The organism is Chitinophaga oryziterrae, assembly GCF_009758125.1.
Taxonomy (GTDB): domain Bacteria; phylum Bacteroidota; class Bacteroidia; order Chitinophagales; family Chitinophagaceae; genus Chitinophaga; species Chitinophaga oryziterrae.
Genome location: NZ_WRXO01000006.1, coordinates 230685 through 346027, shown reverse-complemented (window position 1 = coordinate 346027; position 115343 = coordinate 230685). Strand labels below are relative to the sequence as shown.

General features: G+C 43.7%; 80 protein-coding genes (2 of these 80 cut by a window edge). 19 read left to right on the top strand and 61 right to left on the bottom strand.

Annotation, left to right across the window (positions count from 1 at the left end):
* From GO495_RS21130 to GO495_RS21095, 8 genes are all read right to left on the bottom strand, one after another.
* Positions 1-1076, bottom strand: the 5' portion of a protein-coding gene (locus tag GO495_RS21130; protein WP_157301716.1) for a RagB/SusD family nutrient uptake outer membrane protein. 454 nt of this gene lie to the left of the window's left edge; the window shows 1076 of its 1530 coding nt (coding positions 1-1076); it begins with the start codon at positions 1074-1076; its stop codon lies beyond the left edge, outside the window.
* Positions 1077-1098: 22 nt separating this feature from the next.
* Positions 1099-4668: a SusC/RagA family TonB-linked outer membrane protein gene (locus GO495_RS21125; protein WP_157301715.1), complete on the bottom strand. Its 3570-nt coding sequence runs from the start codon at positions 4666-4668 to the stop codon at positions 1099-1101.
* On the bottom strand, positions 4659-5597 hold the full coding sequence (locus GO495_RS21120; RefSeq protein WP_157301714.1) for a FecR family protein: 939 nt from the start codon (positions 5595-5597) through the stop codon (positions 4659-4661). Before GO495_RS21120 ends, GO495_RS21125 begins: the two co-directional genes overlap by 10 nt.
* Positions 5598-5612: 15 nt before the next feature.
* Positions 5613-6224, bottom strand: a complete 612-nt coding sequence (locus GO495_RS21115) for an RNA polymerase sigma factor (protein ID WP_157301713.1) — start codon at positions 6222-6224, stop codon at positions 5613-5615.
* A 93-nt stretch (positions 6225-6317) separates the two neighbouring features.
* On the bottom strand, positions 6318-7517 hold the full coding sequence (locus GO495_RS21110; protein ID WP_157301712.1) for a GTP-binding protein: 1200 nt from the start codon (positions 7515-7517) through the stop codon (positions 6318-6320).
* A gap of 139 nt (positions 7518-7656) precedes the next feature.
* Positions 7657-8364, bottom strand: coding sequence for a LytR/AlgR family response regulator transcription factor (locus GO495_RS21105; RefSeq protein WP_157301711.1), 708 nt, complete (start codon positions 8362-8364; stop codon positions 7657-7659).
* On the bottom strand, positions 8361-9386 hold the full coding sequence (locus GO495_RS21100) for a sensor histidine kinase (RefSeq protein WP_157301710.1): 1026 nt from the start codon (positions 9384-9386) through the stop codon (positions 8361-8363). Before GO495_RS21100 ends, GO495_RS21105 begins: the two co-directional genes overlap by 4 nt.
* 19 nt (positions 9387-9405) lie before the next feature.
* Positions 9406-10584, bottom strand: coding sequence for an acyltransferase family protein (locus tag GO495_RS21095; RefSeq protein WP_157301709.1), 1179 nt, complete (start codon positions 10582-10584; stop codon positions 9406-9408).
* A gap of 288 nt (positions 10585-10872) precedes the next feature.
* Between GO495_RS21095 and GO495_RS21090 the strand changes: the two genes are divergently transcribed.
* From GO495_RS21090 to GO495_RS21075, 4 genes are all read left to right on the top strand, one after another.
* Entirely contained in the window at positions 10873-12213 is a 1341-nt protein-coding gene (locus GO495_RS21090) for a sigma-54-dependent transcriptional regulator (protein WP_157301708.1), read from the top strand.
* 164 nt (positions 12214-12377) lie between these two features.
* Entirely contained in the window at positions 12378-12737 is a 360-nt protein-coding gene (locus tag GO495_RS21085) for a DUF7674 family protein (protein WP_157301707.1), read from the top strand.
* A gap of 147 nt (positions 12738-12884) precedes the next feature.
* Positions 12885-13472 carry a GNAT family N-acetyltransferase gene (locus tag GO495_RS21080; protein WP_157301706.1) on the top strand — a complete coding sequence of 196 codons (588 nt, stop codon included), beginning with the start codon at positions 12885-12887 and terminating at the stop codon, positions 13470-13472.
* 188 nt (positions 13473-13660) lie between these two features.
* Positions 13661-15352, top strand: a complete 1692-nt coding sequence (locus GO495_RS21075; RefSeq protein WP_157301705.1) for a HAMP domain-containing sensor histidine kinase — start codon at positions 13661-13663, stop codon at positions 15350-15352.
* 86 nt (positions 15353-15438) lie between these two features.
* On the opposite strand, the gene GO495_RS21070 is transcribed toward GO495_RS21075, so the two are convergent.
* Positions 15439-16188 (bottom strand): hypothetical protein, encoded by a 750-nt coding sequence (locus tag GO495_RS21070; protein WP_157301704.1) that lies wholly within the window; start codon positions 16186-16188, stop codon positions 15439-15441.
* A gap of 236 nt (positions 16189-16424) precedes the next feature.
* On the opposite strand from GO495_RS21070, the gene GO495_RS21065 reads away from it, so the two are divergent.
* The gene (locus tag GO495_RS21065; RefSeq protein ID WP_157301703.1) at positions 16425-17099 is read left to right on the top strand and encodes an NAD-dependent epimerase/dehydratase family protein; all 675 of its coding nucleotides are present in this window, start codon (positions 16425-16427) and stop codon (positions 17097-17099) included.
* 43 nt (positions 17100-17142) lie between these two features.
* On the opposite strand, the gene GO495_RS32225 is transcribed toward GO495_RS21065, so the two are convergent.
* The 5 genes from GO495_RS32225 to GO495_RS21045 form a co-directional block, all read right to left on the bottom strand.
* Positions 17143-17844, bottom strand: coding sequence for a hypothetical protein (locus GO495_RS32225; RefSeq protein WP_240915284.1), 702 nt, complete (start codon positions 17842-17844; stop codon positions 17143-17145).
* A gap of 100 nt (positions 17845-17944) precedes the next feature.
* On the bottom strand, positions 17945-18775 hold the full coding sequence (locus GO495_RS32220; RefSeq protein WP_240915283.1) for a hypothetical protein: 831 nt from the start codon (positions 18773-18775) through the stop codon (positions 17945-17947).
* A gap of 21 nt (positions 18776-18796) precedes the next feature.
* Positions 18797-18994, bottom strand: coding sequence for a hypothetical protein (locus GO495_RS21055; RefSeq protein WP_157301702.1), 198 nt, complete (start codon positions 18992-18994; stop codon positions 18797-18799).
* 441 nt (positions 18995-19435) lie between these two features.
* On the bottom strand, positions 19436-20071 hold the full coding sequence (gene trhA / locus GO495_RS21050) for a PAQR family membrane homeostasis protein TrhA (RefSeq protein ID WP_205691297.1): 636 nt from the start codon (positions 20069-20071) through the stop codon (positions 19436-19438).
* 71 nt (positions 20072-20142) lie between these two features.
* Positions 20143-20361, bottom strand: a complete 219-nt coding sequence (locus GO495_RS21045; protein ID WP_157301701.1) for a hypothetical protein — start codon at positions 20359-20361, stop codon at positions 20143-20145.
* Between the two features lie 78 nt (positions 20362-20439).
* On the opposite strand from GO495_RS21045, the gene GO495_RS21040 reads away from it, so the two are divergent.
* Positions 20440-20982: a DUF1415 domain-containing protein gene (locus GO495_RS21040; RefSeq protein ID WP_157301700.1), complete on the top strand. Its 543-nt coding sequence runs from the start codon at positions 20440-20442 to the stop codon at positions 20980-20982.
* A gap of 83 nt (positions 20983-21065) precedes the next feature.
* Here the strand turns inward: GO495_RS21040 and GO495_RS21035 are convergent, their stop codons facing one another.
* The 9 genes from GO495_RS21035 to GO495_RS20995 form a co-directional block, all read right to left on the bottom strand.
* Positions 21066-22424: a porin gene (locus GO495_RS21035; RefSeq protein WP_157301699.1), complete on the bottom strand. Its 1359-nt coding sequence runs from the start codon at positions 22422-22424 to the stop codon at positions 21066-21068.
* Between the two features lie 333 nt (positions 22425-22757).
* Complete coding sequence (locus GO495_RS21030) at positions 22758-24359, bottom strand: hypothetical protein (RefSeq protein WP_157301698.1); 1602 nt, start codon at positions 24357-24359, stop codon at positions 22758-22760.
* A gap of 141 nt (positions 24360-24500) precedes the next feature.
* Entirely contained in the window at positions 24501-25361 is an 861-nt protein-coding gene (locus GO495_RS21025) for an ROK family protein (protein WP_157301697.1), read from the bottom strand.
* Complete coding sequence (locus GO495_RS21020) at positions 25340-26602, bottom strand: MFS transporter (protein ID WP_157301696.1); 1263 nt, start codon at positions 26600-26602, stop codon at positions 25340-25342. Before GO495_RS21020 ends, GO495_RS21025 begins: the two co-directional genes overlap by 22 nt.
* Positions 26603-26610: 8 nt before the next feature.
* Positions 26611-28395: a class I mannose-6-phosphate isomerase gene (locus GO495_RS21015; protein ID WP_157301695.1), complete on the bottom strand. Its 1785-nt coding sequence runs from the start codon at positions 28393-28395 to the stop codon at positions 26611-26613.
* Positions 28385-31264, bottom strand: coding sequence for a glycoside hydrolase family 38 N-terminal domain-containing protein (locus GO495_RS21010; protein ID WP_240915282.1), 2880 nt, complete (start codon positions 31262-31264; stop codon positions 28385-28387). The genes GO495_RS21015 and GO495_RS21010 overlap by 11 nt, the downstream gene beginning before the upstream one ends.
* A gap of 102 nt (positions 31265-31366) precedes the next feature.
* Positions 31367-32869, bottom strand: coding sequence for a RagB/SusD family nutrient uptake outer membrane protein (locus GO495_RS21005; RefSeq protein ID WP_157301693.1), 1503 nt, complete (start codon positions 32867-32869; stop codon positions 31367-31369).
* A gap of 20 nt (positions 32870-32889) precedes the next feature.
* Positions 32890-35958, bottom strand: coding sequence for a SusC/RagA family TonB-linked outer membrane protein (locus GO495_RS21000; protein ID WP_157301692.1), 3069 nt, complete (start codon positions 35956-35958; stop codon positions 32890-32892).
* Positions 35959-35999: 41 nt separating this feature from the next.
* Positions 36000-37298 (bottom strand): glucosidase family protein, encoded by a 1299-nt coding sequence (locus GO495_RS20995; RefSeq protein WP_157301691.1) that lies wholly within the window; start codon positions 37296-37298, stop codon positions 36000-36002.
* 252 nt (positions 37299-37550) lie between these two features.
* Here GO495_RS20995 and GO495_RS20990 point away from each other — a divergent pair, with 252 nt between their 5' ends.
* Positions 37551-38252 (top strand): GntR family transcriptional regulator, encoded by a 702-nt coding sequence (locus GO495_RS20990; protein WP_240915281.1) that lies wholly within the window; start codon positions 37551-37553, stop codon positions 38250-38252.
* Between the two features lie 45 nt (positions 38253-38297).
* Here the strand turns inward: GO495_RS20990 and GO495_RS20985 are convergent, their stop codons facing one another.
* On the bottom strand, positions 38298-38918 hold the full coding sequence (locus GO495_RS20985) for a pyridoxamine 5'-phosphate oxidase family protein (protein WP_157301689.1): 621 nt from the start codon (positions 38916-38918) through the stop codon (positions 38298-38300).
* Between the two features lie 81 nt (positions 38919-38999).
* Here GO495_RS20985 and pdxR point away from each other — a divergent pair, with 81 nt between their 5' ends.
* A complete protein-coding gene (pdxR, locus tag GO495_RS20980; protein ID WP_157301688.1) occupies positions 39000-40466 on the top strand; it encodes a MocR-like pyridoxine biosynthesis transcription factor PdxR in 1467 nt (488 codons plus the stop codon).
* Here pdxR and GO495_RS20975 read toward each other — a convergent pair.
* The 9 genes from GO495_RS20975 to GO495_RS20935 all read right to left on the bottom strand — a co-directional run bounded on the left by GO495_RS20975 (position 40446) and on the right by GO495_RS20935 (position 50435).
* On the bottom strand, positions 40446-40826 hold the full coding sequence (locus tag GO495_RS20975) for a VOC family protein (protein WP_157301687.1): 381 nt from the start codon (positions 40824-40826) through the stop codon (positions 40446-40448). The genes pdxR and GO495_RS20975 overlap by 21 nt on opposite strands.
* A 213-nt stretch (positions 40827-41039) precedes the next feature.
* Positions 41040-41738: a DUF3823 domain-containing protein gene (locus GO495_RS20970; protein ID WP_157301686.1), complete on the bottom strand. Its 699-nt coding sequence runs from the start codon at positions 41736-41738 to the stop codon at positions 41040-41042.
* 10 nt (positions 41739-41748) lie between these two features.
* Positions 41749-43551 (bottom strand): RagB/SusD family nutrient uptake outer membrane protein, encoded by a 1803-nt coding sequence (locus GO495_RS20965; protein WP_240915280.1) that lies wholly within the window; start codon positions 43549-43551, stop codon positions 41749-41751.
* Positions 43552-43564: 13 nt separating this feature from the next.
* Complete coding sequence (locus GO495_RS20960; RefSeq protein ID WP_240915279.1) at positions 43565-46963, bottom strand: TonB-dependent receptor; 3399 nt, start codon at positions 46961-46963, stop codon at positions 43565-43567.
* 102 nt (positions 46964-47065) lie between these two features.
* Entirely contained in the window at positions 47066-48169 is a 1104-nt protein-coding gene (locus tag GO495_RS20955) for a FecR family protein (RefSeq protein ID WP_157301684.1), read from the bottom strand.
* A gap of 71 nt (positions 48170-48240) precedes the next feature.
* Positions 48241-48846 carry an RNA polymerase sigma factor gene (locus tag GO495_RS20950; RefSeq protein WP_157301683.1) on the bottom strand — a complete coding sequence of 202 codons (606 nt, stop codon included), beginning with the start codon at positions 48844-48846 and terminating at the stop codon, positions 48241-48243.
* A gap of 45 nt (positions 48847-48891) precedes the next feature.
* Positions 48892-49191, bottom strand: a complete 300-nt coding sequence (locus GO495_RS20945; protein ID WP_157301682.1) for a HigA family addiction module antitoxin — start codon at positions 49189-49191, stop codon at positions 48892-48894.
* A gap of 10 nt (positions 49192-49201) precedes the next feature.
* The gene (locus GO495_RS20940) at positions 49202-49483 is read right to left on the bottom strand and encodes a type II toxin-antitoxin system RelE/ParE family toxin (protein ID WP_157301681.1); all 282 of its coding nucleotides are present in this window, start codon (positions 49481-49483) and stop codon (positions 49202-49204) included.
* A gap of 310 nt (positions 49484-49793) precedes the next feature.
* Positions 49794-50435: an START domain-containing protein gene (locus tag GO495_RS20935; RefSeq protein ID WP_157301680.1), complete on the bottom strand. Its 642-nt coding sequence runs from the start codon at positions 50433-50435 to the stop codon at positions 49794-49796.
* A 172-nt stretch (positions 50436-50607) separates the two neighbouring features.
* Between GO495_RS20935 and GO495_RS20930 the strand changes: the two genes are divergently transcribed.
* Positions 50608-51399: a sterol desaturase family protein gene (locus tag GO495_RS20930; RefSeq protein WP_157301679.1), complete on the top strand. Its 792-nt coding sequence runs from the start codon at positions 50608-50610 to the stop codon at positions 51397-51399.
* Between the two features lie 77 nt (positions 51400-51476).
* On the opposite strand, the gene GO495_RS20925 is transcribed toward GO495_RS20930, so the two are convergent.
* From GO495_RS20925 to GO495_RS20865, 13 genes are all read right to left on the bottom strand, one after another.
* On the bottom strand, positions 51477-54008 hold the full coding sequence (locus GO495_RS20925; RefSeq protein ID WP_157301678.1) for a zinc-dependent metalloprotease: 2532 nt from the start codon (positions 54006-54008) through the stop codon (positions 51477-51479).
* A 34-nt stretch (positions 54009-54042) separates the two neighbouring features.
* On the bottom strand, positions 54043-55404 hold the full coding sequence (locus GO495_RS20920; RefSeq protein WP_157301677.1) for a RagB/SusD family nutrient uptake outer membrane protein: 1362 nt from the start codon (positions 55402-55404) through the stop codon (positions 54043-54045).
* A gap of 11 nt (positions 55405-55415) precedes the next feature.
* Entirely contained in the window at positions 55416-58964 is a 3549-nt protein-coding gene (locus tag GO495_RS20915; protein ID WP_170302699.1) for a SusC/RagA family TonB-linked outer membrane protein, read from the bottom strand.
* 233 nt (positions 58965-59197) lie between these two features.
* A complete protein-coding gene (locus GO495_RS20910) occupies positions 59198-60328 on the bottom strand; it encodes a FecR family protein (RefSeq protein ID WP_157301675.1) in 1131 nt (376 codons plus the stop codon).
* Between the two features lie 51 nt (positions 60329-60379).
* Positions 60380-60970: an RNA polymerase sigma factor gene (locus GO495_RS20905; RefSeq protein ID WP_157301674.1), complete on the bottom strand. Its 591-nt coding sequence runs from the start codon at positions 60968-60970 to the stop codon at positions 60380-60382.
* Between the two features lie 136 nt (positions 60971-61106).
* Entirely contained in the window at positions 61107-61982 is an 876-nt protein-coding gene (locus GO495_RS20900) for a glycosyl hydrolase (protein WP_157301673.1), read from the bottom strand.
* Positions 61983-62065: 83 nt separating this feature from the next.
* A complete protein-coding gene (locus tag GO495_RS20895) occupies positions 62066-62458 on the bottom strand; it encodes a hypothetical protein (RefSeq protein WP_157301672.1) in 393 nt (130 codons plus the stop codon).
* Between the two features lie 15 nt (positions 62459-62473).
* Positions 62474-67567 (bottom strand): fibronectin type III domain-containing protein, encoded by a 5094-nt coding sequence (locus tag GO495_RS20890; protein ID WP_157301671.1) that lies wholly within the window; start codon positions 67565-67567, stop codon positions 62474-62476.
* 71 nt (positions 67568-67638) lie between these two features.
* Entirely contained in the window at positions 67639-72996 is a 5358-nt protein-coding gene (locus tag GO495_RS20885) for a T9SS type A sorting domain-containing protein (protein ID WP_157301670.1), read from the bottom strand.
* A gap of 5 nt (positions 72997-73001) precedes the next feature.
* Positions 73002-74735, bottom strand: a complete 1734-nt coding sequence (locus tag GO495_RS20880) for a hypothetical protein (RefSeq protein WP_157301669.1) — start codon at positions 74733-74735, stop codon at positions 73002-73004.
* A 9-nt stretch (positions 74736-74744) separates the two neighbouring features.
* A complete protein-coding gene (locus tag GO495_RS20875) occupies positions 74745-80348 on the bottom strand; it encodes a T9SS type A sorting domain-containing protein (RefSeq protein ID WP_157301668.1) in 5604 nt (1867 codons plus the stop codon).
* A gap of 20 nt (positions 80349-80368) precedes the next feature.
* The gene (locus GO495_RS20870) at positions 80369-82435 is read right to left on the bottom strand and encodes a fibronectin type III domain-containing protein (protein WP_157301667.1); all 2067 of its coding nucleotides are present in this window, start codon (positions 82433-82435) and stop codon (positions 80369-80371) included.
* A gap of 4 nt (positions 82436-82439) precedes the next feature.
* A complete protein-coding gene (locus GO495_RS20865) occupies positions 82440-86822 on the bottom strand; it encodes a hypothetical protein (protein ID WP_157301666.1) in 4383 nt (1460 codons plus the stop codon).
* Between the two features lie 151 nt (positions 86823-86973).
* Here GO495_RS20865 and GO495_RS20860 point away from each other — a divergent pair, with 151 nt between their 5' ends.
* Both GO495_RS20860 and GO495_RS20855 read left to right on the top strand, forming a co-directional pair.
* On the top strand, positions 86974-87471 hold the full coding sequence (locus tag GO495_RS20860) for a hypothetical protein (protein WP_157301665.1): 498 nt from the start codon (positions 86974-86976) through the stop codon (positions 87469-87471).
* A gap of 6 nt (positions 87472-87477) precedes the next feature.
* Positions 87478-88281: an SOS response-associated peptidase gene (locus GO495_RS20855; protein WP_157301664.1), complete on the top strand. Its 804-nt coding sequence runs from the start codon at positions 87478-87480 to the stop codon at positions 88279-88281.
* Here GO495_RS20855 and GO495_RS20850 read toward each other — a convergent pair.
* Both GO495_RS20850 and GO495_RS20845 read right to left on the bottom strand, forming a co-directional pair.
* Positions 88278-88634, bottom strand: coding sequence for a DUF779 domain-containing protein (locus GO495_RS20850; protein ID WP_157301663.1), 357 nt, complete (start codon positions 88632-88634; stop codon positions 88278-88280). The genes GO495_RS20855 and GO495_RS20850 overlap by 4 nt on opposite strands.
* A 10-nt stretch (positions 88635-88644) precedes the next feature.
* Complete coding sequence (locus tag GO495_RS20845) at positions 88645-90177, bottom strand: aldehyde dehydrogenase family protein (protein ID WP_157301662.1); 1533 nt, start codon at positions 90175-90177, stop codon at positions 88645-88647.
* 303 nt (positions 90178-90480) lie between these two features.
* Here GO495_RS20845 and GO495_RS20840 point away from each other — a divergent pair, with 303 nt between their 5' ends.
* From GO495_RS20840 to GO495_RS20825, 4 genes are all read left to right on the top strand, one after another.
* Entirely contained in the window at positions 90481-90789 is a 309-nt protein-coding gene (locus tag GO495_RS20840; protein WP_170302698.1) for a hypothetical protein, read from the top strand.
* 328 nt (positions 90790-91117) lie between these two features.
* Positions 91118-91324 (top strand): hypothetical protein, encoded by a 207-nt coding sequence (locus GO495_RS20835; protein ID WP_157301660.1) that lies wholly within the window; start codon positions 91118-91120, stop codon positions 91322-91324.
* Positions 91324-91500 carry a hypothetical protein gene (locus GO495_RS20830; protein WP_157301659.1) on the top strand — a complete coding sequence of 59 codons (177 nt, stop codon included), beginning with the start codon at positions 91324-91326 and terminating at the stop codon, positions 91498-91500. Before GO495_RS20835 ends, GO495_RS20830 begins: the two co-directional genes overlap by 1 nt.
* A 642-nt stretch (positions 91501-92142) precedes the next feature.
* Entirely contained in the window at positions 92143-93057 is a 915-nt protein-coding gene (locus GO495_RS20825; RefSeq protein WP_338075451.1) for an AraC family transcriptional regulator, read from the top strand.
* Between the two features lie 72 nt (positions 93058-93129).
* Here the strand turns inward: GO495_RS20825 and GO495_RS20820 are convergent, their stop codons facing one another.
* Entirely contained in the window at positions 93130-93933 is an 804-nt protein-coding gene (locus GO495_RS20820) for an SDR family oxidoreductase (RefSeq protein WP_157301658.1), read from the bottom strand.
* A gap of 231 nt (positions 93934-94164) precedes the next feature.
* Between GO495_RS20820 and GO495_RS20815 the strand changes: the two genes are divergently transcribed.
* A complete protein-coding gene (locus GO495_RS20815) occupies positions 94165-95820 on the top strand; it encodes a lectin (protein WP_157301657.1) in 1656 nt (551 codons plus the stop codon).
* Positions 95821-96261: 441 nt separating this feature from the next.
* Here GO495_RS20815 and GO495_RS20810 read toward each other — a convergent pair whose 3' ends face one another.
* The 8 genes from GO495_RS20810 to GO495_RS20775 form a co-directional block, all read right to left on the bottom strand.
* Positions 96262-97971 carry a GMC oxidoreductase gene (locus tag GO495_RS20810; RefSeq protein ID WP_157301656.1) on the bottom strand — a complete coding sequence of 570 codons (1710 nt, stop codon included), beginning with the start codon at positions 97969-97971 and terminating at the stop codon, positions 96262-96264.
* Between the two features lie 12 nt (positions 97972-97983).
* Positions 97984-98532: a gluconate 2-dehydrogenase subunit 3 family protein gene (locus GO495_RS20805; RefSeq protein ID WP_157301655.1), complete on the bottom strand. Its 549-nt coding sequence runs from the start codon at positions 98530-98532 to the stop codon at positions 97984-97986.
* Positions 98533-98753: 221 nt separating this feature from the next.
* Positions 98754-99857, bottom strand: coding sequence for a glycoside hydrolase family 76 protein (locus tag GO495_RS20800; RefSeq protein ID WP_157301654.1), 1104 nt, complete (start codon positions 99855-99857; stop codon positions 98754-98756).
* A 20-nt stretch (positions 99858-99877) separates the two neighbouring features.
* Positions 99878-101674 (bottom strand): RagB/SusD family nutrient uptake outer membrane protein, encoded by a 1797-nt coding sequence (locus GO495_RS20795; protein WP_157301653.1) that lies wholly within the window; start codon positions 101672-101674, stop codon positions 99878-99880.
* An 18-nt stretch (positions 101675-101692) separates the two neighbouring features.
* Complete coding sequence (locus tag GO495_RS20790; RefSeq protein ID WP_240915277.1) at positions 101693-105061, bottom strand: SusC/RagA family TonB-linked outer membrane protein; 3369 nt, start codon at positions 105059-105061, stop codon at positions 101693-101695.
* A gap of 62 nt (positions 105062-105123) precedes the next feature.
* A complete protein-coding gene (locus GO495_RS20785; protein ID WP_157301651.1) occupies positions 105124-106020 on the bottom strand; it encodes a FecR family protein in 897 nt (298 codons plus the stop codon).
* Between the two features lie 54 nt (positions 106021-106074).
* On the bottom strand, positions 106075-106653 hold the full coding sequence (locus GO495_RS20780; RefSeq protein ID WP_157301650.1) for an RNA polymerase sigma factor: 579 nt from the start codon (positions 106651-106653) through the stop codon (positions 106075-106077).
* A gap of 38 nt (positions 106654-106691) precedes the next feature.
* Entirely contained in the window at positions 106692-108362 is a 1671-nt protein-coding gene (locus GO495_RS20775) for a hypothetical protein (RefSeq protein ID WP_157301649.1), read from the bottom strand.
* Positions 108363-108795: 433 nt separating this feature from the next.
* Here GO495_RS20775 and GO495_RS20770 point away from each other — a divergent pair, with 433 nt between their 5' ends.
* Positions 108796-108972, top strand: coding sequence for a hypothetical protein (locus tag GO495_RS20770; protein ID WP_157301648.1), 177 nt, complete (start codon positions 108796-108798; stop codon positions 108970-108972).
* Positions 108973-109093: 121 nt separating this feature from the next.
* Here the strand turns inward: GO495_RS20770 and GO495_RS20765 are convergent, their stop codons facing one another.
* Positions 109094-109846, bottom strand: a complete 753-nt coding sequence (locus tag GO495_RS20765) for a helix-turn-helix transcriptional regulator (RefSeq protein ID WP_157301647.1) — start codon at positions 109844-109846, stop codon at positions 109094-109096.
* 57 nt (positions 109847-109903) lie between these two features.
* Here GO495_RS20765 and GO495_RS20760 point away from each other — a divergent pair, with 57 nt between their 5' ends.
* Positions 109904-112291 carry a glycosyl hydrolase family 95 catalytic domain-containing protein gene (locus GO495_RS20760; RefSeq protein ID WP_157301646.1) on the top strand — a complete coding sequence of 796 codons (2388 nt, stop codon included), beginning with the start codon at positions 109904-109906 and terminating at the stop codon, positions 112289-112291.
* On the opposite strand, the gene GO495_RS20755 is transcribed toward GO495_RS20760, so the two are convergent.
* Positions 112269-113492: an NRAMP family divalent metal transporter gene (locus GO495_RS20755; RefSeq protein ID WP_157301645.1), complete on the bottom strand. Its 1224-nt coding sequence runs from the start codon at positions 113490-113492 to the stop codon at positions 112269-112271. The genes GO495_RS20760 and GO495_RS20755 overlap by 23 nt on opposite strands.
* A 4-nt stretch (positions 113493-113496) precedes the next feature.
* Positions 113497-113976, bottom strand: coding sequence for a DUF421 domain-containing protein (locus GO495_RS20750; RefSeq protein WP_157301644.1), 480 nt, complete (start codon positions 113974-113976; stop codon positions 113497-113499).
* A 94-nt stretch (positions 113977-114070) separates the two neighbouring features.
* On the opposite strand from GO495_RS20750, the gene GO495_RS20745 reads away from it, so the two are divergent.
* A complete protein-coding gene (locus tag GO495_RS20745; RefSeq protein ID WP_157301643.1) occupies positions 114071-114379 on the top strand; it encodes a DUF6496 domain-containing protein in 309 nt (102 codons plus the stop codon).
* 30 nt (positions 114380-114409) lie between these two features.
* Here GO495_RS20745 and GO495_RS20740 read toward each other — a convergent pair whose 3' ends face one another.
* On the bottom strand, positions 114410-115343 hold the 3' portion of the coding sequence (locus GO495_RS20740; RefSeq protein WP_157301642.1) for a L,D-transpeptidase family protein. 497 nt of this gene lie beyond the right edge of the window; only the last 934 of its 1431 coding nucleotides appear in the window; its start codon lies off the right edge, out of view; it ends in the stop codon at positions 114410-114412.

The window sequence follows — 115343 nt, the reverse complement described above, 5'->3', positions numbered from 1 at the left end:
TCACGGAATTTGGTAATGAACCAGTCTTTTACGTTAGTAGCATTGGCATACTTAATAGAAAATGCTTTACGGAGATCTGTTGATTCGTATTCATTTACCAGATCATGTCTTACACTTCCACCAAGACCTGTCGCTACTTTCAGAGAGTTGATCGTTTCTCCCGCGGCCTGATTGTTGGCTGCGATAGAAGAGGAATTATTGATGTCTCCCTGTTTGTATACCAGTGAGAAGATAGTTTCCGGATTGCTTGTTTTTTTCGACACGTCAAAAACATCTGCATAAGGAATATCTGTCAGCGCATTGAACGAACGCATGTTATAGCAGGCTTCCAGATAAGTCTTCGCACTCGCCAGGTCCTCATTTTTATTACTGCTGCTGATGGTAACTGCCCTGGTCAGGTATACCTGTCCGAGCAACGCATTTGCTGCTGCTTTAGATACACGGCCCAGGTTAGCGCCCGTTTGAAAGTCAGGCAAAGGACTAGCCAGTACATCTTTCAGGTCTGCCACAATTTGTGCATACACGGCCGTATCTTTTGCACGGAAAGTATACAGAGGAACTTCTGTAGAAGTTAATTGTTTTGTCACCAAAGGAACATCACCCCATTTACGTACCAGGTGAAAATATATCAGGGCACGGAGAAACTTTGCTTCAGCAATATAACCTGATTTTGTATCCGCACTGGCAAAAGTCACATTGTCTATATTTGACAGTACGATATTGGCACGGCTAACAGACTGGTATAATGCAGTCCAATGTGATTTCAGGTAAGAATTGCTTGGCAGGATAGAAAAATCACTGAACTGAAAAGGTTCACCTGAATTGGATTGTACGTCAATACCACCGGTATTGCCGGCACGGTCTTCTGTAAATAATCCACTGTTCTCACCGATACAGTTACTACTTCTTAACGACTGATATATACCGTTCACAGCCAGTAACACATCAGACTCTGACTGAAAATAATCAGATATGGTGGATGAGTTGGGGTTTGTCTGATCCAGCAGGTCCTTATTACAGGAAGAGAATACCACCGCAGCTGCAAACATCGATATTATGAATAATTTATTTTTCATCTCTGATACTTATTAGAATGAATTAAAAAGCAATTTTAGCACCTACGTTATAAGCACGTACCAATGGATACATACCATAATCTACGCCCGGAGCTAAATTTGAATTGGTAGTACTGTTTACGTTGTAATCAACTTCAGGATTATACCCTTTATATTTTGTAATAGTAAAGGCGTTATCTACACTGGCAAACAAAGTGGCTTTGCTGATACCCAGTTTTTCCTGCAGGAAGCGGAATTTGAAATTATATCCCAGTGTAGCATTCGTACATCTGAAGAAAGAAGCATCCTGTAAGTAGAAGGTTGATAAACGGGTACTGTTACTTTGTGTACCAGCTCTTGAAGGGCGATATACTTTTCCGTTACCAGGTTCTGAAACAGAACGGAAATGTTGTGCAACATCCGCATACTGGTTACCGGAACCTTCCATATTATACAGGTAATAATCTTGTCCGTCCAGCACCTGGTTACCATAAGAGCCATTAAACGAAGAGCTGAAATAAAACTCTTTATAAGTAGCAGACAGGTTAAAACCGTAAGTGAATTTAGGGTAAGGATTACCGATGATGTCTTTATCCGCATCGTTTACTACACCATCTCCTGTTTTATCGTAGAAATAAAGATCACCGGGATGCATTGGGTTGGATGAAGAGGCCGACGGCGCAACTTTCTTATAATTATCCGCAGTAGCGATACCCAGTACTTTAAAACCGTAGAACATACCCACTGGATGTCCTTCCTGTGTAACGTGTGTTTTGTAAGAACGTTCTGCACCAGCGGTGTAAATAGTACTGGCACCACCCATGTTCAGTACTTTATTCCTGTTTACAGAAATGTTACCAGAGAAATTAAGATGAAAATCTTTATTATCTATCACCCTTGTATCAATCTGTACATCTACACCTCTGTTACGTATTTTTGAATTACGCAGGTTAGTCAGCATGTAGTTAGAACCAGAGATAGCAGAAATAGGCTGATTAAATAACAGGTTGTAAGAATAACTCAGGTAATAGTTAGCGATCACTGTTACACGGCCATTGAATAATCCGATATCCAGACCAGTATTATACTGAGAAGTTGATTCCCATCCCAGTTTCTCATCCTTGATATCACCGGCATAGGCAGTGTTGTATACGTTATTACCGAATACAACGGCTGAAGTCCCCGTAGCCATTACCTGTAAGGCATTGTAATCACCGATATTGTTATTACCGCTTAAACCCCAGCTTGCACGTAATTTAAGGGTAGAATGCTGACCCAGCCAATCATGGTAGAAAGATTCATTAGAGATATTCCATCCTGCGGCAACAGAAGGGAAAGCACCCCATTTGTTCTTAGGGCCAAAACGGGAAGAACCGTCTGTACGGAAAGATCCTGTGAGGAAATATCTGCTGTCATAGGCATAATTCACACGTGCCAGGTAAGACAATAAAGTGGTAGTAGTTCTTATTGCATCTGTTAAGCTAAAATAAGCTGCATCTGCCCCTTTCCCACTGATGTCCTGGATACGGTCATTATCAAATCCGGTAGCTTTTACGCCTACTACGTCGTTCGTTGTCTTTTGGGCGGTATAACCAGCCAGTACATCTATTTTATGTTTATTAAACTGTTTATTGTAGTTAAGGGTATATTCTCCCAGTTTATCCAGGTAAACAGTATTCTTTACTTTTGCATTGGCAGCATTCTTTGCATCTACAGAATATGGTGCACTTACACCAGCGCTCAGACTGGTAGGATAATAATAATTATACTTCTCAGCGTAGTTGGAGATACCGAGGTTAGCTTTGAATGATAATGCCGGCAAAAGCTGGTAAACAGCATAAGCATTATAAGTACCTCTGTTACCTCTCCTGGTGATATTAATTTCCTTAGCCAGTGCCAATGGATTTTCAAAGCTGTTGAAACCATATGTGGAAGAGTATTTGGCTACTTCGTTCTTGGCGATGTTGCCTTTCTCATCATATGCACGGAACGATGGTAACATCAATAAGGCTGCCATGATAGGATTGTGGTCCCAACGGCCTTCTTCTGTTTCCTTATTCTGATTATTGGTGTAAGAAATGTTCAATCCTACTTTCAGCTTTTCGTTTACTTTTCCATCGATGTTTGCACGCAGGTTTATTTTCTTTACACCTGTGTTCAGTACGATACCATCCTGATTCTGATAACCACCACTGATGTAATAACGAACATCATCTTTACCACCGGAGAACGACAGGTTATGTCTTGCGAATACGGCATTTCTGTATAATTCGTCCTGCCAGTCTGTATTATATTTAGAATGGATGATCTTCTGAGAAGCGAAATCGTAAAAATCCGGGTCTACCTGTACAGCGTTGGCGTTACCTACATTTTTCACACGGGTAGCATTATCATCAGAGTACATATTATCATTCCAGGGAAGAGCAGGATTGTTGGCATTCACAACAAAGTCGTGGTAAGTATTGTTACGGGCGTCTACCATCAACTGGGAGAACTGATCGGCATTCAGCAACTTCACTTTCTTCGCTAACTGGTTGATACCTGTCTGAATATCATATTCAAACTTACCTTTGGTGTTATTTTTACCACGTTTGGTAGTAATCAGTACTACACCACCGGAAGCTCTTGAACCATAGATAGCAGCAGAAGCAGCATCTTTCAGGATGTCGATCGTTTCGATATCTTCCGGGTTAATGTAAATATCATTATTAGTATTATCCACGGGATAGCCATCTATTACATATAACGGATTAGAGGAAGCGTTTATAGATCCGGTTCCACGTACACGGATCCTGGTACTTGCATAAGGAGCGCCACTTACCTGGGCGACTACCACACCGGCTACTTTACCAACGAGCGCCTGTCCAACAGTAGGTGCAGACAAGTTCATCTCACTTGCTTTTACACTGGAAATAGCACCTGTTAAATCACTCTTTCTTACAGACTGATAACCGATGGCTACTACTTCTCTTAACTGGCTGTTCTGTACTTTCAGTTTTACGTTGATAGTAGGTTCTCCTGTTACTGTAACTTCTTCCGGAGCATAACCAATAAAGTTGAATACCAGTACATCACCGGTGTTCACAGCAATACTGTATTTACCGGAAATATCAGTAGTAGTATTTTTTTTGGTCGTTTTCTCGTACACACTTACACCAGGTACAGGCTGATTCGTTTCATCCGTCACAACACCGGTTACTACTACCTGTACAGTTGCGGTAACGGTCGTTACAACAGTTACTTTCTTTTTAACCACTTTCAGGAAGATATGGTTATCATCTACCTGTTTAACAGAGCCTTCATAGTCTTCCAGCAGTTGTTCAAGAACAGCGGACAGGGAAGCCTTTTCAGCTTTATAATTCACCAGTTGGCGGGCATTTACAGCGGTTGCATTATAACCAATTGAAATACCTGTTTTTTGTTCAATAAGCAGAAATACTTCTTTAAGCGGTAATTTTTTAACATCTAAACTAATACGTGTGTCCTTCACGTTGATGATGATGTTCTGACCATTCATACTGTTGGCAAAACAAATCGCATGACAAAAGAAAAATACGGGGAGCAGGCGCAACTGCCGTGATATAGAGGTGAGCGCTTTACTTTTTATTCGCATGTTGCAGTATTAATTTTAATTTCATGATTATTAATGTGGTATGTGATACCTGATAACTGGGCGAGTAAAGACATTGCATGTTCAATAGACTCATTCTTTAGCTGCAATGTGTAACGGCAGGTCCTTTTGGTGCTACCTGTTAATTTAATACTGATGTTGTATTGTCTTTCCAGTATGTCCGCTATTTCAGGGATAGTGGCCTGATCGAAATAGTAGTTATTAGCCTGCCAGTCGGCTATCTTAGCAGCATTTGCTATTTTGATATGATGTTCCTTTGAAGTATAGGTAAGCACCTGGTTATGTTCGATACCCGCAGCCACGACCTCCTGTTCCTTTTCTACACGCACTTTACCTGTTAATACAGCTACCTGTATAGCATCTTCACCCGGATAGGCTTTGATATCAAAGGAAGTACCCAGCACAATGGTTTTTAATTCCCCGGTGTGTACGATAAAAGGTTTCGTTTCATCACTCTTTACATCAAAAACCCCCTCTCCTTTTAAGAACAGTTCCCTGTTGTTTTTTCCAAAGTTGGATGGTATACTTAATTCAGAGAGTGCGTTGAGTGTAACAACGGTACCATCGGGCAGGGTGAGTTTTTTTCGTTTCCCTTTCTCTACATTGATCTGTGCATATGTTACCGGCACAGGCTTTTGTGGTCTGAAAAAGAAGAGCAATCCTGTAACGATCACTAGCAATATAGCCGCAACCCGCAGGAGAGGCATATACCTTATCCTTTTACGGGGGAATAACGTAGCCATTACATTGGCGGCCGCTTCATTGGCAGCGGCTGCAAATTCCGGATCGTCTTCTGTTTCAAAAGAATAGAACCAGTCGTGTATACGTGCTATTTCTTCCGGCGTGCATTGGCCGGACCTATACTTTTTTAAAAGCGCTAATATGGCAGCTTTGTCTGATGATGTCTGCATTCATCAGTAAAGTCTTTAAAGCAGGCAGGTGGTACCATTAAGGAATTGTGAACACAATGTTAAGGAAATGTAAACAAGTATCCAGTTGTCTGTATTGAGGCGCAGACGTATTCTTTTAAGAGCAAGAGAGATATAATTCTTGACGGTTTGTTCTGAAAGGCCGTGTTCTTCGGCTACTTCACGAATGGATTTTGCTTCCCAGCGACTTGATATAAATACCTTACGCATGGTATCATTCATCTTCGCTACTTCGGTGTCTACTGCCTCTCTCAGCTCTAATGAGATCAGTTGATTTTCTACGGGGAAGGTGGTTGGCTCGTCTTTTTCAAGTAAGATGGATTGACGCGCCAGCACCTTCTTGTGCTGGATCTGCCAGTCTATGACTGCATAATATGCGGCACGTGTTAAATAAGAGAGGATACGGTCTGCCGTTACAATATTCCGGCGGTTCTTCCAGAAAGAGATAAAGACCTCCTGGAGGAGGTCTTTGGTATCATGTTCATCCCTGATACGGGCGTATATAAATTTATACAGGGTAATATTATACCTGTACACTAAAGTCTCAAATGCCTTTTCATCGTCCTTTTTTACCAGCGATAATAGCTCTGCATCATTCAGATTCTTCATTATAACACAAAAAAGTTGGCGAATTGTATTGCGGTGTGAAAATATGCAGCCAAAATTTAGCGTTGTGTTATGTTTGCGTTAAGTGCAATTTCATCAGCAGGGAAATACGTCGCGGAAGGTATCTCCTCTTTCCATCGCAGCAATTTCGTTTTCATCACAGAGGCAGGTATCCAGTTCTCTTATAATAGTTTCTTTGTCTAATCCTTTACCGATGATGACGAGTTCATTTTGCCGGTCGCCAAATTGTTTGTCCCATTTTGCTTCAATTTCCTCTTTATTATCTAAGAAGGAAGCATAACGGAGTCTTTCTTTATAGGACATACTGCACCACCATACGCCTGCGCGTTCCGCTCTTAAGCTGCCTCCTGCCTGGCTCCAGTTGAGCGCATCGTCCTTACGGGAAGCTAACCAGAACAACCCTTTACTACGGATAATATTGGAATGCCAGTTATCATTGAGGTAGTTCCAGAAACGTTCCGGGTGAAAAGGGCGGCGACTGCGGTACACGAAGCTGCCGATACCATATTCTTCTGTCTCAGGCGTGTGATGTATTTTGCTGAGTTCTTCTATCCATCCGGCACTCTGACTGGTTTCTTCAAAGTCAAAGAGGTTGGTATTGAGGATATTTTTGAGTTCTACTTTACCAAAGGAAGATGTTACGATGTGGGCGCCGGCATTTAGTTTTTTTATTACAGCCGTTAGTATCCCTACTTCTTCAGAAGTCATTAAATCGGTTTTATTGAGGATGATGACATTGGCAAATTCTATCTGGTCTGTGAGCAGATTGACGATGGTCCTGTAATCCCCTTCCATATCAGTAGCCTGCCTGTCCTGCAATGTTTCAATGCTACTATAATCTTTTAAGAAATTAAATCCGTCTACTACGGTAACGAGCGTATCCAGGCGGGAAAGTTTACTAAGATCTGTTCCATTGGCCTCATCCTGGTAAGTAAATGTTTGTGCCACTGGTAAAGGTTCACTGATGCCGGAGCTTTCTATCAGCAGGTAGTCAAATTTCCTTTCTTTGGCCAGTTTCTCTACTTCTATCAGTAAGTCTTCACGCAGGGTGCAGCAGATGCAGCCATTGCTCATTTCAACAAGGCGTTCCTCTGTTCTGTTGAGGGTATTTTCATTTTTGATAAGTTGTGCATCGATGTTCACTTCACTCATGTCATTCACGATGACAGCCACTCTCATGCCTTCTTTGTTATGCAGGACATGATTGAGCAAAGTAGTCTTACCGGCACCGAGGAATCCACTCAATACCGTTACTGGTAAACGATTAGTTTGCATAATATGTAAGATTAACGGATCAGGCCTTTTCCGGATTTGTGAGGAACAAATATACTACATTATTGCAACAAAGTTGCAATAATGTAGTATATTTTAAACTGCTATCTAATTAATGCAGGCGTTTCGGTAAGGAGTTGGGTTATCTTTTAAGCATCCGGTTGTTCAATACTTTCATCAGCACATCCTCTTTCTGATATTTTGATACAGGGACCTCGAATTCTGCAATGTGCAGTACATTACCTTCTATAGCATCTATCTTATTCATAGCTACGAGATAGGATTTATGCGGCTGGACAAAATCCGCCACCGGCAATCTTTCCTGTATCATCTTTAATGTCAAATGTGTAATGACCTTTCTGTCTTTTATATAAATAGCAATATAGTTTTCCATTGCTTCTATGAAAAGAATATCCGCAGTACTGATCTTTTCCAGTTTGTTATCTGCTTTTACAAAGAAGTAATCTTCGGCGGCAGCCCCCTGCTGCTGCTGTTTGAAGTAATCATAAATCTTATTCGCAGATTTTAAGAACCTTTCAAAGGAAACAGGTTTTAGAAGATAATCCAGCACTTCCAGTTCATATCCCTCCATCGCATATTTCTCATACGCAGTGGTAAAGATTACTTTAGGTGGGTTCGTTAAGTTTTTCAACAGCTCTATACCGGACATATAAGGCATTTCTATATCCAGGAATAATACATCAACCTCTTGTTGTTTTAGCATGGAATTGAGTTCTATCGCATTTTCACAAATGCCTGTCAGTTCCAGGAAATCCACTTTCTCTATATATCCCTGTAATCCTTTTCTTGCAAAAGGCTCATCATCCGTTACTATACATTTTATCTTCATGCTGCTTTGATTATTAACGCTACTGTAAAATCCTTTTCAGTTTTATCTATACTGAAAGTATGTTTATCCGGGTATAAAAGTTCCAGTCTTCTTCTCAGGTTCTCCAATCCTATTCCTCCTACCCTCTCCAAAGGTATACTATCCGGGATATCATTTTCTATCCGGAATATAATATGATCATCCTGCAACAGTGTTTTGATACAGATCTTATAACCTCCTCCTACATATTTAAATGCATTTTCTACCAGGGGAAAGAATAATAAAGGATATACCTGCTGATCATTTAATAAAGGATCGAATTCTACTCTTAAAGATAATTTATCTGAGGCCCTTACCTTTTGAAGGCTGATGAAACTTTCCAGGTATTGAATTTCTCTTCTTACAGGCACCGTCTGTTCCTGATCGTATAACTGATAACGGAGCAGTTCGGAGAATCTTTCCACACTTCTTTTAGCCGCAGATACGTCTTCATCCATCTGGAAATAGATAGTGTTTAAGGCATTAAAGATGAAATGAGGATGCAGTTGTGATTTTAAGAACTTTAGTTCTGCCTGTAGCTGATCCGATACTACTTTTTCCAGTTTCAGCCTGTTGTTTACATAGGCTTCCAGGAAAGTGTTACTTCTGCTGATGCCGTAATAAATGATGCTATAGAGCGTTGGTATTATGTTGATATCTACCACATCATACCATTGTGCCCCATCATCGGTAAAAATGGCCACTGGCATTATGAAAATATTCTGAAAAATAAATGAGACAAGACAAATATATCCGAATTCTTTTAAAACTCTTTTATAGCTTAATTCCTTTTGCCATTTTGTATCGAAATATTTGTAAAGGCGATGTTGTACCCATATAAATGTATATCCCATTAAAACAGAGATAAACATTTCGAAAGAATTTGTCTGCCAGGGCCTTTGCCAGAACTTCATGCCGGTTACCGTATCCAGCAGCAGACGGATGGTAAAGTATATCAACAGGCCATATATGGCAGGGAAATAATATTTCCAGAATTTCTTCATGATAGAAAAATTACGATTTTTATATGACTGATTGTTCTTCCATCTGTATAACCGGCTGCTTATAGGTTAGTTTTTGTTTTGATTTCATACCAAATAAAAAACGTGCAATAGCATATGGCCTTATAAAGATATTGAAGATCCCCATGCTTAGTAAAAAGGTGACAATTACAGTAAAGATATATTTCATTCCAATCGTTTCAGTTGTCTGTACAACATAATAGGTGAGGATCACGATAATGGTCTGGTGTAATATATAAAATGGATAGACTGCCTGGTTGAGATAGTTTAATACCGGGTGTCTTTTATTAAGGTATCTCTTTCCATATCCTATAGCAGTGAATACCCAGCCCCATGCACAAACAACTCTTAATGCCAGGAAAATATAAGTACGTGGGTCTGTTTTCCAGTTTGTGATTGTATCCCATGGCTGAATATCATTCCAGCGAATATAATTGATGACGATGATGCTGGTGAATGCGATCATTAAAGAAAAACGGCGGTTCCTTTCCAGGCTGTCCATCAAACTGCTATTGGCAATACAGATAAACCCCGCCAGCAGGAAACATAACCAATAGAGGAAGTAACAGTAATCCTGCACTAAGTTATTGGTTTCGGGGAATTGTATAGTCATACTGCTATAGATAATGATAGCGGGAATAGCCAGCAGGTAGATCCGTTTCCCTTTCGCCATCCATTGCAGGGGTTTGTTTTTTGTTTTGATGATCCAGACGAATAAAGGGGCAAAAATAATGTCATAGATCAGCAGGTATAGGATGAACCAGAGGTGATGCCAGCTCATGTTCCCTTTGGGATAGGCTCCTGTAGTGAAGATGCTGGGATAGAAGTGCCAGAAGTTCCCTTTGAAGCCCTCGGTTAACCGTTCCATGTATACCTGTGGCGGAACGATAACCAGCATACCAAATACAAGCGGGATAAAGAGGCGGGTGAAACGCAGTCCTATAAATCCCTTACCGGTCCGGTTCTGAAGCATATAATAGCTGACCGTACCGGAGATGAAAAACAACAATGGCATCCGGAACAGGTGCAGCCATGCATTCATTTCCAATAACAGGTTGCTTGTTTCTTTATTCCTGATGTGCCAGTCCATTTCTGCGGCGTAAGGCATAGCGGAATGAAAGAATAAGACCCCAACGATAGCGAGAATACGGAGCCAGTCCAGGTATGATTGACGTTGCATCTTGTAAATTTTAACGTGAAATTATCCCTGAAGGAATATCCGTTAAAATAACTTTGACGTATGGACAGTTGCATAGGATGAAAGTACAATAACGCCATACAGGGGATGGCTATTAAACGGAACAGGTAGCGCCAGGAAGCCGTATGCATATAAAAGAATTTAGCACGAAACTATCATAGGATAATTTCGTGCTAAAATATGTTTGACGTATAGACAATTATCTTAGGCGAAAAAGTATAATAGCGGCATTTCTCTAACAAAACCTTAATTTTGGCGATAAATTATTTTATGCCCGGAAGTGTTCTGATTATAGATGATGAGGAGAAGCTGCGGAGCCTGATGAAAAGGATTATTACGTTAGAAGGATACCAGGTACTGGAAGCGGGAACCATCAAGGCAACACAAAAGCTATTGGAAAAAGAAGAGGTAGATGTTATTATATGTGATGTAAAACTACCTGATGGCAGCGGTGTGGATTTTTCCAGAACGCTGAAAGAAAAGCATCCTTCACTGGAAATTATCCTGCTCACGGCCTACGGAAATATCCCCGATGGCGTACAGGCGATTAAAAATGGCGCATTCGACTATCTCACCAAAGGAGACGATAACAACCGTATTATCCCCCTGCTGAACCGTGCCTTTGAAAAGGTACAGCTACAGAAAAGGATTGAGAAGCTGGAGCAACAGGTGGGCAGGAAATATAGCTTCGACAGCATTCTGGGTAGTTCCCGTGTGATCAAAGAAGCCATAGAGCAGGCCAGGAAGGTAGCTCCTGCGGATACTACCGTACTGTTACTGGGAGAAACGGGTACAGGGAAAGAAGTCTTTGCGCAGGCTATTCATAATAACAGCAAAAGAGCCGGTAAACCCTTTGTTGCCCTCAATTGCAGCGCCTTTAGCCGGGAACTGCTGGAAAGTGAACTGTTTGGTTATAAAGCAGGAGCCTTTACCAACGCCATACGGGATAAGAAAGGATTGATAGAAGAGGCCAATAACGGGACTATCTTTTTAGATGAAATAGGAGAATTGCCTCTTGATCTGCAAAGCAAGCTATTGCGGGTGCTGGAGACCAGTGAATTCATTAAAGTGGGTGATACCAAACCTACTAAAGTGAATGTGCGTATCATTACGGCTACGAACCGCGACCTCAAAGAGGAGGCGGGAAAAGGACAATTCCGGGAAGACCTCTATTACAGGCTGAATGTATTTGCCATCACCCTGCCTCCGCTGCGGGAAAGGAAAAAGGATATCCCGGTACTGACAGAATATTTCGTAGGGGTCTTCTCTGCCAAAACCAATCAGAAAAAACTGGCTGTCAGCGATGCTTTTATTGAAAAGCTACAACTGCATGAGTGGAAAGGGAATATCCGCGAGTTGAAGAACGTGCTGGAAAGAGCCGTGATCATGGCTGGCGGTGAGGAGCTGACTGTCGCGCATCTTCCTTTTGAGTTACAGACTAACGAGAAGCCAGTACATACTTTATCCGCGTTTGACCTGGCCAGTGTAGAGAAACTCCATATTATAAGAGTATTGCATCATACCAGGAATAATAAGACCGAAGCTGCTAAACTGCTGAATATCGGTTTAGCTACCTTATACCGGAAGATAGAAGAGTATCAGATATCATAATGATAAAGCCCTCTCAAAATGAGAGGGTTTTTTATTCCCCTTTACATCTGCCCCACCCTATACCATTTACTTAACCATTACTGGCATTGCATTACAGCCAGGCATACTGATTTATACAAAGAACGGGCATGCCATTGGCCTGCATATACTCAAATGATTTTACCATGAACCAGTATGAAGTATCAGCAGAAATAGCCGACGAAATCCCGGAAATACAAAAAGAGATTGTACGCGAACCTGTCTTCGGTAGCGTATATATGTCGCTCAAAGTATTGACGACCTACACCGGAAAGATGCTGCAGGACCATCAGTTGCGACAGGTTGAACGTTGCATGAAATTAGCCGACAAAATCTATAATAAAGGCAACAAGCTGGTAAAGACTGCTGTAGAGAATGTATTTATCTTTTCATTCTCTAATCTGCAGGGTGCCTGCACCAGAAGAGAATGGCAGGAAGTACAAACAAAAATGCCCGTAACACTTTTCTCTCTGTATATACAGCAAATCATGAAACCCGGAATCTGATACAAGTTGTTTTATTAAGTGCACTTGTGGAAACCAGACCTAAGAAAAACCGAAACCGATTAATTGTTGCTGTAAATGTCAGGTTATAGAGGTGTAACCAATGGCGGCTTAATAATTAAGTCGCCATTACCTTAAATATTAAATAAAATGGAAGATATAATAGTCAGAGTGGCTACAGAAGAGGACGAACAATTTGCAAAGATCATCACTGATGAAATGGAAGCGTCTGCCAAAGTACGTGGTACCGGCATAGCCAAACGTTCTCCTGCGGCCATCATAGAGAAAATAAGAGAAGGGAAAGCGGTGATTGCAGTAACGACTGGCAATACATGGGTGGGATTTTCCTATATAGAGATCTGGTCAAATGGAGAGTTTGTATCCAATTCAGGGCTGATTGTGAACCCCGCGTTCAGGGAACGTGGTGTCGCCTCTGCCATCAAACAACGTATTTTTAAGTTATCCAGGAAGAAATATCCTGCAGCTAAGATCTTCAGTATTACCACGGGACTGGCAATTATGAGAATGAATTCCCGCTTAGGTTTTGAACCCGTTACCTATAATGAGATCACCTATGAAGAGCGTTTCTGGAGCGCCTGTAAAAGTTGTCCCAACTATCATATCCTCGAAAGTAAATCCTTTAAAAACTGTATGTGTACGGCCATGCTGTATATGCCAAAGGGATCAACTGATAAATATAACTTCTTTGAAAAGCATGATACCGCCGTCGTACGCTAAAATTTAAACTGGCCATTGACCTGATTAATGTGAAAAGCGCAAATATTGCTAAAAGTATTATACATTCGGCGGAAGAAAAACATTACGACGATATGTATCGGTAAGTCTGATCTCAATCTGACGGGGGCTTTTACAATTGCCCGGTAAGTTGTCTGAATCGGATATCGATATTGTAATTTTATCATAACATGCGCCTGAAAACGAAGCTAAGTATAGGCATTGGTTTTTTATTTATTGCCATCCTGATCTCAGGCATCCTTGGCATTTTGTCTATCCATGTAATGAAGAATGATGCCCGCCTGATACTGGAAGATAACTACGAAACACTTGTTTACAGCAATAATATGCTGAAACTGCTGGATAAATTACTGGAAGATCCTACCGGAGTACAACTGTTTGAAAAGAACCTGAAACAACAGGAAGCCAATATCACAGAACCGGGAGAAGCCGCAGCTACAGCAGCTGTCCGCGAGATGTTCGAACAACTGAAACGTTCTCCGGGTAATGACTCTATACGTTCCGTTATACGACAAAAAATATACCTGATCAATACAGCAAACCAACAGGCGATTTTAAGGAAGAATAATGTAGCGGAGATGAACGCGAAGACTTTCAGCAACTGGCTGATGGTCATATTTGGATTGCTGACACTGGTCGCATTTACACTGGCTGTTAATTTTCCTGGTATTATCAGCGAGCCGGTGAAAGCGCTTTCCGATGGGATCAAGGCGATCGTCAATAAAGACTATTCCAAAAGGATCCAACTTTCCCAGCACGATGAATTCGGAGACCTTGCCCAGGCGTTTAATATTATGGCCGGGAAACTGGATGAATATGAACATAGTAATCTTGCTAAAATTAAATTTGAGAAGAGCAGGATAGATACTATTATCAACCAGATGAACGACGGGATTATTGGTTTGGATGAAAACAGGAGATTACTCTTCATGAATAAGGTTGCAGAGAAATTACTGGGATTAAAGGAAACGGAGATCATGGGACAGTATGCCCCTGATATAGCATTACATAATGACCTCATGCGCAACTTACTGCAGGACCATGATAAAGAGAAAGAACTGAAGATTTATGCTGATCAGAAAGAAAGTTATTTTCATCTTGACATCTTTAATGTAAACAATAATGAGAAGGTGATCGGGCAGGTAATTGTGCTGCGTAACATTACACCTTTCCATGAACTGAATGAAGCAAAAACCAACTTTATTGCTACTATTTCCCATGAGCTAAAAACACCTATTGCATCTATTAAGATGAGCGCTCAATTACTATCTGACAGTCGTGTTGGCGGTATGAACAAAGAGCAGGAAGAGTTAACAAAAAGCATCAATGATGATGCTGACAGACTGTTAAAGATCACCAGTGAATTGCTGAATATGAGCCAGGTGGAGACCGGGCATATACAACTGAAGATACAGCCTGTTCTTCCCGGGGTTATTATCAATAATGCTATCGATACAGTAAGTGTACCTGCGCAGCAAAAGAAGATTTCCCTGCTGGTGAAAGACAATTCTTCTCATGAAAAGATATTAACTGACCCGGAAAAAACGACCTGGGTGTTAACGAATTTCTTAACCAATGCAATTAAGTATTCTCCTGAAGACGGAGAGATCTTATTAAGTACCGCTGTTTTTGAAAATATGGTCCGGTTTACTGTGCAGGATCATGGCAGAGGAATAGATGAAAAATATCTTCCCAGGATATTCGACCGTTATTTTAAAGTACCCGGGTCTACGGATAAACAAGGGACCGGATTAGGGCTTTCTATTTCAAGAGAATTTATTGAGGCCCAGGGCGGACAGATCTGGGTGGATAGTAAACCGGGAGAAGGCAGTACTTTTGGTTTCAGTTTACCGAAACAATAGGGCGAATTCACGGCGCCGGATAACCTGCACCCCTTGAAGATAATGATAAAAAAAAACGGCCGGATGACGGCCGTTTTTTTTATCAGTTAATCCTTTTTATGTTCAACCGACATACTATTTTCAAATGCAGTCTTTATACGGTTGTCACTATCCTTATCCAGGTTAATGGTTAATTTCAGCTTACCCTCGTTGAAAGTGCCTTCAAAGTCGCCGATCTGCAGCTTGGTCAATACAACGTTGAGGTCTATCTTCAGATCCCCATTCAGGCTGATACCGGTCTGGCTTACTACTACGTCAGTTCCTTTAGCCCATAGTTCAATTTTCCCGATCATTACAATTTCAAGAGGGATGTCGGTTCCCTGCCAGGTGATGTGTCCCTTCATCAATACAGCAGGAACGATTGAGTCTCCTTCTGCACGGACGTAGACCTTCACTTTTTCAAAGGTCCCAAGTGGCAGCATCACAGTTCCGAGGGAAACGCTGTCCAGGATGTCGATAACCCGGTCTGTCTTAATACCGAAACTTATTTGGTCCGGCCCACTCTGTGCCATGAACTTCAGTTCCCGGAACCTGACCAGAATCGAGTCCCAGGTGAGATCAAACCTTAATGAAGGAATTGATGCGATGGATGGGTCGTTCATGATTGTACTCAGACGGCCCGCACCCGCGGCATCCGTAGTGACAGTCCCTGAAGGATTGACAGCGGTCATGCTGTAGGCTACTGTGGCCGCATCCTGGGGAGCCGCGGTAGATTTGGACTCCTGCTTGGAGCAACCTGAAAACATAAAAGACGCAACAGTCAGCATCCCAAAAAAGGGGAGGAAAAGCTTTTTCATGTGGAAATGGTTTAAATTTTTTAATAATTAGAAATGATCAGGAATTAATTGGCACTCGACAATCTAAAGACGCTGGTTTTTCAATATTCTTTTTGCATCAATTTTCATACCAGCCACGTTTTATACGGATAAACACCCATATACCCGGCCCTATGAATATTAATTGGCGTAATGTGGGGAATTTGTTGAGGATCAGGATGGACATATCCGGGTAGATATAAGTAAATTACAGCTCTATGAGCAAGATACACGTAATTATTACAGGAGCCACCGGCATGGTAGGCGAAGGTGTTATGCAGGAATGCCTGTTAAATACCGATGTAGAAGCTGTGCTGTCTATCAGCAGAAGACCTTCCGGTGTTGTACATTCTAAGCTAAAGGAGATCATACATCCCGACTTTCTCAACCTCTCCCCTGTCGAAAATCAATTAAGTGGTTATAATGCCTGTTACTTCTGCCTGGGCGTGTCTTCTATAGGTATGAAGGAACCGGAGTATACCAAAATGACATATACCTTAACGATGCATGTGGCGGAAACGCTGAGCAGGTTGAATAAAGACATGGTGTTCTGTTATGTATCCGGTGCGGGCACTGATAGTACAGAAAAAGGCAGGTCTATGTGGGCAAGGGTAAAAGGTAAAACAGAGAATGATCTGATGAAATTACCTTTTAAGGCAGTGTATAATTTCCGGCCTGGTTTTATGCATCCAGCCAAAGGCGCGAAGAACCTTCTGCCTGCCTACAAATATCTAAGCTGGATGTACCCGATACTTCACATTTTGTTCCCCGGGGCTACCTCTACGTTGAAAGAACTGGGACTTGCGATGCTGAGTGTAACGTTATATGGAAGTGATAAACATATCCTGAGCGTGAAGGAGTTTGTCGCACTGTCGAAAAAGATCAATCAGTAAATAAGAACTCCTGTTCGCAGAAACAAACAGGAGTTCTTATTTATCATGTTCTAAGCGTATCAGGTTTTAATCCAGAGAGTGCATTTGTCAGTTCTTCCTGTTGATGATCATTCATCGTACCTTTCATAATAGCATCCAATGCTTTTTGTCTGGATAATGTATCTATCATTTCGTTCTTTACCACAGCCAACAGTATATCAAATCTTTTTTCTACTCCCGGGCGCAGGTAACCATCCAGACTTAAGCGTACCAGTTCCCTGTCATTATCATATAACAAAACATCTTCCAGCGCAGTTACTACCTGCGGGTAAAGTTCTGCTACGTTAGCCAGAATACCTGCACAGGTTATTCTGAACGGAGAACCCGGCTCTGTTAATTCAGTACAGAATACATCCACCAGCTCCGGATGACGGGATACGGATAATGCTTTTACCTGGTTAAAGAGAATTTCCCTGAGAGATTCATCCCTTTCCTTTTCAAAGAGAGAGAGTACAGGCGCAAGAATGGTATCAATCTTTACTTTATTGATAAGCAGGCTCAATACCTTTTTACGTTGTCCCGTATTGGGTAACCCCGTGACACTATTCATCAACTGGCGGTTGATATATTCGTCCCTGCCTGCATAAGGGGCCAGCAGATCTGTTAATGTATTGAATTCTGCATCGTCAAACACACCGGGGTTAGCAGAGAACGCACCCGCTACCGCTTCCCTTATTTCAGGGATACGCATAACAGGTTTCAGCATGTTCAGCAAAGTAAGTCTTACTCCTGCCGAACGTTCTGTAGATAATAAACCTGCCAGCCTCTGTCAACTGTTCATTGCTGAGTTCAGGCAATTCATGTTGCTATTTCAGGGCGTTCTGACGCACGACTTCATCTCCATCCTGAGCAGCGGACCAGAACAACTGCGTGATGATGTCTGCATTCCATGGTTTTATCTTCCCTAAAGCTGTTAAAGCTTTATCGCGTGCATATGCATCATTATCAGTACGTAATATACCAATGAGCACAGGTGCGTACTCGATATTCAGCAGTTTTGCTTCTGATAAACGGGAAAGAATACGGAAACGGATACCCCGGTCGTTTTTAACATCCAGGTAAGGTTTCAGTCCTTCTACAATCTTTTCAGTCCATACAATACATTGTTCTGCCAGTTCCACGGCCTGTAACTGCAGTACGGCAGGCGAGTTAACGTTTTTCAGTAAAGCTGCCAGAGCAACTTCTTCTGAAACAGCGGGTAATGTGCTGATAGCATCCTGCACGACTATCCGTTCCTGTTCACTCAGGGACCCATCTGCGCTCAGAGAGATGAAGAAAGCCGCCAGCCGCTGGTCCTGGTGTAATCCATCCCGAAGACGGGTTAATAAGGATGTCCTGATATTCCGGTCCTTCTCTGTCTTAAACAGTTCCAGTAATGCATCGGACAAGGCATTGAGGTCGGTAAAGCGGGAAGTATTCAGTCCGGACATGAAGAACACTAATCTATCTTTCGTTTCCTTATCTTTTGTAAGCGGCAATACCTCCACCAATGCGGTCAATACTTCGGGAACATGCAGGTTTTGTGAAGCCAGTTGTATGATCTGTGCTTTTATCCCCTGTTCTGAATGAGGGCTTCCCAATACTTTACGAATCAATGCCGGCAGGGAATTCTCTGCCTTTTGTGTAGTGTTTTCCATTAAAGTCTTGCAAGGGGTATTTTAAATAGTTGTTATCGCCTCAATCTTTTCGATGGCAATGAAGCAACGTTTATTGTCGGTAGTTCTTATTTCTACAATTCCGGGATGGATATTGCTGACTATTCCACTCAGTACTGCGTTAGTAATGAATATATTAACTGGTTGCTGTTCTTGTTTATTAATCTCCAGCAAATCAGAAAAGAGGTTTACAGATGGCATAATTAATTGGATTTTTCACACGATATGATGTCCCTGAATGTCAAATATAACTAAAAAGAAAAAGCCTTCCATTTCTGGAAGGCTAAAGGGGGTGCAATCAAAGGTACATTGGTTTTCATGGACAAGTAAAATACAGTCAGCATACCTTGATATGCAGTCAGTTAAATAATAATGTCTTAGGTCTTTTATGGTGGAATCATTCGTTGTATGAAGATGACACAAATATAAGTTGAACCTCATATTAATAAAATACAACTAAGCGGCTATTTTTGTTAACATTGGACAATCCCCGCTACTGGCCTACGTTTAAGGCCGCGTCCGCTATTAGGTATTGATAATGATTAGGATAGTTTCTTTTTTTTCCTTATCTGCAGACGAATGAATTTAAATGACATAAGCAACAATCCCATTCTATATAACCTATTACGGGTAAAAACAATTCTACATCGCCAGTAATACAGCCACATAATGGCAAATGGCTGCGGCAAATACAAGTGAATGCCATACTGCATGTGTGTATTTGTATTTATCCCACACATAAAAGAATACACCAATAGAATACAGCCCACCGCCTACAGCCAGCAGAATGATTACAGGTAATGGCAGGTCAAGGAAGAACCTCTTTCCACCTACTACCATTATCCATCCCATCAATAAGTAAATAGCTGTGGAAACCATATTGAATTTACCTGTGAACCAGGTTTTGAACAAGACCCCGACAATGGTTAACCCCCATAATACAGATAAGAGGCTAATCCCGAAAGCATCATTCATATATATCAGCAGGAAAGGCGTATACGTACCTGCTATCAGGAAATAAATACTGATGTGATCAAAGATCTCGAAGATGTTCTTTAAAGCAGTTTCCTGGGAAAGATGATACACTGTAGAACAGGTAAACAACAACAGGAAACAAAAACTATAAATACCGGCCCCCACAACTCCCGGAACATTACCATGCGATGCGGCAAGTCCTGTTAAAACAGGTAAACCGCCTACCCCGAATATAATACCTGATCCATGAATCAGTCCATTGACAATCTCCTGTTTACGGCTGTATATTTTTGCTTCTTTCACGATTTAATTTTTTACAGCAGTAATATAGGATTTAATTCTATATCTAATTTATGACACGTAACTGATTGTCGTCATTTCTTCAGCAGATATGTATCAATTGCTACACCTATTGCACTGGTTTCCTCAGTCGCATTGTCCGTGCCAGCCTTGAACCAGTGATTAGCACCTTCATTATCCTGTTTCAATACCAGCTTTACGTCCCCTCCCACCAGATGAACGGTGAAATTGGCGGGGTCCTCCTGTTCTACCCAAACGGTGTCATTATTATAATCAATTTTAAAAGTATTCATATAGATTGTTTTCTATGTATACACAATCATTGGGCCGGAATGACATAAAGTTGGTTACACAATGTTACATTTGTAATTATGGGTGATGATCTTCAGATTATTGAACAAACTAAAACCTGGATCAAAGTAGTGGTAGTTGGTTGCAACTTCTGCCCATTTGCTGCCAGAGTTGTAAAACAACAGTCGGTCCATTACCAGGTCGAGCACGCTACAACTGTAAGTGCAGGTAAAGATGCCCTGCTGGAAGAATGCAAACGGATGGACCAGGAAGCCTCTATTGCCACCACGCTGCTCATATTCCCTCACGCATTTCCTTCGCTTGACGAGTATCTCGATTTTGTATTTAAATCAGAAAAGCTGATGAAACAACGGGGATACGATGGCATTTACCAGTTGGCCAGTTTCCATCCGTTGTACCAGTTTGCGGACACGAAAACCGATGATCCGGAAAACTATACGAACAGGTCCATATATCCCATGTTACATCTGTTGCGTGAGGATGATATTACCAAAGCGTTGGAACATTATCCTGATTCATCAAAAATACCGGAAAGCAATATCAATTTTGCAAGAGATAAGGGAGCGACTTACATGAAAATGCTGAGAGATAGTTGTATATAAAATAACAAAGCCTTATAAATCAGAAATTATAAGGCTTTTGTTATTGTCCTGTACGCAGGAATTCATAGGATAGGCAAGATCATTTATAATCTAAAAAGCAGTGCAAGAATAATTCTATCTTCAGATTTTACCAGGTCAGGTCTCCAATCTGCCGGCAACGGAGTAGTCGTATAACCATTAGGTGAAGTCACACCTCCCGCACCTGCAAAATAAGGCACACTTGAGTGTCTGTGTACATACTCTAAACGAAGGAGAAAACTTTGATTAGGCATCCAGTCCAGATTACTGGAACAGTCCCAGCCTTTGAACTGATCTCCCGGATTCGCGCTGAATGGATATTTCCCTTCGGTTTGAGTAGGATTATTAGGATCAGGTAATGGGCTTGCCTGACCGGTAGGGTACAACACCAGATAGCGTCCCGGATTCGTCATCACACCACCTCCGATTGTCCACGCAAATTTGTTTTTTGCAAACCAGATACGGTTATATATCATGGAGCTTAAAAAATATTGAGCTGGCCCTTTAGAGGAATCATTTTTAAAACCATTTACTCCCCCACCTTTTTCGAAGCCGAGATCACCGGTCAATGAAAAGGCCATTTTACTGATCCCTTTTGATTGAGGTTTATTATAATACCTTACAAGCAAGCTATTATCGGAATGAAATCTTTTCCTCTCCGGAAGTCCGGCAGCATCGGTACCGTAATAATCATTGGTCAGGAGTTTAAGATTGCTGTTCGGATTCCATGTGATATTGGCTCCCAGGCCCGGCATTTTATTGAACTTACCATAACTTTGCCAGCCATTAATGATCCATGGTTCGATCTTAAGCGTCTTTGAAGGGAAGATCTGAATACGCACTCCATTAAAAAACCAGGGGGTATTGTCGGATGTAAAAGATGCCTGGTATTCCCAGTTTTCCACCTGGTAGTATGAATTAAGCCCTATATATGACATAAAAAGCCCGGCGTCTACATTAATTCCATACCATTTATTGAAATGATACCCCACATATGCTTCACTTAAGTAGCGGTAAACATTCGCCAGCTGATATTGTCCTCTATATGGACTGAGATCATTTCTTGGTACTACATTCGATCTTGTTCCAAACTGCAGCATTACCTTTGCTCTTGCATTCTCATAATAAAAATCGCCACCAAGACTTAACTGAGACAACTGCACTTCATTATTGCGGGCCAGCGCAGTTGATCCTACTACCGTATTGTCATTAGGGTTATTAAATGAATGTGTATAGTTTATATCCATCATAACGGAGGGTACAAAATATTTCCCATGGAATACGGAAGAATCCCTCCGGTCACTTCCATTCTGCCAGTTTGTTTCAATTCCATCGAATGGTATTTTCGGACCTGTTGAATCTTGTGCCTTTACATAATCTGTGATGCCAATCAGAAAGATGCTTGCTAGTACTAGTTTTTTCATTATATCAGTTTTATTTAAGTATTACCCAGGTGACCATTGTAAAAGTTTTTCGCTTTACAATAAGAAGTGGACGGACACATGAAACCAAATGAAATGCCAGCAAGAAAATTTATAATTGTAATCATAGGGAATCAGCGCTATCAGGCTATTCCAGGAAGAGCTATTAATTTTGTACAAGATTATATGGGGTAAGGCCCTGTGTCAAAATGAAAGGGTTTTCTCAAAATGATAGGAATTATAGAGGATGGGGCTTCCTGTTTAAATAATTGCACGGGCAATTCCTTCCGGACAATGCCGGTTAAAGAAAGTTACAGCAGGAAAACCTGTAAGTGATCAGGGCCTGATCCATATCACCCTGGCACTCTTATGTTTTCCATTCCTTTCCACTTTCATCGTTACGAAGATATTATTATCCTTATCATAATCTGATACGGTAAATATGGCCATGTTATGGATATCCTGTGCCGGTTTGCCAAATATAAAACTCCTGACTGGCAGGTCGCTGTTTCCTTCCAGTAAATAATAGAAACCATCACATTCGCTCAGCGAGCGAACCGTTGTAAGACGTCCTTTTTTTATATTTGCTTCATTCTCTTCCACATCATTCAAGATCACATACTTTTTATCTTTCCCATCCAGGTACAGGAAAGATTTATACTGGTCGCCTTTCACCAGTTTCTGCGGCAGTGACACCCTGTCTGTCAGGTAAAAAGAAGATACTTCAAAGTAACGCATCGTCTGTGATTTAGGAATGAGGCTGCTGCTTAATTCCTTGCCGGTTACATCGAAGGTGGCCGTAGCTGCATTATCGAGGTAACAGTAAATATAAGTACCCCCATTTAAAGGCGTTACCACAGAACGGGTCAGTTCTTCGTATACAACTGAAAAGCCACCATCATTCTCAATGAGTAACTGTTGTGGCATACCGGTGAATACCTCTTTTTGCCCAAAAAGCTCCTTTTTACGGGCATTTGCTTTTTCAGGATATATGTTCACTTCCTTCTCCGCTTTTTGGGTATATGGGTCCAGGATGGCCAGGAAACCGGCATATTGGTCCTTTTTGTTGCCCTGGAAATGAGAAGCGCCCAATAAGAGCAGTTTTTTAGTAACAGGGTTGAATTTTACAGTGGCGCTGTCTATGATTTGCCCGTCTCTTACCGGTACGTCGTTCGCGATCATGTGATCCACACCTTTGTCGAGGTTGGACATTACCAGTTGTCCGTCTTTATAATCATCGGCGATCTGGTCATACGCATATCCAAAGATGCTTATTTTCTCTTCGCCCATTACTGCCATATCCAGGTAGTCGAAGAATCTGTAGCGAGGGAAAGGTGGTACGTAATATCCTTTGTTCACCACTTTATGCATCCTGTCGTACAACACAACTTCAATAGCCCTTCTATCGGCAGAATTATCATTGTTATGCAGGATGACAAGTCCGTAATAATCACTGTCGGGATCTTTGCGCAGGAAAAAGGAAGAATCCGGTCTGTATTCAGGGATGATGGACCTGAACCTTGAGGAGTACCTGTTTGCTTCTGCGATCCTGTCTGCGTCTTTCAGCTCTCCGGTACTGCCATCGATCTGTATGCGGTATAATACAGGTTGTTTATCATTGATTTCACTGATGAATAGTACGGCTTCTCCGGCAATTTCGAAGATACTGTTGATACGGAAACCTTTTGATCTGCCTCCCAATGATGGCTCCAGGTGTTTCTGTACTTTCCGGAAATGCTCTGCATCATAGATGGTTACATCAATCGTTTCATCCTGGGAGATATAGAGGCAAAGAGTATTGCCGTTTTTCATCTGAAGGATTTTGGCATAGCCAGATTCTGGTTCATCGAATACCGGGCCTTCAGCTACAACTTTAAATTGCGCGAAGGCAAATACCTGTAGTAAGGTAAAAAAGGATAATAGGGACAGCGTTCTCATTAGGCGATATGATATTCAGACAACCAAATATACTCTTTTTTAAGAATATTAGAAAGATATATCAAAAGCAGGATACACACATCAGCGCCTCTTTAGATATCAGGCGGCAATCGCATCAAGTGAGAAAGTAATTCTTCGGGGTTAAATAGTAACAGCGCCCAGGAGAGCAGCATTCTCATCAAGTGTTGACAATACAAAAGAGATATTCAATCCTTTTTCGTTCAGTCCTTCCTGCAATCCCGGATTAAACAACTGATATGTTTGTGCGATATTACCACCCAGGAGCACTCGTTCAGGTACTTTATCCAATGTGCTTAAAAACAAAGCGAGGTTAATACCAAATTCGTGAAATACAGTGGTGGTATATATGTCTGATGATAAAGTTATTTCTTTTACATTCGCTACCTGCCTGCCGCTTAATTCATGATAACGTTTTACCAGCCAGCGGGAACAGAAATAATCCTCTGCTCTTGCTTCCAAAAAGGGAAGATCAAAATAAGAACCGTCCCTTACGATGCCGTTTTCTGCAATGGCAGAACCAAAGCCGGTACCGAGCGTTAAACCTGTTACATTTAATTCCCCTTTCACAGCGCCGCCGAAAAGTTCTCCCCGTAGGAAACAACTGGCGTCATTGGCCATCTTTATATGCTGTGGCTGTATTTGTAAGGCAACCGCCAGCAGGTCCTTTACATTCAGTCCGTATAGCGATTCATATTTATGTAAGCCGGTAATGAATGAAATACCTTTCTCATAATCGAAAGGGCCCGGCATGGCGATGCCAATCTTATAAGTACCGGTGGCGGCAGCCATACTTTTCCTTATCACTTCCGCCCAGTTGCGGATGATATCCTCTGCACTGCCATTGGCATCTATATGAGTACGATAGTATGAACCTGCAATCAGTGCTCTGTTTTCCAGATCAATGAGCGCAGTGGTAATATGTGAGCCTCCTATATCCGCGCCTACTGCAACGGAATGGTTTAATGTATTAAGTTTTTCCAATGGCTTTGAATTTGTTCCAGGGATTTCCCCTTGGTTTCCGGAAGTAATTTATACACTGCAATAAATGCCAGTAAACAAAACAGCGCAAAGAACCAGAATGTTTCTGCAATACCCAGTGAATGTAATAACATCGGCGTTAACTGCCCTACTATCGTATCTGCTATCCACATGACCATGATGCTGAGAGATAATGCTTTTGCACGGATCCCATCTGGGAAGATCTCTGCTGCGATCACAAATTTTAACGGGCCGATAGAAAAGGCAAAGAATGCCAGGAAAGACAGTACACAAAGCAGTAACAGGATACCACTGGTCGCTCCCGTATAAAAACAGATGCCGGTCAGTATAAGGCTGATAGTGGCGCCTGCTGTCCCCCACAGGTAAAGGGGCCTTCTACCCAGACTGTCTACTTTCCAGATAGCGATGAGCGTGAACAATACATTGGCTGCGCCGAAAAAGAGCTGACTCAATAATGAATTGCTTAAAGTGATGCCTGCTTTTAACAAAATGGTTGGCCCGTAGTAAATGATAGCATTGATACCACTGAACTGTGAGAACAGGGGTAGCAATATCCCTATCAGTAACGCCCTGCGCAAGGCAGGTTCGAATAGTTGTTTGTAACCTGTATCTTCTGTTGCGGCCGGCCTTTCTTTCAGCCAGCGGGGACTTTCCGGGATGAGTGTCAATCCCAGCAGGAATAAAACGGCCGGCAGCATGCCTACCCCAAACATCAAACGCCATGTGCTGATATTTTCAACGCTTAGCTTTTGCAATAAACTGTTGCTGAGATAGGCGCTAAAGATCCCTATGGTGATGGCCAGCTGGTAAAAAGTAACCAGCCGCCCTCTTTTATTATCAGGTGCAATTTCCGAAAGATACAACGGTACTACACTGGAAGTAATACCTACTGCCATTCCGCCAAGTATACGCGCAATGACGATCAGGGAAAAGTCTGGCAGGAAAGTACATCCCAGTGCTGCCAGCAGGAAAAACAAGGCAGACAGGAACAATGTCTTTTTCCTTCCAAAACGGTCGCTGAGCGTACCGGAGAAAAGCACCCCGATGATACAACCGACCAGTGCAGAGGATACGAACCAGCCTTCCTGGAAAGAGGTAAGGCCGAACTGTTTTTGTACCAGTGGTAATACGCCTGAAACAACGGCCATATCAAAGCCAAACAGGAAACCGCCTAAGCAGGCTACCATTGTCGTTAGTACCAGTTTATCAGATTGTTGTTGCATGGAATCTTTTAACGTATACTCTTGAAAATATAATGTTCCTCTTTTAAAAATGCCTTAATCACTTTAGCCCTTCCTTTTCCTTTATTGCTGATCACACATTTTCCTGCTGCAGCGGGTATCACAAATGTTTCCGCATACTGGAAAACGGCTTGCCCGTTAATTGCTACAGCAGTACCTTCAACAAGCATCATTACAAGACAACAGCCATTGGTCTCTACCACTATCTCCGTATCAAATTCGAGACGGTGTACATCGTAGAAATGATCTGCGTGTGTAGGTACATGTATGATCTGCCAGTCTTTCCCTCTTTCTGTCACCTTTGGTACTGAGCGTAATTGTTTGGTTACTTCAGCACCCTGGCGACTAAAATCCAGGTTATTAAATGCATGTGCAATATTGATGGCCCTTGGGTTACCGTCCAGTCCCAGGCGGAGCCAGTCGTACATCTTAAAGGTAAAGATATACGGCGTAGCACTGATCTCCAGCACCATGTTATTAGCACCGGCACTATGTACGGTCCTATTGGGAATTAAGAAAAGATCATGTTTACCTGCTTTATGCTTTTGTACATATTGTTCAATTTCCAGGGGCTTGTTGTTATCCCTGCTGTCCTCCAGTTCTTTCCTGAATATACCGGCATCAATACCTTCCCGGAACCCAAGATAGACATAAGCGTCTTCTTTACAATCAAGGATATAATATGTTTCATCCTGTGTGATGGTTTCCCCAAAATGCTCTCTGATATAAGCCAGGGAAGGATGACATTGAATAGATAAATTCCCGCCATCAAATGTATCGAGGAAATCGAAACGGATAGGGAATTCATATCCGAAGATGCCGGCATGTTTACCAAGAATATTTTCGTGCTGTAAATACATCATCCATTCAAATGGTATTTCCAGTACGTTCCGGCTGCTCTCAAATAACACACCGTTTTCAGGTACTATCATTTCAAACGACCAGGCATAATTGACTTCTTCCTTGTTAAGTCCTGCTATATGTTCTTTCATCCACTGCCCTCCCCAGGCACCGGGTTCAAACCAGGGTCTTACTCTGAACACGGAACGGGTGAGATGATCAATACCCTTTTTCAGATCGGAAATCGTGATCCAGGTTAAAGTATCGTACCACTGCGTATCTGCCATGATCATGATCCTGTTCAGCAACGTACATTTGTATTCGTTCAGCACTACCCAGTCTACGAAATAAAAACGTTTGTACATTTCTGCATGTGCTGTAGTGGAATTGCTACCCAGATTTGTAACAAAACCGGCACGCATACGATATTGCAACTCATTTTTAGCAATCTCAAGGTATACAACGGGGCCTTGCTGATTCGTGAGTGCGGCGCCTGTACCCATTACAATTGTCAGGTCATAACCGGGACTCGCATGAATAGTTGTGGGGATGAAAAAATCACTTAATGTCAAGGTTGTTTTCGTTCCCCACACTTCACCTGGTTTCCCTATAAAGGGTGTTACCAGTCCGTCAATTACTGCGGCATCTTTATACAGGCTTTCTGTAAAGTGCCAATGAACATTCACATGCAATCTTTTAAATTCTTCGTCCAGCGCATCATAGATGACAGGCCACAATACACCGGCATAACCATCTATCAATACTATATACTGTGTGCTCATCCATTTGGCCAGACCCGTATATCCTTCATGGATCTTACCTTCTTCCAATGCATGAACAGGGTAAATATCATATCCTTTTTGCTGCTGGTCCTCCGCTATATGAACAGGTAGTAAAGGTTGCGCGGAGTTACGCCATTCTGTATTAGTTTTCATTGCTCTTGTTAGTTGCCACACGAATCATTATCACACCTCTGCCAGGTATATCGAATGTGTTGTTGAGAGTATTTTTATCTTCTTCCAGCAAATTGCTTTCCCATACATTCAGTTTGTTCTTACCTGTTAAGGTAACGCTGGCTGGTTCATCCTGTACATTTACCAGTTGCAGTAATACCCCCCTGCCATCCCTGGCCGGGTTTATATTCTCTACATAAACATTCTTTGCGTTGATATTGAAAAACAGGGATTCTTCTGCCGGACCGGCAGCAGGCGTCACTACCAGTGGCTGATGATTCTCCAGTCCGCAACGGTTAGCCTGCTCTGCACTATAGGCATTATGCGCCTGCATATAATAATGGAAAGTAGTGATACCCTCCTGGTCTCTTCGGAAATTGGTATGCCAGAGGTTGTTCATCACCCAGGAAGAGATAACCGGTTGCTGCTCCGTGAACTGAAGCCAGTATTTAGGATCATCCAGACTACCCAGTAATCCGCCTGTAGTATACTGGCCGATTTCAAATAAAGGAGCATCCGGACTAGACCAGGTAATGCCAAAGTCTTTGTTGGAAACATCCACCCATCTCTGCATCGTATACCAGTTCCTGTTAGCATGTTTCAACTGGTCTGCTTCAGCGTTGATACTTCCCCACGGAATGCTATACCTCACCTGTGCGGCCGGTACGCGGAAAGGGAATGCAAAGTGAACGCTTTCTTTATCACCAATGGCTTTTTTATCAATAGTATTGATCAGTTCTATATTATCAATACCTGCTGCTAATCTTATTTCACGGGTAAGACTGTTCGCTCCGGGAGCTGAAGAAGATACCAGCAGGCTGGCAACCAGCGGGCCTTTTTCTTTGATACTGATAGTAGCATCGCCGGCATACTGAATCTTATCCAGGGCATCGTCCGGTAAGTAAGTATATTGATTGAGACCTGTAGAATCGGCAAGGTTAGGGGTATAACCCTTCTTTTGTAATTGAACGATATTACCGGTTTTAGTATCCAGCGTTATAGTGTAGATACCATTCTGTAAACTGTTCTCTTTTACTGTTGCATGAGTAGTTGAATAAGCAGCTCCTTTCTGAATAGTAAAGCGTTGTTTTGAGTAAGCAGGAAAGTGTTCCACTACGAAAGCCAGCTCTCCTGTAGATAAACGCTGGGAAGGGATCTTTTTACCTTTATTATCTTTTACCAGGTCTCCCGCGGTACTTTGTGCAGCAGGAATAAGGACAAGTCCTGCGCGTTCTGCAGACAGTGTATTGTATACGTCTATAGAATTGGGAATGTCCCCGCCTTTTACAGCATCCGCCAGCAACGCTTCTGTCTGTGCTTTACCATTCAATGCAAACGCCTGTTTGTACATCCATTGGGAAACGACTTTCGGGTCTTTCGGATGAGACACACTGTTATAGGCGCCCCAGGTATGTTCGTTAAACATCACAATGTTCGTCCACGCTTTATCAAAGGCATCAGCAGGATACGCCTGTTTACCACGTATTGCCCAGATAGCACCTGCCTGTTGTAAACGATCAGAAGCATTCCTGTTAATGCCCGTTTCCCTTGCTCCGGAAGCAATACCATCGGTCCAGTATTCGGTGTAATCTCCGGAAACTTCCGGGATCTGATCTTTATAAGTAGATTCAAAGTCCTGGAAGAACTGTTTCACGGAAGTAATGATCAGTCGCGGTGAGGCATAACGTTCATTCCATGCCTTTACGGCATCCGGTAATTCAGGATCTATAGGTGCATTATCACTCATTGCCCAGGTGAGCAATGTCATATTGTAAGGAAAGTTCTTCTGGTCCAGTTTTGCCAGGTAGTTAAAGAGATAAGGGTTGAGGAAATTATCCGAAGGCTTACCCGTATAAAAAGGTTTGGGGTCTTCTTTTGTAAAGAAATTAGGGATCTTGCTACCCTTCAGCGCATAACCAACAGAATAGGGAGAAGATTGCCAGAAAAGCAGCTTTTGTTTACCTGAAGGGGAAGTCCAGTAAAATGGCTTATCCCGCCATGAATCTGCGGTGCCGATACGATCGGACGCATTAGGTGCACTGAGGAAATATTTGATACCTGTAATATCGGCCTGACTTGACAATCCCCAGGAAGAACCGGGAACATCCCCCTGGAACATTGACTGTATCTGTATACCATGCTCTTTTGCAAGACGGGTACCCGTGGCGAACATATGCATCAACTGAGCAGGACTGGTAGCACTGGTATTGATATTACCATAAGCAGCATCCAGGTTGATCCATCCTTTCTTAACAGCATCCCAGAAAATCCGTTTCTTTTCCTCATCAGCACGAGCCAGGTAATTGTCTACTACCCATATGGCTTCTGTATTCCATTTAAAACGGGCTTCAGCAGGATAGTTCTCGGAATGTTGTCCGATCCTGATAGCCTCGTCTATGTTATTCATGTGAATGGCCAGCACTTTCTCCTGTACATTGGTATAACCTACGTCTACATGAGAATGCGGCATGATGTACACATTCCATTTACGGGTGGGTGATACCATACAGCGGGCCGTGTAAATCCGTCCGTTTGCCTCATAGCGGATACTTAATTGCGTATCTTCTTTTACCGGTGCACCAGGAATGGCCAGTTCGTAGTATGTTAGCCCGGTATCGCTGGCAGCTATATCCAGACTGTCCCGTAAGCCATTAAAAGAAAGCCGGACCTTACCAGGAGAATAGCTGTTACCACCATGAAACAGCAGCCGGACCATCCGGCTTTCTGCTCCTTTATATTTAAGGTAGGCAACAGTAGGTTGCAGTTCTATGGAGGTGAATGATTCTTTTACCTGTTGTCCGTAAGCCCCCAGGCAAAATAAACAGCTGTACAATAACATCTTTATTCTCATAAAAATCCTTCTATGTACAAACATATATACATAACCTCAGGAATGCAAATAAAATTCTCCCGGAAAGGTCCGGCCTTTATCTAACTAATTATATATCAATTCCTAAAAACCAGTATTATTAGGCAACACGTTAGGATTGACATCGCTTTCCTGTTTGGGGACCGGGAATAACAACTGTTTTTCGGCGAATGTTCCGCCGAAAACGGTAGTATGTCCTACAAAGTTATCCCAGGCACCTGTCACGTCATTATGTACTTTCCGGGTACGGATCATATCAAACCACATTTTGTTCTCATAACACAGTTCAAAGTAGCGTTCCAGCCATACTTCCTGTTCAAAGGCATCCTGAGACAGGGTTCCTATTGGCGCCAGGGTTGCACGGGCACGGATGGCGTTTACATAACCGATAGCCGCGGCATTGGGAGCTCCTTCTGCACGGTTGGAAGCCTCAGCATACATCAGGTATACATCTGCCAGACGGTATAATGTGAAGTTGAGATCGGACTTTGCCGTATTGGTCACAGCATTCACATCAAACCATTTATAGATGTACGGGCCACTGAATGTTTTGATCCCGGAACCATTGATCTTGTTATAGCTTGTATAAAAGAACTGTTTCTCTGCCACCCTTTTATCTCCGGCAGGGAATGAAGCTATGAACTGTGGTGTCGGGTACACAGAGCCATATTCATCCGAATACTTGGAAATACCTGCATAGTTTGGAATAGTCAGGGAAGTAAGCGGGTTTGTAGATGGAACAGAAGCCGCATACTGTACCTGGAAAATAAACTCACCTGTATTTTTATTAGCAGGGTTGATCATATCTGTATAATTCGGGAACAGTGAATAACCACCATTCTGAATAACTGCCAGGGAACGCTTGGCTGATTCTGCATAAAATTCCTGTCCGCCATTGATAGCAGCACCTGCATAAGTAAGATATACATCTGCGAGGATAGATTTTACTGCGCTCATGGATACACCACCGGTAGTATTGGACCATGACAGGGTAGATTTTTCTGCTTCCAGCAGATCAGGTATGATGATACTGTCATAGATCGCTTTGGCAGGAGTACGGTGCAGATTCAGGTCCAGTGTCGTAGGCACGGTTGTTACCTTGGGCACCGCTCCATACATCCTTACCAGATAGAAATAATACAATGCCCGTAATGTATGCGCTTCTGCCAGCATATTGGTTTTAGCGGTGTCTGTTACAGAACTGATGGGAGGAATACTTTGCAATGCAAGATTACAGGCACCTACTCCCAGGTATAAATGTTGCCACCAGGTGTCTACATAAAAGGAAGTGGCATTATAGCTCAGGTTCTGAAAATTGACAAAGCCGGTTTGTCCAAGGTCACTATTCGCCTTACCGGTCATAAATTCCATCAGGTTGTAAGTATTACCACCATAAGAACCGCTCTGACCATTTAAAAAGCCCTGCAGATCGGTATAACAACCATTCGCAAAAGCGCGTGCTACCTTAGCGCTGGAAAGGTTTGCGTCCGGAGGTATAAAACTGGTAGGATGTTCTTCCAGGAACTTTTTACAGGAGAAGTTCAGCAGAATCAACGCTGCTATAATTATATATTTTGACGTCTTCATTTTGTTAGTTTTTTGATTGATTAAAGGCCAAGTGATACACCCAGGTTCCATACACGCGGACGTGGATAAGAGAAGAAATCCAGGTTTTGTGAGAACGCGTTATTAGCGCCATAACCAGAATTGAATGTATCTACTTCCGGATCATAACCTGTGTACTTGGTAATCAGGAATAAATTCTGAACGTTCGCATATATACGCAGGCGATTAATCTTCATCCTCTTATTGAAAGCATCAGGCAGTGTATATCCCAGTGTAAAGTTCTGCCCACGTATATATGAGCCGTCTTCAACCCACCAGGTATCAAAGTGAGAATCCTGGGTGAATTTATAACTACGTACCTGTGCCACCATTGTGTTCTGATGTTCCGGAGTCCAGGCGTCCAGTACAGTCTTCAGACTGTTTGCCAGTGTCTGCCTGTCTTCGGTAGAGTGTTTGAAAGTAGCAGCAGTGTTTACACCCTGTACAATACGTATATCGAATGAGAAGTCCCAGCCTTTATAAGCAAGGGTACTGCTGATAGTACCGGTCCATTTAGGATAGGCACGGCCTATAATGCTGTAGTAGTTGCTTCCGTCTGCATTGTACCTGTATTTTCTGTCGCCTGGTTTTAAACTGTGTTCTGCAGCCAATGCAGCTTCATCGGTGCTGTAAGTACCGAGTCGGGTCATCCCATAGAAAGAACCGATAGACTCTCCAACGCGCAATACATTCGTTTGTCCGAGGAAGTTAGGGCCAGGGAAGATATCTGCATTACCATTATTCAGCTTCAGTATTTTATTCTTGTTGGTAGTGAAAATGAAATTGGTAGACCAGGTTAAGTCTTTAGTCTGTACGTTGATGGTATTCAGATTCACTTCTATACCGGTATTTCTTACAGAACCTACGTTTTCGTATACATTGGCATTACGCATACCCGCAGACCATGGAATAGGCGCCTGTAATAATAAGTCTTTCGTAGTACGTCTGTAGTAATCAATATTCATATTGATACGGTCTTTAAAAAGACTGAATTCCAGACCTGCATCTGCCTGTAGTGAACGTTCCCATTTAAGATTAGGGTTACCGATATAACTTGGTAACAGGGTTGACTGACTCGCACCACCTAACACGGTCGTACTTGGCTGGATCTGAGCGATAGACTGGTACTGACCAATTTCCTGGTTACCGGAAACACCATAGCTGGCACGGAGTTTCAGGTTACTGATCCATTTGGTGTCTTTCATGAAATCTTCCTGCGAAATACGCCATGCAGCACCTGCGGACGGGAAGAATGCATATTTGTTATTCGCACCGAATTTAGAGGACCCATCATATCTGCCTGTGGCAGTAAACAGGTATTTTTCGTTGATGTTATAGGTAGCACGCGCAAAATAAGAGTTCATCGCCCATCTGTAACCAATGGACCCGGTATTGGAACGAACAGAACCTGCATTCAGGTATTCCCACTGGAAGAAGTCGTCCAGGAAATTCTGTGTTTCAGCCAGTACGACTTCCTGTCTGTATTCCTGGAAGGACACCCCCAGTAAAGCAGTCAGACGCTGATGCGGCGTTACCTGTTTGTTCCAGGTAAGATAGTTTTCAGACTGCCAGTAAGTATTGGTAGCGCTGGATACACGTCCAATACCGCCCTGATCCTGTGACAGGTGGGGCAGATCACTGGCGGAATAGAAATTGTTCTTTGAGGAACTCAGATTATAACCAAGGTCCGTTTTAAAGTCGAGGTCTTTTGCGATGTGGAACAACAGGTATACATCTCCCATTGTCTGCTGGGTATTAGTGATAGTATCCCTGCTTTTAGCGATATGCACTGGGTTTGGTCCTCCTTCCAATCCTGCGATATCGTTATTACCAGCCCAACTACCGTCCGGATATTTAACCGGCACGATAGGTACTTCTTCAGACACCATGCGGGGAACGTTCAGAGAACCGTTCCCATCAGACACCACATTCTGTTTGCTTTGAATGAGTGAGAAGTTACCGCCCACTGTTAGCCATTTTTTCACATCATTATCCACGGTAATCCTGGCTGAATATCTTTTAAACCCTGATTCTATCATCAGACCGTTCTGGTCCAGGTAACCCAGGGAAAGGCTGTACAATGATTTATCCGATCCGCCCTGGAAGTTCAGGTAATGACTGGTAGAAACAGCAGGTTTATATACTTCTTTTTCCCAGTTGGTATTATAAAGCGGTTTGTCATTTACATCAAACAGCTTTGGCAGACTGGCATGGTTTAATTGGACAGGAGGAGCCCAGGTACCACCGTTCGGGTCGAACTTGGTCGCATTTGCAAAAGCCAGGTTATAGACTTTTACAAACTCATCTGAATTTAATGTTTTCAGGTGCCGGGCCAGCGTACTCACGTTCACATTACCTTCGTAAGTGATACGGGACTCGCCACGAACACCGCGTTTGGTGGTGATCATGATCACACCGTTTGCACCTCTTGCACCGTAGATAGCCGTAGAAGAGGCATCTTTCAGTACTTCGATGGAGGCAATGTCATTTGGGTTGATGGCATTACCATCAGCGCCGATCACCCCATCTATTACATACAGCGGATCGATGTTAGAGTTGATGGAACCGATACCACGTACACGCACTTTAGCCACCTGGCCGGGAGTGCTGCTGTTAACGTTTACGTCCACACCGGCAACTTTACCCTGCAATGCCTGTGAGATATTCGGTACAGGTTTATCCATCAGCTGTTCCCCTTTCAAAGTAGTAACAGAACCGGTGAGGTCAGATTTTTTCACGGTACCATAACCGATTACGACCATCTCTGTTAAGTTCCCTACTTTTTGCGCTAAAGAGATTCTGAAATTTGTCTGAGAGCCTACAGTTATTTCCTGAGGAGAATAACCCGTATACGAGAATACCAGTACAGATTTTGCATCAGGCACCTGTAATGTAAAACTTCCGTCTACATTTGTGACAGTACCACTGGTGGTACCTTTGATGACAATATTAACACTGGGTAATGGTGATGCATCTTTTGCATCGGTGACCCGGCCGGTTATCTTCAGCTGGGCCATTGCATTCATGGAGAATAGAATGCATGCAAGGACATAAATAACGTTCCTTTTCATAACGAATCTTTTAGATGATGGGAATTGTATTTCTAAAAAGCTTATTTATTCTGGGCTGCCCACTGCCTTAGTAGCGTGATGGCATCAAACAGCACTCCTGCTTCTCCTCTAAAGTCTCCGGAGCCTTTCGGTTCTCCTGTTTGTACATCATACCATTCATAGAACCCTTTGTGTTCTATTGCACGGTCAATGATCGGGTTCAATTCATTCCACGCTTCCTTGGTAAATCCTTTTAGCACCAACGCCTGAATCATTCTTCCTCCGAACCATGTCCAGTCACCTGCGTTCTGGTAAACATAAGGTTTCATGTTTGGAAACTCTGTGGCGGGATAAGGCGGGTACACCGTTATCCCAATGGTAGCATGTTTTTCTTTCGAAGCCGCCAGTACCATTTGCCGGTTAATAGCGGCAATTTCTGCGGGTGTATGGAAACCCGCCAGTATTGCACAGGCAGTACCTCCTGTATATAAAATTCCTCTTTCGTTGAATGTTTTAGAAAAAGGGCTACCGTTCAGATAAATATGTGGAATGTATTTTTGAGACGCCGTCATCCATAGATGCTTACGTACATTTTTCTTTACACCTTCTGCTACCTGTTGCCAGTCTTTGGTCGCTTTGTAATTACGGGGTTTGATCTGTAAGAAATCATTTATCGCAATCACAAACATCGCATTATCGTAGATATCAACTGACCATTTTGTTTTATCATTGATCGCTACCCCCCAGCCTGTTTCAGGCTGTACATCGCCCCAGTCGATAGTCGTAGCGCCAATCACTAATCCATACCGGGCCGACCATCTCTCCCTGAGTATATAAGTTAATGCATCTTCCATTCTCTGCAATACGATCTTATCCCCTATTTTTTCTCTGAGTATAGACGTATCACCGGTAACATCAATGTATTTTTTTACTGCCTGTATTAACGATGACTCCTGGTCCGTTTCCACCGTGTTTTTATGTGCGGCCCATCCTGGCGCCAGTTCTGCATAACGGTACTTATACCCCACCGTTGCTTTTTTGCTGTCGATCACGCCATCAACGATATCTCCTGTATTGCCCTGCATTTTGAAGAACAACAGCAACATCTCTCTTACTCTTTCCTTTGATTGTACCTGTAAAGAACCTTTTATAAATGTGTTAAAATCCCTGATCCACACCTCTCCATATGAAGTTCCGGCAGCAAAGCCTGTCAGCAGGCGAAGCGCGCGGGACTGGATAGTATCCAGGCGATTATCAGTAAGAATAGTATCTGCAAGCTTCGATTGTGAATATGCTTTCTCAAAAAAAATACCGGGTAACCAACAGCTTACAATAACGGGAACTATAGCAATGTTTCTCATGGGTTTCTCAAATAACTATGTACAAACATATAAACAACATGTTACTAAAGCAAGAATTATTTTAAAATTTTAACATTTTGGACAACTTTAATCATTTATATTTAAATATCAATTGCTTATAAATATATAAATAATAATCAACTGTGATTTAGTAACGCCGATTGATCATACATACTTACAAATAAATTGTATTTTTAGGTATTTTTTCACTTTTTTACACTTATGAATTTTAGTATTGATCACAAAAATCCCTTGCCACTGCATCTACAGGCCGAAAATCTGTTGCGCACGATTATCAAGGATCCCCAGTATGCTGAGGGCAAATTCTTACCAAACGAAGTGCAGTTAGCAAAGCAGTTGGCCATCTCCAGGTCTACTTTACGCCAGGCATTAAACAAACTGGTGTATGAAGGTCTGTTGATCAGAAAGAAAGGGATCGGTACTAAAGTGGCAGAACCTGCTATCAGCTCAAAATCCAAGAACTGGCTGAGTTTTACGCAGGAAATGACAGCCAGGGGTATCAGTATCAAGAATTTTGAACTGCACGTTACCTGGACTATCCCCGATGAGACTGTTGCCAATTTCTTTGATATCAGTATGACGAAAAAAGTACTGAAACTGGAAAGACTAAGGGGCAAAGCGGAAGGACCATTCGTTTATTTTATCTCCTATTTTCATCCAAGAGTAGGTTTAACCGGTGATGAGGATTTCAAACGCCCGCTGTATGATATTTTAGAGACAGATCATATGGTAACGGCCACTCTTTCCAAAGAGGAAATCAGTGCAAAGGCTGCAGATAAATTCATAGCGGCTAAACTGGAAGTAGAACCGGGCACACCATTGCTGGTAAGAAAACGTTTTGTATATGACCAGGGCGAACGCCCGATCGAATATAACATAGGGTATTATAGGTCTGACAGCTTTGTATATACCGTAGAAAGCAGAAGAGAATAGTTCCCCGAAATCTTATTTGGGAAACAAACAATGAATAAAAACTTACTACCCCTGTAAGTGTGGCGGAAGGAGAATATGCTGACTTAATTCATCAGCTACCGGAGGCATTTTTTTAGTTTCCAGATTAATAATACCAGACCATATCGGCAGTGTTTTATCTTCCTCATCATCAATAGGCATCCCTGTACGGACTTTTGCAGATGCTTCGTCCAGTTTGAATGCTAACACTGTTGTCTTTTTCACCTCATTTTCTTTAACAGGCCGCACATAATCCCAGCTACCAGGTACAACTTTCTCCGTGAGCCATTGGAACATCGCTTTCTTTAACTCCGGGTCTTCAATCTTCTCTCCTTCAGCAAATATTACCACAGAACGGTAATTCATTGAATAATGGAAAGCCGACTTAGCCACTACCAGGGCATCGGCCAGGGTAACAGCAATACATACCGGTATCCCCTTTTCCAGTTCACGCATGAAATGACTACCTACTGATCCATGGATGTAGATCTTGTCCTCGTAGCGTACAAAGGCGGTAGGGATGGTAAACGGCTTATTATCAGCAACGTAGCTTACTGTGCAAAAGAAGGCCTCATCCAGGATGGGATAAATAGTGTCTGCATCAAAATGGGCGCGTTTGGCTAAACGGCTGGGAATTAGGTTTGCCATGTGTTTGTTTTTTACAAAGTTGTATCTTTATTGGATGGACATAATCGTCCAATTTAAACAAAACGAGTAGTCCAGTTTACTATGCAGGCACTTACAACCCTTCTTTCAATAGATAAGACAGTCCGTCAACCGGTATATCTGCAGATTTCCAATCAGTTAATGGAACTGGTTAAAAAAGGGACTTTACAGGCGGGGCATAAACTGCTGAGTACCAGAGAGCTGGCGGAGCAGCTGAACATCCACCGGAAAACGGTGGTGCAGGCTTATGATGAACTGCTGGCACAGGGCTGGCTGGAAAGTCACGCCGGTAGCGGAACATTTGTGGCTAAACACCTGCCGGAGATTAAACCTCAGCAGTTACTCAAAGAGAGTATAAACCCCGCTAAAATGGCTGGTTTTACGTTTAAAGAGGCCCCACATCTGAACAGGGAAGTTATTAAATCAAAGTACACCTATCACCTGGATGATGGTTTTCCCGATGCCAGGCTGGCGCCATTAGAAGACCTGTCAAGGGCCTATCGCAGCCAATTGCTGACAGGCAATGCTTATGCACGACTTGGTTATGGCGATACACAGGGATCTGCCTGGCTGAGACAGGAACTGTCCGTTTATCTGAATGAGACCCGGGGATTGAAGATTACTCCTGAGAACATACTGATCATAAGAGGCTCCGTAATGGGTGCATATCTGATCAGTACCAGCTTCCTGGAACGGGGAGATAATGTGGTAGTGACGGAACTCAGCTGGACAGGCGGCGGTAATATGAACTTCCTTCAGGCGGGCGCGAATATTATCAGGATAAAAGCGGATGAATATGGAATGGATGTGGATCACCTGGAACAGGTATGTCAGCAACAAACGATACGAATGGTATATGTGACATCCCATCACCACTACCCTACTACCGTAGCACTGCGCGCAGACAGGCGGATACAGCTATTGCGCCTTTCAGAGAAATATGGCTTTATCATTTTTGAGGATGATTATGACTATGATTTCCATTACCTGAGCAAACCATTACTGCCACTGGCTAGTGCTGACCAGTCGGGCATGGTGCTATACTGCGGGTCTTTTACAAAAACGATCTCTCCGGCTTTTCGTGTAGGCTACCTGGTAGGTTCAGAGAATGTCATTCAGCACCTTGCCAAACTACGCAGGATCATAGACCGGCAGGGAGATAACATGCTGGAAAATGCCATGGCAGAACTACTGCAGAGTGGTGTTATTCAAAAACACCTGCGCAAGTCTTTACGTGTGTACAGAGAAAGACGCGATGTGTTTTGCAAGCTGCTGAAAGAACAGTTAGCTGATTATGTACAATTCCAGGTACCGGATGGAGGCATGGCCGTATGGACTACATTCGATCCTGCAATTGACCTTGTTACACTGGCACAAAAATCACTGCAGAAAGACCTCTATTTCTCCGATAACCTATGGCATAAAAATGCAACACTGCAGGTAAACGCTACCCGTCTGGGCTTTGCATCCAGTACACCGGAAGAACTGGCGCAAAGCATTGATATACTATCAGGATTGCTGAAGCACTGATAAGATGTTGCCTGCCGGATCTGCAAACCAGGCAATTAATGGCCCGCCACCACGGAAAATACCTTTCTCATCTGTTTTCAACTCCCCGTCATAATGCAGGAATTTCACACCTTTAGCGGTCAGTTCGTCAACAGCCTTATCAATATTTTCTACAGGAAAATTCAGGATAGTAAAAGTTGCCGGGGTATGATTAGGTTTTGGATAGATGATAATGTCCGTACCACCTGCTATATGTAATGTTAGTATCATCATTTCCGGCTTCTCAGAAACGTTTAACCCCAATACGTCATGATAGAATGTTTTAGCCTTCTGTATATCATTCACTGAAAATCCGCTGAATGCTTTGGTGTTAGTAAACATGGCATTAATATTTTGGTGTCTGTAAATCTACCCTTATTAAATAAGTTATACAGGGGGCATATACGGCAATATACGGGTGTAATTGCGACAACAGCTACAGATAGAGAAAGAATCCGGCGGGCATTACCCCAATGTAAAATGTATTTTGGTAAAGGTTAAGGTAGCTGTTACTTAATAGTCACTTTATCATTATACCGGACTCTGTCAATATTATCAGGGTACTTCTACCTTTATTATTTCTGAATAATTGAACTGTTTGTAACTATCATTTACACGCACGCCTACTCTTGCATAAAATGTTCTGCCCTGTTTCAGATCGGGAACTTTTACTTCATAAATTGTTTGCGCAATGAGATCAGACCAGTTACTGTTAATGTCTATTTTATTAGGATCAGTATACTGGCTGATAGTAGCGCCACTGCCCACATAACTATCAACATTCACAAAAGGTTTTACATCAATAATTGCAGGTAAACCTTCTTTAACAGGAGCATCGAGGTTAAAGCGCATGATGAGCGTATCTCCCGATAAACGATGCTCAAAATTGATGATACGCAGATATGGTGTAAGCTGAAAATCATGCGTGGTAAGTCCTTTGATATCCAGTTCAATACCCGCAACCGGCCAGAAGGCCCCATTAACAGGCGTAACACGGTAATGACCACTGAAGAGTTTAGTATCCTCAAATGTGCCATCGGATTTAGAAGGGATATACTGAGGAGTAGGTGTAGCGCTCCAGCTCAGTTCTTCCAGCTTAATCTGTGTGCCACCGGTTTCTGTAAGGAAATTGTTTTTGCTATCAGTACTGTCTATCAGTCTGCCTTTAAAACCGGCATCAGGACCAGGAAGATTATCGGTTTTAGTACAGGCTATTGCGGAGAATAAAAATAACGCGGTTATTATATTTTTCATGATGGCAATTTTAGAAGTTCGGGTTATTAGGATATAAATTCGGGTTCTTTCCTAATTCGCCTCCGGGTATGGGTTCATAGTAAAACTTCTTTTCGAAAGTATAGGAGCGCTGGAAAGGTTCCGGTTCGCGAAGGAAAATGTATTTATCTTCATCCGCTACATAGTAAGGAAGCAGGGCATGGAATTTTGTATTATCCAGTACCTTGTCGGCAATCCTCCATCTCCTCAGGTCCCACCAGAATTGTTTTTCAAAGGCCAGCTCTTTGCAACGTTCATTCCTCACGGTATCTATTGTAATCACACCACTAACAGCAGGTGCACCGGCACGGTCCCTGATCTGGTTGAGGATAGTGATAGCATCACTGGTATTGTTTAATTCCATCGCAGCTTCTGCACGGTTCAACAACACTTCCGCATAACGGATATCAATCCAGCTCTGGGTACTCATGTAAAGACCACATTGCGACTGATCCCGTTTATAGTCTACATATTTGCGTACATAAAAACCGGTGCGGGTCATATCATCACCATTGGTGCTAACACCGGTGAAACCGATAATACGTTTGCCATTATAGAGCGCATCCGTACTTCCGGACAAATGACGGGAAGACAGGTTAGGTGGATTGTTACCCAGTTCCGCTGCCGCTGTTCCCGTGAAATGGTCATATATCCCCCGCTGGGTGTCAAACTGCCTCCCTCTGAGCGTAGCGCCGGGGAAGTATACAGTGGCCAGTAAACGGGGCTCCGTCCCCTGCATAAGTTCCGCTGTATTGTTGAAGCGACGGGGCGTACCATCAGCGTTAACAACAGGTAAACTACCTGCAAAACGTTCCACGAATTCCAGGGTTGGATAAGCACGGGAAAGGCCATCTGCCGTCATGTAGCGGCAGGTCATGGTAGCGTCCCAGCTATGAGCAGTATTGCTGGTGAGAGAATAATCCCTTACAAGTATATTTTCCGGACTATCCCCATCTAAAAAAAGGTCCGCATAGTTCTGTTCCTTATTATCGGGTTTCTTCTTATACAGGTCGTAATGACCTTCCACTAAATGCGCTGCGTCCCATGCCTGTTGAAAGAAAGCATTCGCCTCAGCGGCAGGAATACCGGCATATCCCTGGTCCCTTGCATCACCGGCTACAAAGTTGAGGGAACCATATTTTGCAATACTCCCAGCGTATAACATGGCCCTTGATTTCAGGGCAGCAGCCACATAACGGTTCGCTCTTCCCCTGGCGCTGGTTTCAGGCATCAGGTTATATGCACTATCCAGATCGGCAGCAACGAATTTCCAGACATCCACTTCCTTATCCCTGTGTACCTGCAATTCTTCCAGGCTCTGTTCCGGGTAGTTCTGTACTGTTTTGATAATGGGAATCCCCCCATATCTTTTCACCAGGGCAAAGTAAAAATAGGCCCGGCAGAAATAAGCCTCGCCCAGCCATTGATCCACCTTCTCTTTCGAAAAGTTAATGGCATTCTTTGGCAGGTTTTCTATCAGGTAATTCACCGTACGGATATCTGCATAAGGCCAGTAGCCAAAGCCTCCTGCCCCATCGCCGGTACCGCCATAAGGCCCTGCCAGTTCCCCGCATAAAGCCCCGGGATGATAAAACAGTTCCCATCCGCGGTCAAAACCACTGCCTTCCTGGCGATAGTAAAAGTCCTCTATCGGCAGGGCCTTATAAATAGTGGCCATGTACGCCGTAACACCATTTTCATTGTTGAATACGTCCTTGTCCTGGATGATATTCAATGGTGGTACGTCTAATTTATTACAGGATATAAAAAGTAAAATTATAAGTAGCTTTTTCATGTGGTTGTACATTTTAAAAAGTGATACTGGCACCTAAGCTGTATGTTCTGTTCATCGGATATTTGTACCCTCCCTGAGAGTAATTCCAATCTGTGCCATCTGCTACTACACCGGGATGTTCGGGATCACTGTTTTTAAGACCTGTAAAAGTGGCCAGATTGTAACTGTTGATGTATACTCTTACACTGTGTATACCTGCTTTATGCAACAGGACTACCGGCAGTGTATATCCTATTTCAAGAGATTTAATGCGCAGGTAAGCAGCGCTCTGCACTGCACGGGAACCTTCTGCAACAGGAGAACCCATCGCAGGATAATAACCCGGCACCCATACTGTATTAGGATCAAAAACATCTGCATCAGGATCAGCCGTATGCCATCTGTCCAGGAACTGGGTGAGGGAACTTCTTCCGTACATCAAAGGGGAGGCCATCTGTTCCGCGTATTGTACGTAGAACTTAGTAGCTCCCTGTAATAACATGTTCAGGTCAAATCCTTTCCAGCCGGCACCGACAGATACACCATAGTTGATCATTGGCAGGTCTCTTACAGCAATAGGTGATTCATCCTTCGCATCTATTACGCCATCATTATTCCAATCGGTATAATAGTAATCTCCTGGTACTACATTCTGATTACCACCACCCGCATTTACATTATGATTATAAATCTGATCATAAGAGGTGTATTGCCCTCCGTATTGTTTACCCCACCAGATATTGGTGTAGCGGTCCTGCTGGGAGTTCTTCCAGTTCTCATAAGAATTACCTGCCTGTGTTTGTTCCACATGACGTGTCATTGTTCTGGTGGAAGAAATATTAGCGCTGATATTATAGGTGAACTCACCGATATGATTACGATGGGTCAGCAGGAATTCTATTCCTTTTGTCCGATCGCTGTTGAGGTTTTCCTGCGGAAGATTAGTGCCCACAGTACCGGGTAATGTAGTGGTCCTTGTAGCAGGTAATCCGTCCCTGTTCCTGATGAAGTAATCAACAGAACCACCTATTAACCCTCTCCATAAATCCAGGTCTAATCCTATGTTTAAAGTTTTGGCCGTTAACCAGGTAAGGTTAGGGTTCACGACTCCTCTTGAGGCCAGGCCGTTTATATAATTGCCACCAAAAATATATCCGTTTACCGGGTAGTTATAACCGGAGAATGACTGGAAAGCAGTAAATGCATCATCCCCTGTTTTGCCATAGGAAGCACGGACCTTCAGGTTACTCAGGATACGGGAAGGAATGATGTGCTGTATAAAAGGTTCTTCACTCAAACGCCATCCTGCAGAAGCTGCAGGAAAGAATCCCCATTGTCTGGCAGCATTGAATTTACTGGAACCATCATAACGGAAACTAAAATCGAGGATGTATTTCGACTTGAAATCATATCCAAACTTCCCTACCAGTCCGCGGGTCACGATTTCTCCCAAACCACCGCCATCCATAGATCCTACCTGGTTGTTCACATCCCCTGCAAACAGGTAAGGGATGCCCAGGGAGAATTCCCTTTGTGCATAGAAGTTATCTGTTTTTGTATCACTTTCCTCATATAATAACAACCCTGTAACGTTATGTACCTGGTTGAACCGTTTACTATAATTCAGCGATAACTGGAATAAACCGGAAGTAGTATTCCCGTAATTACGGTTCACAGTAGAAGGTGTGTTAACCAATGTTGCCAGGTATTGCTGGCTCTGCGGATCGTATTGATACAGACTGTAGGCTTTCTTTATCTGTGTATTATCATTGATATTAAAACCATAGTTATACATGGCTTTTGCTGTTAGTCCTTTAAGACCGGGAACGTCATATTCGAGTCCTAACTGCCCCTGAAAGTTTTTGTTCTTATACATCTGAGAGCCAGCATAATCTGAATTAGTGATCACTACCGGATTAGCGTTATCCGGCTCCAGGTGAGGATATAACGGATTATTGTTGGCATAGATCTGATCAGTAGGCAACTGGTTCCAGGTATATTTAAACATTTCCCATACGCCTCTTCCGCCCGGTTGATTTTTTGTATCGAGATAGCCGGAAGTAAGGATCTGCGCTCTTAAACGGTTCGTGATTCTGGCATTGATATTAGAACGGAAATTCCAGCGGTTATAATTCATATCTCCGCTCTTAAACATACCATCCTGTTTAAGATAACCCAGGTTAAAGAAGTAGTTTACTTTCTCACTGCCTCCGTTTACACTTAAAGTATGTTGTATTTCAGGAGCAAATTTCCGCATAGTAGCATCTACCCAGTTGGAAGATTGTAAAGTACCGTTCTTATACAGGTCTATATCCGCCTGTGAAAAAGCAGGCGGCATCTGTATGAAATAGTTATTGCCAAAATCCCTTTTCTGCTGTTCATTTTTGAGTGTCATATAATCGATGGCATTCACACTTTCCGGAACGTTCAGGAATTGCTGCCAGCTTTGATTAACGGAGTAAGTGATATCGAATTTACCATTCTCACTCTTTGTGCCTTTCTTTGTGGTGACCAGTATCACCCCATTTGCAGCACGTACCCCATAGATGGCGGCAGTGGCATCTTTTAACACGGAGATGCTTTCTATTTCATTAGGGTCCATACGCGACAGGTCGCCGCTTCCTCTTGGTACACCATCTATTACCACCAAAGGATTACCGAGTCCACGAATATCAAAAACATTATCATAGGCGCCCGGTTCACTGCTTTTTTGCAGGATGCGCATACCAGGCACTTTACCGGTGAGCATATTAACAACGTTCTCATTTTTAGTAGTCGTGATCTCTTCTCCTTTTAATGTGGAGATAGCGCCTGTTACACGGACTTTCGCCTGTGTTTGTCCATATCCTACCACTACCACATCATTCAGACTGCTTACAAACGGAATAAGGCGTATGTTAAAAGTGGTATTATCACCTACCACAATTTCCTTTGTAGCATAACCAATGTAAGAGAATTGCAGCACGGATTCTTTATCCGGTACATTCAATGAGAAGTTGCCGTTTTCATCTGTGGTGATGCCTGTCTGGGTACCCTTTACCTGCACATTTACTCTTACAAGGGGAGCGCCGGCACTATCTGTAACCCTTCCGGTGATCCCTATCAGCTTTACCGGCTGTTGCGGCTGACTATCTGCAGGTTTCATTTTTATCACCACTGTTTTACTGATGATATCATAAGAAAGCGGCTGGTCTTTCATGCATAATTTCAATGCATCGTCCAGCACAGCATCTTTTATGTGAATACTTACGGGCTTTGCAAGCGCAAGCAGGCGATCATTATACAGGAAGTTATACCCGCTTTGTTTGTGAATATCTCTAAAGACTTTTTCAAGCGGAACATTATTCTCTGACAATGAGATTTTCTGTTGAGAAAACCCTGTCGCACTCACCTGCAGGAATACTACTATGGTCAGGAAGATTGTCATTTTCATACAGGGGAAGATTTTAGACAGGTCAATAGCGGGCATACGCCTGCTATTGCAAGCTGGATAGAGTTGCATAGTTTCGTGGAGTTTATGTTTGCGGTTTAAGTATTATTGTTTCATAACGGTTGCTTTTCTATTCTCTATTTTGAATGTAACATCTCCTGCCAGTTCCAGCATTTTAAATACTTCAGATACAGATACATTTTTGGTGATATTACCACTCAGGTAGATGTTCAGTGAATCTTTATAATTGATGTCTACATCGTACCATCTTGATAACTGTCGCATTATTTCATAGATACTGGTATGATGGAAGGAGAATTCCCCGTTTTTCCAGGCAATGGCTTCGTCTGCATCAGCCTCCCGGATGTCCATTCCTACTGCCTGCTGACCAGGTTTTAGCAGGTGATCATTCTTTCCATCGGATATATTTACCGCACCTTCTATCAGTGTTGTTTTTATTGCTGCTTCATCGGTATAGGCCATTATATTGAAACGGGTCCCCACATCTTTTATATTCATTCCTGCTGCGTGGACACTGAAAGGCATATTTTCATTATGTACTACTTCGAAATAGGCTTCTCCTGTTAAGGTAACTTCTCTTTGTTTTCCGGTAAATGCCACAGGGTATTTCAAAGAAGATGCGGCATTCAACCATACTTCCGTACCATCCGGCAGGGTGATCCGGAATTGTCCGCCACGTGGAGTGGACAGCGTATTGTAGCTGACGCTCCCATCTGAATTCCGCGCATTGTATTGCAGTTTTCCACCTTGTTGCTGAATAGCGGTTCTCCCTTGTTGTATCAGCCTGTTACCGGCGCTGTCCAGTGTTATAGTGCTACCATCGGCCAGTGTCAGGATTGCCTTATTACTACCGGGCATGATATCCTGCCGGACAGGATCGCTTTTATGCGTATGCCGGTAGAAACCGCCTGCGATGACCAATAGCAGCATTGCGGCAGCTGCGGCAGCGTATCTGCGGATGTTTACCTGTTTTGCGGGTTTCTTTTTCACAATACGGTTAAACATATGGTCCCAGTCTACCTCCTCTGCAACAGGACCAGCCCGGGTTTGCCTGAATTCTTCATCCAGCAGGTCAGCCACGGTTTCATGTTCAAGTGAAGCATATAGTTCTGTCAATTCTTCTTTAGAACAGCGGCCGTCCATATATTGTCGCAATAAATACCGCAACCTTTCTGCTTGAGTGGACATGTTGAGTATATTTATAAGTATGACGATTCTGACTACGGCATATAACCGTTTTGAGAGAAAGTTTTTTTATGCTACAGCAGTTGGTCCCAGCTGCTGATCCAGAAACCAATGGCAATCAGGGCAGAATGCTGCTCCAGGAAGGATTTAATGTATTTAAGTACTTCTACCAGTATATTATTGATCCTGCTTTTAGACAGGCCCAGTCGCCGGGATATTTCAATATGGCTTAACCCTTCCCTGCGGCTCATATTAAAAACGAGTTGTTTCTGCCGGGGAAGGCGGAGTAATGCCTGATCTATCAACTGATAATATTCCTGTGACTGTAATTCATTTTCCAGGCTGTTATCTTCCTCACCCGAAAAACTAAGCCATAACCGATCAAGTAAACGTTGGTCTCTGGCTATTTTACGCATATTATCCAGGGCTTTATTCCTGGCAATCACATAACAGTAATGTCCCGGTTTATCAATAAAAGGCAGGCTTTCACGGCTGGTCCATATTTTCATAAAGGTATCCTGCACAATCTCTTCTGCATCGGCCTTAGACCTGGTTAAACGCTCTACAAAGGTAAAAATGAGTGGGGTATAATGGTCAAAGAAACAACGGAACGCGGTTTCATTGCCCTGTGCTATCTGTTGCAGCAGTTCTTTTTCATTATGTAAGCCGTCTACATACAAGTTTTCGTGGAATTTGCTATAAATTTAGGCAAATTGCTCAATAATCTACATCGCCTTTCCGGGAACATAGCGGGCGATATGAGCAACCTTGCCGCTTTCCTGCACTTTCCATAAATCATACTGGGATTGTAAATCCAGCCAAAGCTGTGCCTCTATACCGAAGGCCAACTCTAAACGCCAGGCCATTTCGGGAGAAACACCCGCCTTTTCATTGGCAACCTCAGAAAGCTGCTTGCGGCTTACCTGCAATATTTCTGCCGCTTTTGTGACAGTTAAATTCATTTCTTTTAAGACATCCTCCCTGAGAATTGCACCAGGGTGGGATGGTTTCATCTTGCGCTTCATTTGTGTCTTTTTAGTGATAATCTAAATAATAAACATCGTAGACATTTTCTTCCTCAAAACGGAATATGATCCTGTAGTTACCTGTGACTGAAACAGCACAGAAGCCTTCATAATTACCGCTGAGATAGTGAAATTTATACCCGGGTATTTTCTTCAATGGTTCTACGGTTTTAATTACATTTAAGACCGTAAGAATACGTGTGATTTTATCCACTTGCATGGGCGGAAGTTTTGCGGGATCGTTTTTTTCCCACAACAACCGTAGCCCTTTGTGTGCTATGGTTTCGATCATAATCAAAGATACATTGTAACCAGATAGGTTACAAATTTTTTTTAGAAGTGAGAAAATATTTACTCCCTTATAGCAGAATAAGGCGAGTCTTTTGTATAGGTTAACTAATACATCACATGTACAATCCTGAACAAACAATCGGTTAACAACTCTATAATAAAGCTAATTTATACAAATTTTATTCTCACAACAAAATTTTGATCAATAGGTAGTAGCTCAGTTTGATTTATTTTGATTAAGGGTTTTGCAGGGCGTTGCCCTGCATCTAAAAATCATACTGAGTTACTACCGATCAGAGGAGTGTTATTATTTACTCTTTAATGTATGCAAGCGTTACATTTTTATACTCTGCTTTACTCAGTTGTACTTTCAGGTTTTTGAAAGTTTCGTGAGGACCTTTCGCTACAAAAAGATTTACGAGCCATGCAGGTAATGAACCACCCGGATCAGTTTCCAGGGTGTATTCTATCTTTACGTTATTCTTCTGAGGAGTGAGCACCCATTTACCATACGAGCTTCTGACACGGACAATGTCTTTCTTTTCAGGTAAGTAATTGCTGACTACCGGTCCGTCTATCGTGACCACTTTTGTGTGCGGGTCCTGCGTGACTTTTAAATGGGCTATAAAATCGCGGTTACTAATAGGCCAGGGTAAACTTACTTCTGAATAGTAATACAGTTCGCCCGCATTTACCTTCTTTAATAAAGTGCTTGATTTTGTACTGTATACCCATTCTGCTGCTGTATTTACATCCATAATAACAGTAACCAGCTGTGATAAAGTAACGGGTAAGGCACATTTTACCTTGATACCTTTGAGATGAGAATTCTCAAGGGGTTTGGTGTAAATCTCGATTCCTTCTTTGCTTTGCTTCAGTTTCCAGTCTTCCTGTCCTTTACAAAAAAGGGAAAACAACATTACCGTGCTAAAGATCATTAATTGTTTGTTCATTGCTATCAGTCTATTATCCGGCAACAAATTTACGAATAATCAAACTCATAATGGGGGTACTATCCCGTATGAAAGTGCCACTTCACCCCTTTATTTGTCCGTTTCACTGGTTTTTACCCAAAAAACAGCTTATAATGGGCAGACCTTTGCTATTGTATTAAAATCAACGATCATGCATATTCCGGGACATCACAGGTTAATAATACTGGCTTTTCTTTCCGTGTTAATACTGGCGGAAATATGCTGGAGCTGGCGGAATGATAAAAAAGTTTATCAGGTGAAGGAAACAGCGACCAACCTCCTCATACTGGCAGGGTTCCAGGTATCCAAAGTACTGTTTGCCGGTTATCAGCTGGCTATTATAGGGTTAGCCACCCGCATTGCACCTGTTCATTTACCGCATACCTGGTGGTTTTTTGGGATCACCTTTATAGTGGCCGACTTCCTTTATTACTGGTTTCACAGGATATCACATATATGGCAGCCATTATGGGCCTTTCATCTCATTCATCACTCTTCCCCTCTGATGAATTTAACAACAGCTTACCGGCTGAACTGGTTCAGCGCGCTGGTAAGCCCGGTATTCTTTGTACCGGCAGCACTGATAGGGCTGCCAACTGGTTTTATAGCGGCTTCTTACGGTTTAAACCTGCTTTACCAGTTCTTCCTTCATACAGAAGTAATTGACAAATTAGGGCCTGTAGAGGGCATTATGGATACCCCTTCTGCACATAGGGTACATCATGGCTCTAATCCCCTTTATCTCGATAAGAATTTTGGTGGTGTATTTATGATCTGGGACAGGCTTTTTCACACCTACCAGCCTGAAACAGAGAAAGTAAAATACGGCCTTACTACCGGGTTTAGCAGTAACAGACCATTAGTGCTGATATTTCACGGCTTCAGACAGTGGTTCGTGAAAACAAAATCCCCTGCCACGGACATAGCAGGGGATAAAATCTAAATCTAACCGGTCCCTGAACAGGGCCCGGATGTTTATGTGCTTATATGCGATGACCCGCTATAGAAATAGACCGGGATTTATGCATCTTTGTCATTTGGTGCTTTTAACTTCTTTGTGATCTTGTCATCCAATTCTTTCAGATGCAGTTTCGTTTGTTTGTTAAGCGCCGGGTTCTGCATTCCTTTCTTACAAAGCGCCTGCAACTGGTGAAGATTATCTTTTATGATCTCAGGTAAATCTGAGATATACATATGAAAGCTGTAGTTTCCCAGCATAGTATAGGCATCCGGAGCAATAGTAGCTTCTTCCAGCAAACGGCTTACATAGATCTTCTGCAGATCACGCCTGTAGATATCAATGTTCTTACCTGCATAAATTTCTGTGAAGACACCTTTGTTCAGGTCGGTCATGTATTCCTGTATAGTATACACTTTGTCCTTCGCATTTACCTCCTGGTTTACTATCCTGCTAAGACGGTCCCTGTTGATGAGGCCATTGATAAGTTCAATCTGTAAAGAGGAAAGCTCAATGGTAAAATTCATCGGCAGCCTCTCTACGATACTCCTTTCATTCAGCCACATAGGCGTTGCCAGTACTTCTTTACAGATAAACGCTACAGCTTCTTTCTGACGGGCATAATCTTCTACCTCATAAACCGGACCTGCTTCAGTAGATAACTTTACATTATGATAGATGCCCCCGATGTTCTTCATCACATGACCTAAATAACGTGCATACTGAGAGAAAAGGACCTCATAGGTATGTTGCATTTCTAATGACGACTCTCCGGGTACGACAGTCCATTCCGCTATATGCGGCATAATTCGCTGCAGGTTTTTAATCCCATACATGCCGGCTTTCATTGCATCGTCACCAAGATCTTCACTCTGACTTCTTGCGTCATATTGTTCCATTTCGCTACCAAACCACAGACGGTGATTCTTAGCCAGACTATCTGTTACTACTTTAGTAAGCGCCAGTTTCTCTTCTTCTGCGGTCTTATATTCAGGATGCCATCTGTAACCCCATTCAATGGCCCATTTATCATAGTCACCGATACGTGGATATAATCCGGCAGCACTGATGTTATCTTCCGGCTGCGCTACATAGTTAAAACGTGCATAGTCCATGATGGATGGTGTGTGACCATGTACTTCTACCCATGCCTTATTACGCAGGTTCTCTACCGGTACGGTGGAACTGGAACCAAAGTTATGCAGCAGACCTAATGTATGACCTACTTCATGAGAAGATACAAAACGCACCAGGTCTCCCATCAGGGTGGTGTCGAACACCGGTTTCCTTGCACGTGGATCAACCGCCGCACACTGGATCAAATACCATTTCTGCAGTAACTGCATCACGTTATGGTACCAGAAAATATGACTTTCCAGGATCTCTCCGCTTCTTGGGTCAGCTACGTTGGGCCCCATTGCATTTGCTATTTCAGAAGGACGGTATACAATAGCCGCATGTCTTGCATCGTCTATGCTCCAGGTGCTGTCTTCTTCTTTCGTAGGCGCTTCTCTGGCATAAATCGCATTCTTGAAACCTGCCTGTTCAAATGCTTTCTGCCAGTCGTTCACTCCTTTTATCAGGTAAGGCACCCATTGCTTTGGAGTTACAGGATCTATATAAAATACAATTGGTTTGATGGGCTCTACCAGTTCACCTCTTTTATATTTCTCAACATCTTCCGGCCTGGGTTCCAGTCTCCAGCGACGGGCAATCACTTCGTACTGTACATTCTGCGGATTCGTTTCATAGTCTCTGTGCGCTACACCAAAGTACCCTACACGATCATCCATGTACCTTGGCTGCATAGGTTTAACAGGCAACAGTACCAGGGACGCATTCAGCTCCACAGTATAACAGGCCGCTGTAGGATTAAGTCCGGCGGTGTATGTCTTCACCGCAGTAATCTCTACGTTGGTAGGGAAAGTATGAATGGTCTTTATATAACTCCGTTCATTCACCTGCGATCCCATGCCGGCCCTTGCTTTAAACGCCGCCCGCTGGAAATAAATGTTATCATTATCACGGTTCAGGAAATCCGTGGCATCTACCACTACACCGGCAGAATCCGCACTGTACGCTAATACAGGGAACGCCTCTACAATAGCCATGATATTGTTTTTCTGCAAACCCGCATAAATAGAGATGCTGCTGTCTTTTGCGTATTCTGCAAAGGAAATACGTCTCATGAAGATCTTGTTCTGCGGTCCTTTTTCAAAGCGGTATACCGTTTCTCCGATCTGATCACCAGCATAACCACTGGCCCCGTTACGCATTTCCGTAGAGGCTTTAGATACTCTGCTCACAATCATGATATCGCGGTTAAAGAGACTGTCCGGCAATTCGAAATAGTACTTGTCATCTTTAGACGTATGTACCGTAAAGAATCCCCTGCTGGTAGTCATATCCTTTGTAATGACATCTTTGTAAGGCTTTATTTTAGGTGGTTCTTTTTTCCTGGTAGAATCTGATGCCGGTGCGGCTGCAGCCACCACCTTTTTCTTTTTTCGCCATTGTGCGCTGGCAAGTGTACTCATACCCAACAGGGCAAACAATACCATACAAGCGAAAAATTGTATTTTCCGTTTAGACATAAAAAGTGATTGAATTTTAATGTTGTTGTTTACGCTATCTTGGGTTTTGTGTTATTTCCGGGTTTAACAATATATTTTTAGCCGGTATAGGGAATACATACCGGTTGCTGTTAGGCTCCAGTGTATAAGTTCCTCCTTTGTATACTCTTGTTACCGTAGCCGCAAATGCAGCTTCTTTGTTCAGGCGTTTCTGATCAAACCAGCGTAGGCCCCTGCATAACAGTTCCCTTCTCCTTTCATTGATCACCAGCTGTAATGCTTCAGCAGCATTTGCTGCGGAGAGCGCTATATAGTCTGCCGGGCGGAAACGTTTCTGACGGATCGTGTTCAGGATGTCAACAGCCGCTGTGTAAGATCCCACCCTTGCTTCAGCTTCTGCTTTGATCAGCATCATCTCTGCTGTTGTAGGGCCTGTAAGGGGGTTGTCCGAATTAAGACGAGGTCTGTAATAACCACGGCCAGCAAAAGAGTTAAAGGTAAAAGTGCTACCATCTGTTGTAAATAATTCATAACGCAGATCATGTGCATCGAACAGACTTAATAATGATGCGCTCAGCGGTAATGTAACAGAACTCACAGACAGACTTTTGGTAAAGATCATTTCGGGATCTTTATATTTTGTTGGATAAGATACCGGACTGGCAATATAGTCATTCAGATTCACCAGGGCACTCTGTCGTGTCAGTGCACTGTCTGCATACTTTTCCGCATCCGCATACTCACCTTTTTGCAGGGAAGCCCTCGCCAGGATGGCATACGCAGCCGTCTTAGACGGGTTGTAAGCCAGCGCTGATATATCAGGTAAGTTAGGAATGGCCTGTGTAAGGTCGCTGTTTATCTGGTCATAGATAGTTTTTACAGAAACACGTACAAGACTTGAAGTGAAGTCGGGGTTCAATATTAAAGGAACGCCCGCATCAGTAGCAGCGGTAGCCGCATCATATTGTTTTGCATAAATATTTACGAGGGAGAAGTAGGTAAATGCACGGTGTACCTGTCCTTCCGCCAGGATAGTCCGCTTATCAGCATCACTGCCACCATCACTATTCATTACGCCGGTAGTTACCTGGTTAAACACATACATCTGTTTATACATTCTATCCCAGTCAGGGTCTGCATTATCTCCGAAAAAATCGGCTGCCCATATAAAGGTATTCGCCTCTGCACTGCCTAATCTGTTCAGAAAACCGTCATCAGCGGGGCCATAATCATCACTGGCCACTACGGGATAATAGTATGATGGTTCGATATCAGATGTATTGTTCAGCAGGTACTGGTAATCCGTTGTATAATGCAGGGTACGTTTTCCCTGCTGTTCAATCTCCACATATTTGCGGCATCCTGTACTTCCCAGCAACAGCAGGCAGGCTATGTAAGTATATATGATCCTGGTCATTATCTGAAATGTTAAAATGAAGCATTAATGTTAAAAGTGTAATTCTTTGAAGGTGGCAGTGAATTATACTGACCAGCAAATATGTAATCCGGGTCTATTCCTTCTTTGTTCTTTCTCCAGATGATCCCCAGATTGCTGGCTGTAGCGCCCATTGTCAATGACCTCAGGAATGTGAGCCTTTTTATTACGGATCCAGGCAGCGTATAACTCAGTGTTACCTGTTGCAGGCGTGCATGATCTCCATCTATCACATTAAAATCAGCCAGTGAATACCGGGTAATGCTATTAAAGCTACTTCCTACTATACCTGGTACGTTCGTAAAGGCTTCATCACCTGGTTTTCGCCAGCGTTGTGCCAGCTCTTTGCTTGTAGACAGGAATCCCTGGTAGGAACCACCGGTAGGATACAATGTGCTATTGATACCCAGCTTCTGTACTTTATATCGGAGGTAGTAAGACATGCGTGCCGACAGGCTGATATTCTTATAACGGATTGTTTGCGATAATCCACCGAAAACAGGTGGCGTTCTACGCCCCATATATCTTTTGTCTTCCGGTTTCAGGTTGTCGGAAGAATACATGTCAGATGTAATGATCTTTCCGGCAGCAGTATATACCTGCGACTGGCCCTTATTATCCAGTCCTGCCCATCTGTATGCGAACACATTATCCACCGGATAGCCAGAAATGATCTGGGATAAACTGGACGGGTCCTGCACCTTATCAGGGAAACGAACGTCCGTTACTTTATTGGTGTTATAGGAAATATTAAAATTGGCGCTCCATGTCCAGTATGTCTGCCGGATCATAGTACCATTTAAATTCAGTTCCACACCATGGTTGGTCATATCTGACGTATTGAAAGAAAGAGAACTCCATCCGTAAGTAGAATTCACGGGTTGTGCAGTAACAATACCATAGGTATGTTTTTTATAGATATCAAATGAAACAGAGAGCCTGCTGTTCAGCAGGTCTGCATCAAAGCCAGCGTTGGTTGTTCTGGTAGTTGCCCATCCCAGCATGGTGTTACCGGGCAGACCAACGGTACCATATACCTGTTGAGTGAGTGCATCTGTACCATACAGATTAATAGTGGTAAATGCAGATCCGTCTGCACTTACAGAGCCTCCGATACCTTCTGTAACACGTATGGAAAGATTATCCAGCCATTTGATATCATGCATGAATTTTTCCTTTGTCATATCCCATTTCACGCCACCGGACCATAAGGGTACTGCACGTTTTCTGCGTTCTACACCTATCATACTATAATCGTCAAAACGAACACTACCAGACAGATGATATTTGTCTAACAGTGAATAATTGGCAGTACTATAATAAGACAGATATCTTTTCCTGTTTGCATAAATAGTACCATCTACAGAGGGCAGGGTTTTCCCATAACGGTATATAGTAGTATAGGGTACTGTAGGATTTACAGTAACAGAAGTACCCAGATCTGTATTAAACCCATATCTTGTCTGGTTGAATCCACCCGATTTTGTCTGCCGGAATTCATTACCCGCAATCACGATGAGGTGATGGATTTTTCTCCAGGACTTATCTGCATTCAGTTGTATCCTCAATGTATAGTCTTCAGATGTAGAGTTACTAAGTTTGTATACGCCCCCCAGTGGTACACCATATACAGGTTTACCATTTACGATAGTGGTACCGGTGTTCACCAGGTCTACCGTAGCGTAACTATTCAATTCTGCCAGGTTCTTCATGTCCGTTGATGCACGCTGGTACATACCCGAAACATCAAAACGGATCCAGTCAGTGATTTTAGCGCTGAGCTGAGAAGTAAGTCTTGATGAACTACTCTTGTAAATGGTATTGTTGCGGTCCAGTTCATCAATAGAATTTAATGTCCATGGAAGATACCCCAGACGTGTAAGGCTGTCCGTTACACGTGGCGTAAAAGCGATATAGCGGTTAATGGATTTCCCCTGTTCATCTACCAGCATTTCGTAAGGACGTAAGCCGTTAGCACCCGGGCTCATCGCTTCAAGTGCCGCGTTGTTCACCGTACTGTTGGAGTATGTCTGGTTAATACCTGTCGTCATTGTTATTCTTTTCTGTAGCAGGTCGTTGGTCAGATTGGCCGTTACAGAATACTTTTCCGCGCTGTTACCTTTGAAAACGGGACGGTCTTTGGAGTAATTACCTGAAACGTAGTAGGTGTTGTTATCACCACCACCGGACATAGAAAGGTTGTATTGCCGGGAAACAGCGCTCTGTAACAGGTATTTCTTTATCTGGTCCAGGTTACTTTTTTTACCCAGTGCTTCCAGTCTCTTATCTCTTTCTTCTGCAGTAATAGCACCCCGTTGTACCTGGAACATATCTTCCAGCGCTTCGTCCTGTGCCGGATAGCGCCAGTATGAGGCCGGATCAGCAAAATAGTTCAGGTCAAAGAGTTCCTTTTCAAAGTCGATGTACTGTTTGCTGTTCATCACATTGAGATTGGACATATCTGCCGGTGCTGATGTACTAACATTGGCAGTGGCATTGAATGTAGACATCCCCTTACGGCCTCTTTTTGTTTCTATCACAATTACGCCGTTGGCAGCCTGCGCACCCCATATGGCAGCAGCCGCCGCATCTTTCAGGAAAGTGATGCTCTGGATATCAGCAGGGTTAAAAGAAGCTATAATTGCATTGTTGGTAGCGAATGTAGTAGCTGCAATGGTACCCCCCGGATTTTTAACAAGGCTCTGATCCATAGCCGGGAAACCATCAATGACAACCAGTGGTGGGGTGTTCCCGCCATATGAATTCGTACCCCTGATGGCAATGGTATTATTACGGAGATCGAAGCGTACACCGGGAATAGTACCTTCCAGCCTTTCCATCAGGTTAAGGGCCGGACTGGCTTCAATATCCCTGGCGGTGATTACATTATAAGAACCGGTAGCTGTTGCCTGGTCTATCTGCTGATAACCCGTACTTACAGTGATCCCACTTAGTTTCGTCAGAGAGATATGCATGATAATCTTAACAGTGAACGACCCTGATGCCGGACCATCAGGAACAGTAATATGCTGGTCCTGTTTCTCATAACTTAAATGCGAGATCCTTAATGTATAGTCGCCCGGTTTTATATCCGGAAAGTTAAAACGCCCGGTTGGACCGGTAACCATCAGCTTTCTCGAAGGCAGCAACATCACAGAAGCCTGTTCTATAGGATTCCCTCTTTCATCCACCACAAATCCGTAGATCATCTGTGGCACCTTGATATCGGCCAGCATCTGATTTACCATCGACCTTTTAGTGATGATAATCGTTTTGTCTTCGAAAGAATAACTGAGTGGCTGATCTTTGAGCGCCTGCCGGATAAGCGTTTCGAGCGGCTGGTCCTTAATGTCGAGCGTTACTTTCTTACTTACGTCCAGCTCGTTCTGATCATAGAATACCAGGTAGCCGGTCTGCTGCTTTATCACTTTAAAAACATTCTCCAGGGACTCATTCCTGCAGGAATAGGTGATACTTTGCGAATAGGTTTTAGCGCTTACCTGTATACAGCAGGCAAGGATGATGATGGTTGATAATCGCATAACACGTAGTGTTTGGATACTTAACCGGTAGTTGTTCAATAAGCGTTTGCTTCGCTTAAAAAACATAACAATAGCATCCCGGTTACAAAAAGCTTCAAAATGCATACTTTTGTAAAGGTTATTGGTTGATAAATAGATAAAGTCTGAGCAGACCTTTTTTATAATGAGATCATAACCATCGCCGTTCTACCTCGTCCGTAGAACGGCTTCTTTTTACGATCTTTGCTCCTGTTTTACTGCTGTACCACTATCAGCTTCCGTCCATCCATTCTGAATTTTATATCCATTTTTTCGAGTATGCGCAGTACCTGCTGTAACTGCAGATTGCGTTGAATAGCGCCTCCAAAGCGGCGTTGAGGTATCTTCCCTTCAAATACCACATCTACATCGTACCAACGTGAAAGCTGGCGCAATACGGACGAGAGATCGGTACCATCAAAATTAAATGCACCGTTCTTCCAGGCTATTACCTGGTCTATATCCGTATTGTCCAGTACTTTCACATCGGTACCGGTAGTTCTTGCCTGCTGGCCCGGCCGCAGGACCACCTGCTGATTATTTCCTGTCATTACTCCTATGCTGCCTTCGAGCAGTGTGGTGTTGGTAAAAGGTTCATCGGTATAGGCATTGATATTGAAATTCGTTCCCAGAACATTTATTACAGTTGTTTCACTGATCTTTACCCGGAAAGGCTTATTAGCCATTTTTGCTATTTCAAAATAGGCCTCCCCTGTTACTTTCACGGTACGGTCGGCCCCTGTAAAGGCGGTCGGATAAGTGACAGAAGACGCTGCATTCAGCCATACGGCGGAGCCGTCTGGCAGTGTGAGGTGGAACTGGCCGCCACGTGGTGTGCGCAGAGTATTATAACTGATCGTATTGCTATTGCCGTTGGTAGTATACTCCAACTGGCCACCGGATTGCATAATGGTGGTATTCCCCTGTCTGATCACCTGCTTCCCTGTGCTGTCCAGCGTTACGGAAGAACCGTCTGCCAATGTAAGCACTGCTTTGTTGGAACCCGGCATGATTACCTGTGCCTGTTGGGACTTTTTTGCAGGCTGTTGCCATAAGAAAGCGGTCACTCCGCCAAGGAATATAACTGCCGCTGCTGCCACCCAGCGTAAACGTGGCAGGAAACGGACTTTATCTTCCCTGCCCAGTACCCTGTTCAGCACCGGCAACCCTTCGGCAGCCGTAAAGCGCGGATCGGCAGCGACAAGCCCTTCCCACTGCTGTTCCAGCATGGCAGACAGACGGGCGTCCTGAGACGGGTCTTTCAGCAGCTCCATCAGCTCGCGGACTTCTTCATCTGTAGCCGTTTGTTCATAATACCGGTGAAAAAGGTAATTTATTCGTTCCATAGCGATTACTATATACAGGACAATATGAAATATCAAAAAGTAGATATGCCTTTAAAAAAAAACTGCTGCCAGTAAAACCGGGGGTAGATAGATGTGGTATCTTTCTTTTATATACTCACTTATAAACTCAGTAGCCAGCTGAATGTATTTCTTGACAGTTGATACGGTAATACCCATCTGAGTGGCTATTTCGGCCTGTTTCAGGCGTTCACGGCGACTCAACAGGAATACCTTCCGCTGCTGTGGTGGTAATTTGCCGATGGCTTCGTCTATAAGGGAGTGGTAAATAAGCTGGGGATCGGGGGTATCTGCTTCGGACCGGAACTCGCTACGTAGCCAGGTGGCCTGGTTATCACGCTCCCTGGCCATCTTTTTCAGGGCATTCAGGGCGCGGTTTTTTGCCATCACCCATAGGTAAGGTTTGAATTGTTCTACAATAAGTAAGGTTTCCCGGCTCATCCAGATCTTAAAAAAGACGTCCTGGATAATTTCTTCTGTTTCGGGTAAAGAGCGTGTAATGCGGAAGACGTGTGTAGATAATAAAGGGTAATAAGTATTGAACAAAACAGTAAACGCCGTTTCATCACCTGCCGAGACTCTTCTGAGCAACTCCCGCTCATCGTGTAAGTTGTCCTGTTCCAATAAACCCCTTTATGTTATATCCCCTTTGAATGCCGGATAAAAGTAATAAAAAACCAATACAGCAGGGAACTAATTTGGGTATATTCATAAAAAGCCGCAGAAGTATGAACTTCTGCGGCCTGTGATAATCAGGTAATTAACGGGCTGTTACCGTTGTATTAGGCTTGAACTCTGAATAATACTTACCCAGTGGAGTGAGCGTACTATCTGCTTTCACTAAAGCAGAAGGCCATAACCGGGTACTGGTGGGTGAACCGGAGAACCAGGAATAACGCTGTATAAAAGGTATGGAATCCAGCTGAGGCAACAGTCTTTGCATAAATGCCTGTACCTGTTCTGCTGTGTACCTGTTTGCTTCCATGGTTTTAGCATCCTGATCTGCGGTAGCGAATTCTGTAATCCAGATAGGTTTATGGTATTTTTCATACAAAGCCCGCAGTACTTTCACAAAGTCAACATCATCAAGCCCAACGTACATGTGTACGCAGATGAAGTCTACCCGGCGATTCTGTGCGATCGCCTTGTCCATGAAACTGTAGATCCAGTCGCGGGTTGGCCAGGATGCTGCCGGGCTGCCCAGAGGCAGACCAATGCTTTCCAGTTTAGGCCATAAAGCCAGCGCTTCGTCTACTGTCATGTTGGATTGATCGGCCAGATCAGGTTCATTGAACCCCAGTACATATTTTATCCTGCCGGAGTCTTTCCATTTTTTAACATAAGCGATGTTCTCGTCAGTTACGTTGCCTTTACCCCAGAACATGGTGACGAATTCTGCGTTATTGGGCTGCTTTTCGAAAGGTAAAGTGGTACCCCAGGTATAAAACCAGTAACTCTTCAGATTCACTACATTACCGTACCAGCTTCCGTTGGTACTTGCTGTATTGAAATCTACCCCTTTCTTATTAACAAATCCCATCGGAGGATCTGTGATGATCGTGTTTTCGTCTTTGTCTTTGCTACAGGCCATTAAAAACAACAGGCTGAGGGACAGTACAATTTTGCAGTTGGACATAGAATAATGGTTATATAGATATGATTATATTATACAATAATATTAAACTATTTCCATATTCCTTAGAAATCCGTATTCGCATTTTAACCTTCTACCTCAGAAAAATCGCCCTTAAGAATCTTATCACCGTATTCTTCTAAAAGAAATGCCGCTCCTGCAATAATTCTTTTTACTCCCTTATCATCAGCTTCGTGATTCATCAACCCCAACGCCTCCGCTTTTTTAAATTCTTCCCGGCTGTTCTTTCCCATTTTACTCATCATATTTAACAGATGGTCCCCTTTGTTATTTTTAAGGTCCGTAACAAATATTCCCATTCCATCTTCCCTTGAAAATATAAACATCCTGATCTTCACATGCTCATTTGCAAGGACAGCTTCATACTCATTGGGCGGAGCAATGAATTCAAGATGATATTTCTCTATCAGGTGACCAAACTTTTCTTTCAGAAAAGGCATATAATAATCAAAGTCCATATAATTTCTTTTAATCTAGTCTACAATCTTCCAATCCGATAGCTTGGTCAGGGTTGGTAACCCTGCCGCCTTGGCATTAGAAGGAGGCAGCATCATTTTACTCTCAGGATCAAACCTGAATCCATGCTTCCATTCTAACCGGTGAATTTCCTTCCCGAATCCCGTTAATTCCAACATATCATTTTTTCCTACCTTATATAGATAACTTGCGTCCGAAACTACAATTATATCAACTTTTTGTGCAACTGCCGCATCTATCCATTTAGCATTCACACTGTTAAAGAATCCTCCTTTTTTAGAGAAATAATCTACCACCTCCTTTGAAACGTTTAACAAGTTAAACTTCTGCCCTGCCGGCACCAGGTATTGTGGATTCGCTTTCGCCTCTAAAGTAGCATAATCTGTAACAACCGGGTAATTCAATTCTTCAAGAATATTTTTCAGATCAGAATTAAAAGCCCCCACCAGGAAGGTACCACTTTTGGTATCATAAAGGATCTTTGCCCCGGAAGTAGGTGAATGTAAAAATAAGATACCATCGTTTTCCAGTATTCTTATTGCCACTTCACGTGTACAGTTTACTTCCTGCATCACCTTCTGCAACTTCAGTTCATAAGCCGCAATCAGGTCATCCAGCTTACCAATACCTACCTTGCCAAATGCTTCCAGTTTCGCTGCCAGTTCCGGGTTCTTTGCTCTAAGCTCCTCAAAATCCTTAAACTTCCATTCATTGAATGCTGCCTTCAATTCTTTTACGGCCAGGTTAAATTTCACATAGTTCTTCCCGATACCATACAGGGCACTGGCTCCCTGTGCAACTGCCACCCAGGTATTAACTGTTTCCCATTTCTCAATAAACTTTTTACCACTCTCAGTTTTGCTTAACTCATCCTGGTTCTCTGCTATATATAGATTTCCGTTAGACACTACCAGGTCTACCGTAGCCCAGAGATATACCCATGGGGAGGCTCCAGGAGTGGATAGTTGTTTGGCCGCCAGTACTGCAATCAGCTTATTGACTGCCACCATGATGTCATAATTCATATAATTATTGGCCACATAGACAAGGCTGATTGCCGGCATATAAGCCTCTGTGACCGATCCATCTTTCTCTACCGTAAATATCCTTACCAGTGTAAATGGCTTCCCCTGATATGAATTAGAGGAGATCAACTGATCGATACTTTTAGGGATAAGATCCGATTTGCAATAATCATCATAGAAGTTAATGGCTACCTTTCCATCATTTGAGAAAAAAGGCGCAATTGATGATTGCTGATAATGCACATGGTTGACGCCATCGCTGGTAAACCTCTTTGTAACATACACCTCTTCTTCCGCCAGCTTATAGAAGTAATCGCAGTCGTCCGGAGAATGTGTCTTCGAGAACGCTTCTATTTTCTTGTCAAATTCCTGGTATATAGCTTCCCACTCCAACGGTGATTTACTTCTGAAGAAAAGCTGCGACATCGCGCTGAAATAATCACCCAGTTGTTCTCCGTCTATATCCTTGAACATCAATGCCAGTAATCCGTCCTTGTCAGATTGCAGACTATCCAGCAAAGGAATTACCTGGTCATCAGGCGCACTTCTGATCAGTTTGATGATAGACATTTCGTCATCATTTCCAACCACAAAGCCATCAGCAATATTCTTTATCAGGTTAAAGCGATCTTTGATGCAAACAAAGTTCTTCAGGTTCGCTTCGCTTACTCCAACCATCTTATCATCAATCGACGAGCTATTAGGATTTGTATATAATTCTTTCAGAACAGCCTGTATATCCTGTGGTTTATTTTCCAAAGGCAACTCACAATCGATACATGTCTTACCTGCTATTTCCTTCACGCCTATCAGTTTCCGCTCGTCATTTTTAAATTTGATCTCGCTGAAATCTGAGTATTTCATCTGTTTGGACGTATACAAACCTGCGTAGAATGCCAGCTTGCATTTTGAGAACTCCACTCCTGCTACTACCAGTTTTTCTCCTCCTTCATCTGTAAATACATACTTCTCTTTATTCTTGTCAGCATCCTGATAAAACCCTGAGAAATTACCATTGCTGAAATTAGCAACCCAGTATTTGCTATCCTTATAGAACCCGGTAATTACCCCAATAGCGTCTTTAGACATGCCTGATGCATTACTTGTACCGGTTACCACCAGATATCCGCCAAAAGTCACTTTTACATCTTTGCTTAACCTGATGATACTTCCGTCAGGTACCACGTAGTTAATACTATTATTCACTATATAATCCGCGGCTTTTGCATCATTGATGAGGTAATCGGATACCAGCAAATAATTCCCGCTATACAGACCACTTCCATCGTCGTCTTCAAAGATACCCCATACATGTCCCGGACTATGGATTACGTCCCACTGGTATTTCAGTAGTTCGTTACCATTTTTGTAATCCATCAGATTTGCTGTAGTCATAGCCGTTAATCCTATGCCTGAAGCAAATGTATGCTCAAGTGTCCACGCGCCATGGGCGACTTCATGTGCGATGGTATGCCCGATATCAGTGTTTGACGCTCCTTTCGTAAATATAAATCCGAACTGACTCTGACGCGGCATTTTACCAAGCAGATCACCATCACCGGTGGCGGCTTCGTTCACTATAAAGAGGTAAACAGCATTATCATCTATTGTATGTGTTTTGCTGTAAGCTTTTTTCAGTGCCTTTTCCTCTCCGGTAAATCCATTACTCAGGAAAGCACTCTTAGTGTCCTGTAACTGGCCATCACCACTCTGGTCCCAGGTTATATTCCGGCGGAAGGTAGTATCAATTTCCAGTGTATATGTTGCTCCTACCTTAGAATATACCTGTTCCAGGCTACTTTGAATACTTTCCTGCGGAATAAGTGTTTGCATGCCCACCTGCACCAGCACTATTTTCTTTTGTACAGGCGCATAACTGGCTACCAGCAATTTACCCATACTGATATACTGTCCATCACTCTTCGGATATACAGCAAACACTTCCTGCGCATCACCGGCAGGACCACCTGTTATGGTGATTGTCCAGGTATTACCATTCTTTTTGGAAGGATATACAATACCTTTCCCGCTTACAAACTTGATTTTGTCCGTATTGATACTACCTGCATTACTGAGGGTAGCCAATACATCTTCCTGTTCTCCCGGCACCAGCGCTTTGGCACTTACCCTGTATTTGCCATTAGCCAGTTTTTCATAACTGCTATCCAGCACAGGCTTGCCTTCATAACTGGTTTTCCAGCTATCAAATGCATAACGGTTGGTGGTGGCAGCGGTAAAGTTCACTACGCCACTATCCAGTTGCAGGGTATTGAGTGCCGCCAGTGCGGACGTATTACCTGCCAGACTCTTATCACGTGTGCCCGCGGCTGTTACCTTTCCGTTCTTATCTATGTTATACAGGTTACCATCAGCATCTTCCAATACCAGTGGCAATGTTTTGCCTTTATCCTTGTAGTTGATGACTTCCTCATTGCCGGTATTGCTGTCCTTTAAAGTAATGGTGCCTGCGTCTGTATTAACTGTAATATTATCCTTACTGAAGATGTGCAGGTTGGTTGTTACATCCGGTACAATATCCCCGGTTTTCACCTTTCCTACATCTGCTCCGCCACGCTGTTCCTTCACGGCATCACTGACAAATTTATCTATGCCTGATGTTACTGCCTGCATTTCTCCACGGATCACCACTAGATCCGTATTGATGGTGATTCCCTTAAATTCCATTAAGAGCCCCATACCAAAGCCCGGAGTGATGATCCTTCCCTTTCCTGAGAATACCCCATTACTGCCACTTACATCTGTCAGCAACACGTCGAAATGACCTATTTTCACCGGCATGCCAACTACTGCCACCGGTAGCGGCTGGCTGTTCTGCGGAAGCTGCACTTGTGGGGATTCCCCACAGGAGAAAGTACGCAATGCTTCTGTTGTTATAGTGACCAGGTCACTATAAGGGCCATATATGCCGGATACACGCCATTGCAAACGGGCTTCGTATGCACGACCGGGTTCCAGGTTATATAATGCGAGCGTAGAATCGGCTTCCTTCTCTTCGGTGAACCAATCGAATTCTTCCCCATCTTTTGCGGCGGCACGGTACTGTACACGGTAAGCTTCTACATTGTACATCCCTCCTCCGGTAGCCAGTGGCCACCAGAGTTTAGCGGTACGTTCCCCGGTAGCTTCCCCGTTCAATTTTGGTTTGCCGATGTTATTAACCGCAAAAGGATTATTGGACAGATAACTGAACTTACAGCTTTTGCTGTAACCCTGATTGCTGTACATATCCCTGCCGCTTTTATCACGGGCCTGCACGATCCATACATAGTCCATGCTATCTATCAACTGGGGCTCACCGGGGCCGTAAATAAGCGTATTAGTTGCTGTTGTAGTGGTATACAGTGGTTGTGTACTGCGAACGATATAATCGGGGTTACTGTTCTTAGGTTTGATCTCATAGAGCGAAAACACATATTCCGTACCACTGCCTTCCAGGGGATTGGGCGTGTTACGGCTGCTCCAGTTGAATGTCAGGAACTGTGGGTCTATCTTCACTACACGGCTATCACAGACAGGCTGATTTAATACAGGTGGTTCACTTTTCTGAAAGAAGAATATATTGGCACCGGTATTACTTACCTGAACATCAGAACGGCGGTAGTCGTATGCAGTGAAACTGATACGATAGGCGCCTTCGGGTAATGCCTTGGTACGGTCGTAAGTCTCGCGACTGAACCCTCCGCTGAAATCTATATTATTACTGTTGAGATAATCATACAGATCTGCACCACTGATGATAGTAGGTATACCAGGATTCAGTACCAGGGGCTTAGGGGTAAACGCGGGCGAGGTACGCATGATCACAGCTCCATTCATTTCCACTGTCATGCGCAACCTTACCTCGTAGGAGGGCTGTGTGAGGTCATTCTGGACCAGGATTACCCGTAGTTTATCACTGCCGGGAACTGCATAGTCGGGCAGGTATACGCTATAAGGCGGTATGATCTGCGTACTGGCGGTAACGGGGTATTGCTGCGCTATGGCAGACTGTTGTATCAATATGCTCAACAGGTAAAAAAGGGTAATCCTGATAAATGCTTTCATCACATTCTTTTTCAAGGTATAGGTATAATTAAGTGCTCATACTCCTCAATAATCTCTCCTCACAAAATGAATTAACGGCTGATAATAAAACGTACATCCCGGCTCTCACTTTCTGTAATCACTCTGAGTATATAGGTGGTACTGATCTCATTCGCCAGATTGAACTGATCGCTGATTTCCAGCGAAGGGGCGTATTGCCTTTTACCTGCTATCCGGCCACTTACATCATATATCCAAACAATGGCCTCCTGCTTCCTGTTCATCTTTATTTTGAACTGGAAATTACCGTCATTGGGATTGGGAGACAGCATCACCGTATCGATCACATGTACCGGCAACACGTAAGAAGGACCTGCCAGCGGATCATAATCAGCAATCGTCACATCCTTTTCAAGAGAATAGGTACATTGTCCAAAACTGCCGGTCATCTTTATCTTATAAGTACCGGCCTGATTGAATTTAAGAAGCGGCATACCATCATCATATCCCAGGAAGGTGGCACGCGGATCATAGTCCCAGGTCACTTCATCGGGCGCCGGTACACTCACCTCTTTTACGATCAGCGTGTCTAACGCATTTTTCCGCGAAGCCACCAGGAAGTTTACTTCCGGTTTGGTATTGACAGTAGCAATGTTAAGGTCCTGGGTAACCTTGCAGTTATTAGCATCCTGCACGGTGAGTGTATGACTGCCTTTATTAAGGTTGCTAAAGGTATTTCCCGACTGCCATCCGCTGTTATCAGCAGCATAGGTGTAAGGAAGTGTACCACCTGTTGCTGTGGCTGTAATGACGCCTTCTGTTAATCCATCGCAGATAGCAGGTGCGTTATATTGTAATTGTAACTGGTCTGGCTGGCTAACAGTATAGATAAATGAACTGGTACAATTTTTACCGTCTGTTATTTTCAGTGTGTAATCACCGGCAGCAACTTTTAATGGGTCCGGTGTATTCCATTCGTATTGATAATTACCATCACCTCCTGTTACTGTTATACGGATAGCCCCATCAGCCACTCCGTAACAGCTTACCGGCGTTATATCATCCACTACTGTAATAGCAGGATATTGTGTACTCACTGTGGCTGTTGTCTGTACTGCACATCCGTTCACATCTTTTGCCAGCAATGTATAACCACCTGCAGTTAACGCATCAAATACCGGCTGGGATTGCCAGCTATCCCCATCTACGCTGTAAGTATAAGGAAGGGTGCCACCGGCAGCAGATAAGGTAATCTTACCGGTAGGGTTTGCACCACAAGTAAGGTTTTCAATACCCGTAACCGTTAGCGCAAGCAAACCCGGTTGCTGTAAAATGACGCTTTGATTCAGCACACATCCTCTTGCATCCTTTACCTTTACGGAGTAAGTACCTGCCGGGAGATCACTAAAACTATTATTAGTTGTATAGCCTGTATTATTTACATTGTATTGATATCCGCTATAGTTATCCCCGTTACCTCCACTTGTGGAGAAAGAGAAACTACCATCTGTCTGTCCGTAACAGGAAACCTGCAAGCCGTTGTAATCGGATGTTGTAATCACGTTGTTTAATGGAGCTGCAGGGGCCGTAATACTGACAGGATCACTTACTGATGAATAACAGCCTGCATCATCCTTAATGCGTATCCTGTAAACACCTGCACCCAGTTGTGTGGTGCTGTTAAATGCAGTGTAATCCGTACCATTCAGTGAATACTCATCTGATAAGGTCCCGGAGCCTCCATGCGATTGTACCACAAGTGAACCTTTTGCTCCATAACAGATAATATCGTTACGGGTAATGTTGTCCACCAGGATAGGCGGATTAAGAGAGCTTATAGTTACTGCCAATGATTTGTTACAGGCGTTCACATCTTTTACAGATACCGTATAATCACCGGCGGTCAGGTTGTTGAATACAGGGGAAGACTGCCAGTTATTGCCGTCGATGCTGTACAGCAGATTCCCTACGCCCCCATTACCGGCAACAGTCAGCTTTCCATCCGGGTCAACAGCGCAGCGTACATCCTGTTTGCTTACCAGGCTGATATCCAGTACTGCGGAGGACTGGATAAAGGTGTAAGTCCCCTGAACGATACAGCCCCTTGCATCCTGTACCTTCAGTATATGATCGCCTGCATTGATCTGCTGTACCGTTTGTGCATTTGTGAACAGACCGTTATCCAATGCGAACGTGTAACCACTATAAGTACTTCCGTTACCGCCCGCAGGGGTGATCACTGCATAAGCATTATTCCCGCCATAGCAGGATATATTGTACCCGTTGTAATCGGATAATACCGCTGTGAAAGTTACCGGGGCAACAGGAGCTGTTATATGTGTTGTATTGCTATAATCTGCTGTGCATCCATGCCCGTCCGTTACACGAAACTTATAATCACCGGCAACAAGACCGGCACCACTGGTATATGCAGACTGTGTAGCCCAGTTATTATCCGTCATCGAATAAGTATAAATCCCGTCGCCGCCAGTTGCATTCAGTGTAACGCTACCGGTAGTACCATAACACTGAATATCGCTCAGTACAAGACCTGCCGGGTTTAACTGAGGCCTGGTATATACAATACTGATACCCGAATCCTTTGTACAGCCATTCGCATCACTGATATGCAGGATGTAATCTCCCTGTGAAAGTCCGGAGATAAGCTGATTTACCGGAACAGATCTGCCATTTACAGTAAGGCTGTAAGGCGCCGCTCCACCATTGATACTGGTAATAATTGTACCGGTAGAACTACCATAACAATCAATATCAGTTTTTACAGCAGAGATCATGATAGCAGGTTCATGCAGGATAACGGTATGAGATATTTCGCAACCTCTTCCATCTTTTACACTTACGGTATATGTGCCTGCCGAGAGGTGATCGAAAACATTGCCGGTTTGATAAACGCCGTTATTCAATTTGTATTGATACCCGGTATAGGTACCTCCGTTTCCACCTGACGCAGTAATATTGATACGACCATCATTTTGTCCGGAGCAGGAAATATTAAACCCGTTATACCCGGAGAGCTGGGTAGTAAAGTCCAGCGCTACTGCAGGTAATGTAACCTTATATGTCGTGGAGGCAGTAGCTGTACAATTGTTGCCATCGGTCACTTTTAATGTATAATCACCGTTCGTATACAATGCTGTACCCGCAGTAAAACCGGTAAAGTTACTGCCACCATCTGTTGAATATGCATAGGAGAAATTACCATCTCCGCCGGCGGCAGTAATATTGATGGAGGCCCCATCCGCAAGGCAGACAGCATCGTGTACGGTCACACCTGAAATGGTTACAGGCGAAGGGTCCGTGAACGTAGTCTGATCTGAAGTAACGGTACACCCTACCGACTTATTATCACTGATGATCACGCGGTAAGTACCGGGACCAAGTCCTTCAATAGTATTGTCGGTACTGAACCAGAAGCTGTTTCCCACCCAGGCACCTGCCTGATATTGCTGCCAGGTATATTTATAATCTGCAGAGCCACCGGTAACAACTGCTTTTAATATAGCATTATTCGCCCCGTTGCAGGTAATAGCTGTTTTTTGTAATGATACCTGTAATGGTGCTCTCTGAAATACAGTAAATGCCTGCACCACTTCATCATTACAACCTGTTCCCTGGTTTTTAAGTAAAACGGTATAATCACCGGCTGATAATCCGGTAAACTCACCGGTTGTATTGGTTACAGCACCTATCGTGTACTGATAACTACCAGATCCACCATTACCGGAAAACGCTAACCTTCCGTCATTACCACCGTTACAACTTACAGAATCTCTTGCCGTCAGTTGTAAGGAAAGGATGGATGCAGCAGTGAGCGTTGCGGAGGTAGTCCAGCCAGCACAACTTGCATAGTCTGCATTGATGATTTCAACAGTATAATTACCATCTGCCAGGTCATTAAATGAATAGTTATTTGCGGTAGTCCGTCCGGATGTTTTTGCCAACACAGCCCCTTCATATAAGTTGAAAGTGTAGTTTACAGCAGTACCGTTGGCTGTCACTCCTATACTTCCATTACCCGGATTGGCACAGGTGGGATTGACCGTTGTTACAGACCCTGTGATCTGTGCAGGCTGCGTTAATGTAACATTCAATGTTTTAATAACTGAGCAGGTGCCATCTCTTACCTGAACAACATAATCTCCTGCGGGCAGGTTCTGCCATAACATATTTGTGGCAGCAGTATGCTGTTCTGCACTCACTGTTGTTCCTGCCAATGTATTTAAAGTAAAATAATAACCGGTACTGCCACCATCCCCACCGGCGGCTGTTACACCAATGCTTCCATTAGATCCGCCATAACAGGAAACATTTGTAGTTTGCGCAGTATTATTACTGATAGATAATTCCGTTAGTTGAGGTACTGTAACGGTGAAGGCCCTGATACAATTACCAATGGTCCCACCCGGACTTACCAGCCATAAAGAATAGGTACCGGGAGCAATATTCGTTGCATTCACGCCATCTGATACCGGTTTAACACCATCACTCCAGTCCACAATATCACCGCAATTGGAAGACCCGACACTCAGACTGGGATCGCAGGGGCTTGAGGTAGAACCCGGGCGCAGAATCCAGCGCATATTTGCATATCCGGCCCTGATATCACTGCCCTGTATGGTTATTTTCCCGTTTGACTGACCATAACAGGCAGGTGTGACAATAATTTTGCTCTGATCTGTATTCGGTGGCGGAGGGAAGATCGTATAGTAGGCTGTTGGTGTGCTATAGGGTGAGTAATAGGTTGCATCCGCATATACCGCCTTCTGCCTGCACCTGAAACGTATGTTTTGCTGAGTGGATTGTATCTCAGGAATAACATTTTCCGGATAAAATCCGGTATAATATGAATACCCGATAGAATCTATTGATTTCCATGCAGAAGAGCCACTGACATTATATTCTATGACGATATGCTGGGTAACATACAGATCATTCATTATCGGAAAGTTATTATTGCTGTTAAGTATTATCACCTGATTCGAGCAAAACTGACCGGAAGAAGCGGGAGAAGTAACTGTCATTGTATTAGGGGCCGGCATTTCATAGACAAACCTTACATATTTATCATTGCTCCAGCCTTTAATGTCCCCATAAAAAGGTATAGTGGGGCCGGTGAGTCCACTCCCAACAGGATAAATATCTGTACTATTAAACTGATCACTCGCACTTGCATCATTGTTATTAAGTATCAAATAGAACGTCGGGGTAGATGAAATAGTTCCAACATATACAACCCCTGTACCTGTTGATGGCCTGTAACTGGTGCCTCCCATATATTCGCCACTGCTAAGCTTTACAGAGCCAGAAGAACTCCAGCCGTAATCCACACACACATAAAGGTTTGTAGGAGCAGAAAATTGACCATATACTTCAACATTATACAATATTGAGAACATCCCCGTAATGACAATAATAACAACGTTTTTCATAGGCGTCAGAATGAATAAGTATAATTCAGTGTGCTTGTAAGTTCGTTATATCCTCTCTGTGCACCTGTGGCCCCACGTAACAGCCACATTACAGAAGCGCCGATATTATGAGCCTGATGGCTTTGTTCTTTCTTTTTAGGAGAATAGTTGATGTTAAAGGCAGTGTTGAATAACGAGCTGTTCGTTACATTGCTGACACCCTGTACTTCTGCGGTTGCCTTTGTTATGTTGTAGTTGGCAGACAAACCGGTGCGCAGTGTTTTCTCAAAGTATTGTTTCGTCACGTTTACACCTGGCCCCATAAAGGTAGTATTAACAGCCGCGGCATTGCTCTTGTAGTAATTCACAGAACCACTTACCGATATAGAGCGGGGCTGTACATTGTATGAATAACTGACGTTGGTAGTCAGGAATTTGCTGAGGTTAGCTACTGCATCCTGTGCGCTGCTCTTATCACTGGCATACTGGTATGAAGCATTCAGTGTGATGGCATGCTGGATTTCTTTATTACCCATGCGGTACATCAGCATACCGTTGCAGGTGTTGTTAACCTGGTAGAAGTCGAGCGTATCCAGCGGGGCGCTGAAATAAGGATCTACCAGCGGACGAACGCGGGTATAACTGCTGAAGTTCGAATAACCGCCATTGATCACCCAATGTTCATTGGGAATGATCCCCGCATTCACATTGGCCACTATACGTTTGGCGTCACTGGTCTTGCTGTGGTCCAGGTTGTTCTGCTGCACACCAGCATTGGCGGTAAGGTTCACTTTACCTCCGAATAGCTGTACAGTAGGTGAAATGGTGATGTTACGCATATCGTTCACCACATTATATGCCCCTAATGTGACATAATCAGGCGCTACACGCTCATAACGCAACTGAATGGTATAGTTGGTCCCCGTGTACCCTAAACCTGCCTGTACAGCGTCGAAATAGCGGGTAGTATTTGTTGGTTTTAACAAGTGACTTAATAAATTGGATGTTCCCCTGCTGCTGTCAAAGGCATTTTTCTCTGAACGCACATCCCGGTTTAATGCTGAAACGGAATACTCTACATCCACAAATACATGTTGCATGATACTCTGACGCACATTAAAAGCAACGGCCACATTTTGTCTGGGAGTAATAGTTGCATCAGCAGGAATATAAGGAATGGATTTCGGATCATCCTTTGCAGAGAATACTGCCATACTATAAAGATTACCCTGATTCTCGTAACCCACTTTCAAACCATAGCCCTTTCTTTCAAATGCTGCCCGGTTATAACTATCCGGCACCAGTACGTCAAAAGGCACTGCCTTCAGCAATGTTCCGTACATAGCAGAGATGCGCCACTTATCCGGACTTAATTCTACCCCTACCCCGTTGAACTGATGACCGGCCAGTGTGTAGTTGCTAAAATTCATACTGGTAGTTCCAATATAAGCCCTGGCCCATTTATAGGAAGGTGCAAAACGGAATTGATTAAAGGGCTGGGAATAGTGTTTTCCCTGATTACTATAGCTGAAAGAAAAAGGCATCGCATACCCGAACAGGTTGATGTTGATATTCCCATTCAGGTACCAGGCCAGCGGATCGCGCCTGCTATCTATACCACTGGCTTTATAAGCAGTAGTGCTGGAGCTGATGGAACCACTCATAGTGACGCCTTTTTTCACACCCAGCTGATCCAGCGCCTGTGCATTTAATGCTACAGGCGCTGTTATCAGCAAAGAAAATATAATGATCCTCTTCATAGTTATAGGTTAATGGCTGATGATAAAACGTACATCCCTGCTTTCACTTTCCGTGATCACTCTCAGTATATAAGTACTGCTGATCTCATTAGGCAGATTAAACTGATCGCTGATCTGTAAGGAAGGCGGATATTGTCGTTTGTCTACTATCCTGCCATTGACATCGTACACCCATACAATGGCCTGTTGTTTCCTGTTCATTTTTACCTTGAACTGGAAGTTACCGTCGTTAGGATTTGGCGAAAGCATCACCGTATCAATTACATGCACCGGCGTAACGTATGAAGGTCCGGCCAGCGGATCGTAATCTGCAATAGTGATATCCTTTTCCAGGGAATACGTGCATTGTCCGAAGCGGGCAGTCATGGTGACCGGGTAAATACCGGCCTTACTGAATTTAATCAGCGGCATGCCATTGTCATATCCCAGGAAGGTAGCACTGGCATCATAGTTCCAGCTTACTTCATCCGGTGCAGGTACACTGATTTCTTTTACGATCAGCGTATCCAGTGCATTCTTACGGGAAGCCACCAGGAAGTTCACTTCAGGTTTGATATTGACCGTAGCTATGTTCAGATCGTGTGCAACGATACAGCCATTGTCATCTTTCACCGTAATAGTATGACTGCCTTTATTAAGACCGGTAAAGCTATTTTCAGATTGCCAGCCACTGTTATCAGAAGCATAACTGTAAGGGACCGTGCCACCGGTAGCAGTGCCTGTAATAACCCCTTCTGCTAATCCGTCGCAGATGGCAGGCGCACTGTATTCCAGTTGTAACGCATCTGGTTGTGTAACGGTGTAATTGAATGCACGTGTACAGTTCTTACCGTCTGTTACGGTAAGCGTGTAATTACCGGCTGGTACTTTTAACGGATCAGGGGTCGTCCACTGGTATTGATAAGCACCGTCGCCACCGCTCACTGTTACACGGATGGCCCCATTCGATTCACCGAAGCAGCGTACTGCCGTGATATCCTCTACAGCGCTGATAGCAGGATATAGTGTATTAACGGTCGCACTCACCTGAGCAGCACATCCGTTCACATCTTTTGCCATCAGGGTATAACCACCGGACGTTAACACAGTGAATACAGGTTGTGCCTGCCAGTTGTCGGCATCCAGGCTGTACGTATATGGATTGGTACCACCGGTAGCTGATACAGTGATCTTACCGGTAGGATCAGCGCCACATACCAGGTGCTGTATGCCGGTTACTTTGATAGCAAGCGGATCCGGTTGTTGTAAAGTGACACTTTCATTGATGATACAACCTCTTGCATCTTTGATCTTCACAGCATATGTACCTGCGGCTAAGTCTGAAAAACTGCTATTAGCTGTATAAGCTGCATTGTTCACGCTATAGGTGTACCCCGTGTAGCTGCTTCCGTTACCACCTGTTGTAGCCAGAGAGAAACTACCATCTGTTAATCCGTAACAGGATACCTGTACACCGTTATAAGCAGATGGCGTAATCACCGTACTTAATGGAGCAGCAGGAGCCGTAATACTTACCGGGTTGCTTACTGCGGAGTTACAGCCAGCCCCGTCTTTAATGCGTATGGTATACACTCCTGCATCCAGCGCAGTGCTATTATTGAAAGTAATATAATCGCCACCGTTCAGTGAATACTGACTGAGTAAGGTTCCTGTACCACCATGCGACTGTATCGTGAATGAACCTTTCGTACCATAACAGATAATATCATTTAGGGTGATATTGTCTATCAGTATAGCCGGGTTCAGCGAATTGATCTCTACGGCTAATGTTTTACTACACGCATTGGCATCTTTTACGATGATGTTGTAAGTACCTGCCGTCAGGTTTTCAAAGAGAGGAGAAGCCTGCCATTTCTTACCGTCAATACTGTATTGCAGACTACCTACTCCACCGCTACCCGCTACAGTCAGTTTACCATTTGGATCAATGGCACACTGTACATCCTGTTTGCTCACCAGGCTGATGCCCAGGTCTACAGGAGATTGTGTAAAGGTGTACGTATTCTCTGCGATACATCCTCTTGCGTCCTGTACTTTAAGAACATGATCACCGGCATTGATCAGCTGTACGGTGGCGTTATCTGTAAAGGCGCCATTATCAAATGTAAAGGTGTAACCAGTATAGGTACTGCCATTACCACCGACTGGAGTAATGATCGCATAACCATTATTACCACCCACACAGGAAACATTGTACCCGTTGTAATCAGATAGAACAGCAGTGAAAGTAACAGGTGCGGACGGCGCTGTAATATGCGCAGTGTTTGTAAAGTCTGCAGAACAGCCATGACCATCCGTAACCCGGAAGCGGTAGTCTCCGGCATTCAATGCACCCCCACTTGTATAAGACGATCCATTGCTGATAATAGTATAAGCATAAGTACCATCGCCACCAGCCGTATTCAATTCAACATTACCGGTAGTACCGTAACAACGGATATCATTCACGATAATATCTGCAGGTTGTAACTGCGGATAGGTGTATACAATACTGATAGCTGAATCTTTTGAACAACCATTTGCATCGCTGATATGCAGGGTATAATCACCCTGAGCCAGATTGGAGATAAGCTGGTCCACCGCAACAGATCGGCCATTGATGGTCAGGCTGTAAGGGGCGGCTCCCCCGCTGATGCGGGTAATGATCGTACCGGTCGCACTGCCATAACAATCAATATCCGTTTTCACGGCCGCAATCATGATAGCAGGCTGACGCAGCACAACTGTATGTGCGACTACACATCCCCTGCCGTCTTTTACACTTACGGTATACGTTCCGGCAACGAGATGATCGAAAACACCGGAAGATTGATATGTACCATCGTCCAGTTTATACTGGTAACCTGTGTAAGCGCCACCATTACCGCCGGTTGGCGTAACGGTGATACTGCCATCTCCGGCGCCAAGACAGGAAATATTAAATCCGTTATAAGCGGATAACTGCGTGGTAAAGTCCAGCGCTGCGGGAGGCAGAATCACTGAATATGTATGGTCAGCATCTGCCCGGCAACCATTACCGTCCGTTACTTTTAATGTATAATCAGCAGTTGTATATAGTGGGGTGGTAGCTGTGAAATCAGTATAAGTAACACCACCATCTGTAGAGTAAGCGTAAGTAAGATTACCATCGCCACCGGCAGCAGTGATGCTGATAGATGCACCTGCATCCAGGCATACCGCATCGTGTACGGTGACGTCTGATATTACCACCAGCTCAGGATCTGTGAGTGTAACTTCAGCAGAAGTTATACTACAACCTGTTGCTTTATTATCATCAATGATGACACGGTAAGTACCTGGCTCCAATCCTTCTATCAGTTTATCTGTGCTAAACCAGAATGGACTGCCTTCCCAGGTCCCATTCTTTAATTGCTGCCAGGTATACTTCCAGGAACCGGAACCACCTGTTACATTTGCCTGTAGTTTTCCATTCACAGCTCCCCGGCAGGAAATCTCCGTTGGTGCAATCACTACCTGTAAGGCTGCACGCTGGAATACAGTGAAGGTCGCATCCTCACTATCATTACAGGTGAGTGCTTTATTCTGCACCGTGATACTGTAAGTACCTGCTGACAGCGACTTGAATTCACCGGTAGTATTATCAATGTCATTACCCGTAAAGCCGAAACGATAATTGCCGGTACCACCTGTGGCTGTCAGCAACAGGCGTCCGTCGTTACCACCGTTACAGCTTACGGAATCCCGCCCAGCAAGCTGCAAAGCCAAAGGCGTTACAGCATTCAATGTCTGAAGACCGCTCCAGCCAACACAGGCAGGATAATCCGGATTGATGATTTCCGCTTTATAGTCTCCCCCATCCAGTCCGCTGAATGTATAACTGCGATCAGTAACCACAGCCGAATATTGTACTTTAATATTGTTCTTATAAAGATTGTAGAGGAAAGTAGTGCCTCCGCCGGTAGCCGTCACTGTTATACTTCCATTTGCAGGTCCCATACAATCAGGCTGTACGGGCGTTGTACTACCAGCGATTTCCGGTGGTTGTTTCACTTCAATATCAGCTACTTTAATATCGGAACAGGTACCATCATGCATCAGTGCTTTATAGAAACCTGCCGGCAGATTCTCCCATAACATCGCATTGGACGAAGCACGTTGTTCTGCACGGATCACCTGGTCTGCACTGTTTGTAAGCGTAAAATAATAACCGGTATTCGTACCGTTACCACCACTGGCTGATACATTTATTTTACCATCTCCCATACCAAAGCAACTCACGTCCGTCTTCTGGCCGGGTGTTATCTGCAGTTCCTGTAGTTCATCGATGTGTACGCTGACAGGAGTGTAACAGTTACCGGCATCAGTACCGGGATTCAATATCCATAAAGAGTAATCGCCCGGGGCAAGTCCTGTTATATTGATAGCATTTCCTTTCGGCACAGAGCCATCACTCCAGTCCACATCTCCACAGGTGGAAGACCCGGTAGATAAACCAGGATCACAAGGGCCGGTATTGTTAGCACCTTTTCTCAGTATCCAGCGGATGTCACTAAAACTGCTGGTAACAGCTCCTGCTGCCAGGTTTATAACACCGTTATTCTGATGATAACAGGAAGGCGTGGTTGTTTTCAGAGAGGCATTTACAGTTGGTGGAGCAGGCTGGAATGTATATCCCGTTTCAGGCGAGAACCCACTTTCCAGGCCATCCGTACTGGAGGCCTTTACCCTGAAATAAGCATTTGTAGTAGCCGTAATAGGTGTGGAGAATATAGCATTTTGCGGTATAAAATTCCCAAAAGGATCTGTATTCGCATTCGTAATTGTCAGGTTATGCCAGGTATGTGTATACACCTCATCCGGATAATCACAGTCATACCCGGGTACCCACTCTGTATATGTATATGGAATACCATCCTGTCCTTCTGTAGTAGTAGTTACATACTGACCGCAACCATTATAAGGATCTATATAATTACAGAAGCATTTATCAGGATTAGGTATTAAATAATCTTCATTCTGTACGGCATACTGCCATGCATAACGCAGTCCGCTGGCATTCGGCGATACATTTGTGGCGAGTTTTACATTCGAACTGGAGCAAAAGGTATTGCTGCTGGCAGAGGTACCTTCTGTCATTACCGGTGATGAAGGAGTTGGAACCGGTACTCTAACGCTTAACTCTGCATATGCCCATGTGCTGCCATCCCAGGTAGTCATACGCCCCATAGGAACGAATACACCAGGAGCAAGATCAGCGGGATTAATGGTTATTTCCGCGCTTGCCTGGTGTGTATCCGGCCGTTTGGTAGTGATGGTTGAAACACCTTGTGCCGTACAGTCATCGCTTCCGGATTTCCTTTCATCATGGGTAACCAGGATGAGTTTAAATGACTGATAAGAAGTCGTGTATGTAGAAAATAAGATATTCTCATTCGATTCGAATCGTTCGTCTCTCTTAATACATTGCTGCCCCTGGATGTACAAAGGGTAATTATCCCAGACATTCCTGTAGAAACGGAATCTTGAGCCATAGGAATTCCCATCAGTATAGTTTGTACCAAGGCGGGTCACCTTCACTTCCACGGTCATATATTGGGCATTAACAGCAAAATGGAGGCAGATAAAAAACAGTATGGATAAAAATCTCTTCATAGGTTAAGGGTTTTATGAGATCAAAACCTCAATTCTACTACCTTACTCATTTCTGATTTCACATCACCTTTCAGCACGGCAGTTATTTTATATTTATAGATGTTTCCAAGGATGACTTCTTCGTCTTCCCATTTGCTGATACTACCATTGAGAGTAGTATACAACAGGAAAGGTGAGTCGTTCTTTGCGCGATAAATGCGGTATTGTTTTATACCGGGCTGCTTATATTCCCATTGAAGACGGATGGCTTTCTTCTCTTTGTCCAGCTCTCCTTTCCAGTCGTCAATAGAAGGACGTATCCCTGTTTCGAACCAGATATCTCCGCTGAGTTCTTTTGCACTGTTACCAGCGTCGTCGGCCACTATCAATTCATAGTAGTAGGTATTCCCGGGTTCTACTTTTGTATCCATGTAGCGCTGGCGGTGATCAGTTGTATCCCATTCGGCGATATCTGATTTCAGACTATCTTTTACATTAATCCTTCTCAGTTTATATTTCACTACATCTTCACTGCTGCTGTTACGCCATTCCAGTATGATAGCCTTTAAACTATCAGAGCGGAATGCCTGTGCAATAACCGGTGCAGAAGGAGCGATCGTATCAGGTCTTTTCAGCATGATAAATGCCGTATAGTCTGAGGTGTTATAGTTCTTATCTACGGCGATGATTTTGTAAAATATTCTGGAAGAAAGCGTATGCAGGGTGATCGTATCCTGAAATGCATTCTTGGACAGGATCTCTTTCGTTACTTCCATGAATTCTTCCCTTGCACTGTTGCCACGGAATACACGGTACCCTCTGAGGTCCTGTTCCGTGTTATTAGCCCACTGCAAACGTACAATACCTGTCGAATCTACTTTTCCCGCCAGTCCTGTTGGCATAGCAGGCGGAATAGTATCTATGATCTGTGCAAAGTATGGGAAGGAATAAACCGCTTTCCCGCTCTTCGTAATTCCTTTGATACGATAGTAATTTGTACCCAGTGGTTTTTCATCTACATAATCATATACGGGCTTTTTAAACTCTGCTACCGGTAAGAAAGGACCTTTGCCATTACTGCCGCGGGTGATAATAATTTTTGTTAACTGCTGTGATAATTTACCAGGCAGCATCCAGCGTAAAGCGATCTTTTTATTATCTATTACGATGATGGTATCCATTACAGGCCGGTCAGATACCGACACCACACCTATGCCTTCTACTGTTTGTGAATAAGGGCCATATTCCCCGAATGGGGTGATACCACGTACACGATAATAATACCTGTTTTCATTATCGGGCAGGGAATCCTGGTAATAGGAGAACCCGCCTTTATCCGGAGCGGTAGGAATGACCGGCAGATCGGTAACCGGTTTGAATGATTTACCATCGGTAGAACGTTCTATCATGTAAGTGCTGTACATGCTGCGACTGAAGTTAGTGAGCCATCCTAATGTAGCAGTACTATCTGCACAAACGATGGCCAGTTCCTGCGGGCGGGCCAGCAATGCCGGTTCATCAACAGAAGCCACTACGATAGCCGTATCAATGACCAGGTTTTTGGGTTGTTGTGCAGGAGCGATCCGGTATACGTAACGTTCTCCTTTTTTCACATTATTATCCTGCAGGAATAAGCCCGCGCATTTTGCCACATCTACGGAGAGATCGCAGGAAAGCAGGGCCATGCCCATACGCCATTCCAGTTTGTTTTGTCCTTCGAAGTAGACGCCGATCCCGTTTTCAGGTTTCACTTTTTCGGGGGCCTCACCGTAAATGAGTTCTGCGATCACGGCGATTTGCTCATTCTTCTCCGCGGCCGTTTCCATTTGCTGCAGGGTGTATGGTTTTAAAGGCTGAGGTGTCAGTAATAATGGCTGGGGATGAGCCACCAGTTCTCCATTGATGGCAATGGTAAACCGTTCTACATTGTAGCCGTATTTATTCCCCATTTCCCATACGATAGTACTGGCAGGTGACCAGCGCAGACGGATCTTATCCGGATGAGCGTCTGCCAGTCCAACAATGCGGTGTTCATTCTGCCCCTGTGCAAACTGGCAGAATAAGAGTAATAGTCCAGATAACAAACAGGCACTTAATATGCGATGCATACACTTACAGTTTATAATAGATGCTACGGGTAATTGACGATGTGATATTATTGCTGCCAGGCAGGCGGTAACTCATTTCTACCGGATAATACTGGTTCCCGTCGAGATCAGGATAGGTAGAAGTAAGTAAGCGGGCAATACCTGGTGAAGCGGCTCCCCCATTGAGATACACACGGTTCGCTTTATTCAGCAACTCGTGGTAATCATCATTGGCCACAAATGATACATAATACATAAAGCGGCAGCGGCCGGATTTACTTAGTGCAATGCCATCACTCACTGCGGCGTCTTCCAGCTGGTACAGGGTGTAATCATTATTATACAGGCGGATGGCATCCAAAGGCGGGATACCGCCAGTTACGGTCAAATCGCGGGTGATAGTCACAGCAAGATTAAAAGGATAACCATTGTACAGTAAAGGCATCAGTTTATTCTGCAGCCAGCCGTTATTGGTACCCGCTTTCAGGGCGATCAACGGTTTTACGCTAAAGGAAGCGTCTCCTTCTATTTCAAACTTATCGAAGGTCTCCTCTGCATCAAAACGCTGACCGATAACGCTGATATAATTGGTAGCCACATCAAACAGATCGCGGGGATCAGACATGGCACTCATTTTTTCTACGAAGGTGTTATACTTGCTGGTACGGAAGCTATATCCCATTACTTCTTTGCTTACGCCGGATGTGGCTGTACCTTTTAAAGATGTATTACCGATGCTGGTCGTATCTCCATCTGCTGTCACAGTTTCATTTCTCTTTACTGTTACGTTATTACTGGCTAATTCCCCATCTCCGGAAGTTCGCATGATACTGAAAGTATAGACCGCTTCTTTGGTCATATTGGCAGGGATATCAAAATTCACCTGTGCCATATTCTCATCATACTGAACAGGAGTAGCCCCATTATTGAGTGTTGCCGTTACTTTCCATTTCTTGCCACTATTGTCTACAGCAGCGAACAGGTATGGTTGTCCACGCTTGAGTTTAATATACCCTTTACCATATTCTTTAGGATAGAAGTTATACTGTCTCTTCAGTGGATAAGCATAGGCTACGTTCTCCCACGGAATATTATCAGGCGCATCACCGGTGCTGAATGCAGCAGATTTCGTTTCATAATCGATCGCATTGGAAGCGTTCTTCAGCGCATCCCAGTTACCGCCATTCTGTTTTTCGATATGTACTTTAGCAGAAGCTGTCAGGTTGCTCTGTGGTGGCAATATATCACGCAGGTTAAGAGAAGCGGATAAACCATCATCACTTATTGCAGTTGTGCCATTTATTGCCGCATTGTTATTCAGCAGTTTCACTTCATCCAGTTGTATACGGTAGGTAGCCACTTCATCATACTCATTTAACATAGAGAAGGCTTTTGCTACCGGCATATTAAAGGCTACCTGCGGCGTAGCAAATACACTTACATCACTGGATTTATCATCCGGTTTAATATCACTGATCACCTGTATATCGAGTTCTTTTGCACCCATGATCTCGCACTGGGAGCCCAGCTCTACCTTAATGTTTGCCTTTCCTTTCACCATTCCGCCCAGTACGGAATATTTCACACCCACCATACCACGGAACCAGGCAGGATTAGGCAGTTTTGCCTGTACGAGTACTGCCGCAGATAATTTGGCGATAGAGAACCCTCTTTTCTTTCCGAATACTTTTACGCGGATACCTACATCTCCTTTCAGATATGCGTAAGCCTGACCGGAAGCATACCATCCATTAAAACCAATGACACTGTTACTACCTTTACACTTTGCTTCGCCATAATTGCGTAAGAGGATATCAGCCCCTGCTCCTATCGCGAAATCTCCGTACACGCCATAATCGAAGGAGAAACTGGTTTTAAAGTGTGCGCCGAACCCAAACCCTCTACCTGTACTCATGGTGTTTTCCATGGCCATGAAGTCGGTATTGACATCATCAAACACTTCACTTACTTCAACAGGCAATGGCGGCATATCCTCCACATGCGTCCCCATCATGAAATAGGATTTGATCTCCGCCAGGCCAAACACCGATAGACCGAACATCTCCGAAGGACGGCCAATGTAGAACCACCAGTCGTCCGGTGCAATATGCAATGCGGATTCACCAACCAGGCCGCGTTCATGAATACCCGTTACCACACCGGCTATATTCACATATGTTTTAGCGCTGGCATCGAACGTATTATTGACGTTATCAAATCTCATTTTAAACTGCACCCATAATGGCGCCCCATCATCCCCTTTCGTCTCTTCCTTTTTCACGGCCTTTATAGGCAGATGCATCACATAACCCGCACCATCGAACTGCGCGTAACGGAAGCCGCCGTCTATACCGAACTGTATTTCCAGTCCCACGTTCACATTGACGACCATCTGCTGTACCAGCGCCAGCGATACCCCACCCATGAACCCAAGTCCGGCATCTTTGGAAGGAATGTACTGGAACACTTCACTCAGTTCCTTCATCCCTCCTTTCTGATCAATAGCGTTTCTGGACTCATACGGGTCGAATTGCGCCGGTCTTTCCATATGGTAAGACATTCCTCCCATCAGACCCGTAATCTGCAACATAGGGGGTATAGGAATGGTAACGCCGATATAGGCGTCCACATGCCAATAGCGGTAATCGTCTTTTGAACCAAAATAAGCGGTGGCCTTTGCTTTGGGGATAGGACCAGGAATCGTGAATTCCAGGAAGCCTCGGAAGCCATTACCATATACGGGATGGTTATCGAAAATGGTGAGCTGTCCGTTCATCTGGAAAGCCATCACTTTCACCATCAGCGAAATATCATTGATCGTTACTTTATCCAGTTTCCAGTGCGTGGTCGTTTTCTCTATCTGGTGACCGCTAACAGTCACTGTTTCTCTGCTTTCTTCCTGTGCAGCGGTCACTACAAAAGAAGTACTGCCACCGAAACCTTTATCACTGGAGTTCATGAAGTTGAGCCTCACAGTAGCGCCTATGGCAACTTTCCCTTCAGAGATACCAATCTGTAAGCTATCGAAGCCTATGGGGAAACCGCCCATTTTTTTGCTGCCGGTGGTTTCAAAACTGAATACGCCACTATGTACGTAAGGTTTCTTTGTAGAAAGCACCAGGTTCTGAAACGATACTCCCTCTATATTCAACAGACTTTTCTTCAGGTCTACTTTCCCGTTGAGAGTAGCCATAGGAATAAAGTCCGTTTCTGTTTTAGAGATCTGGATACGGGAATCTTTATTGAGGGTGATCTCCCCTGCGAAGAAGGAATATTTCTTCTCGGCAGTGAGCTGTAATCCGAAGGTATAATAGGTATCATCGCCCCGCATATTGATGGTAGCATCATAGGCTAAAGGATCATCACCTAAGAAGCCTATCTGCATCTTACCACCCAGGGTACCGCCATTGAGTTTATTCTTACTGAAACTAAGTCCGACTTTATCGATTGATAAAGGCCAGCCTCCGGCGCTGGCATCTCCCAGTTTTACGATATTCTCAGCAGTTAAAGCCCCGCTGATGCCCTGGTCATCTATGATAAAATTGCGTACCGTTACTTTCGGACGACCGTCTTTAGAAGCCAGTTGCTGCGGTAACCCTACTTCCAGTTCCTGTAAGTAAAATCCTCTCCAGAACAGCGGACTACCAGGATCTGCGAGCATATCAGAAGTGATGATCAATCCACCCGGATTTTCAATATCACTCATGTCTACTACGGCATTCTTTACTTTGAAACTGAAATCGTTCAGACCGTGGATATGAAAAGCAGGAATATCAACGGTGGTCATGATGTTGTTAAGATCATGTACGTTCACATTCAGTTGCGCTTTTAACTTCGGTATTTTAGGATCTTCGGGTTGTAACCAGGAGCTGTCGAATTCAAAGTTCCCATGCAGATTCGCATCTTTAAAACCGTTACAGTCCCATTCAACAAAGTTGCTGCCATCGCCGGGGAATATAAGGTCCAGGTGTTCGTTCAGCGTAATGTCTTTATCTTTTAGCAGGACTAACTTCGTAGAGGAAGAAGCGGCGATACCACCGGGGGTGAATGCGATATTCTTTCCGCCGAAAATAAGGTCGCTTTGCGTACCGGGAAAAGTAAAGCGGAAATAAGCGCTGAAGTAGGCCCCCGTAGTAGTGACACGGGCGCTGTCTATCGCTATTACATATACTTTCCCATTGATTTCCCGTACGAGTCCAACCGGCAGAGAGCCCAGGTTTTCATTACTCAGAAAATTAACGAAACTTCCTTTTTCTTTGATTTTATTGAATACTCCTTCGACATAACTTTCTATGCCGGCACTTTTGGAAGTATCTGTATCTGAAGCAGCATAACAAAACTGGCTGACAGATAAAAAAAGGATTATTAAAACTTGTCTCCAAACAATTTTCGGGCAGCGGTTAAACATTCTTTAGGTTATAGGTATACAATAATTTACAGGGGACACATACAGTTAAGTAAATATATAATTATTTTAAAGATAAAATAAAATAATATTTGTCTTTTAACGTTGTCATTTCTTTTTAGTACTGAAAATAAACGACTTATCTTTAGGGTCTTTGCGAAAAAACAATACATACAACCCTTTTGAGCCTTTAACGCCAGACAGGATCCAGCAATTGATCCTGTTGAAGGACTATTTCCTGGTAGTACAGCGGTTCCAATGGGTAGGGTTAATAGCCGGCACCGGCTTTATGGCCACTTATTATAGTGATGAAGATGCTGCGAACGAACATCAGCGGCATTTGGTAAATTACTCGGGCAAATTAGTAGATCTTCGTGATCCTGTACAAAGAGACAAGTTACTGGAGTTATTCGAGCCTGGTTCTCCTTATGTGTTGTATATTAATACGCTAAAGGATGAAGACTGGGCAAAAAAAATGACCACTGCTTATGCCGATAAAATACGCAACTATATCAAAACTTCCGGGAGAATAAAGGTAAACCGTGATGATGGCATAGATATAGATTTCAATCTGAAATTTGGTAATGTGACAGCGGTGATCCGTTCCGGAGAACAACAAATGGAAGTCCCTTTTTATGAACTAATAAAATAACCTGTGATGTGCTACGACATCTGTTTTCATACTAATATACTGCTGACGACCGAAGCCTTTCCTGCACTGATCATAGATGCCACACTGGATCATGATTCACTGGTGCATGTGGAAGGTCACCGTTTACCATCCTTTTATACGATATATACCAACGACAATACGCCCCGCCTTACTACTATGGAATGGGGTGTAGACCCTCTGTATATAAGTGATCCCAAAGAAAGAACGAGTCGTCGTACCGGTATGTTGAATGCCCGTAGTGAAAGAATTCTTGATGATCATAAATCATACTGGTACAGGATAAAAGATAACCGCTGCCTGATCCCTGTTACCGGGATTTACGAACACCGGCAGATTAACGGCTGGAAGAATAAAGTACCTTATCTGGTTTATGTACAGGACGCTCCTGTTTTCTATATCCCGGGACTTTACCAGTTAAGGGACGAAGTAGATACAACTACCGGAGAGATCATACGTTCCGGTACCTATACGGTAATTACCCGCCCGGCCAATACGCTGATGGGCAATATTCATAACAGCGGGGATAATAAACACCGCATGCCCCTCTTTATAACACCCACCATTGCGCAGCAATGGATTGATCCATCCCTATCAGTTACGGGCGTACGTGAAATACTCAATTATGAAATGCCTTCAGAACAGTTGGCATATAAGACGGTATATACTATCCGCGGAGGAAAAGCAAGACCTGATAATAAAGAGAAAAATGCGGCCTGGGAGTGGCCGAATCTGCCTCCACTTGGAAATGACAATCCGCTGAATACGGTATCTCAGCAAAGTTTGTTCTAAATATCTAATCTGGCCAGTTCCTCGTCCGAGAAGATGCGGGAGCGGATATGGAACCTTACTCCTAATGGAATTTCCAGGGAGAAGCTGCTGCCTCTCCCCGGAATAACATCCAATGTCAGTTGCGTATGCTTCCAGTATTCGAACTGGTCTCCGGCCATATAGAATTTGCAACCGGCAACTTCTCCCAGGCACACATCTGTTTGCCCGGTTTTAAATTCTCCTTCTGCAAAACACATAGGCTGAGAACCATCACAACAGCCACCACTCTGATGAAACATTAAATTCCCATACTGCAATTTTAGTTTCTCTATCAGTTCAATAGCGGCTTCTGTGGCTAAAATCCTGTCTGGCATAACGTCTTATTTAAAAGAACCCTAATTTTTTCTTGTCGTAAGAAATCAGCATGTTTTTGGTCTGACGGTAATGACTCAGCATCATTTTATGTGTTTCACGTCCAAATCCTGATTTCTTGTATCCTCCAAAAGGAGCATGTGCCGGATAAGCATGATAACAGTTCACCCATACACGACCTGCCTGGATGGCTCTTGGCACCTGGTACAGCTCATGGGCATCGCGTGTCCATACACCGGCACCGAGGCCATATAAAGTATCATTGGCTATCGCAATGGCTTCTTCTGTCGTTTTGAAGGTAGTCACGCATAATACCGGGCCGAAGATCTCTTCCTGGAATACCCTCATCTTGTTATGGCCTTTCAGAATGGTAGGTTCCACGTAGTAACCATGTTCCAGGCCACTGTTCTGGTGGAATGCTTCTCCACCGCACAATACCTGCGCTCCTTCCTGTTTACCGATATCCAGGTAGCTGAGTATTTTCTGGTACTGGTCATCGCTGGCCTGGGCGCCCATCATCACGGTGCTATCCAGTGGATTGCCCATTTTAATGGCCTTGGTACGCTGGATCACTCTTTCCATGAATTTATCATAGATATGCTCATGTACCAGTAACCGGCTGGGACAGGTACATACTTCACCCTGATTAAGGGCAAACATGACTGCGCCTTCAATGGCCTTATCAAAGAAATCGTCATCAGCGTCCCCGACGCTTTCAAAGAAGATGTTAGGACTCTTACCCCCTAATTCCATGGTAACAGGGATCAGGTTTTCAGAGGCGTATTGCATGATTAAGCGACCGGTAGTGGTTTCACCTGTAAAGGCTACTTTCTGTACACGGGGTGAGGATGCCAGGGGTTTACCTGCTTCCACGCCAAAGCCGGTTACAATGTTCAGTACGCCTTTGGGCAGGATATCACCTATCAGTTCCATCAGGCACATGATACTGGTGGGCGTCTGTTCTGCCGGTTTTACGACAACGCAGCAGCCTGCTGCCAGTGCGGGAGCTATTTTCCAGGTAGCCATCAGCAGCGGGAAGTTCCAGGGGATGATCTGCCCTACCACACCGATGGGTTCATGTAGATTGATGCTGACAGTGCTCTCATCATGTTCACTGATCGTACCTTCTTCGCTCCTGATCACACCCGCAAAGTAACGGAAATGGTCTACTACCAGTGGCAGGTCGGCTGCCCTGGTTTCGCGGATCGCTTTACCATTATCGATGGTCTCTACGATGGCCAGGTATTCCAGGTTATCTTCTATTACCTGGGCAATTTTCAGCATCAGGTTACTGCGGTAGGCAGCGCCTGTTTTACTCCATGTTTCAAAGGCCTTATGGGCGGCATTTATTGCATTATCAATGTCTTTGGCATTGCCCCGGGCAGCCTGTGTGAATACCTTACCGTCAATGGGAGACACATTATCAAAGTATTCTCCGCTGGAAGGGGCTACCCATTCTCCGTTAATGTAATGATCATACCTTGGTTTGAATGCAGGGCGTGCGGCCAGATCGGACTTAGGCACAGCAGTGGCTGTATTGCTCATAGTGGAATTTATTTTGTCGTTAAACAATAATGCAATATCAGTAACACCTAAGTAGCATCGAATGTTTTCGTATTTATTAATAGCACAATCGTACTTTATTATTATTCGGAAATAGCTTAGCTTGATTTAGTCAAATTTAAAGTTCTTTACATAACATAGTCGAAACTTTGTACATTTTCAAAATGACATTGCGAACAATGGACTTACTGGGCACATTAAAATAAATAAAACACATTCGCATGAAAAAATTAGCTGTTGTACTTATTCTATTTTTTATGGGCTGGAATGTTATGGCTCAAAAATATGTCTATTCTGATGGGAATTGTAAAATCGAAAGTCTTAGTAAAATATAATCTAAAAAGGGATAGTGCCCATTTGAATTTGAAGCTTACAAATGAAGATAAACTGCCAATCCTGACTGGAGGGGTTTTTTATGCACATTGGACAGAGGACCATTCTTCTATTTTATTGGCTTTTGGAGACGTGTTTAAAATTTGGCATCAAATGGAATATGAATTGAAGTCAATTAAGCCTGACTCTTCGGCGTCTTGGGATTTTTCAGTAAAGAATTTCTTTACTGATTCTACAACTGCCGTTTTGGGAGGTGGATAGTGATCAGCCCAATTTTAAAAACGGTTAAGGTTTTTAAAAACAACGATTTTACCTACGATGATGTAAAGAAGATTGGATTTGTGTTTCACCCAACTTATTGGGATGATGATGCCCATAAGATTGAGAGATGAGCTTTACTACCTTTTCTATATTCAATAACAAGCTCCCTAATTGGAGGTCTGTTAAATAAATTAAAAATCCATATAACTAATTAATTATCAATATAAATTAATTCAAAACTAACGAATTCCCAATACCTTGTTTCGTAGCCTTTACTACAAATTGCCTTCTTGCCACCGAATTCGTACATTTATCACTAAATTTGTCTATGGCTGATTATAAATTCGATAGAACTGCATTCAGGATGATGACATTTAAAGAAGCAGATGCTGCAAATGTGTACAACAAGCACGTTTCTTACCCAGAACGTTTACGCCAGGCATATTACCTTATTTCTCAGGCCTATGGCTTTTCTATGTCAGATCAGCCTAAATTAGATAAAAGCTATCATTCCAGCAGGAAACTTAACAACTGATGGGTACAATTTTCAATGGAGTAGAATTTGATGATGCTTTTCCACAAGCACAGGTTTTTAATGAGGAAGGATTAGAAATCAGGTTTCTACATTTAAATAATCTTATCGAAGCGAAAAAGGCGGCAGGCAGACATAAGGATCTGGATGATATAGAAAAATTGACCTCTGGCGAATAATTTGAGTATTTCACGGAAAACCAGCCAAATATTCCGCGTAAAACCCAGCCAACAAAACTTATTCCCTTAGGAAGTTTTCCCAGGATTTCACAGTAAACCCAGCCAGAGGAGATGACTGTGTCTCTGAGAGTAGAACATACTTTGAACATAGCTACGAGATAGGTTGAACATACTTTGATGCTTCGGAAATGCCCCAAGTATGTTCAACCTATGTTCAACGTATCTCCAATTCCATAACACTCCCCGATGTCTCCCCGAACTCCTATACTACTATAAGACAGTCCGGAAATATGATTCAACTACCGGTAGATAGCTTAAATAGCGGTTTAAACATAGTGCCCGCTGATTGTGCAGCAAAAGCCATCAATATGGAAGGACTTCAGCAGGTTAATCACCAGCCAATAAATGACTTAAATGAACTTGAAGCAATGTATTACAAAACCGTCGGCGCAATACTTACACCGTATATAACATCTGCACCAATATATTTTACCCGGCCTGATATTGACAGAGAACCGGAAGCACTGAAGTTGACAGTGAGAATTTTTCTACATTGCTGAAATATGCACTTGACAACAGGACAAAATAACACTTTTAATTTTGACAGAATAAAGTTAACTTGAGAGAACAAATTCCACTCAGGTGAAAAACTTATTGCAGCAGCCAACTCTTACGAGGCCACAGGAATTGCAGACGCTGATAGAGAACAGGCGTATCTTCAATCTGAAAAATTGTGAACTGAATATTTTTGAGAGCTATCAGCATGCATTACATGTCCCTTTAACATTCAGTGATATGGTAATCACGAGTATGATACGTGGTAAAAAGGTGATGCATCTTTTCGATAAACCTTCCTTTGATTATCTTCCCGGAGAAACGGTGATCGTTCCTCCCAACGAAACAATGATCATTGATTTCCCGGAAGCATCTGCTGATAATCCTACCCAGTGTATTGCCCTGGCAGTTGACGATAGATATATCAGGGATACGGTGAATTATCTTGATAATTATTATAATACCGGAGAGGAACAACATCACTGGAATCTCACTTTTAATCAATACCATTTTGAGAATGATCATGAAGTAACAGATCTGATCAATAAACTGATCCGTGTTTGCAGCAGTACGGATAAAGCTAAAAACATCTATGCTGATCTTCATCTGAAAGAATTATTAATCCGCCTGATACAGACACAGCATCTGCAACAGGTAGTCCTGGACAGTAATGCTGATAATAATCACAACAGGCTGAATTATGTGCTGAATTATATACATGAGCACCTTACTGAAAAGATAGCAGTAGACGCTTTGAGCAGAAAGGCTTATTTAAGTCGTAATATGTTTTTCAAATGGTTTAAAGAACAATTCGGTATTACACCGCTTGAATATATTAACAGGGAAAGAGTGAAGCTGGCCAAACAATTATTAAGCAATCCTCATCATAATATAGGTACGGTAAGTAAGCTCTGTGGCTTCTCTGATGTTAATTATTTCGTACGGATCTTTAAGAAGACGGAAGGTACTACACCAAAGGCTTATCAGTCCTGTATTATCTGATTTAAGCGGTTTTAAAAACGTCCTGCCTGGTTTAAATAAAAAGACAGTCCATCCGGAACTGTCTTTTTCGCTTTATTTAAGATTGAACAACTTTTTCATTCCAATCCTGAAAGCCTCCGCACCTTGCTCCAGACGCTGCTTAAATATTCTTTTTGCATCATTTCCGGCCAGGTACCTCAACTGGTCCTTTCCATCGGTAGCTGCCCCGTAAACAACTTCCGCGATCGTCTCCGGTTCCGTAAACTCTATGAGCGTACCATCGCTAAAGAGTTCACCCAAACGGCTGTTCAATGCATCATACTCGCTATTGGCCGAAACCTGCATAACATTGATAAAATTGCTTTTTATCCCGCCAGGGGCAATCGTCTTAATTCCTATGTTAAACTGTGCAAGATCATAAGATATACTCTCGCTCCAGCCTTCCAGGGCCCACTTCGTTGCATTGTATACACATGATAAAGGATTGGACGAGAACCCGCAAACTGAGGTGGTCGTTAAGAACAATCCACTTTTCTTTTTCTTGAAATAAGGAATAAAGGCCTTTGTTACCCTCAATACACCTGTAAGATTGGTTTCAATCTGTTTGGTTATCTGCTCATCGGTGTTATCCTCCAAAGCGCCCACTAAACCATATCCTGCATTGTTAAAGACCACATCGATGTCTGTAAGCTCCAATGCACGGCTAATAGTGGTGTTGATCAGCTCAGGATCTGTAATATCAAGGGGAAGCAGGATCACGTTTTCAAGTTGGGTCAGTTCAGTTTCTTTCTCCGGGTTGCGCATGGTTGCAATCACCTTCCATCCTTTTGACTGAAATAACCTGGCTGTTGCTTTGCCCAGGCCTGCTGATGCGCCTGTGATGAAAATTGTCTTCATGTTTGTTACTTTTTGTATTGCAAAAGTCAGCTCTTCCCGAAATCCGGCAGTAGCCGGAATGAATAAAATTGTAGCCAAACTGAAGAAGCGTTATTATTTATAAGGAACTGCCGGATATTTCTGCCTCTGCATACTAAGCGGATAGCCATATACGTTTTATGTAAACCTGTAGCCAATTTTGCCGGTACCTATATCGTCTACCTTTTCCTCATCATAAACATGTAAAGCAAAATGAAAAACCTAAACAGTGTTTTATTTGCGGCTATCAGCCTGTTAGCCGTGAGTTGTTCCAAAAAAGATCTGACGGACAAATTAAATGCGAAATCCCTGGCGGTCACTTCCCAGGCGTCTCCTGCCGGAGATGTGGTCGGTAAAGTAACCGTTGGTTATCAGGGTTGGTTTGCATGCACGGGAGACGGCTCTCCGATTAATGCCTGGTGGCACTATACACAAAACTGGTCACAGCCACCTTCCCCTACCAATCTTGGTATTAAATCCTGGCCGGACGTAAGGGATTATTCCACTACTTTCCAGACAGCCTTTTCTAACCTCAATAACGGTCAGCCTGCGAAACTGTTTTCCTCCTTTACAGACCAGACAGTGAACACACATTTCCTGTGGATGCAGCAGAATGGTATTGATGCTGCTGCCTTACAGCGCTTTAATCCGAACGGACAGGAAGGCCCGATCCGGGATGCGATCACTGCGAAAGTAAAGACAGCGGCAGAGACCTATGGCCGTAAGTTTTACATCATGTACGATGTAAGCGGCTGGACGAATATGCAGTCGGAATTAAAGACAGACTGGACAAATAAAATGTCTGCCTATACTGCATCCTCAGCGTATGCCAGGCAGAATGGCAAACCTGTGGTTTGTATCTGGGGATTTGGATTTAATGATGATAATCATCCCTGGTCTGCTGCGGTATGCCTGGAAGTAATTAACTGGTTCAAAAGCCAGGGTTGTTATGTGATTGGCGGAATACCTACACACTGGCGCGAACAGAACAGCGATTCAAGACCCAACTTTATCGATACCTACAAAGCGCTGAATATGATCTCTCCCTGGATGGTTGGACGTATCGGTAATGTAGGTGATGCAGATAATTTCTATACCAATGTAAATACGCCGGACCAGGCTTATTGTAATGCCAATGGTATCGACTATCAGCCTTGTATCTTACCGGGAGATTTACAGGAGCGTCAGCGTGCGCATGGAGATTTTATGTGGAGACAGTTTTATAATATGGTCCGTGTAGGTTGCCAGGGGATCTATATTTCTATGTTTGATGAATATAACGAAGGGAACCAGATCGCCAAGACAGCGGAGAATGCCTCTATGATCCCTGCCGGTTCTTCTTTCGTTACGCTGGATGAAGATGGTGTGCCCTGTTCTGCTGATTATTACCTGCGTTTAACAGGCGACGGTGCGAAGATGCTGAAAGGACTGATCGCATTGACGGCTACGCGCCCTACGCAGCCCGTTATTGGCAGCAATACTGGTGATGTACCAATCGGGCAGACAGTGACAATTAAAGGCGCTAATGGGCTCTATGTGTCTTCTGAGAATGGTCAGCAGGCAATGAACTGTAACCGTACCGTTGCACAGGGCTGGGAACAGTTTGCAGTGCTTGACGGCGGTGGCGGTAAAGTAGCCCTGAAAAACAGCGATAAGTACGTATGTTCTGAAAACGGGACACAGGCGATGAACTGCAACCGTACAGCAATTGGCCCATGGGAACAATTTGACTGGATTAAGAATGCGGATGGCTCTGTTTCTTTCAGAGGGAATAACGGGAAGTATGTTTCCAGTGAGAATGGAACGCAGGCTATGACCTGTACCAAGGATGTTATCGGAGCTACCGAGAAGTTCCGGATCAATGAATAATGCAGGTTTTATCAATGAAAGAAGCCCTGTCAGGATTCCTGGCAGGGCTTCTTTCATGTTTAAACTTATATCAGAACGGGATACTCATAATTTACGGGTATCCATAACCTGAGACAATCCAGTGTATAAGGTACTATAAGCCCCATATAAGCCCACTCATAGCCCCCTCATAGTCCCCTATAAGCCCACCTTATATAAGGTCGGCTTATAGGGGAGTTATATTTGTAGTAATAACAGGTGTTAGACAGATTGTAGTACAGGCTCGCGTACAGAAGATATCGGTTTTACCGGAAAAACCGGTTTATCCCTCTCTTTGTTTATATCTTTAAAAGGTACTGAAGGGCTTCTGAACAGGAATAAAACAGGTTTATCCTACGTTTATCCTACGTTAAAAGACGTAAGATAAACGTAGGATAAACCTATTCAATTCCTATTCAGTTCTTATATATTCCCTTTTTTCAGTTCAGTAACAGCATGATCAACTGCCCTTGCCGTTAAGGCCATGTAAGTCAGGGATGGATTTTGTGTAGAGGTGGAAGTCATACAGGCGCCGTCTGTTACATATACGTTGTTACAGGCATGCAGCTGGTTCCATTTATTGAGCATGGATGTTTTAGGATCATGCCCCATACGTACCCCGCCCATTTCATGAATATCCAGTCCGGGTGCCTGGTGGGAATCGCCCGTTTTGATATTGGTAAAGCCTGCTTTTGTATACATTTCGGTCATCTGCTCAAAGAAATCCTTCAGCATTTTCTCGTCATTATCGTCATAACCAACATTGATATGTACGGTTGGAATACCCCATTCATCTTTGCTGGTTTTATCCAAAGTAAGCTGACTCTCTTCTTTAGGGATCGTTTCTCCCATCATATGAGAACCAACATACCAGGGCCCCAGTTCTTCATTGGAGATCCTGTCTTTCAATCCAACCCCAAAACCACTATCGTCAGAGGTTAAGCGGCGGCCGCCATTAAAGCCGGCAGCATAACCACGCAGAAAATCAGTTTCCTGTTTCTGCACATTCCTGAACCTTGGCAGGTAAGCGCTGGTTGGACGGCGTCCATCTGTGGTAATGTCTTTAAACCCGTCATACTGGGCAGAGATATGACCCCGGTAGTTATGGAAAGCAAAGTACTTACCCAATACGCCGCTGTCATTGCCCAAGCCCTGCGGGAAGCGGTGAGAGACAGAGTTCAGTAATATGAGGTTCGTATTTACAGCAGCCGCATTTACAAAGATGACATTAGCGTAATACTCCGTCATCTCTTTGGTATTGGTATCCACCACCCTTACGCCGGTAGCCTTACCCCTCTTTTCATCATAGATGATAGAATGTACCACAGAGAAAGGACGCATAGTGAGATTACCGGTCTTTTCCGCCCAGGGCAGTGTAGACGAGTTACTGCTGAAATAGCCCCCGAACGGACACCCGCGCTGGCACAAGGTCCTCTTCTGGCATTTTACCCTACCCTGTTCAATATGAATAGGCTGCGGTTCTGAGAGGTGTGCACAACGACCGTAGATCACGTGGCGGTCCTTATAGTTAGCGGCTACAAAGTCTTTAAAATAGGTTTCTACCCTTGTAAGGTCCATGGCAGGCAGGAACTCACCATCCGGCAGATTGGGAATACCATCCTTATTACCGGAAATACCTACGAATTTCTCCACGTAGCTGTACCAGGGAGCGATATCTTCATAACGGATAGGCCAGTCGACCGCAAAGCCGTCCCTTGCAGGACCTTCAAAGTCGAAGTTACTCCAGCGTTGTGTCTGTCTTGCCCACATCAGGGATTTACCCCCTACCTGGTATCCGCGGATCAGGTCGAAGGGTTTGTCCTGTATATAAGGATGCTCCTTGTCCTTTACAAAGAAGTGCATGGCATCTTCTTTAAAAGCATAACAACGGCTGATAGAAGGGTTTTCTGCCTTTATCGCCTCCGGGACCTCCCCTCTGTGAGGAAATTCCCAGGGATACATATTTGTGGTAGGATAATCCTTTAAGTGTTTAACATCACGGCCTCTTTCCAGCACCAGGGTTTTGAGTCCCTTTTCCGTGAATTCCTTTGCTGCCCATCCACCGCTGATACCCGAGCCTATAACAATGGCATCGAACGTGCGGTCTTTAGCACTAGTGTTGATGTTAGCCATACTATTGAAAAATTAGAGCGTCTTTTTAGTGAGATCTTTAACGGGAATACTTCCGTGGAAACGAGCCGGAACCAGTTCGTACTCTTCCACCTTTGTTAAATAATATTCTGAATTGGTGTAAGCCTGTACGGTCAAACGTTTGGTCACCTGGTAGAAATGAGCGGCAGGCACTTTGGATGCGTCTTCTTTTTCCAGCGACTGCAACAGGGATTCCCTTTCTGCCGGGGTGGATTTTACAAACGAATGTCCGTTCTTCTTTTTGCAAAGCGCTTCAAACTCTTTCATCCCTATAGTCCATTTCTGCTGTGCTTCTTTATTGAAGCAATCATCCATCATGGTGAGGGCAAACTGCTGTGCTTTTACTTCCCTGGCGCCGGGTGTTTTTGTAGTAGGAATAATGGTAGCTGCCAACTCTTCCAGCATCTTCTCATCATCCCCATTTACATCTAAATTTTTCAACTTTAAAGAGGCAGGAGCAGTGTGCAGGCACGAAGGCAGCAACGCTATCCCCGCAGACACTAATAAGACCTGTTTTAACGCGGTTCGTCTACTTACTGGCATGATCGATATTTACTTAATGGCAATAAGGTATCAGTTATATTTAATATTTCCAAATGATAGGGGATCTCTTTGGTATGAGTGGCAAAATGAAGCCAAAAACTGATACTATTTTTACCCGACCAATACAAATTTATCCAACTCTTTTCAACTGGAAACGCCGCAGAGCTTTTAGCTCTGACGGCGCTTCAGGGGTTAAACAGGCTTTAGATAGGACAGATCAACTACTTCTCAGCCGGGCATACCTGCATCATTTCAACGGCACTACTTGCTTCGTATGACTGCACAATACCTGTCGGGCAGGCCACTTTATAGTTCCTGTAGGTGATACCACGGGTGGCATCCCGGTTGCCCCAGGCGGTATTAATATTTTTTCTGATCCAGGGTAAATACTGTTGCTGATTGGCGTCTGTGATAAGCGTCATGATGTAGTGGCCGAATATGGCTTTCAGTACACCCTGTTCGTTCCAGTCGCCTTCTGCGGGCATAATCCCGTCTTTATCGCACATGCTTTTCTGTGTATAATCAGCAGCCAGTTTAGCATTATCAAGATAAGACTGCTCCCCTGTTTCCTTATACAACATCACGGCAGCGCCGATGAAAGTACCCAGGTTGTAAGTGTAATCAGACCAGCCCTTGTTACCATTGATATTGTTATCGGCAACTCTGCCCGTCGTGTTATCGTAGAGGTTCACCACGCCCCAGCTGTATACGCTCTTAGCCTTATCCAGGTAAGTCTTATCTCCTGTGATCTTATACAATGTCATAGCAGCGATCACGGTAGGGAAATTAATGCAGGAGTTTTTACCTGTATGATTAAAATCCCACCACATACCACCGTTCGTGCTGTCATAAGCGTTATCCCATACATGCTGGAACCCTGCTATGGAATTAGCGAGATAATCCGCGTTGCCGGTGATCTGATTCGCACGGGCCAGGGAGATGATCCACCACATCATATCATCATAAATAAACCAGGTGGTTTTATTATTCCAGTTGTAATGATCGTAGCGGTTGTAACCACCCTGGTAGATATCGTTGATCATGGCCAGATGGGCAGGATCTTTGGTGCGTTTGTAGGTATCCATTGCAAGGTCCCAGTAAACGGCCTGTGTCCATATGGCGCCGATATCTTTCCGTTCCGTGTTTGAGTAATACAGCTTGTCTGTAGTGCTGTAGAAAGTTGTGTTGAACGAATTAAAAGCGGCAGTAGCATCCTTTGCGGTAAAAGATACAACAGGTAATACTACCGGTGGGTCCACCACACTGCTGCTCTTACTACAGGAAGTAGAGAGCAGCAATAAGGTGGTAAAGATGAAAGTTTTCATGATGAAAGTTTTTTAACGGATTACCATCCCGGGTTCTGCACTAACTGCTTGTCGTTGTTTACATCATTAGACGGGATCGGGAAGAAATAGTGGCGTTTATTAAACACGCGTGTTTCGAAGGTCACCACATTCAGAAAGTCTGGCAAATCCGCACTGATGTTTAGTCCGTACATAGGACCATTCTCAGTTTGTTCTGCAATTTTCCATCTGCGCACGTCGAAGAAGCGGTTGTTTTCAAACGCTAATTCCACCCTGCGTTCCTTACGGATCGCTTCGCGCATTTCGGACTGACCAGTTGGAGCGGGTAATGCTGCAGAACCGTACAATGGGATGCCAGCTCTTTCACGAATGAGATTGATGTACTTCAGTGCATCAGGGTTGGAAGGATCTGCTTCATTTACGCATTCTGCGTAGCTGAGATAGATTTCTGCCAGGCGGATCAGGATCAGTGTGCGGCCACCCACGTCCCAATTCCCAAGACCCATTGCCTTACGTACAACATAACCTGTTGTTGTGTGGTCTCCTCCACCTGCTTTCAGACCGGAATTACCGGTGTAATAAAAGCGGGAATTAATTTCTCCGAAAGATGTATTTAACCAGGTGCTGTTATCATAGGTGATATTCACATAAAAACGGGGTTCGCGGTTTACCCACTGGTTGTAAATGTTCTTTGTATGTGTATCATAGGGCGACTGAAAATCAGAATAACCGGAGCTTACATAACCGGATAAAGGATCGCTGATACTTCTTCCGTTGGCTGTGAAGAAGGCATCCACCATGTTCTGCGTAGCGCCAAGGCCACCACTTCCTTTTACATCACGGGAACTTTGTCCGCTGTGATAAGGAGTAAGTTCATACTGACGGGAACCCAGCGAGTTCTTTACCCTTGCGAAGATCACCTCAGGGTTCCAGTCGGTCAGGATTACATCGCGGCAGGACAGATAAGGGCTGTAATTACCGCTGGCATCGTTCTTTTTGAACAGACTATAAGTACCGGGTACGAACTGGTCTAAAAAAGACTTATACGCATCTGCAGCGGTCTTCCATTTGTTCACATCAAAAGACTGGCTGATGAGTGGTTTACCGTCTTTGTTGGTCAGGCCGGCAAGGTCTGCGTTACCATTGTATAAAGGGCTGGCCGCAAACATCAGCGCGTTGGCCCTGAATGCCAGTGCAACACCCTTTGTAATATGACCATAGTCCTGATCATTGGCAGGCGCAACCGGTAAATCTGCGGATGCTTTTTCCAGTTCCGCTGCTACATAGGTAGCGCATTCATCGAAAGAGCTGCGGGGCACCTGTAAATTCGCATCTACGGGGACTGCCTTTTCTTCCAGTAATACAACAGGGCCATAGATACGCATCAGGTAGAAATAGTACATGGCACGCAGCGCTCTTGCCTCTGCTTTGTAACGGGTGATCAGGGCCGGGCTCAGGTCCGTGATCTTATCCGCATTTTCAATGAACACGGAGGCTGCGCGGATACCACGATAATAGTTTCTCCAGTAATCACCTACGAAACCGGAATTGGCATCCCAGTTACCGATGTTCACATCATTGGACTGTACAAAACTCCACACGTAATCAGCTTCATCACAACCGCCAGTCCACAGACCGCGGCATTCATCAGAACCAGGATTACGTTGTCCGAATTCATCCGGTACACGACGGTATACATCTGCCAGGAATTTCTGCGCAGTACCCCATGTTCTGAAAGTTTCCTCAGTAGTAAGCCTGTCATCCGGTACCTGGTCAAGGTATTTGGAGCAGGATGAAAATATAATTAAAGCCGTGAAAATGTATAATAGCTTTTTCATAATCGTTTGCTTAGTGGATTAAAATCTTAAGTTCATGCCAAGGGAAACCGTTCTCACATTCGGATAGCTGGTCCCGTTATTCGTATTCAACTCAGGGTCCCAGAGTTTGAACTTACTGAAGGTAAGCAGGTTGATACCCTGCAGGTAGATAGATGAATTGCGGATACCTGCCCTGTTCAGGAATGTGGATGGCAGATTGTAGGCAATCTGCGCTGACTTCAAACGCATGAAGCTTACATCTTTTACCCACCAGGAACTGGCCTGTGTATTGTTCTTGTTCTCAGATTCGCCATATGCAAGGCGTGGGTAGAATGCATCCTGACGCGGATTGTCTACAGTCCATCTGTCTTCCGCAATAGCATAAGCATTGGTTACACCACCCCCACCGTTGAAAGGAATGATGGCAGAACCCTGCAGCATACGGTCTGCGTTTGAAATACCCTGGAACATCAGGCCGATATTAAAGCCTTTGTAAGCAACGTTAAAACCAAAACCGTATACTAAAGAAGGCAGATCACCGCGACCGATTTTCGTTACATCATAGTTATTGATCAGGCCATCTCCATTTAAATCTTTGTACTTGATATCACCTGGCATTACAGCGTTCTTATCACCCGGCACAGCGCTTGCCTTGATCTCGGCATCATCTCTGAACAATCCTTCTGCGATATAGCCATAGCGGGCCAGTACATTGTTTCCGCGATGTTCCATCCATGGATAGTTCTGCGGAGGGGTATCATCTTCAATCAATACATCTTTCGTATAAGTGATGTTACCGCGGAACTGCACATCTACCTGACCGATGCGGGTGCTGTATTCAACAGTTGCATCCAGTCCTTTGTTATTCACGATACCCAGGTTCGCATACTGCTGATTCTGAAGCCCCATGAAGTCTACATTGGAAGCTCTTTTCAGGAAGATACCGGTACGGTGTTCCTTAAACAGGTCAAAGATTACAGACAGGTGATCATTTAAAGTATGGAATTCCATACCGAGGTCCTGTTTGTTAGACACGGACCATTGTACGTTCGTGGCGTATCTGTCTATATTGATACCACCTGTGTTGCTGAATGCTTTACCGAAGCCGTAAGCATCATTATAAGTACTCAGGTTGGTGATGTACAGGAATCTTGTACCTGTGCTGCTCAAACCGGAGTTACCATTTGAGTAACGGAATTTCAGGAAGGAAACAGCGTTTTTAAGTGGAGAGAAGAATTTCTCGTTAGATACTATCCAGCCAAAACCTATAGCGGGGAAGAACCCGAAACGGTTTTGCGGAGCGAATGTTTCAGAACCGTTATAACCGAAGTTGAATTCAGCGAAGTATCTGTCGTCGTATGAGTAAGCGACTCTTCCGGCAGTACCTAATGACCTTTCAGGAATAGAGCTGATGAAATCACCTGCCAGCGTATTTGAGAGGTCGCTGGAGTAAAATAATCCCAGTGCACCAACACGGTGTTTACCAAAGCTTCTGTCGTAGTTAAGGGCCGCTTCCGTATAGAATTTACGGGTAGTCCGACGATCACCGTCATCTTTATCGAAGCTCAGGTAATCATCACCGGTAAATGTTTTGATCAGGTTTAATGATCCATCCGCCTTATAAGGATTCACCTGGTCCGGGAAGTAAGTATCTTCTCTTTTAGATCTGGTGATGAAGTTCTGATTGTAGGTATCAAACGCGAACATGGCGGTAGCCGTCAGGCCTTTGGTCAGCCCGCCGAGGTCCTGTGTAGCCCTGATATTGGAAAAGAGCTGGTTTTTAAATTCGTTGCGGTAACCTCTGCGCGTCAGGTCTGCATATGGGTTCCTGAAACCACCATTAGAGGACTGACCAGGAACGAGCCCGCCCGGATACATGATCGGATAGGCCACCGGAGCAGCGTCCATAGCGCTCTGGAAGATATCAGCAGTGTTGATACCCGGGTAGTTGCCATTAGAGAAATATCCCTGCAGGCCAATATCCAGTTTGGTCGTTTTAGTGATTTTCAGGTTGAGGTTACTGGTGAAGTTATAACGGTTATATTTGAGGGAAGAGTTATACTTCGCCAGTTCGTCTGTTTTCAGGAAACCGGTTTCGTTGAAGTAACCCAGTGATACGTAGTACTGTGCATTTTCCACACCACCGCTGGCATTTAAGTTAGCGCTGCGGGTATGACCATATTTATTAAATACAGCGTTCATCCAGTCTACGTTTGGATATAACAAAGGATCTACCCCGTTCTTTGTATTATTGATATACTCCTGGGAGTAAACCGGTGTACGGTTGCGGGTAGTTACCGCTTCGTTGGCCAGGTTCATGTAGGAGATACCGTCCAGCATTTCGGGTCTTTTCGTGAAGGTGTTCACCCCTTCATTATAATCGAAATAGATCTGAGGTTTTCCTACTTTCCCGCTTTTCGTTTTCACCAGGATTACCCCGTTTGCACCACGTACACCATATACGGCAGTACCGGCAGCATCTTTCAGGATGGTGAATGATTCGATATCTTCAGCGGAGATATTGTTGATAGAACGTTCTACCCCATCAACGAGAATTAATGGGCTGGAGCTGTTACCATCACCGAAAGTAGAGATACCACGGATCCAGATATCAGCCCCGCTTTTACCCGGTTCACCGGAGCGTTGTACACCTACCACACCGGCTACACGTCCTGCCAGCATAGTGGTGATATCAGCAGCAGGCTGTTTGAATTCAGTTGCTCTGATGGTAGACTGAGCGCCTACCAGGCTTACTTTACGCTGTACACCAAAACCTACTACCGCCACTTCACTGAGGGATTTGCTCGCCACTTTCATCTGTATGTTGAGCGTAGTTTTTGTACCAACAGGCATTTCTACCGTTTCGTAACCGATGAAGCTGAAGGCCAATACAGCCTCCGGAGACTGCACGATGATTTTGAATTTACCATCCGTACCGGTGGTAGTCATGGTACTTACACCGCGGACCGCCACACTTACACCAGGCATACCTTTACCGTTTTCATCCACTACGGTACCGGAAATAATGATATCTGCACGTTTGGCCGGAGCATCCTGTGTAGTGCCAGCAGGCAATTTGCTGATGACAACGATGTCATTTACTTCCTGGAAGCCCAGCTGTTTGTTTTGTAATAATGTCTTCAATACATTATCCAGTCGTTCGTTGGAGAAAGAGTAATTACCAACGGGATATGAGCTGAGCAGTTGTTTGTCGTACGCAAAAGTAACTTTCGTGGATTGCTGCAGTTCTCTGATGGCAGATTCCAGGGAACCGCTTTTCAGGTTGATGGTGACATTGGTTTCTTTCAGGATCTGCCCCTGACCTGCGTAGGCAGGTAATAAGGCGGACGTGAAAATAAGGACAATTGCCAGCACTCTCTTTCTGAGTGTTTTGATCAATTTTTTCATACGTAGTTCAGGCATTGAGTGGTGAGTGACATGGAATTTCAGCACAGAGGTCTGTACCTTGTTTATTTGTAAATCAGAATTTGATTGGTTGTTGCTTTGATTTTAAGCTGATGGATGGCTGCCAGTACTTCTGCGGCCTTTACAGGCTCCATAACGGTAGACAATTCGGTGGTGTACCTGGTCGCTTTCACTTCCTCCTGGTTGGCGGTGATGGTGATACCGAAGTTTTTCTGCATCATTACTACCATCTCATCGAAAGAGACGTCATTGAGCAGGAGTTTACCCTGCTGCCATTCCAGTGAGTGCTGGTCGAGGGAATCTATTTTACCCGTACCTGTTTGTTTATCGTATACCAGGGCCTGGTTTTTCGCCAGTATACCGTATCCTTTCACGCTTACCTTACCGCTAACGACCCCTACGCTGAGGTTGTGCAGCGCTTTATAGGCGGTAATATTAAAAGAGGTACCCAGTACAGTGGTAGTGAGCGGGCCGCTTTCCACGATAAATGCCTTGCGGGGATCTCCTTTCACGTCGAAGAACACTTCCCCGTCGAGGATGCTGAGGGTCCTTTCGGCGGTGATACGGATGGTAGAACCCGCGTTAATGGACAGAATGGTTCCGTCTGGCAAGGTCACTGTCTTCTTTTCACCTGAGCGGGTAATGATCTCGGTGAATATAGCGGGTCGTTCTCTTACCAGGAAGTAGGTAAGCCCTGCGCCTGCCAGTAATAAGGCCACCGCAGCAGCCTTTGCAGCCTGCAAGTAAAAGGTTTTAGCAACCTTAATTTGCGGATGGATATGTTGCCACATTTCCTGGCGGAGCTGTTCTTCCTGCTCTTTGGTAAGGTGAAGGTCTTCATTGAAGGAGTCGTACCACTGGTCTATGACCCCGGATTCTTTTTCCGGTGCCTTTCCCAGCAGGTATTGCCTGAGGAGTTGTTTGATGTTTTTTGCTTGCAACGTGGACTAGTTTATTACCTTATCTCAGAAAAAGGGATTTGGTACTAGTCGGTTTTAAAATTTATTTAAAATAATACAGAGGATGACCAGGGCCCACTCGCCGGGGGTATTGGTCTGAAGGGAGGTACGGAGTCTTTTAAGCGCTTCAGTTAGTTGATTCTTAACGGTTTGTTCGGAAAGGTTGAGGATTCTGGCGATATCCGCAATAGAGTGATCATCTTCCCGGCTCATCCGGAATATTTGTTGCATACGGGCGGGCAACCGGTTTACGGCGGCTTCAATCAGGGCCTTCAGCTCTTTTGTTTCCAATACATCTGTATGATTATCAAGCACATCAAACAGTTCTGCATTTTTTACTTCAGTGGCACTGAAGGCATAATGACTGATCACCCTATATTTAATGGCTGTAAAAAGGTAACGCCCCAGCTCCCCGTCCTTATCAGCAGAAACAGCATTCCTGCGGCGCCACAGGCTTAACATGACCTCCTGAACTATGTCTTTGGCTTCGTCTTTATCTACCCGCTGACAGGCTTTGAGATATAATGCTTTCCAGTAACGGTCGTACAGGATCTCGAATGCAGCAGTGTCGTCCCTCTTTATAGCTTGCAATAACTCCCCATCACTCATTTCCATATAAATAGAAAATAATGGGTAAAAATAATACTCTCTCTTTAATTTAAGGGGTTAATTTCTAATAAGAGCTGGCGCTGACCGTTTAGCTGGTCCAGCATCTCATTTAAATATTGTTTGGTTTCCCTTTTGAAAGAAGGGAGCAGATTTTTATAGTATTCAATACCTTCCAGCAGGTTATCCCTGAATTTCTGCTTTACATTGTTGTTCTTCAGGTAATCAATATATAGCTGTATTTCATTGATGAACATATTGGGCCTCGGTAAATTGTTCAGGATGTTCACCTTACCATAAATATGATCTACCATCTGTTTCAGGGAGAATACTCCGGAGAAATAAGCCAGGTTGGGGCCTGGGCAGATGGTAACTGCAGTAAGGTTATGTGCTACCGGGATATTGTTTTTAAGATATACGGATACACTGAGTCCTTCGCAGAGGCAGTCTTTGCTGGTAACGTTATCCAGTTCTGCCTGGAGTTCTTCCGCCGGCAGACCTTTGGCTTTCAGTTGTTTTATTTTTAAATCCTGGTACTGACGGGAAGCCGTGCAGATGGGAGTTGCCGTGAATTCGGTATCTGTGGCCAGGAATTTCTTATAACAGGGGCTGCCGGGCCTGTTTTTCTCAATGCGTAGTTTACGTTGTTCTTCTGAAGTACTGGGTCTGAAATTCTGGAATGCGACGCCTAAAGGGGACGCCTTACTCAGAAAATAATCTTCTTTTTTTGCAGTGGCCAGTTGTTGTAACGTATGTTCCTCTACATTGGTAGCTTCAGGAACAAGCAGGAAGGGACTCCCCCAGCCGGTACCATCTACTTCATAATATTCTGTCATGAACTGGTCTTCGTTGGCAGTGCCTATCCCTCCCTGTACCGTTATTTTCAGTGGCAGGTCTTTTACGTTGGCCAGTTCTTCCAGTTCTGCTCTCAATGCTGTACGTTTGTTTTTAAACTCTTCTAAAATGGGACCCAGCAGCATCCCTTCCGTAGCAAAAGCATGGCCGCCACAGTTTAGTCCGGATTCTATCCGGAACTCCGATACCCAGATACCTTTCTTTGCCAGCAGCTTTCCCTGTACCAGAGCAGAGCGGTAATCACTTACCTTGAGGATGATCTTTTTATCACCATAAGGGTGGAAGCAACTGAAATTCGTTACATAATTATAGAGACGGGGGTTGTATCCTGCTGATAAAACAACACTTGTTTTCAATGTGCTGTTCGCCACACCTCTTAATGCGGCCAGTGCATCAGAGTTTTCACCGGTACCATTATCGATCTTTGCCATAATGTTTACATCGATCGCACCCTGCCTTATTTCTTTTCTTAATTGTGCCTGTAGTACCGCTTTATTATCTGCTGCCAGCATCTGATCGTAAAGTGCTTTTGTATTCGAATGTGCGGGCAGCATTTCGAAGTACTTTACAATATCCTTACCTTCTTCAAAAGGTTCTTCTTTTAAAACGTCCATCTGCTTTTTCACGATCCTGTCCAGTAAATCCAGGTATGCCGTTATTCTCCTGGCACGGTAATCCTCGTCTTTTACAGTAATCGCAATATATTCTTCTTCCGACTGCGTACAATAATATTCTCTCATCTTCTCTATCAGCTCATCCTCCACTATTGACACAACAGATGAAATGCCAAACCGGGCCACTTTTACAGGTGTATCAATAGAATAACTCAATCCTAAAACGGGTATGTGAAAACTGTGCAACATTGTAGTTCTTTTAAACCATGCAAAGGTTATTTTATTCTTTTTAAAGAATTATGATGAGGATCAGGAGGAGGAATGACGGGAGATAGTAGTGGCTTAGTTATGATGTTATTGCTTATAAATACACTGAATCTGACTGTTTAGTTCCCTGATGTAGCGTTTGAATATGGGCTGAGGATTTGTTTTTCAATTTAACTTCACCTAAAATTCACGTCAGATAAGGTGTATTTATAAGCAATAACATCTGACGCGAAGATTATGTAATTAAACTGAGTCACGAACGAGGAACAACAGTAGATAGATAATTTTTAGTAAATTCACATATGCCGGGACAGTCAAAAAATGTTAGGTGCAACTCATATAGGTAATCATAGGATGGTTATCTTTACTCCTGCGTCAGTAAAACTTATTAACAGATATTTTAAACTATAAAACCATGGGATACATTAAAGAACCTAAAGGCGTGAATTTGGTAGTTGATCCCAGGCCGTTAACTACAAAAGACAGATCAATGATCAGCGATGCTATCGCTCATTATAAAGCAACGGGTAAGAAGAAACGCTTTATACCTAAAAAAAGAGTAATTAGCACTTCTAAGGTAAAGCATTCATAATATATATAATCTCATTTAAAGGGCAGACAAAGTATATTTGTCTGCCCTTTTTTTATAAGAAAATTTCAAAAGAGAATTTGATAAGTCTGAAGTAGAAGAAGTGAAACTATAATTTTTTCTTTTACCACCGCATTGGAGTCGTAAAAAATGATTGTGGTGTTTGTCCGGTGAAGGATTTAAACGTCTTTGTGAAGTGTGCCTGGTCGAAGTAACCTGCGGAATGAGCGATATCGGTTAAATTCGTGGCATCAGAATATTGTGCGATGATGCTTTTCAAACGTACTATTCCTGCGAACTGCTTCGGAGAAGTCCCCGTTATCTTCCTGAACCTCTTTTCGAATGCATCCTGACTGATATACAAATCAGCAGACAAATCTTTTATCCTGAGACCTCCGTTCGTATTTTTTATCTGCTGTATAGCGCTGAGGATAAGCGCATCTGAGTTGGGGGATTTTAACCTGGACAAAAGAAAATGCTGCATGATGCTGATCCGTTCTTCATTATTGACAGCATTCATCAACTGATCTTCTATCTGATCCGTACGCATGAAATTATCCAGTGAAATACTGCTACCGAACAATTCATGTAAGGGTAAAGGGAAGAATGCAGCCGCCCCTCCTTCTGTGAAGGTAACCAGCAGTGTAGCAGCATCTTTCGAATAACTTATTAAACGGGGGGCATTTCTTAATCCGGTGATGGAAGAGGAGGATAATATTTCTTTTGAGTCCGTAATCTTACCTCTTAACCTGAAAGCCATTACAAGGGAAGTATCCGGCAATATCTTATTTTCCATACCATTATCGCTTTCAATGATCATGAAAGTCTTAATGAATGGCTGTAAAGCTTTAACGGGTATGTACCGGGTTATTTTCATGGCTAATCCGTACAAATTTAATGCTTTTACCAATGAGATTTGTATTTTGGGAACGTTATGAAAAAATTCCTCATACCCATTTTACAACTGCTGTTTTTAACCAGCTTCGGCCAGGCTGCGAAACATCCTCTCATTTTTAATAAACCCGCTCCCGGTTTTTTTGATGGCGCCCTTTTAGGAAACGGTGCTATGGGCGTAGTGGTAACTACCCGGCCTGATGCGATCGTCCTTTACTTCGGACATAATAACGTGTGGGATATACGACTTGCAGAAGAGCATAAGGAAGAGCTGAAAGACTTTAATTACGTGTTTAATAAGGTGAAACAGATCTCCGATACCCTCACTAACCTTTCTGATGATCCCTGGTACAATCAGTATAACCAGATGTCCGGTGATAATTATCGTAAAAAATACCCAAGGCCCTTCCCCTGCGGATCTGTGTTGTTAGGTTTTGACGGACGGGAAGTACAGTTGCTGGGGCATACACTGGATATCTCTAACGGATTATGTACCGTGCGGTTGTTAGCAGATCATAAAGAACTGGAGCTACGGATCTTTACAGAGATGCAACACGATGTACTGCAGATGAAACTGGTGGATAAAGCAGGACTTCCCCAACCTAATATTTTTGAACGGATCCGGGTAATGCCAGATCCTTCTACTCCGGCGGAATTTCCTGCTTATGCCGTAAAGGAAGATTTACCCGAAGGTGAGCTTTCTTTCAGCCAGGTATTGCCCTCTGCTGACAACAGAGAGAATAAAGCATTTAAGCTGCATGTGAAAGTGAATCAGCCATTGGAGAAAACAAGCAGGACCAACTGGAACGGGAATAAGGAAGAGATGAAAACCCTGGAAGCGGCGTTGCTAAAAAAAGACAATTTTTCAGCACAGGTGCTACTGCTGGAAGGGAAAGAAGATGTTGTGATCAAACAGGCAACAGGAAAGACTTTCATACCCGATTTCAATACCACCTTTGAGAAGAATGTAACTGTATGGAATGAGTACTGGAGTAAATCTTCCGTGCAGTTAAGTGATAAATTCCTGGAAGAACTCTGGTATCGCAATCTTTACTTCTTTAATTGTGCGGCAAAGGACGGCGCTGTCTGTCCGGGGTTATTTGCCAACTGGAGTTATAACAATATCGGTACGGCATGGCATGGGGATTACCATATGAATTATAATACCCAGCAACCTTTCTGGATGACCTTCAGCAGTAATCATCTCGAAAAAAACCTTCCTTATGTGAACCTGATAGAATCCCTGATGCCGGTAAGCCGGAAATGGGCAAAAGAATATTATGGTTTACCCGGGGCGTACTTTCCCCATTCTGCGTATCCGGTGAATATGACGATGAACCCTTATCCTGTTCCCGACTGGGGATGGGAAGTATGTGAAACACCCTGGGCCGTGCAGGGGTTATGGTGGCATTACCTGTATTCGGGGGATACCGCCTTTCTCAGAAACAGGGCTTACGAGCCTATTAAAGCTGCTGTGGAGTTCTTAGCAGCGTATATGAAACGGCCGGATGCTCATGGTGGTGATCGCTGGGCAGATAAAGACTATCACATCTTCCCTACTATCCCTCCTGAATTATATGGCCTGAGACCAGGATTTAAATATAATTACGACTGTTCAGTTGATCTTACTTTAACTAAGTTCGTTTTTAATGCGTTCAAAGAGGCCACGGGAATCCTGAAAATACATGAACCTTTACTGGCCGATGTGGATGAGATACTGGCACATTTCCCTGCTTATCCTACAGCCCGTTCCGCTCAATACGGGTATGTTTATGTGTCTGTGCCAGGAGAACACGACAAAGTGGTTTATAACGTCCCTAATGCGCTTATAACGGTATTCCCCGGAGAGGATCATGGCTTGCATTCCGATGATACGACTATGCAACGATTAAAGAATACGTATTATAACCAGCAGAGTGAAGGTGGGAATGCACTTGTATTTATGAACCTGCAGGCGGCAAGGATAGGGATGCTGGATATTGAGCGTTTTAAGCGGCAGGTACAATATGCGTTGTTACCTGATGGAACAGCGACGGATGTGGTAATGCAGGTGCATGGGCGGTATAATGACCAGACAGATTATATGTATATGGCGCATATGGGCATCTGGTTCGAGAACTTTGCTTTGCCGGTAGTGATCAATGAATGTTTAATGCAGAGTTATGATGGGGTGATACGCTTATTTCCTAACTGGCGTACCGACGGGCGTTTTACAAACCTGCGGGCAGCCGGCGCATTTTTAGTGAGCGCACAGCAGGTGAATGGTCGTGTTGGGAAAATAAATATCCTTAGTGAAAAAGGAAATGAGTTAAGGGTGATGGTCCCCTGGAAGAAAGGGGCCCTTGTGAACGGGAAAAGAATAACCACTTCCATGCTTATACTGAAGACTTCACCGGGACAGGTGATCACACTATCTGAAAATATATAAGGCAGCCGGCAGCGGCTGTCATGGAAATAAAGGTGATCCAGCCGAGGATATTTGACCAGGGTTTGTTTACATATTCCCCCATCACGGTTTTGTTGTTGCTGATATGCAATATAACGAGGACCATGACCGGGGCTGTTAAACCGTATAGTACGGCGGTGTAAAACAGGCTTTTAACAGGACTGACACCTATATAGTTAGTTGCCAGTGCTATGAGCATAGACAGGATAATGATCCCATAAAAAGGTTTTGCCTGGTAGAACTTTTTATCAAGTCCTTCTTCCCAGCCGAAGGTTTCGGCCACCATATAAGACAAGGAACCACATAATACGGGGATAGCCAGTACACCGGTGCCTATTACGCCTATTGCAAAAAGGAGATAGGAGAACTCTCCTGCAATGGGCCTTAACGCATTGGCAGCCTGCTGTACAGTATCGATCTGATGTTTCCCGTTATTGAAAAGTACGTTTCCACAGGTGAGGATGATAAACATCATAACGAGGTTAGATGCGAACATTCCGCCGGTTACATCCTCTGTTATATCTGTCAGCACTCTTTTATCCACTACCAGGTTTTTATGGTCTTCAGCTTCCATAGTGGCCTGCCAGAAAAACAGGTACGGAGAAATAGTCGTCCCTAAGATAGCGACCAAAGTGGTGATATAATCTTTGGAGAAGCTGATATGAGGGATGAAGACAGCTTTCAGTACCTGCGACCAGTCTGTTTTAGTCAGGAATGGAACGATGAGGTATACCAGTAAGACCAGGCACGCATATTTGAGTATACGGGCTATTTGCTGATAAGAAAAGAAGATCATACTAATGATGATCAGACCTGTGAACCCTACGGTAAATACATAAGAAGGGACGGAAGGGATGATCATGTTTGAAACGGCTCCCATACCGGCGATATCCGCGCCTATGTTTAAGATGATAGCAGGGAAACTGCTCAGTAACATCAGGTATAGTATCCATTTTGGATAATGTGATTTCAATGTACCGGTTAAGCCTTTTGAGGTAACGGCCCCTATCCTTGCGCACATTTCCTGTATGGCCGCCATCATAGGGAAAGTGATGAGGGCTGTCCATAACATACCGAAACCGAACTGTGCGCCTGCCTGGGAATATGTAGTAATACCGGATGGATCATCATCGCTGGCGCCGGTTATCAATCCGGGGCCGAGCTTCTTTAAAAAGTTTTTCATTCAGCTATTTTGTAATAAAGCTTATTCTGCCGTTTGTTTCCATATAAGCTTTTTCAATGTGATCCAGTGAAGGTTCCTTTATTTCGAGCCTGAGACTTTCCATTAAGTCGGATTCAGTCAGGGCGGCTATGCTCATATTCTTCCAGAGTATATGTCCTGATTCATAAATCAATAAGGGCTTTCCTTTGATCAGGTTATTGATCCTTATATATCTTTCCGATAACCATGCCAATCCCCTGTTGATGCCTATCATTACGGCGGAAGCTGCTACAGTAGACCAATAAGGAGATGAACCTGCTATTCCCCGGGCAAGCACAGCACCTAACATAATAATAATGATCGTATCGAAAGCGGATCTTTTACCGAAGATACGCATCCCCCCTAAACGGATTAACAATAATGCGATAAAAAACATTACAAAGGCACGGACAGACATTTGCAGTATATCAAGCTGCTCCCCTTCTCCCCATAGAATGCTGGTCATATTACGTGAAATTTGAGTTGTGTCAACAAAAAAAGTACCAACTGGCGCATCTTTTGATACAAGTATTTCATTATTAATCTTTAAACTCCACGACATGGCAAAGTACTCAAAAAAAAGCAGTGAAAAAATTGAGAAGGTGATGAAGGAAATGGAAGCAGGGAAACTCAAAAGTGGTCGTAGCGGGAAAAAAGTAACAGACCGGAAACAGGCGATTGCAATAGGGTTATCGGAAGCGAGAGCCGAAGGTGATAAAGTACCAAAGATGGTTGCCGCTAAAAAGGCTGCGCCAAAGAAAGCGGCTGCTAAAAAAACTACAGTTAAGAGAGTTGCGCCTAAGAAAGCAACTGCTAAGATGGCTGCGCCCAAAAAGAAAGCTGCTACGCGTAAAAAAGTAGCGGAATAACTTACCGGCAGTAACGCTTTGTTACTGCCTTCATTTTATCTTATGATAAGTATCTTCAAAAAACCGGATTGTTCCAGCGTTATCCGGCCAGGCTATCTGGTATAATACAAATACGGGTACTGACTCATTCAGTTGCATTGTCAGAGGTTTTCCTGAGGGAGCGATACAGGTAGCTGCCAGCTCACTTATTTGATCTGCCCTTTCCGGTAGTACCGCTTTTGCCAATGCGGCCGCTTCCTCCACTCTCATACATCCATGACTGAAATAACGTTTATTATAGGAGAAGAAGTTCTTCCAGGGGGTATCATGAAGATATACGTCGTAAGGGCTATAAAAATTAAGTTTCATAATGCCCAGGGAATTATCGCAGCCATTCATCTGCCGGATCGTGTACGGAAAATTCTTAGTGTTCAGTGTCTTCCAGTCGATCTTATAAGGGTCCAGTATACTTCCCCCCTTGTCCAACACCTGGTAATTACCCGCTTCCAGGTAAGGAATACTTTTTTTGATAGCAGGTAATAATTCCCTGGTGGCGATTTTATGGGGTACTGTCCAGTAAGGGAACATCACCAGTTCCGTGATCCTGCTGGATAAGGTAGGTGTAGGCGTACCTGGCTTCCCTACTACCATACGGGAGCTCAACAATGTGCTGTCTCCTGCATACAGGAAAAGGTTAGCAGAAGGAACATTTACAACAACTATCTTTTTTGACTGCCTGTAGCAATTTAACCAACGGAATACATTAAGAGAGGATTGCAGTTCTTTTATTCTTTCTGTCAGTGGGACATTGAGTGCATTTATAACGTCCGGCCGTAGTCCGCCATCTTCATAAAACTCGAACATATGCTGCGCTTTGCGCAATTGTGCCCGCATTTCTTTTTCCGGCAAGTGATAGTCTAATGAGTCCAGGTACCCTAACTGGTAAAGTTTCTCTGTTAAAGGACGGTTGGTACTGTCTACAAGG

What these genes read in the sequence shown, in the direction of transcription:
- GO495_RS21115 (WP_157301713.1), bottom strand. Translation starts at nt 6,224, where the DNA reads ATGAAGAATCTGAATGATGCAGAGCTATTATCGCTGGTAAAAAAGGAC.
- GO495_RS20780 (WP_157301650.1), bottom strand. Translation starts at nt 106,653, where the DNA reads ATGGAAATGAGTGATGGGGAGTTATTGCAAGCTATAAAGAGGGACGAC.
- GO495_RS20855 (WP_157301664.1), top strand. Translation starts at nt 87,478, where the DNA reads ATGTGCTACGACATCTGTTTTCATACTAATATACTGCTGACGACCGAA.
- GO495_RS21020 (WP_157301696.1), bottom strand. Translation starts at nt 26,602, where the DNA reads ATGCAACAACAATCTGATAAACTGGTACTAACGACAATGGTAGCCTGC.
- GO495_RS20895 (WP_157301672.1), bottom strand. Translation starts at nt 62,458, where the DNA reads ATGGACTTTGATTATTATATGCCTTTTCTGAAAGAAAAGTTTGGTCAC.
- GO495_RS20910 (WP_157301675.1), bottom strand. Translation starts at nt 60,328, where the DNA reads ATGGAACGAATAAATTACCTTTTTCACCGGTATTATGAACAAACGGCT.
- GO495_RS32220 (WP_240915283.1), bottom strand. Translation starts at nt 18,775, where the DNA reads ATGGAAAACACTACACAAAAGGCAGAGAATTCCCTGCCGGCATTGATT.
- GO495_RS20755 (WP_157301645.1), bottom strand. Translation starts at nt 113,492, where the DNA reads ATGAAAAACTTTTTAAAGAAGCTCGGCCCCGGATTGATAACCGGCGCC.
- GO495_RS20975 (WP_157301687.1), bottom strand. Translation starts at nt 40,826, where the DNA reads ATGTTTACTAACACCAAAGCATTCAGCGGATTTTCAGTGAATGATATA.
- GO495_RS20750 (WP_157301644.1), bottom strand. Translation starts at nt 113,976, where the DNA reads ATGACCAGCATTCTATGGGGAGAAGGGGAGCAGCTTGATATACTGCAA.
- GO495_RS20865 (WP_157301666.1), bottom strand. Translation starts at nt 86,822, where the DNA reads ATGTTTAACCGCTGCCCGAAAATTGTTTGGAGACAAGTTTTAATAATC.
- GO495_RS32225 (WP_240915284.1), bottom strand. Translation starts at nt 17,844, where the DNA reads ATGCTGAAACCTGTTATGCGTATCCCTGAAATAAGGGAAGCGGTAGCG.
- GO495_RS21040 (WP_157301700.1), top strand. Translation starts at nt 20,440, where the DNA reads ATGGGTGATGATCTTCAGATTATTGAACAAACTAAAACCTGGATCAAA.
- GO495_RS20765 (WP_157301647.1), bottom strand. Translation starts at nt 109,846, where the DNA reads ATGAAAATAACCCGGTACATACCCGTTAAAGCTTTACAGCCATTCATT.
- GO495_RS20890 (WP_157301671.1), bottom strand. Translation starts at nt 67,567, where the DNA reads ATGAAAGCATTTATCAGGATTACCCTTTTTTACCTGTTGAGCATATTG.
- GO495_RS20850 (WP_157301663.1), bottom strand. Translation starts at nt 88,634, where the DNA reads ATGCCAGACAGGATTTTAGCCACAGAAGCCGCTATTGAACTGATAGAG.
- GO495_RS21005 (WP_157301693.1), bottom strand. Translation starts at nt 32,869, where the DNA reads ATGAAGACGTCAAAATATATAATTATAGCAGCGTTGATTCTGCTGAAC.
- GO495_RS21010 (WP_240915282.1), bottom strand. Translation starts at nt 31,264, where the DNA reads ATGAGAATAAAGATGTTATTGTACAGCTGTTTATTTTGCCTGGGGGCT.
- GO495_RS20915 (WP_170302699.1), bottom strand. Translation starts at nt 58,964, where the DNA reads ATGCGATTATCAACCATCATCATCCTTGCCTGCTGTATACAGGTAAGC.
- GO495_RS20920 (WP_157301677.1), bottom strand. Translation starts at nt 55,404, where the DNA reads ATGACCAGGATCATATATACTTACATAGCCTGCCTGCTGTTGCTGGGA.
- GO495_RS20940 (WP_157301681.1), bottom strand. Translation starts at nt 49,483, where the DNA reads ATGATCGAAACCATAGCACACAAAGGGCTACGGTTGTTGTGGGAAAAA.
- GO495_RS21080 (WP_157301706.1), top strand. Translation starts at nt 12,885, where the DNA reads ATGGAAGATATAATAGTCAGAGTGGCTACAGAAGAGGACGAACAATTT.
- GO495_RS21055 (WP_157301702.1), bottom strand. Translation starts at nt 18,994, where the DNA reads ATGCCATCTGTAAACCTCTTTTCTGATTTGCTGGAGATTAATAAACAA.
- GO495_RS21125 (WP_157301715.1), bottom strand. Translation starts at nt 4,668, where the DNA reads ATGCGAATAAAAAGTAAAGCGCTCACCTCTATATCACGGCAGTTGCGC.
- GO495_RS20775 (WP_157301649.1), bottom strand. Translation starts at nt 108,362, where the DNA reads ATGTTGCACAGTTTTCACATACCCGTTTTAGGATTGAGTTATTCTATT.
- GO495_RS20955 (WP_157301684.1), bottom strand. Translation starts at nt 48,169, where the DNA reads ATGTCCACTCAAGCAGAAAGGTTGCGGTATTTATTGCGACAATATATG.
- GO495_RS20805 (WP_157301655.1), bottom strand. Translation starts at nt 98,532, where the DNA reads ATGCCAGTAAGTAGACGAACCGCGTTAAAACAGGTCTTATTAGTGTCT.
- GO495_RS20815 (WP_157301657.1), top strand. Translation starts at nt 94,165, where the DNA reads ATGAAAAACCTAAACAGTGTTTTATTTGCGGCTATCAGCCTGTTAGCC.
- GO495_RS20835 (WP_157301660.1), top strand. Translation starts at nt 91,118, where the DNA reads ATGGCTGATTATAAATTCGATAGAACTGCATTCAGGATGATGACATTT.
- GO495_RS20875 (WP_157301668.1), bottom strand. Translation starts at nt 80,348, where the DNA reads ATGAAGAGATTTTTATCCATACTGTTTTTTATCTGCCTCCATTTTGCT.
- GO495_RS21120 (WP_157301714.1), bottom strand. Translation starts at nt 5,597, where the DNA reads ATGCAGACATCATCAGACAAAGCTGCCATATTAGCGCTTTTAAAAAAG.
- GO495_RS20945 (WP_157301682.1), bottom strand. Translation starts at nt 49,191, where the DNA reads ATGAAGCGCAAGATGAAACCATCCCACCCTGGTGCAATTCTCAGGGAG.
- GO495_RS20770 (WP_157301648.1), top strand. Translation starts at nt 108,796, where the DNA reads ATGGGATACATTAAAGAACCTAAAGGCGTGAATTTGGTAGTTGATCCC.
- GO495_RS20810 (WP_157301656.1), bottom strand. Translation starts at nt 97,971, where the DNA reads ATGGCTAACATCAACACTAGTGCTAAAGACCGCACGTTCGATGCCATT.
- GO495_RS21095 (WP_157301709.1), bottom strand. Translation starts at nt 10,584, where the DNA reads ATGCAACGTCAATCATACCTGGACTGGCTCCGTATTCTCGCTATCGTT.
- GO495_RS20965 (WP_240915280.1), bottom strand. Translation starts at nt 43,551, where the DNA reads ATGAAAAAGCTACTTATAATTTTACTTTTTATATCCTGTAATAAATTA.
- GO495_RS21075 (WP_157301705.1), top strand. Translation starts at nt 13,661, where the DNA reads ATGCGCCTGAAAACGAAGCTAAGTATAGGCATTGGTTTTTTATTTATT.
- GO495_RS21000 (WP_157301692.1), bottom strand. Translation starts at nt 35,958, where the DNA reads ATGAAAAGGAACGTTATTTATGTCCTTGCATGCATTCTATTCTCCATG.
- GO495_RS20845 (WP_157301662.1), bottom strand. Translation starts at nt 90,177, where the DNA reads ATGAGCAATACAGCCACTGCTGTGCCTAAGTCCGATCTGGCCGCACGC.
- GO495_RS20935 (WP_157301680.1), bottom strand. Translation starts at nt 50,435, where the DNA reads ATGAACAAACAATTAATGATCTTTAGCACGGTAATGTTGTTTTCCCTT.
- GO495_RS21065 (WP_157301703.1), top strand. Translation starts at nt 16,425, where the DNA reads ATGAGCAAGATACACGTAATTATTACAGGAGCCACCGGCATGGTAGGC.
- GO495_RS20880 (WP_157301669.1), bottom strand. Translation starts at nt 74,735, where the DNA reads ATGAAGAGGATCATTATATTTTCTTTGCTGATAACAGCGCCTGTAGCA.
- GO495_RS20960 (WP_240915279.1), bottom strand. Translation starts at nt 46,963, where the DNA reads ATGAAAATGACAATCTTCCTGACCATAGTAGTATTCCTGCAGGTGAGT.
- GO495_RS21100 (WP_157301710.1), bottom strand. Translation starts at nt 9,386, where the DNA reads ATGAAGAAATTCTGGAAATATTATTTCCCTGCCATATATGGCCTGTTG.
- GO495_RS21030 (WP_157301698.1), bottom strand. Translation starts at nt 24,359, where the DNA reads ATGAGAACGCTGTCCCTATTATCCTTTTTTACCTTACTACAGGTATTT.
- GO495_RS21110 (WP_157301712.1), bottom strand. Translation starts at nt 7,517, where the DNA reads ATGCAAACTAATCGTTTACCAGTAACGGTATTGAGTGGATTCCTCGGT.
- GO495_RS20985 (WP_157301689.1), bottom strand. Translation starts at nt 38,918, where the DNA reads ATGGCAAACCTAATTCCCAGCCGTTTAGCCAAACGCGCCCATTTTGAT.
- GO495_RS20790 (WP_240915277.1), bottom strand. Translation starts at nt 105,061, where the DNA reads ATGAAAAAATTGATCAAAACACTCAGAAAGAGAGTGCTGGCAATTGTC.
- GO495_RS21035 (WP_157301699.1), bottom strand. Translation starts at nt 22,424, where the DNA reads ATGAAAAAACTAGTACTAGCAAGCATCTTTCTGATTGGCATCACAGAT.
- GO495_RS21015 (WP_157301695.1), bottom strand. Translation starts at nt 28,395, where the DNA reads ATGAAAACTAATACAGAATGGCGTAACTCCGCGCAACCTTTACTACCT.
- GO495_RS21070 (WP_157301704.1), bottom strand. Translation starts at nt 16,188, where the DNA reads ATGAAAAAGCTTTTCCTCCCCTTTTTTGGGATGCTGACTGTTGCGTCT.
- GO495_RS20745 (WP_157301643.1), top strand. Translation starts at nt 114,071, where the DNA reads ATGGCAAAGTACTCAAAAAAAAGCAGTGAAAAAATTGAGAAGGTGATG.
- GO495_RS20840 (WP_170302698.1), top strand. Translation starts at nt 90,481, where the DNA reads ATGTCTATTCTGATGGGAATTGTAAAATCGAAAGTCTTAGTAAAATAT.
- GO495_RS20885 (WP_157301670.1), bottom strand. Translation starts at nt 72,996, where the DNA reads ATGAAAAACGTTGTTATTATTGTCATTACGGGGATGTTCTCAATATTG.
- pdxR (WP_157301688.1), top strand. Translation starts at nt 39,000, where the DNA reads ATGCAGGCACTTACAACCCTTCTTTCAATAGATAAGACAGTCCGTCAA.
- GO495_RS20820 (WP_157301658.1), bottom strand. Translation starts at nt 93,933, where the DNA reads ATGAAGACAATTTTCATCACAGGCGCATCAGCAGGCCTGGGCAAAGCA.
- GO495_RS20760 (WP_157301646.1), top strand. Translation starts at nt 109,904, where the DNA reads ATGAAAAAATTCCTCATACCCATTTTACAACTGCTGTTTTTAACCAGC.
- GO495_RS21045 (WP_157301701.1), bottom strand. Translation starts at nt 20,361, where the DNA reads ATGAATACTTTTAAAATTGATTATAATAATGACACCGTTTGGGTAGAA.
- GO495_RS20830 (WP_157301659.1), top strand. Translation starts at nt 91,324, where the DNA reads ATGGGTACAATTTTCAATGGAGTAGAATTTGATGATGCTTTTCCACAA.
- GO495_RS20970 (WP_157301686.1), bottom strand. Translation starts at nt 41,738, where the DNA reads ATGAAAAATATAATAACCGCGTTATTTTTATTCTCCGCAATAGCCTGT.
- GO495_RS20900 (WP_157301673.1), bottom strand. Translation starts at nt 61,982, where the DNA reads ATGTCCAACTGCAAAATTGTACTGTCCCTCAGCCTGTTGTTTTTAATG.
- GO495_RS21090 (WP_157301708.1), top strand. Translation starts at nt 10,873, where the DNA reads ATGCCCGGAAGTGTTCTGATTATAGATGATGAGGAGAAGCTGCGGAGC.
- GO495_RS20870 (WP_157301667.1), bottom strand. Translation starts at nt 82,435, where the DNA reads ATGCATCGCATATTAAGTGCCTGTTTGTTATCTGGACTATTACTCTTA.
- GO495_RS21105 (WP_157301711.1), bottom strand. Translation starts at nt 8,364, where the DNA reads ATGAAGATAAAATGTATAGTAACGGATGATGAGCCTTTTGCAAGAAAA.
- GO495_RS20995 (WP_157301691.1), bottom strand. Translation starts at nt 37,298, where the DNA reads ATGAGAAACATTGCTATAGTTCCCGTTATTGTAAGCTGTTGGTTACCC.
- GO495_RS21085 (WP_157301707.1), top strand. Translation starts at nt 12,378, where the DNA reads ATGAACCAGTATGAAGTATCAGCAGAAATAGCCGACGAAATCCCGGAA.
- GO495_RS20800 (WP_157301654.1), bottom strand. Translation starts at nt 99,857, where the DNA reads ATGAAAACTTTCATCTTTACCACCTTATTGCTGCTCTCTACTTCCTGT.
- GO495_RS20930 (WP_157301679.1), top strand. Translation starts at nt 50,608, where the DNA reads ATGCATATTCCGGGACATCACAGGTTAATAATACTGGCTTTTCTTTCC.
- GO495_RS20925 (WP_157301678.1), bottom strand. Translation starts at nt 54,008, where the DNA reads ATGTCTAAACGGAAAATACAATTTTTCGCTTGTATGGTATTGTTTGCC.
- GO495_RS20795 (WP_157301653.1), bottom strand. Translation starts at nt 101,674, where the DNA reads ATGAAAAAGCTATTATACATTTTCACGGCTTTAATTATATTTTCATCC.